Origin of the sequence: Mycobacterium montefiorense, from assembly GCF_025823255.1 — a bacterium.
GTDB lineage: Bacteria > Actinomycetota > Actinomycetes > Mycobacteriales > Mycobacteriaceae > Mycobacterium > Mycobacterium montefiorense.
The window spans coordinates 173,015-288,357 of record NZ_JACKVL010000006.1 but is presented as its reverse complement, the minus strand read 5'-3'; the positions used below and the strand labels follow the sequence as shown (position 1 = coordinate 288,357).

General features: G+C 64.7%; 99 protein-coding genes and 4 pseudogenes. 50 read left to right on the top strand and 53 right to left on the bottom strand.

Going from position 1 to position 115,343, the window contains the following annotated elements:
- Both H7K34_RS03170 and H7K34_RS03165 read left to right on the top strand, forming a co-directional pair.
- Positions 1-1,032, top strand: coding sequence for a phosphotransferase family protein (locus H7K34_RS03170; RefSeq protein ID WP_264059827.1), 1,032 nt, complete (start codon positions 1-3; stop codon positions 1,030-1,032).
- Positions 1,029-1,793, top strand: coding sequence for an SDR family NAD(P)-dependent oxidoreductase (locus H7K34_RS03165; RefSeq protein WP_264059825.1), 765 nt, complete (start codon positions 1,029-1,031; stop codon positions 1,791-1,793). Before H7K34_RS03170 ends, H7K34_RS03165 begins: the two co-directional genes overlap by 4 nt.
- Here the strand turns inward: H7K34_RS03165 and H7K34_RS03160 are convergent, their stop codons facing one another.
- From H7K34_RS03160 to H7K34_RS03140, 5 genes are all read right to left on the bottom strand, one after another.
- Positions 1,794-2,390 carry a TetR/AcrR family transcriptional regulator gene (locus tag H7K34_RS03160; RefSeq protein WP_264059823.1) on the bottom strand — a complete coding sequence of 199 codons (597 nt, stop codon included), beginning with the start codon at positions 2,388-2,390 and terminating at the stop codon, positions 1,794-1,796.
- 40 nt (positions 2,391-2,430) lie between these two features.
- Positions 2,431-3,015 carry a TetR family transcriptional regulator gene (locus tag H7K34_RS03155; RefSeq protein WP_264059821.1) on the bottom strand — a complete coding sequence of 195 codons (585 nt, stop codon included), beginning with the start codon at positions 3,013-3,015 and terminating at the stop codon, positions 2,431-2,433.
- A gap of 22 nt (positions 3,016-3,037) precedes the next feature.
- The gene (locus H7K34_RS03150; protein ID WP_264059820.1) at positions 3,038-4,057 is read right to left on the bottom strand and encodes a zinc-dependent alcohol dehydrogenase family protein; all 1,020 of its coding nucleotides are present in this window, start codon (positions 4,055-4,057) and stop codon (positions 3,038-3,040) included.
- Positions 4,054-5,379, bottom strand: coding sequence for an acyl-CoA dehydrogenase family protein (locus H7K34_RS03145; RefSeq protein WP_308205430.1), 1,326 nt, complete (start codon positions 5,377-5,379; stop codon positions 4,054-4,056). Before H7K34_RS03145 ends, H7K34_RS03150 begins: the two co-directional genes overlap by 4 nt.
- Before the next feature lie 125 nt (positions 5,380-5,504).
- The gene (locus H7K34_RS03140; RefSeq protein WP_108923943.1) at positions 5,505-5,903 is read right to left on the bottom strand and encodes a nuclear transport factor 2 family protein; all 399 of its coding nucleotides are present in this window, start codon (positions 5,901-5,903) and stop codon (positions 5,505-5,507) included.
- 129 nt (positions 5,904-6,032) lie between these two features.
- Between H7K34_RS03140 and H7K34_RS03135 the strand changes: the two genes are divergently transcribed.
- The 3 genes from H7K34_RS03135 to H7K34_RS03125 all read left to right on the top strand — a co-directional run bounded on the left by H7K34_RS03135 (position 6,033) and on the right by H7K34_RS03125 (position 8,583).
- Complete coding sequence (locus H7K34_RS03135) at positions 6,033-6,842, top strand: acyl-CoA thioesterase (RefSeq protein ID WP_108923945.1); 810 nt, start codon at positions 6,033-6,035, stop codon at positions 6,840-6,842.
- 86 nt (positions 6,843-6,928) lie between these two features.
- The gene (locus tag H7K34_RS03130; RefSeq protein ID WP_264059816.1) at positions 6,929-7,459 is read left to right on the top strand and encodes a nuclear transport factor 2 family protein; all 531 of its coding nucleotides are present in this window, start codon (positions 6,929-6,931) and stop codon (positions 7,457-7,459) included.
- Between the two features lie 8 nt (positions 7,460-7,467).
- Positions 7,468-8,583 carry an NAD-dependent epimerase/dehydratase family protein gene (locus tag H7K34_RS03125; protein WP_264059814.1) on the top strand — a complete coding sequence of 372 codons (1,116 nt, stop codon included), beginning with the start codon at positions 7,468-7,470 and terminating at the stop codon, positions 8,581-8,583.
- Here H7K34_RS03125 and H7K34_RS03120 read toward each other — a convergent pair.
- Genes H7K34_RS03120 through H7K34_RS03110 form a run of 3 tightly spaced genes read right to left on the bottom strand, consistent with a single transcriptional unit; the run spans position 8,580 to position 11,820 of the window.
- A complete protein-coding gene (locus H7K34_RS03120) occupies positions 8,580-9,563 on the bottom strand; it encodes an NAD-dependent epimerase/dehydratase family protein (RefSeq protein WP_264060503.1) in 984 nt (327 codons plus the stop codon). The two genes, H7K34_RS03125 and H7K34_RS03120, sit on opposite strands and share 4 nt — an antisense overlap.
- Positions 9,564-9,619: 56 nt before the next feature.
- Positions 9,620-10,693 carry a phosphotransferase family protein gene (locus H7K34_RS03115; protein ID WP_264059813.1) on the bottom strand — a complete coding sequence of 358 codons (1,074 nt, stop codon included), beginning with the start codon at positions 10,691-10,693 and terminating at the stop codon, positions 9,620-9,622.
- Complete coding sequence (locus H7K34_RS03110; protein WP_264059812.1) at positions 10,690-11,820, bottom strand: DUF7064 domain-containing protein; 1,131 nt, start codon at positions 11,818-11,820, stop codon at positions 10,690-10,692. Before H7K34_RS03110 ends, H7K34_RS03115 begins: the two co-directional genes overlap by 4 nt.
- Before the next feature lie 135 nt (positions 11,821-11,955).
- Between H7K34_RS03110 and H7K34_RS03105 the strand changes: the two genes are divergently transcribed.
- Together H7K34_RS03105 and H7K34_RS03100 are read left to right on the top strand one after the other, a co-directional pair.
- Positions 11,956-12,576: a TetR/AcrR family transcriptional regulator gene (locus H7K34_RS03105; RefSeq protein WP_108923955.1), complete on the top strand. Its 621-nt coding sequence runs from the start codon at positions 11,956-11,958 to the stop codon at positions 12,574-12,576.
- Positions 12,577-12,682: 106 nt separating this feature from the next.
- Positions 12,683-13,816 carry an ecdysteroid 22-kinase family protein gene (locus H7K34_RS03100; RefSeq protein ID WP_264059810.1) on the top strand — a complete coding sequence of 378 codons (1,134 nt, stop codon included), beginning with the start codon at positions 12,683-12,685 and terminating at the stop codon, positions 13,814-13,816.
- Positions 13,817-13,822: 6 nt separating this feature from the next.
- Here H7K34_RS03100 and H7K34_RS03095 read toward each other — a convergent pair whose 3' ends face one another.
- A complete protein-coding gene (locus tag H7K34_RS03095; protein ID WP_264059809.1) occupies positions 13,823-14,794 on the bottom strand; it encodes an aldo/keto reductase in 972 nt (323 codons plus the stop codon).
- 99 nt (positions 14,795-14,893) lie between these two features.
- On the opposite strand from H7K34_RS03095, the gene H7K34_RS03090 reads away from it, so the two are divergent.
- Complete coding sequence (locus tag H7K34_RS03090; RefSeq protein ID WP_264059808.1) at positions 14,894-16,222, top strand: acyltransferase family protein; 1,329 nt, start codon at positions 14,894-14,896, stop codon at positions 16,220-16,222.
- A 327-nt stretch (positions 16,223-16,549) separates the two neighbouring features.
- The gene (locus H7K34_RS03085; protein WP_108923962.1) at positions 16,550-16,918 is read left to right on the top strand and encodes a nuclear transport factor 2 family protein; all 369 of its coding nucleotides are present in this window, start codon (positions 16,550-16,552) and stop codon (positions 16,916-16,918) included.
- A 10-nt stretch (positions 16,919-16,928) separates the two neighbouring features.
- Here H7K34_RS03085 and H7K34_RS03080 read toward each other — a convergent pair whose 3' ends face one another.
- A complete protein-coding gene (locus tag H7K34_RS03080) occupies positions 16,929-17,573 on the bottom strand; it encodes a TetR/AcrR family transcriptional regulator (protein ID WP_264060498.1) in 645 nt (214 codons plus the stop codon).
- A gap of 90 nt (positions 17,574-17,663) precedes the next feature.
- Here H7K34_RS03080 and H7K34_RS03075 point away from each other — a divergent pair, with 90 nt between their 5' ends.
- Genes H7K34_RS03075 through mhpA form a run of 3 tightly spaced genes read left to right on the top strand, consistent with a single transcriptional unit; the run spans position 17,664 to position 21,282 of the window.
- A complete protein-coding gene (locus tag H7K34_RS03075) occupies positions 17,664-18,794 on the top strand; it encodes a VOC family protein (RefSeq protein ID WP_264059807.1) in 1,131 nt (376 codons plus the stop codon).
- Positions 18,791-19,726 (top strand): fumarylacetoacetate hydrolase family protein, encoded by a 936-nt coding sequence (locus H7K34_RS03070; RefSeq protein WP_264059806.1) that lies wholly within the window; start codon positions 18,791-18,793, stop codon positions 19,724-19,726. The genes H7K34_RS03075 and H7K34_RS03070 overlap by 4 nt, the downstream gene beginning before the upstream one ends.
- Positions 19,723-21,282: a bifunctional 3-(3-hydroxy-phenyl)propionate/3-hydroxycinnamic acid hydroxylase MhpA gene (mhpA, locus tag H7K34_RS03065; protein WP_264059804.1), complete on the top strand. Its 1,560-nt coding sequence runs from the start codon at positions 19,723-19,725 to the stop codon at positions 21,280-21,282. The genes H7K34_RS03070 and mhpA overlap by 4 nt, the downstream gene beginning before the upstream one ends.
- Here mhpA and H7K34_RS03060 read toward each other — a convergent pair.
- From H7K34_RS03060 to efeU, 4 genes are all read right to left on the bottom strand, one after another.
- Positions 21,260-22,147 carry a universal stress protein gene (locus H7K34_RS03060; RefSeq protein WP_264059802.1) on the bottom strand — a complete coding sequence of 296 codons (888 nt, stop codon included), beginning with the start codon at positions 22,145-22,147 and terminating at the stop codon, positions 21,260-21,262. The genes mhpA and H7K34_RS03060 overlap by 23 nt on opposite strands.
- 154 nt (positions 22,148-22,301) lie before the next feature.
- The gene (gene efeB / locus H7K34_RS03055) at positions 22,302-23,603 is read right to left on the bottom strand and encodes an iron uptake transporter deferrochelatase/peroxidase subunit (RefSeq protein WP_264059799.1); all 1,302 of its coding nucleotides are present in this window, start codon (positions 23,601-23,603) and stop codon (positions 22,302-22,304) included.
- Positions 23,604-23,605: 2 nt separating this feature from the next.
- Positions 23,606-24,790 carry an iron uptake system protein EfeO gene (gene efeO, locus H7K34_RS03050; protein ID WP_372510684.1) on the bottom strand — a complete coding sequence of 395 codons (1,185 nt, stop codon included), beginning with the start codon at positions 24,788-24,790 and terminating at the stop codon, positions 23,606-23,608.
- A gap of 37 nt (positions 24,791-24,827) precedes the next feature.
- Positions 24,828-26,438, bottom strand: a complete 1,611-nt coding sequence (gene efeU, locus H7K34_RS03045) for an iron uptake transporter permease EfeU (RefSeq protein ID WP_308203172.1) — start codon at positions 26,436-26,438, stop codon at positions 24,828-24,830.
- A 141-nt stretch (positions 26,439-26,579) separates the two neighbouring features.
- Here efeU and H7K34_RS03040 point away from each other — a divergent pair, with 141 nt between their 5' ends.
- Positions 26,580-27,323 carry an SDR family oxidoreductase gene (locus H7K34_RS03040; RefSeq protein WP_264059796.1) on the top strand — a complete coding sequence of 248 codons (744 nt, stop codon included), beginning with the start codon at positions 26,580-26,582 and terminating at the stop codon, positions 27,321-27,323.
- Between the two features lie 89 nt (positions 27,324-27,412).
- Positions 27,413-27,829, top strand: coding sequence for a hypothetical protein (locus tag H7K34_RS03035; protein WP_264059793.1), 417 nt, complete (start codon positions 27,413-27,415; stop codon positions 27,827-27,829).
- 54 nt (positions 27,830-27,883) lie between these two features.
- Here H7K34_RS03035 and H7K34_RS03030 read toward each other — a convergent pair whose 3' ends face one another.
- Positions 27,884-28,717 (bottom strand): DUF3097 domain-containing protein, encoded by an 834-nt coding sequence (locus H7K34_RS03030; RefSeq protein ID WP_264059790.1) that lies wholly within the window; start codon positions 28,715-28,717, stop codon positions 27,884-27,886.
- Between the two features lie 181 nt (positions 28,718-28,898).
- Here H7K34_RS03030 and H7K34_RS03025 point away from each other — a divergent pair, with 181 nt between their 5' ends.
- Positions 28,899-29,186 carry a DUF3349 domain-containing protein gene (locus H7K34_RS03025; protein WP_264059788.1) on the top strand — a complete coding sequence of 96 codons (288 nt, stop codon included), beginning with the start codon at positions 28,899-28,901 and terminating at the stop codon, positions 29,184-29,186.
- Here the strand turns inward: H7K34_RS03025 and H7K34_RS03020 are convergent.
- Genes H7K34_RS03020 through H7K34_RS02995 form a run of 6 tightly spaced genes read right to left on the bottom strand, consistent with a single transcriptional unit; the run spans position 29,183 to position 35,302 of the window.
- Complete coding sequence (locus H7K34_RS03020; protein WP_264059786.1) at positions 29,183-30,139, bottom strand: patatin-like phospholipase family protein; 957 nt, start codon at positions 30,137-30,139, stop codon at positions 29,183-29,185. The genes H7K34_RS03025 and H7K34_RS03020 overlap by 4 nt on opposite strands.
- Positions 30,136-31,206 carry an ABC transporter ATP-binding protein gene (locus H7K34_RS03015; RefSeq protein WP_264059784.1) on the bottom strand — a complete coding sequence of 357 codons (1,071 nt, stop codon included), beginning with the start codon at positions 31,204-31,206 and terminating at the stop codon, positions 30,136-30,138. Before H7K34_RS03015 ends, H7K34_RS03020 begins: the two co-directional genes overlap by 4 nt.
- 2 nt (positions 31,207-31,208) lie before the next feature.
- Positions 31,209-32,051 (bottom strand): carbohydrate ABC transporter permease, encoded by an 843-nt coding sequence (locus H7K34_RS03010; RefSeq protein WP_264059782.1) that lies wholly within the window; start codon positions 32,049-32,051, stop codon positions 31,209-31,211.
- Positions 32,038-32,988: a carbohydrate ABC transporter permease gene (locus H7K34_RS03005; RefSeq protein WP_264059779.1), complete on the bottom strand. Its 951-nt coding sequence runs from the start codon at positions 32,986-32,988 to the stop codon at positions 32,038-32,040. Before H7K34_RS03005 ends, H7K34_RS03010 begins: the two co-directional genes overlap by 14 nt.
- Entirely contained in the window at positions 32,985-34,310 is a 1,326-nt protein-coding gene (locus H7K34_RS03000) for an ABC transporter substrate-binding protein (protein WP_264059777.1), read from the bottom strand. The genes H7K34_RS03005 and H7K34_RS03000 overlap by 4 nt, the downstream gene beginning before the upstream one ends.
- Positions 34,277-35,302: a sigma-70 family RNA polymerase sigma factor gene (locus H7K34_RS02995; protein WP_264059774.1), complete on the bottom strand. Its 1,026-nt coding sequence runs from the start codon at positions 35,300-35,302 to the stop codon at positions 34,277-34,279. The genes H7K34_RS03000 and H7K34_RS02995 overlap by 34 nt, the downstream gene beginning before the upstream one ends.
- A gap of 187 nt (positions 35,303-35,489) precedes the next feature.
- Here H7K34_RS02995 and H7K34_RS02990 point away from each other — a divergent pair, with 187 nt between their 5' ends.
- Entirely contained in the window at positions 35,490-35,846 is a 357-nt protein-coding gene (locus H7K34_RS02990) for a DoxX family protein (protein WP_264059772.1), read from the top strand.
- Here the strand turns inward: H7K34_RS02990 and H7K34_RS02985 are convergent.
- On the bottom strand, positions 35,843-36,265 hold the full coding sequence (locus H7K34_RS02985) for a hypothetical protein (RefSeq protein ID WP_264059769.1): 423 nt from the start codon (positions 36,263-36,265) through the stop codon (positions 35,843-35,845). The genes H7K34_RS02990 and H7K34_RS02985 overlap by 4 nt on opposite strands.
- A gap of 65 nt (positions 36,266-36,330) precedes the next feature.
- On the opposite strand from H7K34_RS02985, the gene H7K34_RS02980 reads away from it, so the two are divergent.
- A complete protein-coding gene (locus tag H7K34_RS02980) occupies positions 36,331-36,468 on the top strand; it encodes a hypothetical protein (protein WP_264059763.1) in 138 nt (45 codons plus the stop codon).
- A gap of 204 nt (positions 36,469-36,672) precedes the next feature.
- On the opposite strand, the gene H7K34_RS02975 is transcribed toward H7K34_RS02980, so the two are convergent.
- Together H7K34_RS02975 and pncA are read right to left on the bottom strand one after the other, a co-directional pair.
- Positions 36,673-37,473 (bottom strand): ketosteroid isomerase family protein, encoded by an 801-nt coding sequence (locus tag H7K34_RS02975; protein ID WP_264059760.1) that lies wholly within the window; start codon positions 37,471-37,473, stop codon positions 36,673-36,675.
- On the bottom strand, positions 37,473-38,045 hold the full coding sequence (gene pncA, locus H7K34_RS02970; protein ID WP_276059237.1) for a pyrazinamidase PncA: 573 nt from the start codon (positions 38,043-38,045) through the stop codon (positions 37,473-37,475). Before pncA ends, H7K34_RS02975 begins: the two co-directional genes overlap by 1 nt.
- A gap of 55 nt (positions 38,046-38,100) precedes the next feature.
- On the opposite strand from pncA, the gene H7K34_RS02965 reads away from it, so the two are divergent.
- A complete protein-coding gene (locus H7K34_RS02965; protein WP_264059755.1) occupies positions 38,101-39,057 on the top strand; it encodes a DoxX family protein in 957 nt (318 codons plus the stop codon).
- Positions 39,058-39,061: 4 nt separating this feature from the next.
- Here the strand turns inward: H7K34_RS02965 and H7K34_RS02960 are convergent, their stop codons facing one another.
- The 3 genes from H7K34_RS02960 to H7K34_RS02950 form a co-directional block, all read right to left on the bottom strand.
- The gene (locus H7K34_RS02960; protein ID WP_264060497.1) at positions 39,062-39,523 is read right to left on the bottom strand and encodes a gluconokinase; all 462 of its coding nucleotides are present in this window, start codon (positions 39,521-39,523) and stop codon (positions 39,062-39,064) included.
- Between the two features lie 38 nt (positions 39,524-39,561).
- Positions 39,562-41,556: an ecdysteroid 22-kinase family protein gene (locus H7K34_RS02955; RefSeq protein WP_264059752.1), complete on the bottom strand. Its 1,995-nt coding sequence runs from the start codon at positions 41,554-41,556 to the stop codon at positions 39,562-39,564.
- A 61-nt stretch (positions 41,557-41,617) separates the two neighbouring features.
- On the bottom strand, positions 41,618-43,123 hold the full coding sequence (locus tag H7K34_RS02950) for a carboxylesterase/lipase family protein (protein WP_264059750.1): 1,506 nt from the start codon (positions 43,121-43,123) through the stop codon (positions 41,618-41,620).
- A gap of 78 nt (positions 43,124-43,201) precedes the next feature.
- Here H7K34_RS02950 and H7K34_RS02945 point away from each other — a divergent pair, with 78 nt between their 5' ends.
- On the top strand, positions 43,202-43,894 hold the full coding sequence (locus tag H7K34_RS02945) for a hypothetical protein (RefSeq protein WP_264059748.1): 693 nt from the start codon (positions 43,202-43,204) through the stop codon (positions 43,892-43,894).
- A gap of 81 nt (positions 43,895-43,975) precedes the next feature.
- Complete coding sequence (locus tag H7K34_RS02940; RefSeq protein ID WP_264059746.1) at positions 43,976-44,983, top strand: aldo/keto reductase; 1,008 nt, start codon at positions 43,976-43,978, stop codon at positions 44,981-44,983.
- Positions 44,984-44,988: 5 nt separating this feature from the next.
- Here H7K34_RS02940 and H7K34_RS02935 read toward each other — a convergent pair whose 3' ends face one another.
- Positions 44,989-45,966, bottom strand: a complete 978-nt coding sequence (locus tag H7K34_RS02935; protein ID WP_264059744.1) for an SDR family NAD(P)-dependent oxidoreductase — start codon at positions 45,964-45,966, stop codon at positions 44,989-44,991.
- Complete coding sequence (locus H7K34_RS02930; protein ID WP_264059742.1) at positions 45,963-47,186, bottom strand: cytochrome P450; 1,224 nt, start codon at positions 47,184-47,186, stop codon at positions 45,963-45,965. Before H7K34_RS02930 ends, H7K34_RS02935 begins: the two co-directional genes overlap by 4 nt.
- Positions 47,187-47,278: 92 nt before the next feature.
- On the opposite strand from H7K34_RS02930, the gene H7K34_RS02925 reads away from it, so the two are divergent.
- A complete protein-coding gene (locus H7K34_RS02925; protein ID WP_264059741.1) occupies positions 47,279-47,908 on the top strand; it encodes a TetR/AcrR family transcriptional regulator in 630 nt (209 codons plus the stop codon).
- 38 nt (positions 47,909-47,946) lie between these two features.
- Here the strand turns inward: H7K34_RS02925 and H7K34_RS02920 are convergent, their stop codons facing one another.
- Both H7K34_RS02920 and H7K34_RS02915 read right to left on the bottom strand, forming a co-directional pair.
- Positions 47,947-48,246: an acyl-CoA dehydrogenase family protein gene (locus H7K34_RS02920; protein ID WP_264059738.1), complete on the bottom strand. Its 300-nt coding sequence runs from the start codon at positions 48,244-48,246 to the stop codon at positions 47,947-47,949.
- The gene (locus H7K34_RS02915; RefSeq protein WP_264059735.1) at positions 48,221-49,162 is read right to left on the bottom strand and encodes an acyl-CoA dehydrogenase family protein; all 942 of its coding nucleotides are present in this window, start codon (positions 49,160-49,162) and stop codon (positions 48,221-48,223) included. The genes H7K34_RS02920 and H7K34_RS02915 overlap by 26 nt, the downstream gene beginning before the upstream one ends.
- Before the next feature lie 196 nt (positions 49,163-49,358).
- Between H7K34_RS02915 and H7K34_RS26715 the strand changes: the two genes are divergently transcribed.
- Complete coding sequence (locus H7K34_RS26715) at positions 49,359-49,565, top strand: hypothetical protein (protein ID WP_264059734.1); 207 nt, start codon at positions 49,359-49,361, stop codon at positions 49,563-49,565.
- Positions 49,538-50,497 carry an AraC family transcriptional regulator gene (locus H7K34_RS02905; RefSeq protein WP_264059732.1) on the top strand — a complete coding sequence of 320 codons (960 nt, stop codon included), beginning with the start codon at positions 49,538-49,540 and terminating at the stop codon, positions 50,495-50,497. Before H7K34_RS26715 ends, H7K34_RS02905 begins: the two co-directional genes overlap by 28 nt.
- Here the strand turns inward: H7K34_RS02905 and H7K34_RS02900 are convergent.
- Both H7K34_RS02900 and H7K34_RS02895 read right to left on the bottom strand, forming a co-directional pair.
- Positions 50,394-51,476, bottom strand: coding sequence for an NAD(P)H-dependent amine dehydrogenase family protein (locus H7K34_RS02900; protein ID WP_264059730.1), 1,083 nt, complete (start codon positions 51,474-51,476; stop codon positions 50,394-50,396). The genes H7K34_RS02905 and H7K34_RS02900 overlap by 104 nt on opposite strands.
- A gap of 82 nt (positions 51,477-51,558) precedes the next feature.
- Entirely contained in the window at positions 51,559-52,347 is a 789-nt protein-coding gene (locus H7K34_RS02895; RefSeq protein ID WP_264059729.1) for an SDR family NAD(P)-dependent oxidoreductase, read from the bottom strand.
- A 209-nt stretch (positions 52,348-52,556) separates the two neighbouring features.
- Here H7K34_RS02895 and H7K34_RS02890 point away from each other — a divergent pair, with 209 nt between their 5' ends.
- Positions 52,557-53,156, top strand: a complete 600-nt coding sequence (locus H7K34_RS02890; protein ID WP_264059726.1) for a TetR/AcrR family transcriptional regulator — start codon at positions 52,557-52,559, stop codon at positions 53,154-53,156.
- Between the two features lie 9 nt (positions 53,157-53,165).
- On the opposite strand, the gene H7K34_RS02885 is transcribed toward H7K34_RS02890, so the two are convergent.
- Positions 53,166-54,269 (bottom strand): NAD(P)H-dependent amine dehydrogenase family protein, encoded by a 1,104-nt coding sequence (locus tag H7K34_RS02885; protein ID WP_264059724.1) that lies wholly within the window; start codon positions 54,267-54,269, stop codon positions 53,166-53,168.
- Positions 54,270-54,628: 359 nt separating this feature from the next.
- Between H7K34_RS02885 and H7K34_RS02880 the strand changes: the two genes are divergently transcribed.
- The 10 genes from H7K34_RS02880 (at position 54,629) to H7K34_RS02835 (ending at position 63,078) form a co-directional block, all read left to right on the top strand.
- The gene (locus H7K34_RS02880; protein WP_264060495.1) at positions 54,629-55,276 is read left to right on the top strand and encodes a hypothetical protein; all 648 of its coding nucleotides are present in this window, start codon (positions 54,629-54,631) and stop codon (positions 55,274-55,276) included.
- Positions 55,277-55,476: 200 nt separating this feature from the next.
- A complete protein-coding gene (locus H7K34_RS02875; protein WP_264059722.1) occupies positions 55,477-57,006 on the top strand; it encodes a nitric oxide reductase activation protein NorD in 1,530 nt (509 codons plus the stop codon).
- A gap of 22 nt (positions 57,007-57,028) precedes the next feature.
- Positions 57,029-57,832: a CbbQ/NirQ/NorQ/GpvN family protein gene (locus H7K34_RS02870; protein ID WP_264059720.1), complete on the top strand. Its 804-nt coding sequence runs from the start codon at positions 57,029-57,031 to the stop codon at positions 57,830-57,832.
- Between the two features lie 16 nt (positions 57,833-57,848).
- Positions 57,849-57,977 carry a hypothetical protein gene (locus H7K34_RS02865; RefSeq protein WP_264059717.1) on the top strand — a complete coding sequence of 43 codons (129 nt, stop codon included), beginning with the start codon at positions 57,849-57,851 and terminating at the stop codon, positions 57,975-57,977.
- Positions 57,974-58,687 (top strand): hypothetical protein, encoded by a 714-nt coding sequence (locus H7K34_RS02860; RefSeq protein WP_264059716.1) that lies wholly within the window; start codon positions 57,974-57,976, stop codon positions 58,685-58,687. The genes H7K34_RS02865 and H7K34_RS02860 overlap by 4 nt, the downstream gene beginning before the upstream one ends.
- A gap of 21 nt (positions 58,688-58,708) precedes the next feature.
- Complete coding sequence (locus H7K34_RS02855; RefSeq protein ID WP_264059714.1) at positions 58,709-59,131, top strand: hypothetical protein; 423 nt, start codon at positions 58,709-58,711, stop codon at positions 59,129-59,131.
- Complete coding sequence (locus H7K34_RS02850) at positions 59,128-60,180, top strand: NAD(P)H-dependent amine dehydrogenase family protein (RefSeq protein ID WP_264059712.1); 1,053 nt, start codon at positions 59,128-59,130, stop codon at positions 60,178-60,180. The genes H7K34_RS02855 and H7K34_RS02850 overlap by 4 nt, the downstream gene beginning before the upstream one ends.
- A gap of 19 nt (positions 60,181-60,199) precedes the next feature.
- On the top strand, positions 60,200-60,622 hold the full coding sequence (locus tag H7K34_RS02845; RefSeq protein ID WP_264059711.1) for a VOC family protein: 423 nt from the start codon (positions 60,200-60,202) through the stop codon (positions 60,620-60,622).
- 33 nt (positions 60,623-60,655) lie between these two features.
- On the top strand, positions 60,656-61,843 hold the full coding sequence (locus H7K34_RS02840; RefSeq protein WP_264059709.1) for a cytochrome P450: 1,188 nt from the start codon (positions 60,656-60,658) through the stop codon (positions 61,841-61,843).
- On the top strand, positions 61,840-63,078 hold the full coding sequence (locus tag H7K34_RS02835) for a cytochrome P450 (RefSeq protein ID WP_264059702.1): 1,239 nt from the start codon (positions 61,840-61,842) through the stop codon (positions 63,076-63,078). Before H7K34_RS02840 ends, H7K34_RS02835 begins: the two co-directional genes overlap by 4 nt.
- On the opposite strand, the gene H7K34_RS02830 is transcribed toward H7K34_RS02835, so the two are convergent.
- The 3 genes from H7K34_RS02830 to H7K34_RS02820 all read right to left on the bottom strand — a co-directional run bounded on the left by H7K34_RS02830 (position 63,075) and on the right by H7K34_RS02820 (position 78,974).
- Entirely contained in the window at positions 63,075-65,720 is a 2,646-nt protein-coding gene (locus H7K34_RS02830) for a sugar epimerase family protein (protein WP_264059701.1), read from the bottom strand. The two genes, H7K34_RS02835 and H7K34_RS02830, sit on opposite strands and share 4 nt — an antisense overlap.
- Before the next feature lie 19 nt (positions 65,721-65,739).
- On the bottom strand, positions 65,740-78,225 hold the full coding sequence (locus H7K34_RS02825) for a type I polyketide synthase (protein WP_264059699.1): 12,486 nt from the start codon (positions 78,223-78,225) through the stop codon (positions 65,740-65,742).
- Positions 78,226-78,623: 398 nt separating this feature from the next.
- Positions 78,624-78,974 (bottom strand): hypothetical protein, encoded by a 351-nt coding sequence (locus tag H7K34_RS02820; RefSeq protein ID WP_264059698.1) that lies wholly within the window; start codon positions 78,972-78,974, stop codon positions 78,624-78,626.
- Positions 78,975-79,144: 170 nt separating this feature from the next.
- Between H7K34_RS02820 and H7K34_RS02815 the strand changes: the two genes are divergently transcribed.
- Positions 79,145-79,480, top strand: a complete 336-nt coding sequence (locus H7K34_RS02815) for an RNA polymerase-binding protein RbpA (protein ID WP_264059697.1) — start codon at positions 79,145-79,147, stop codon at positions 79,478-79,480.
- 14 nt (positions 79,481-79,494) lie between these two features.
- Here H7K34_RS02815 and H7K34_RS26850 read toward each other — a convergent pair whose 3' ends face one another.
- From H7K34_RS26850 to H7K34_RS02800, 4 genes and pseudogenes are all read right to left on the bottom strand, one after another.
- Positions 79,495-80,289, bottom strand: a complete 795-nt coding sequence (locus tag H7K34_RS26850; protein ID WP_372510673.1) for a polyprenol monophosphomannose synthase — start codon at positions 80,287-80,289, stop codon at positions 79,495-79,497.
- A complete protein-coding gene (lnt, locus tag H7K34_RS02810) occupies positions 80,286-82,373 on the bottom strand; it encodes an apolipoprotein N-acyltransferase (protein WP_372510672.1) in 2,088 nt (695 codons plus the stop codon). The genes H7K34_RS26850 and lnt overlap by 4 nt, the downstream gene beginning before the upstream one ends.
- Positions 82,369-83,970, bottom strand: a pseudogene (locus tag H7K34_RS02805) (amidohydrolase); the annotation flags it as partial. The pseudogene H7K34_RS02805 and the gene lnt, both read right to left, overlap by 5 nt.
- A 34-nt stretch (positions 83,971-84,004) precedes the next feature.
- A complete protein-coding gene (locus tag H7K34_RS02800; RefSeq protein ID WP_264059696.1) occupies positions 84,005-84,538 on the bottom strand; it encodes an FxsA family protein in 534 nt (177 codons plus the stop codon).
- Between the two features lie 73 nt (positions 84,539-84,611).
- On the opposite strand from H7K34_RS02800, the gene H7K34_RS02795 reads away from it, so the two are divergent.
- Positions 84,612-85,304, top strand: a complete 693-nt coding sequence (locus H7K34_RS02795) for a dienelactone hydrolase family protein (RefSeq protein WP_264059694.1) — start codon at positions 84,612-84,614, stop codon at positions 85,302-85,304.
- 325 nt (positions 85,305-85,629) lie between these two features.
- Positions 85,630-87,019: pseudogene (locus tag H7K34_RS02790) on the top strand (PPE family protein).
- 122 nt (positions 87,020-87,141) lie between these two features.
- On the opposite strand, the gene H7K34_RS02785 reads toward H7K34_RS02790, so the two are convergent.
- A complete protein-coding gene (locus H7K34_RS02785; RefSeq protein WP_264059692.1) occupies positions 87,142-88,011 on the bottom strand; it encodes a type 1 glutamine amidotransferase domain-containing protein in 870 nt (289 codons plus the stop codon).
- Positions 88,012-88,033: 22 nt separating this feature from the next.
- Positions 88,034-88,429, bottom strand: a complete 396-nt coding sequence (locus H7K34_RS02780; RefSeq protein WP_264059691.1) for a PPOX class F420-dependent oxidoreductase — start codon at positions 88,427-88,429, stop codon at positions 88,034-88,036.
- Between the two features lie 125 nt (positions 88,430-88,554).
- Here H7K34_RS02780 and H7K34_RS02775 point away from each other — a divergent pair, with 125 nt between their 5' ends.
- From H7K34_RS02775 to H7K34_RS02760, 4 genes and pseudogenes are all read left to right on the top strand, one after another.
- Positions 88,555-89,775, top strand: coding sequence for a hypothetical protein (locus H7K34_RS02775; RefSeq protein ID WP_264059690.1), 1,221 nt, complete (start codon positions 88,555-88,557; stop codon positions 89,773-89,775).
- The gene (locus tag H7K34_RS02770; protein ID WP_264059689.1) at positions 89,775-90,920 is read left to right on the top strand and encodes a sulfotransferase family protein; all 1,146 of its coding nucleotides are present in this window, start codon (positions 89,775-89,777) and stop codon (positions 90,918-90,920) included. The genes H7K34_RS02775 and H7K34_RS02770 overlap by 1 nt, the downstream gene beginning before the upstream one ends.
- 5 nt (positions 90,921-90,925) lie before the next feature.
- On the top strand, positions 90,926-91,576 hold the full coding sequence (locus tag H7K34_RS02765; RefSeq protein ID WP_264059686.1) for a TetR/AcrR family transcriptional regulator: 651 nt from the start codon (positions 90,926-90,928) through the stop codon (positions 91,574-91,576).
- Between the two features lie 14 nt (positions 91,577-91,590).
- Positions 91,591-92,086, top strand: a pseudogene (locus tag H7K34_RS02760) (SDR family NAD(P)-dependent oxidoreductase).
- Positions 92,087-92,094: 8 nt separating this feature from the next.
- On the opposite strand, the gene cobN reads toward H7K34_RS02760, so the two are convergent.
- Positions 92,095-95,694 carry a cobaltochelatase subunit CobN gene (cobN, locus tag H7K34_RS02750; RefSeq protein WP_264059681.1) on the bottom strand — a complete coding sequence of 1,200 codons (3,600 nt, stop codon included), beginning with the start codon at positions 95,692-95,694 and terminating at the stop codon, positions 92,095-92,097.
- Positions 95,695-95,858: 164 nt separating this feature from the next.
- On the opposite strand from cobN, the gene H7K34_RS02745 reads away from it, so the two are divergent.
- Positions 95,859-97,187 carry an EspA/EspE family type VII secretion system effector gene (locus H7K34_RS02745; protein WP_264059680.1) on the top strand — a complete coding sequence of 443 codons (1,329 nt, stop codon included), beginning with the start codon at positions 95,859-95,861 and terminating at the stop codon, positions 97,185-97,187.
- A gap of 61 nt (positions 97,188-97,248) precedes the next feature.
- Here H7K34_RS02745 and H7K34_RS02740 read toward each other — a convergent pair whose 3' ends face one another.
- Positions 97,249-97,614, bottom strand: a complete 366-nt coding sequence (locus H7K34_RS02740; protein ID WP_264059678.1) for a hypothetical protein — start codon at positions 97,612-97,614, stop codon at positions 97,249-97,251.
- A 102-nt stretch (positions 97,615-97,716) separates the two neighbouring features.
- Positions 97,717-99,174 (bottom strand): flavin-containing monooxygenase, encoded by a 1,458-nt coding sequence (locus tag H7K34_RS02735; RefSeq protein WP_264059676.1) that lies wholly within the window; start codon positions 99,172-99,174, stop codon positions 97,717-97,719.
- A gap of 121 nt (positions 99,175-99,295) precedes the next feature.
- Here H7K34_RS02735 and cobG point away from each other — a divergent pair, with 121 nt between their 5' ends.
- From cobG to H7K34_RS02720, 3 genes are read left to right on the top strand one after another with little or no spacing between them, the layout of a single operon-like run.
- A complete protein-coding gene (gene cobG, locus H7K34_RS02730; protein ID WP_264059675.1) occupies positions 99,296-100,423 on the top strand; it encodes a precorrin-3B synthase in 1,128 nt (375 codons plus the stop codon).
- A gap of 4 nt (positions 100,424-100,427) precedes the next feature.
- Positions 100,428-101,054: a precorrin-8X methylmutase gene (locus tag H7K34_RS02725; protein WP_264059674.1), complete on the top strand. Its 627-nt coding sequence runs from the start codon at positions 100,428-100,430 to the stop codon at positions 101,052-101,054.
- Positions 101,051-102,538, top strand: coding sequence for a precorrin-2 C(20)-methyltransferase (locus tag H7K34_RS02720; RefSeq protein ID WP_264059670.1), 1,488 nt, complete (start codon positions 101,051-101,053; stop codon positions 102,536-102,538). The genes H7K34_RS02725 and H7K34_RS02720 overlap by 4 nt, the downstream gene beginning before the upstream one ends.
- Positions 102,539-102,542: 4 nt before the next feature.
- Here the strand turns inward: H7K34_RS02720 and H7K34_RS02715 are convergent, their stop codons facing one another.
- Positions 102,543-104,114: a PPE family protein gene (locus H7K34_RS02715; RefSeq protein WP_264059664.1), complete on the bottom strand. Its 1,572-nt coding sequence runs from the start codon at positions 104,112-104,114 to the stop codon at positions 102,543-102,545.
- A 154-nt stretch (positions 104,115-104,268) separates the two neighbouring features.
- On the opposite strand from H7K34_RS02715, the pseudogene H7K34_RS02710 reads away from it, so the two are divergent.
- Together H7K34_RS02710 and sigC are read left to right on the top strand one after the other, a co-directional pair.
- Positions 104,269-104,907 (top strand): annotated as a pseudogene (locus tag H7K34_RS02710) (DUF2275 domain-containing protein); the annotation flags it as partial.
- Between the two features lie 183 nt (positions 104,908-105,090).
- Positions 105,091-105,645 (top strand): RNA polymerase sigma factor SigC, encoded by a 555-nt coding sequence (gene sigC / locus H7K34_RS02705; protein WP_264060492.1) that lies wholly within the window; start codon positions 105,091-105,093, stop codon positions 105,643-105,645.
- On the opposite strand, the gene H7K34_RS02700 is transcribed toward sigC, so the two are convergent.
- The 4 genes from H7K34_RS02700 to H7K34_RS02685 are packed head-to-tail and all read right to left on the bottom strand — an operon-like array spanning position 105,642 to position 109,046.
- On the bottom strand, positions 105,642-106,367 hold the full coding sequence (locus H7K34_RS02700; RefSeq protein WP_264059662.1) for a cobalt-precorrin-6A reductase: 726 nt from the start codon (positions 106,365-106,367) through the stop codon (positions 105,642-105,644). The two genes, sigC and H7K34_RS02700, sit on opposite strands and share 4 nt — an antisense overlap.
- Positions 106,367-107,122 carry a precorrin-4 C(11)-methyltransferase gene (gene cobM, locus H7K34_RS02695; protein WP_264060490.1) on the bottom strand — a complete coding sequence of 252 codons (756 nt, stop codon included), beginning with the start codon at positions 107,120-107,122 and terminating at the stop codon, positions 106,367-106,369. Before cobM ends, H7K34_RS02700 begins: the two co-directional genes overlap by 1 nt.
- Positions 107,119-108,300 carry a precorrin-6y C5,15-methyltransferase (decarboxylating) subunit CbiE gene (gene cbiE / locus H7K34_RS02690; RefSeq protein WP_264059660.1) on the bottom strand — a complete coding sequence of 394 codons (1,182 nt, stop codon included), beginning with the start codon at positions 108,298-108,300 and terminating at the stop codon, positions 107,119-107,121. The genes cobM and cbiE overlap by 4 nt, the downstream gene beginning before the upstream one ends.
- Positions 108,297-109,046: an SDR family NAD(P)-dependent oxidoreductase gene (locus tag H7K34_RS02685; protein ID WP_264059659.1), complete on the bottom strand. Its 750-nt coding sequence runs from the start codon at positions 109,044-109,046 to the stop codon at positions 108,297-108,299. Before H7K34_RS02685 ends, cbiE begins: the two co-directional genes overlap by 4 nt.
- Positions 109,047-109,081: 35 nt before the next feature.
- On the opposite strand from H7K34_RS02685, the gene H7K34_RS02680 reads away from it, so the two are divergent.
- Entirely contained in the window at positions 109,082-109,492 is a 411-nt protein-coding gene (locus H7K34_RS02680; protein ID WP_264059657.1) for a F420-dependent biliverdin reductase, read from the top strand.
- A gap of 1 nt (position 109,493) precedes the next feature.
- Here H7K34_RS02680 and H7K34_RS02675 read toward each other — a convergent pair whose 3' ends face one another.
- Both H7K34_RS02675 and H7K34_RS02670 read right to left on the bottom strand, forming a co-directional pair.
- A complete protein-coding gene (locus tag H7K34_RS02675; RefSeq protein WP_264059655.1) occupies positions 109,494-110,018 on the bottom strand; it encodes a TNT antitoxin family protein in 525 nt (174 codons plus the stop codon).
- Positions 110,008-112,536: a WXG100-like domain-containing protein gene (locus tag H7K34_RS02670; RefSeq protein WP_457852187.1), complete on the bottom strand. Its 2,529-nt coding sequence runs from the start codon at positions 112,534-112,536 to the stop codon at positions 110,008-110,010. The genes H7K34_RS02675 and H7K34_RS02670 overlap by 11 nt, the downstream gene beginning before the upstream one ends.
- Before the next feature lie 428 nt (positions 112,537-112,964).
- Here H7K34_RS02670 and H7K34_RS02665 point away from each other — a divergent pair, with 428 nt between their 5' ends.
- Both H7K34_RS02665 and H7K34_RS02660 read left to right on the top strand, forming a co-directional pair.
- Complete coding sequence (locus H7K34_RS02665) at positions 112,965-114,539, top strand: putative alpha/beta hydrolase (protein WP_264059651.1); 1,575 nt, start codon at positions 112,965-112,967, stop codon at positions 114,537-114,539.
- A gap of 19 nt (positions 114,540-114,558) precedes the next feature.
- Positions 114,559-114,867: a hypothetical protein gene (locus H7K34_RS02660; protein WP_264059644.1), complete on the top strand. Its 309-nt coding sequence runs from the start codon at positions 114,559-114,561 to the stop codon at positions 114,865-114,867.
- Positions 114,868-115,343 lie beyond the last annotated feature (476 nt).

Below are 115,343 nucleotides of genomic sequence, written 5' to 3'. Positions count from 1 at the left end.
ATGAGTGCTGCCGCAACGGGTTTCGACGTCACGCGGTTTCGCGACTGGTTGGCCGAGCAGACGGGACAGGCAGCCGACGTGTCGGTCACCCCCATTCGAGGGGGCGGCAGCTGCGAGATGTTCCGCGTCGACCGGCTGGAGCAAGCCTGGGTGGTGCGCCGGGCCCCGCTGACGACTGTCTCCGACACCGCTCATCAGGTCATCCGCGAGGCGCGGATCATGGAGACGCTGGGCACAGCCGGAGTACCGGTGCCCACAGTGCTGGCCCGCAGCGAGGACCCCGCGATCCTGGGTGCGCCGTTCTTCGTGATGTCCTACGTCGACGGCGGCGTGATCCGTCGCGACGGACTCCCCGAAGCACTGCTTGGCGATCCGTCCTCACACGGCCTGATCGGCGAGCAGCTGATCGACACCCTGGTTGCGCTGCACTCAGTCGACTGGACGGGCACCGCGCTGGCCGAACTGTCCCACCCGCAGGGGTTTCTGCCTCGGCAGGTCGATCGTTGGCTGACTCAACTGGCGGGCTACCGGGCCCGCGACCTGGACGGCGTGGACGAGCTCGCCGGTTGGCTACGCGACAATCTGCCCACCGATGGCGACCTCACCGTCATGCACGGGGACTACAAGCTGGACAACGTCATCTGGGCGCCGGCGCCGCCACCCCGGATCGCCTGCGTCGTCGATTTCGAGATGACGACCGTCGGCGATCCCCTCATCGACCTGGCCTGGGCGATGATCTTCTGGCCCGAGGCTGAAAACCCCATCGCGCTGGGATCGCCGGACGCCCCGCATGGCATCGCCCGCGATCACTGCCAGACACCGGGTGAACTGATCGCGCGCTACGCCGAGGCCACCTGCCGTGATCTGTCACAATTCGACTGGTATCAGGTGTTCAGCGCGTGGAAGCTGGCGATCGTCTTGGAGGCGTCCTACGCCAAGTTTCTGCGCGGCGAGTCACGCAACCCGATCCACGAGTTCTTCGGACCGGTCATCGATGAACTACTCAGGCGCGCAAGGAGGTTCGCGCAATGACCGATGAATTGTTCGACGTATCGGGCAGGGTCGTTCTCGTCACCGGCGGCGGTCGCGGACTGGGCGCCGCGATGAGCGTCGGCCTTGCCGAGCGCGGCGCCCGAGTGGTGATCGCGAGCCGAAAGCTTGACTCCTGCCAGGCCCTGGCCACCATGATCACCGAATCCGGCGGGCAGGCCCATCCGCTGGCCTGCCATGTCGGCGATTGGGAGTCGTTACCCGGCGTCGTCGAGGCCGCTGTCTCCCGATGGGGCCGGCTGGACGGGTTGGTCAACAATGCCGGGATGAGCCCGCTGGCCCCCTCGCTGCTGGACACCTCAGAGGTGTTGTTCGACAAGGTGATCGGCGTCAACCTGAAAGGCCCGACCCGATTGACGGCGCTGGCAGCCAGGGCGATGGCCTCGACCGGGGGTGGGTCGATCGTCAACATCAGTTCGCTGGCTTCGGTGAAACCCACACCCGTCACCACGGTCTACGCGGCGGCCAAAGCCGGCCTGAACGCGTTGACCACCGCCTCGGCCATCGAATACGCCGGTGCCGGCGTGCGTGTCAACGCGATCATCTGCGGCACCTTCGATACCGACGCGGCGTCGGGGTTCGTTCGCAACCCCGATCTCCTGCCGGAGCTGGTGCGTCGCATCGCGCTTGGACGGGTTGGCCGCCCCGACGAGATCGTCGGAGCTGTCGTCTATCTGCTGTCCGACGCGTCGAGTTACACCACCGGTTCGCTCATGACCATCGACGGTGGCGTCTCCGGCTGATCAGCGAGCCCACCGCCGCCGGTTCGGTTTGGCATCGGCGCCGCCTGCCTCCGCCCGCACCCCGGAGATCACCCATTCGACCAATCGGGGAAAATTCTGCTCGATCTTGGCCGTCTCCGGTTCGGAGCGGCCCGGTTCACGCAGCAGCCCGCGCACCTCGACAATAGAATGATTGATCGTCATGTGCGCCAGTCCGCGGCAGCACTCGGTAGCCAACGAGCGTGGAATGCCTTCCTGCAGAGTAGCTTTGAGCAGAGCATTGACATAATCGGTGACAGCGTTGCGGTCGTCGATGGTCATCAACTCGGTCAGAAACGGATGTGCACGAAGAGCGTTGTTCAATGCCTGGCACCAGTGCAGCGCCGTCGACTCCCAGGTGTCGTATTCCTTGAAGTCGAGTTTGAGCTGCGCAAAGTGGCGAGCGACCAGCGCCCTGATCAGTGCTTCCCGATTGCCGACCTGTTGATACAGCGTCCGTGGTGAGATCTTGAGAGCGGCCGATAGTCGACGGACGCTCAGCGCCTCGATACCTTCGGAATCCAGCAGGTCCAGGGCGTGCGTGAGGATATCGTCGGCCGGGATCAGCGGCTTGGCCATCGCTGCATCGTACAAGCCCCGAGGTCGCCAATCCCGCAGGCTAACCGCTGTCGCGGCGGATACCTTCGATGAGGTAGTCGATCTGTATGGCGAACAGCTCATCGATTTCTTCGGCAGTCACCCCGGCGGGGTCGCTGCCGGCCAGTCGGCCTCGCCGGCGCGTCGAGTTCGCGCTCGGCGGATGATCCATGGCGACGAAACCCACCGTCGCATAGATCAACAGCCGACAGGCCCGTACCGACATGTCGGTCGACATGCCGTCACGGCGCATGCTTTTCAGCAGTGGTCGTGAGGCTTTCAGATAAGCCGGACGCTTCACCTGCAAGAAAAGCCGGCTGTCGGCGGCCTCGGTCAGCCGCGCGCGAAGCTGCCGGGTCCAGCGGCGCGCATAGTCCGGCCAGGTTTCGTCGCGCGCCAAGGTGGGCGCGAGATCGTCGAGCACATGCTCGGCAACCGCATCAATCAGCGCGTCCTTGTTACCGATACGGGAGTAGACGGGTGGCGGCGTGACACCCAGGCGGCTCGCCACGCTGCGCATGCTGATCGCGTCCAAGCCGCCTTCGCGCATGATTTCCACTGCGGCAGCAATGATCTGGTCCGCATCGAGTTCCAGTTCGCTGGGCACTGCTACTACCCTTCTCGCGACGTCATGGGATGGTCAGGGCGATTTTGCCGACATGCTCGCCGGCCCGCATCACCGCGAGCGCCTCGTCCAGCTGCTCCCAATCGAGGACGTGACTGATTTGCGGCTTGATACCGGCCTTGAACACCACCCTGCACATCTCGCGGTGCGCGCGCACACTGCCCACCGTGATTCCGATGACGCGCAGGTTGTTCAGCATCACCTCGGCTACCGCGATGGAGGCCATGTCGAATCCACTCAGTACTCCGATCACCGCGATAGTGCCGCCCATGGCCGCCGCATGCAGCGAATGCGGCAGCGTCGCGGGGCCGCCGAGATCGACGACCAGCTTGGCGCCCCGCCCGTCGGTCAGTCGCTTGACCTCGGTCTCCCAATCCGCTGTGGTCTGGTAGTTAATGAGATGTGTTGCACCCAAACCCGATCCGACTTTGAGTTTGTCGTCGGACGAAGAGGTCAGGATCACGGTGGCCCCCCGGGTCCGGGCAAGTTGCACGGCGAGCAGCGACACCCCGCCGGTGCCCTGGGTAACCACCACGTCACCCTCACCGATGTTGGCTTCCTCCAAGGCACTCCACGCTGTCACGCCCGCGCACGGGATCGTCGCGGCTTCGACATCGCTGAGGTGCTCGGGACTTCGGACCAGGCCGGAAACGTCGGCAACGCGGTATTGCTGCAGCCAACCGTCGCAGTTATCGCCGGGTACCGCACGCTTGGCTTCCGGGTTGGGCGGACCGTCGTGCCAATCCGGGTGAAACGCCCCCATCACGCGATCACCCAGCCGCAGCTCGTCGACGCCCGGCCCGACAGCCACGACTTCCCCTGCACCATCAGTCATCGGGACCCGCGGCCACGGCCCAGACAGCAGGCCCATCAGATTGACGTTGTCGTGAAAGTTGAGGCTCGAGGCGTTGACCTTGACCAATACCTGCCCGGGGCCGGGCTGGTCCACCGACCTCTCCACGGTCTGTACGGGCTCGCCGGGCCCGGTCATCACGATGGCTCGCTGACGGTCCGGAATGCTCATGCGATACCTGCCTGTTGACGTAGGGCTTGCCATTTCTGTTCCGCCGCCGGCCGCCGCGACGGAAGGTGATCGGTCGGCCAGCCCTGCACCGGCCGGTACTTTTTGAGCACCTGGCGCGCCAGTACCGACTTGTGCAGCTCATCGGGCCCGTCGCCGATCGATCCGAATCGCGTCATCCGATACCAGGATTCGACGGGCAGGTCCCCGGAATAGCCCAACGCGCCACACACCTGAATAGTGCGGTCAAGCACGGCCAGCACCACCTTCGATACATGCGCCTTGATCATCCCCAGCTCGGCCCGGATCTCTCCCGCACCCAAGCGGTCCATTTTCCACGCGGTCTGAAACGTCAGTAGCCGAGCTGCCTGAATCTCGGTGTGCGACAGCGCGATGTAGTCCTGCACCATTTGATGCTCACCCAGCATCCGACCGTGCGAACGGCGCGAGACCGCGCGCTCACCCATGATGTCCAGGGCCCGCTGCGCCTGTCCCAGCCAGCGCATCGAGTGATGGATGCGACCGCCGCCAAGACGCTGTTGCGCCAGCACAAAACCGCCGCCGCGCGGGCCGACCAGATGATCCGCCGGTACGCGACAGTCGGTGAACACGACCTCCGCGTGGTTGCCCCGCCGACCGAACTCCGGATCTGGATGGGCCATGGTCGGGATGTCGCGGACGATGGTGCACCCAGGTGTCCCCGCCGGAACGACGAATATCGAAGCGTGCCGGTGCGGCCGACCGGCCGGGTCGGTCTCCGCGACCACCAAAATGATGTCGGCGCACGATGCGTTGGTGGTAAACCACTTGTGGCCGTTGATGATCCAGTCGTCGCCGTCGAGCACTGCGGTGGTGGCGATGACCGTCGGGTCGGCGCCGGCCAGGAATGGTTCGGTCAGCGCGAACGCGCTGGATATCTCCCCATTGAGGTTGGGATATAGCCAGCGCTGCTTCTGCGCGTCGGTCGCGCCGTGCGCGAGCAGCTCCATGTTGCCGCTGTCGGGCGCCTGCACCCCGAAGAGCTCCATCGACACCATGCAGCGGCCGATAATCTCCGATATCAGCGCAAGCTTGAGCTGACCCAGCCCTTCGCCGCCCAGGCTCGGATCGAGGAACAAACCCCATAACCCCTGCGCCTTGACTCTGGCCTGCAGGTAACGCTTGACCTGCTGCCACTCGTCGGCCGGGATCTCCGAAAGGATGGGTTCCAGCGGGATGACCTCGGAGTCGATGAAATCACGCATCCACGAGAGCTTTTCGGCGAAATCCGGATCGGTTTCGAAATCCCAGGCCATCACATTCCTCATCGTCGGTCGCGGCAGCATCACACCGACACTGCCTTACACTGCGATCACAGTGTAATCATTATGTTATGTAGGCACGCAACACTCCAGCTCCGGGGGCAGAATCGCCAACCTAACCGCGCAGGCTCGTCTTCACCGTAGAGCGATCAGGAGCTGAATTGCCCTGTCGCATGGGCAACATCGAGGTACTCCCAGATCCGCACGATCAATCCGTCCTGTGTCTGAACCCAGACGCTGTACTCGTTCTCGTACGGTTGCCCACCGGCGAACAATGCGGTTGCCCGCATCGTGAAGCGCGCGGCACCCATGTCGGCCTCACAGACCATGTGGTGCACCGTCGTCCGCACGTCGGCGTACAGCTGACCGAAGATGATGCGCATGCCGGCACGGATCGCGTCGCGCCCCACCGTCGGGCTGCCGAGCACGCCGACAGTCGGGGTAATCCACCATTGCGCCTTGGGCGCCAGCAATTCGGTGACGCGCTCGGCATCACCGAACGCGGCCACCAGCGCCGTGAGCAACTCGCGCGTCGACGACTCTGTCATACCGGCCCTCCCAGGCACCCGCAGCGAGCTCTTAAAATATCACCGATTTCGCCCTGGCCAGCAGCGTTGGGCGAACGTGATCACCCCGTGTCCGGCGGCCGACTCGACGGGCAGTAATCTGCGGTGAGCATGACGCCCACCCATCCTTTCGACAGGGGCCTCGAACTCGATGCCCTCGACGCTGGTACCAGGCGCGGCCGAACTCATCCGGAGTGGGCCAATATGGTCGGTCCATTCGGCGGCATCACCACCGCTGTTCTGCTGCATGCCATCCAGACGCACCCCGACCGGATCGGCGAGCCGCTGGCGGTGACCGTCAACTTCGCCGGCCCCGTCGCCGACGGTGACTTCGACATCTCACTTCGAGCGCCGCGGACCAACCGCTCCAGTCAGCACTGGATTGCCGAACTCAGTCAGGACGATGACGTCAAGACCACCGCGACGGCGGTCTTCGGCATCCGCCGCGACACCTGGGACGACACCGAAGCCCGTCCCCCGAGCGCGCCTGCCCCGGAAGAACTCGCCTCCGGCGGCCCGGAAGCCGTCGTCACGTGGGCACACCTCTACGACATGCGCTTCGTCCATGGTGCATTTCCCGGCCCCGGCGCCCAACCCAGTTCGGCATCTGAGACAGCACTCTGGGTGCGCGACCGCGAGCAGCGCCCGGTCGACTACCCGGCGCTGGCCGCGCTGTGTGACGTGTTCTATCCCAGGCTGTTTCAGCGCCGCGGCGCCGTCGTGCCGGCCGGGACCATCTCTATGACGACCTACTTCCATGCCGATCAACAGGAGCTGGACGCCCTCGGCGGCGACTACGTCCTGGCGTGCGCTCACGCCAACCGCTTCTCCCGCGGACATTTCGATCAGAGCGCGCAAGTGTGGAGTCGCGACGGCACGCTGCTGGCCACCACGCATCAGATCGTCTACTTCAAGGCCTGACCCGCCCCGCCGATGTTCGGCTCGTGTGTGAATGTCAGGCTGGGCGTGACTTCAGGAAACGCCGGTACACCAGAATCGAGCCCGCAATGACAGAGCGTGCAAGCGATGTGACCGCTGACGACAGCGCCGCCACGCTGCTGGCGATCGAGTTCATCAAGGGGCTCAAAGCCCGTTATTGCCGGTACCTGGACACCAAGGACTGGGCCGCGTGGCGCTCGATCTTCACCGACGACTTCGTCAGCGACACCTCCGAGGCGGGGGGCAAGCTGATCGCCGGCGCCGACGACTTCGTCGCGTTCACCCGCAAGAGCATCGGACGCCCATCGCAGGCCACGGCACACCAGGTGCACGCCCCCGAGATCGAGCTCACCTCCGCGACGACGGCGCGCGGGGTGTGGGCGCTGCAAGATGTGGTGCGATTCGGGCCAGGCGTGAGTTTGGTGGGCTACGGGCACTACCACGAGACCTACGAAAATGTAGGCGGGAACTGGCTTATCAAGAGCTCCAAGCTAACTCGGCTACGCGAGGACATCGTTACGCCGATCTTCTCGTTCTACATCTCCAACCGGATTCGCAACACGGCCGCCAGGTTCGCCAATCGGCTGCTGGAGAAATAGGAGACCCCATGACAGTCGGCACCATCCTGGTCACCGGTGCATTCGGACAGGTCGGTAAGCGCTGCACGCGGATTCTGCTCGACCGAGGCCGAACGGTCATCGCCACCGACCTACGCAGCGACAAAACCATTGCGGTGCAGGAAGAATTGTCGGCCGGTGCGCCGCCCGAGGCATTGATTCCCGCCTACGTCGATCTGCTGGATGCCGACGCCGTACGCGAGCTGATCGACGCCCATCAGCCGCAAGCCATCGTTCACCTTGCGGCGGTCGTCTCACCTGTGTCGTACCGGAATCCAGCCCTGGCCAGACGGGTGAACGTCGGCGGCACCGAGAATCTCTTGGCGGCCGCTGCCGCACTGTCGCGCCCGCCGCTGTTCCTGATGGCGTCCAGCGCCGCGGTCTACGGGTCGCGTAATCCGCACCGGTATCCGGAGCGGATCACCCCCGATACCCCGGTGAACCCGATTGACCAGTACGGCCAGGACAAGGTGCTGGCGGAGGCGGCGATCCGGGCCAGCGGTGTCCCGCATGCGCTGTACCGACTGGCCGGGGTGATCTCACCGGACACCCAATCGGGTGGCGTCGACGGTGACAACCTGGTGATCATGCGGTCGATGCCCGTTGATAACCGACTACACACGGTGGACGCCCGGGATGCGGCGCTGGCATTTGCCAATGGTGTCGATCGCGAAGCCACGATTTCCGGCAAGGCGCTGTTGATCGGCGGGAATGAGACGTGCGTGATGCTCGAGCACGAACTCGAGGGCGATCTGATGACCGCCGTGGGCCTGGGTCGGCTCGGTCCGTCGGTGGGTCTGCCGGGCGATCCGGACGATGATCGGGGCTGGAGCTTCACCGGCTGGTATGACACCTCCGAAGCGCAGGCATTGCTCGATTACCAAGAACACGACTGGCAGCAGACCCTGGCGTGGATTGGTGAGTCGCAGGCAAAGATGCGCGGCGTTTTGCGCGTCCTGGGACCGATACTGCGGCCAGTGCTGCGCATCGCGATCAAGCTGCAGAACCGCATCGAGGGTCGCGGCCCCTATGCCGACCCGTGGAAAATGATCGAAAATAAGTACGGTTCAGGGGCGCTGGCGCACGCCGGTCAGGGAGCGGACTAGTTGCGCGAAGCGAAAAAGACCGCGGCCTTGCGGATCGAGTCTTCGACGGGCTCGGGCGTCCATCCGAGTTCACGTTCGGCCTTGCTGTGGTCAAGCGGCGACATCAGTTCGGCCATCCGCATTCCGGCGTAGGCGAAGGGAAGGTCGCGGCCCAACAGCCGTGCCAACACGTCGTTGACCCGCGCACCGACGTGCAGCGCCGGCATGGGAATGCCGATGCGCGGTGGCCGCCTGCCGACGGCGGTGGCGGCGATCTCGTGCAGCTCCCGGACGCTCATATATCTATCGGAGACGATGTAGCGTTCCCCGCCTCGTCCGTGTTCCGCGGCCAGAAGCATTGCCTTGGCGGCGTCTTCGATGCCTACCACCTCGGACGAATAGCCGAGATAGAACGGAAACCGGCCGTTGGCGACCAGGGAAAGCATCGAGCCGTGTGGGGTGGGCGCCCAATCGCCGGGGCCGTAGGTGGTGGATATGCACATCGCGACGGCGGGCAGCCCTTTGTCCTGCGCGTACGACAGCAGCATGTTCTCGGCGGCGACCCGGGCTTCGATGTATGCCCCGCCCTGGTCCCAATTGTGCGGATCGTCCTCGGTGACCGCTCGGCTGCTATTGATCGCCAAAGCACCTGCGGTGCTGGTGAATACAAACTTCTTCAGGTTGGCGTGCAGGGCCGCATCCAATACGTGACGCAGACCCTCCACGTTCGTCCGGAACAATGGCGCCGGGTCGCGCAGCCACATCCGGGCATCGACGACGCAATAGTAGACAACGTCGCAGCCGGCCATCGCCGCGCGTAAGGCATCGTCGTCGAAAACGTCCCCGTAGCAGCGCTCGACATCGAGGTCATCGATTCCCTGGGTGGAACTGGTGCGGCGCAACATAACTCGCACATCGGCAGCCGAGCCAACAAGCTGACGCGTGACATGTGACCCCAGGAAGCCGCTGGCTCCGATCACCAGTTTCTTCTCGCGACTAATGACTCTCTCCCATCACTGCCCCGCTTGGACAATAGCCGGGCCGGCGACCGCCCCTCCTAGAGGGCGTTTGGGTGAACTTGCTGGACGCGTTCCTCGCGCGGGAGGACCGGGCCATCGTCGAGGAGCTCGTCGATGCCAAGCTCGGACAGCCCGACCTGGGTCAGCATCGAGGTGCCGTACGCGGCGAGCATCAGCTTTTGGTCGTCGCTGTGCCCACCGTCAACGAGCATCGCGCCGATCAGACAGATGACCGCCATCTTGTACGCGTTGAACGCGCGATACCAGGAACGGTTCTGCAGGGTAATGCCACTGGCTGCTTGGTAGTGCCGTAACAAGGCTTCGATATTCAATGCGGCAGCGTGGCTAGTGATGCCCACGGGTTGCATCCACAGCAGCTCTAGCCAGCCGATGTCGGTGAGCGGGTCCCCGACCGTGGTCATCTCCCAGTCGAAGACCGCGCTAACCTCGCCGCCGGTGAACGCGAAGTTGCCCGGCTTCGCGTCCCCGTGCACCAAAGTGATTTTCGGGCACGGCGCAGGTATGCCGGCACGCAGCGCCGCGAGGAGTCGTTCCAGCGCGGGCAGTGAATCCCGCTTGACCCGATCCATTTCGGTTGCCCAATGGTCGAGTTCGCGGTGCAGGTGGTTGCTGCCGTCGTCGAGCGCGTCGAGCCCGGTCTGTAACAGGTCGACGGAATGGATTGCCGCGAGTTGTTCGGCCAGGCTCTGACACATCCGCACCACCGTGGCGTCGGTCGCATCGGCAGGGGCTTCCATTTCGTAGACGTCACCGCCGACCCGGTCCATCACGAAGAACGGCTGTCCCAGGACATCGCCGGTGTCCTCAAGCCACAGCGCGCGCGGAACACGAACCGCGCTGTCCTGCAATGCCCGCAGGATGTTGAATTGGCGCGCGAGGTCATAGGGTTCGAGTAGCGCCGGCGGTTTGGGACGCAGCCGCAACACCACATCGCGACGGATATCCCCGGTGACCACCGTGAGCACCATCATCTCGGCGGAATGCCCGAAGTGCACCCGGTCGAGGCCCTCGACGCGGACATCCTCGGCATCGGGCAGTTGGGTGCGCAGCCAGCCGGTCAAGCGCTCGCCGATGCTGGTATCCAGCGTCATTGGCTTCCTCCATCGTCAGGCAGCCGTTCGACCGGGGTCTTGTCCTGGGTGAATGCCGACATGTCCATGGCCGTCCAGTTCGGGTAGCGGGAGTACCCCTGGCCGCCCATCAGCAACTCGAAGATGCCCCAACCGGTAGCGCCGTCGAGTTCAAAACGCATCAACTGATCCAGCGCCATCGATTTGCCCTCCGTCTCGGCCAGTTGCGCGGAATCATTGCTGTCCCACTGAAAGTGGATGAAGTACGCCCCTTCGCCTAGATCCTGATACTGACAGTGCGCCATCGGCAGTCCGTAATACGCGTTCACGTCCTGGTGCGGGGTGTCGGCGGTGACGCGGTAGGACTCGCCGTCCTCATCAGTGAAGAGGAGCTCCGCGCGGGCGGGTCGTTTGCGCTCACCGTCGAATTCGACGGCGTGCTCGATTTTCACGAAACGCTTCGACAGTGTGCCGTCGTTGTGAGTGATCCCGCCGTCCACGTAATTGACCGTGCCATCCGATGATTCGATGATCCACGCTTCGATTGCGCGGTCATCGAAACCGGCGTCTAGCCACAACCAGAAATCGATCTTGTCGGAGATGCGCACACCGAAGGTGCGATCCCGGCCGCCGTGGAATCCATCGACACTGATCCGCTCGCCATCGATCTGCACCCAACCGGTCCATTTGCCCGGCTCTTTCATGTGGTACATGTCGGCCAGCATCCGGCCATCGCGGTCGCGCACTTTCATGGGTAACAGCTCCCACATCGGGGCGGTCGGCTCGTAATGGAGCTCCCAGGCGATGCCGGAATCGTTGGGCTCCACGTCAAGGCGCCACCTCTTCAGGGGTTCGACGCAGGTCCAGCGCAGCGGCCCGGCGCTCAGCGCGCCGCGATCGGAACCTCCAATCGGGCGGCCGGAAAGCAGATCCCAATGCCGGCCATCGGCCAGGCTGACCTTGACATATCCCAAACCGGTGCCGGTGTTCGGGTTGTTGCCGTAGCCGCTGGCCAGTAGCAGGGTGCCGTCCGGCGAAGCCGCGAAAAAGTAGCAGCGATCCGACCATGTCGGATCGGGATCGTGCACTTGATCGAATGTCATTGGCAGCTGATGGGTGAATACCTCGTCGGCGGCGCTATAACCCATGAATGCCTTTCTGTCGGATAGCGAAATCTATTGCTATCGAATGGTTTCGGATAGCGCACACTATCGATGGAAATTTTTTGGCGAAGCTTGCACATCAGATACTCAATGGCACAACGCATCCCCTAATATCGCTGCATGGAACCGAGTCGGTGGTGGGGCGACGACCGCGCGATCCTCGACGACGAGGAGGCGCGCAGGCGCCTGCTGGATGCCGCGGGCCGCTGCATCGTGCGTCGCGGGAATGCCCAGATCCGGATGGCCGAAGTGGCCGACGAGGCCGGGGTATCCCGCTCGACGGTGTACCGGTACTTCCCGAATCGCGACGAGGTGTTGCTGGGCCTGATGTTGGCGCGGGTCGATTCGGCGCTGGGCGAGCTGGTCGGTGCGCTGGGCCACCCCGACGATCCGGCGCGCTCATTGCCCGAGATGGTGCTGGCGCGAGTGGAGTCGGTGGCGGGCAACGCATTGAACGAGGCGCTGTTCGCCGCCGAGAGCACCGCGGTGCCCGCGGCTCTACAGCTCGGGTCGGAGCCGATGGTGGAACTGCTGTTGGCGCACTACGGGCCACTGCTGCAACGCTGGAAAGAGGCCGGCAAGCTCTACGCCGACCTCGATCCTCGCTCGATCGTCCAGTGGCTAAGTAGCACGACGTTGTTCCTGCTGGCGCCGGCATGGCGGCACCGCCCCGTGGCTGACAAACGCGAATTTGTCGAGCAGTTCTTGGTGCGGGCCCTGGTGCCACAAATCAGACATTAGTCTCACTTTGTCTGATGTCCAGACATTAAGCTATTTTTGTCCTGGCAACGCTTTCGCGCCCGCCGCTTTGTGGATCCGGTACCGGCGCACACAGGATGGATAGTGCATGACAAACACTGTTGAACAGGCCCTTTCCGTCGTCGGCCTGGCCGCACATCTCGGCCGGGGAGTCGGCCGGGTGACCGCCGACGCCATCATCGGCAGCCGGGCGGGACTACCCCGCACGGTCGGCGATCTCAACACCGGCGCGCTCTCGAACGTGATGGGTCGCAACGTCAGGTCGATCCGCGTGCTCACTAGCGATGCAGGCACATCATCGCGGGCACGGCTCGTGCTGACCGGAGATGACGTCCCGGACTCGGTATTCGTCAAGATTGCGGCACAGACTGCCGCCACCCGGTTGATGGGTGAGTTGGGCAGGCTGGGCAGCACCGAGGTGCGCTTCTACAGCCAGCTCGCCCCCGAACTGTCGGGAGTCCCGGTCGCCTACGGCGCGGCGTTCGACACATGGACAGGTCGTTACCTGCTGGTCCTAGAAGACCTCCCCGAGTCGTGCATATTTCCCGATACGTTGCACCCGCTCTCCACCGACCAGGCCGGCCTGGTCGTCGAGCTGCTGGCGACCGTGCACGGAACCTTCTGGGATCGGATGCGCCAGAACGGGCGCGGACACCTGGACTGGCTCTACACGCCGTCTGGCGACGTCACTTCGCTGCTGACCGGCTCACTGATGACCACCTCGATGAAGCGACTCAGCGAGCGGACCTCGATACCGATGGAGAACGGCCGATTCATCGCCGAGAATTATCGCGCGGTCGCCGCGGTGATCGACACTCCCCCGCATACGGTCATGCACGGCGATGCTCATCCGGGCAACATGTACTTCCGCGACGGCGAGGCGGGGCTATTGGATTGGCAGGCGGTGCGACGTGGACATCCTTCCCGCGAACTGGCCTACACCCTGATCACCAGCCTGACGCCACAAGACCGCCGGACCGCTCAGCGCGAACTGCTCGACGTCTATCGACAGGCGCTGGCGGCGGCCGGTGGGCCCGACCTGGACCGCGAAAACCTGTGGCTGCGCTACCGGCAAGGCGCGCTGTATGCGTATGTCGCCCCGCTGATCACCGCAGGAATGGGCGGGATGCAGGTCGAAGACATCGCTATGGAAGGCTTGCGACGCGGTGTGGCCGCTCTTGATGACCTGGAAACCATTGCCGCGCTGAAAGGTTCGCTGTAAGAACGGTTAACGGTCGATCCATCCCATTTGCGCTTCGGCGTGATGGCCCCCGACGGCCGGAGTGAGTTCATCGAGCCGTGCCAGCTGCTCGGCTGTGAGTTCGACGCTATCGGCGCCGACGTTCTCCTCAAGGCGCGCAACCTTTTTAGTTCCCGGGATCGGCACGATATCAGGCCCCTTGGCCAGCAACCAGGCCAGTGCGACCTGAGCCGGGCTGGCGCCGGCGTCGGCGCCGATCTCGCGCACCTCGTCCGCACTGTTGAGGTTGTGCTGGAAGTTCTCGTCGAAGAAGCGCGGATTGGTCTTGCGGTAGTCGCTGTCGGGAAGCTCCGCGGTGGATCGTATTGCGCCGGTGAGGAACCCACGGCCCAGCGGCGAGTAAGGGACGAACCCGATTTCCAGTTCGCGCAAGACCGCCAGTATTCCGTCTTCGGGGTCACGGGTCCACAACGAGTACTCCGATTGCACGGCCGCAATCGGGTGCACGGCCTGCGCACGGCGAATGGTGTTCACGCCGACTTCGGAAAGGCCGATGTGCGCAATCTTGCCCGCAGCGACCAGCTCTGCCAACGCCCCGATCGTCTCCTCGATCGGCGTACCACGATCGAGGCGGTGTTGGTAGTAGAGGTCAATGTGGTCAGTCGCCAGCCTTTTCAGCGAACCGTCGACCGCGATGCGGATGCTGGCGGGGCTGCTGTCGAGGCCGTCGCGTCCGGTATGCGAGATCAGGCCGAACTTGGTGGCCAACACCACCTGATCTCGCCGGCCCTGCAGAGCCCGGGCGAGCAGTTCCTCATTGACGTAGGGGCCGTAGACCTCGGCGGTGTCGATCAACGTGACGCCCAGATCGATCGCGCGATGAATCGTGCGGATGGACTCGGCGTCGTCGAAGCCGCCCATGGCGTAGGCGGCAGACATGCCCATCGCGCCCAAGCCGATACGGCCGACCTGAAGGTCGCCGAGGTGAGCCTGTTTCATTTCCGATGTTCTCCTGTCAGAGGCGCGGTTTCGCTCCGGTCGCAGCGGGGGCACCGGGTACCGTGGCGCTGTGCACCGCGTCGAGCTTCCCGCGATCTGATGAACCACGCAAACACCGCACGCCCGGCCCGCAATCTGGCGGTGGACTACTACCGCGCATCCGGTGTGATCCTGATCGTGCTGGGGCATTGGCTGGCCGGATCGGTGACCTACGACGACGGGCATTTCGGCCGGCAGAACCCGCTCGTCGACATGCCCTGGACTCAGTGGTTGACCTGGCCACTTCAGGCTGTTCCGACGTTCTTCCTCGCGGCAGGCTATGCAAGCGCAGTGTCGTGGGCGCACAGACGAGACACCAACGCAGAGTCACGCCAGAGCTGGTTACGGCATCGACTGGCCCGAGTCCTCGGCCCGACCGCGGCCTACGCAGTGGTGGTGTCGGCCGGCGTGCTGGTGCTGGGTGCGTTGCACGTGGGCAGTTCCACGATGGAATACGCGGGCTGGGCGGTAGCGATGCACCTGTGGTTCCTCGTTGTATACGTATTGGTGGTGTCGTTGACCCCGATTGCGATTGCCACACAACGCCGTTGGGGACTCTGGGTGCCCGCGGCACTCGCCTTCGGGGTCGTGGTGGTAGACGTTGCCACGCAAGGGGCCCAGGTGCCTTACCTGGGCTGGGTGAACTACCTGCTGTGTTGGGGTGTGCTGTATCAGCTCGGAATAGCTTGGCAAGAAGGGCTATTGGCTGGCCGCAGACCTGCACTGCTCGCTGCTGCATCCGCGCTCACGCTGGCAGTGCTGATCTGGTTGAAGATCTATCCGATCAGCATGATCGGTGTCCCCGGCCAAACGGTGGACAACACCACACCGCCTGACGTGGCGTTGTTGGCGTTCGGAGGCGCGCAGACCGGATTGGCAATGACGCTCGCGCCCGCACTCAACCGCGCACTGCGCTCCGGCCCGCTGCAGCGAATGCTGTCGGTGGCCAACAACAACGTGATGGCCCTATACCTTTGGCACATGATCCCGGTCGTGTTGGTTGCGATAATCGGGTACCCCGCTGGTTGGTTGCCGCAGCCGGCCGAGGGCACAATCGACTGGTGGCTGGCCCGGCTGGAGTGGGTGGCCATCCTCAGCCTCGTCACCGTGATCGAGCTCGCGCTGCTGTGGTGGGGCCGGCGCATTTTCGCCTCCCCATTGCCCATGCTTGGTACTCCGCTCGCAGAGCGCTGGACCGAACCGAGCATGCTGCTGGGCGTCGTGATGGCGGCCTACGGCTTGGCATTCGTCGCCGCCGGTGGTTTCGCCCCGGACGGGCGCTTTCCGTGGGTGACGGCTGTCGTTTTCGTCGCCGGAGTGGTGCTGGTGGCACTTCGCCCCACACAGGTCAGCGCCCGGTCGGCAGATCCCGCGCCTACGACCGGGTGAGGTCCGGCTCTATTGCGTCAAAGCCCGTTTAAGGCAATACTTTCGTGCCACCCGGGCGGCCCCCGGTGGTGACGGAACGTCGGCATGCCCGCCCGTTATGCATTATTCGGACGGGTACCCCCCGGATGGGATAAGAAGGTTTGTCCGTGACACCTGCATTGCCGAACCTGTTGAGCAACCACGCGACGCGAGTCAACCTCCAATGTCCGGGCTGGGCGATACTGCGGTCCATCGACACCCGTAATCGCTGAAGGCTCGCCGCACATCGCCCGATGTCAACCAGATTGATCGCGCCGGCGGTCACTCGATAACAACTAGCGTTGTTGCATGACCGAGCCGAACCACCCGCAACCACACCATGTTTTCGAGATCGTCGACACGATGGATCTCGATAAGCTCGCCGCCCTCTTCGCCGACGATGCGCGGGTGTCGTTTGGCAATGAACCCGCCTACGTCGGCCCGAGCGCGATCAGAAACGGCGTCAAAGGTTTCTTCGACACCATCGCGGGAATTCACCACACCCTGGTTCGGGTCTGGCGAATCGGCGATGACACGATCGCCCACGTCGACGCGACGTATCAAAGAAAAGACGGCACCGAGGTAACCCTGCCCGCCGCCACCGTCTACCACGCGGACGCTGACGGAAAAATCGATGACTACCGCGTATTCCTGGACGTGACACCGATTTACGCCTGACGCACCGGACTTAGGTCTCGGCGAATGTGTCGTCGGGCAGCGGACGCCGGCAGACCGCACGCGCCTCGTCGGCGCTGAGCCCGAACAGGCGCAGCACGCTTTCGGTGACGGTGTCGGCGGCGTGTGCGTCGTCGCGGCCCGGGTCGTCGCGCAGCAGCTTGCCGAGCCCTAGCAGCGCACCGCCCGCCATCGCCAACGCGAGTTCCGGGTCATCGACGTCGAACCTGCCTGCGTCGACGCCGGCCTTGATATCGCGCAGCGCACGGGGTGCCAGACCGCGTTCGGACGACAGCAACGCCGGCCCATGCGCCAACAGAATCTCACTCTCCTGCGGGCGCCGACGAAATAGCCGACCGGTCAGCCGGAAGCTCGCGGCGAAGGTTTCGGCCGGATCCGCGATCGATTCGGTGAGACGGTCCAGCATCGCCCCGTGGGTGTCGAGCACGTCGGCGACCGCGGCCTCGAACAGCTGCTCCTTGCTGTCGAAGTGGTTGTAGAACGACCCCATCCCGACATCGGCGGCCTGGGTGATCTCCAGAACCGGCACGTTGACCTTGCCCTCAGCGATCAACCGCTGCGCGGCCTTGATCAGCGCCGCCCGGGTGCGCTGCTTGCGCCGCTCCAGGCGACTGGGCGGCTCGGCTTCGTCGGGCATCACGCTCACCCAAAGAGTATGCATCACTGTTGAGGATTTCGTCAGAAACCTTGACGAAGCCTTAGTCTCTATGTGACGATTTCGTCAGTTATGTTGAACTCCGAAGATCCACACCGCGACCTGCACAGCGAGCAGGGCGCACTCCCCGGCGAACACGCCGGACGGTCACCGAATCCGGTGATCAAGGTCGTCGACATCGCGTGGCTGGAGTTCGAGAAGCCCGACCTGACGCGCGCCGAGGCGTTCGCGCTGGCCTTCGGGTTTGCGTCGTCACAACACGGTCCTGAGGAGATTGCGCTGCGTGGCACGCAGCCGGGTGCACCGTGCGTGATCGTGCGGCGGGGGCAGCGAACCCGATTCACCCGAGCGGCCTTTCGGGCCGGTGACGAGGCCGACCTGCTGCGAATCGCCGACAAGTTCGGTATCCGAGCGCTGCCGCTGCCAGAGACTATCGGCGGCCTGTCCGTCGACCTGACCGACCCCGGCGGGATGCCGGTGCGGGTGGTCGCGGGTATGCACGAACTGCCGAAACTGTCGGACCAGCAGCCCCACACGTTCAACTTCGGCGACAACGCGCGGCGCATCAACATCGGCCAGCGTCCCGCGCGCGTCCCCGCTCGAGTGCAGCGCCTGGGCCACCTGGTGGTGCAGACGACGAAGTACCTCGAAACCCTGAACTGGTATCTGGACAACCTGGGGATGGTCGTCAGCGACTTCTTGTTTTTCCCGGGGCAGCGCGACCGCGGACCGACCATGAGTTTCATCCGCTGCGATCGAGGATCAATGCCCGCGGATCACCACACGCTCGCGGTGGCCCTGGGGCCGGCCAACCGTTACATCCACTCGGCTTATCAGGTCAGCGATCTCGATGCCCTGGCCGCCGGTGGCGAATACCTGCGAGAGCTTGGCTACTTCCGATCCTGGGGAATCGGCAGGCATATCCAAGGCAGCCAGATCTTTGACTACTGGCGCGATCCCGACGGCTTTTTGGTCGAACACTTCGCCGACGGAGACCGATTCGACAACACCGTCGAACCCGGCTGGGCGCCGTTTAGCGCATCCGGCCTGGCTCAATGGGGCCCACCGGCAACCAAAGACTTCCTGGGAACCGCCCTGAAATCGGCCGGCCACGAACTAGTTTCGATGATCGCTGCGCTTCGCGCCCGCAACGAGTTTGATATCAGCCGCCTGGTCGGCCTACTGAAAGTACCCACATCATGACCGTTTCCGTACTGCGCACTGCTGACGCCTGGTGGCTCAAAACCGAAACCGGCGTCGCGAAGATCGACACCACCGCGACCACCACCGGGGCGCTGTTGTCCGATCGGGCAGCAATCGAAGCCGCTGCAACCGCAGACTCCGTCGCCGTGGAAGGCCTCGCGTTGCTCTCCCCCGTGACCCGACCTTGCCGAGTGGTCGCTCAGATGACCAACTTTGAGTCGCACGTCAGAGATGCCGGCATGGACACGGCGTCGATTCCCCTGACGTTCTTCCGCAAAGCGTCGGCATCGATCAACGGCCCGTTCGACGACATCGTCAAGCCCCCGCACGTCCAGCTGCTCGACTACGAGGTGGAGATCGGATTGGTGATTGGACGGGCCATTCCGGTCGGCACAACGATTTCCGAGACGAACTTGGCGGAGTTCATCGCCGGACTGGTCGTCACCAACGATGTGTCCGCCCGCGATGTCCAGCTTCCGCAAACCCAGTTCTACGAGGCCAAGTCGTATCCGACATTCACCCCGGTGGGGCCGGAGCTGGTGTTGTTGACGGCCGAAGAACTCGCCCGCTTCGGCGATCTGCGGCTGCGTCTGAGCGTCGGCGGCGTCGAGCGGCAGAACGCGCTCGTCGACGGCGACATGTTGTATCGGCCGCTGCAGGCGCTGCAGGCGCTCACCGGATTCCAGGAACTCGCCCCAGGTGACCTGGTGCTGACCGGCACACCGGCCGGCACCGCGTTGCGCGCGCCGTCGAAGCCGGTGGCGATGATTGGAAACCTGTTGCCGACGACTCTCAAGTGGAGGATGTTCTTCAGTCGTCAGGCCGGCAACCCGAAGTATCTGCAGCACGGTGACATCGTGGCGGCCTCCGTTGCCACCGACGACGGCGCCATCGACCTCGGAGCACAGCGCAACGCCATCCGATTCGCATGAGCGCTAACGCTATTCGGCACATTACCGTCGTTGTCGTCGGCGCCGGGCCAACCGGCATCACCGCCGCCACACTGTTGGCACAGTACGGCGTGGACAGTGTGGTTCTCGATCGCTGGCCCGGCGTGTACGCACAACCCCGCGCCGTGCATCTGGACGACGAAATCTACCGTGTGCTTGCCCGGCTCGGTATCGCCGACACCTTCGCCGCGATTTCGCGGCCGACGCTGGGTTTGCGATTGCTCGACAATCGATTCCGCGTCCTTGCCGAGTTCACCCGCGACACCTCCCTCGGCCGAAATGGCTTCCCGCAAGCCAACATGTTCGACCAGCCGGAGTTGGAGGCGGTGCTGCGGACAAACCTCCTGCGCCACCCGCATGCCGAGCTTCGTGGCGACGTCGAAGTTACCGATGTCGCCGAGGTCGGGACGCGTGTGCGCGTCACCTTCACCGACCGCACCAACGGCACGGTGCACCAGGTCGACGCCGACTACCTACTGGGCTGCGACGGCGCTAACAGCTTGGTGCGCACCCAAATAGGCTCAACCGTAAAAGATTTAAACTTCCAGCAGCGGTGGCTGGTGGTCGACGTCGCGACTGATGCCGACCTGCGCCAGTGGGAAGGCGTGCACCAGGTATGCGACCCGGCTCGAGCGGGAACCTACATGCGCATCGGAGCGTCCCGCTATCGCTGGGAATTTCAGTTGCGCACAGGCGAATCTGCCGACGACTTCGCCACGCTGGCCGCCTTGCGGCCACTAATCAGGCCCTGGACTACCGGCGTCGCGGACGGCGATCTCACGCTACTGCGCGTCACGGAGTACACGTTTCGCGCTCAGATCGCACAGCGGTGGCGCCGGGGCAACATTTTCATCCTCGGCGACGCGGCGCACCTCACTCCCCCGTTTATCGGCCAGGGTATGGGGGCGGGCGTGCGCGACGCGATGAATCTGGCTTGGAAGATTGCCGGGGTTTACCACGGAGCGCTCGCCCCGGACGTTCTGGAAAGCTATGAGCAGGAACGCAAACCGCACACACGGCACATGATTCGCTTGGCACTCAACGTCGGTCGCGCGATGACCGGCGGCGCCCGGGTGGGCAACGTGCTACGCCGCCTGGTGCTGCCGCGACTGCTGCTGATTCCCGGCTTGCGCGACAAGGTCGTCGACTCCACCACGCCGGCACTGCCATCGTCGGCGTTGGTGTACGCATCGTGCCGGCCCGGCCGCCTGGCCGGCACACTGTGTCCGAACCCGCTGCTGCACGATGGTCAGCGGCTCGACGACGTGCTGGGAGCCGGTTTCGCACTAATCACTACCCGCAGCCCTGGTGTCGCCGCAGCAGCCGCGATGCGGCAATGCGGCGTTGTCGTGCTCGTTACCCGGCCGGGCGACGCGCTCGCGCAGTGGCTGCACGGTGGTCGCGCCACGGCTGCGCTGGTTCGCCCCGATCGGACGGTCATGCGCGCCGGACGCGACGTCGCCGCGCTGTGCATATGGGCGTCCCGCGTCGTCGACGGCCGATTCGGCCAGACCCTTACGTCGGCCGGGCGACGATGACCGGCACTCGCACCGAGTGCAGCACCGTGTTACTGACCGAGCCCAGGATCAGGCCGGTGAGACCGCCCCGGCCGTGACTGCCCACCACCACCAGCTGCGCCTCCGTGGATCTCGCCTGCTGGATCAGCTGTTGGGCCGGCAGATCGCGGACGAGCAGCCGGCGCACCGTGACATCGGGATAACGTTCACGCCAGCCCGCCAGGGTCTCGGCAAGACTACGTTCCGCTTCGCCCTGCACCGCCTCCCAGTCCAATCCCGGAAGCTCGAGCACGGCAACGTCGCTCCAGGCGTGCAAAGCCACCAGATCGACGCCGCGGCGCGACGCTTGGTCGAACGCGATCGCGATTGCGAGTTCGGAGGCCGGTGAACCATCGATCCCCACCAAGACGGGGCCGTGCAGCGGGTCCGGCAGATCTTCATCACGGATGACCGCCACCGGGCAGCTGGCATGCCGCACCACAGTCGAACTCACCGACCCGAGCAACCCGCGCGCCAACAATCCACGACCGGAGCTGCCCACGACAACCATCTCGGCCTCCGCGGACAACTTGATCAGGGCAAGCGCCGGAGTCGAATACACCGACTCCGTCCTGATGGTGACCTTCCGATGCTCCGGCATGGCATCCTGGGCCAGCTTGAGCGCATGAGCGATATTCCTGCGTGCCTCGTCTTCCAGCTTGACCAACAGCGAATCCGGGTAGGGAACCGGTGGATAGGTCGCGGTGGGAGTCACCACCGCGTGGAACAGGGTCAGCGGAATGCTGCGCATCGCCGCATTGCGCGCCGCCCACACAACGGCGGCATTTGACGCCGGCGAGCCGTCGACCGCGACGACGATACCGAGTTGCTGGACAGGTGCCGACATTTCGTACTCCTTTCGTCAGGAGTAACGCTATTGACCCGCCCCCTGGCCGGTCGTGAGACTTTAGTCCCCAACCCGCGGGACTTCAGGGCCTTCGTGCGGGTGCCGGCGTTGGCGAGCAGTTCTCGCTGATGTTGGTCTCCACGCCGAGACTTGCTCAGCTGAACAGACTTTGCCCGATGCAGTGGCCCTCAGCGGGCGCGGGTGGCACCGCGAAGATAGCTGACCCGATGTGACGGATGTACTCGTTGAGCAGATCGTTGGCGCCGAGCCGATTCTGCAGACGAACAAAATCTTGCGGATCTTTTTGATACGAGATGAACAGCAATCCGGCGTTCAGTTGGCCATTCGGGTCAAGGCCGTCGGTGTAGTTGTACGGGCGTCGACGGATCATTATGCCGTCGTTGTTTTCCCGGGCGGCCAAGCCGACATGTGACAACGGATCGATGAGCGGGTCGCCGTCGGCACCTTTGGCGGTGAAATTCGGTGTATCGAATTCGGACTCGCCGCTTAGCGGCGCCCCTTCTTCCTTGGTACGGCCGAAGATCTTCTGCTGGTTGCCGATTCGATCGACATCCCACGTCTCCAGCAGCATCCGAATCTTGCGGACGACCTGATAGGTCCCGCCGTTCATCCAGGGTTGATCGCTGTTGTCGACCCAGACGAAACGTTCATACTCGGCGTCCGTGCTGACGTTGCGAGTACCGTCTTTGAACCCCAACAGGTTTCGCGGCGTCTGCTGGCCGGGTCCGGCCGACGCTCGCCCAAAGCCCAGCACAGCCCAGAATGGCGAGACGATATTGCGGCCAAGGCGGGCCAGGTTACGGACGGCGTGGTAGCAGACCTGCGGGTCGTCCGCGCAGGCTTGTACCGACAAATCCCCGCCGTGCAAACGCGGATCCAGATTGTCTCCGTTGAGCGGCGGCAGATCGGTGAACACCGCTGGACGACGCGCGGCTAGCCCGAACCGATCGCCGAACAACGACGGCCCCAACCCGATCGTGGCGGTGAGACTGGCGGGACTCAGCCCATAGGCCTCCCCGGTATCGGTGGGCGGCTGCACTTCGACCTGCGGCTGGACGTTTCCGATGGGCTTGCCCCGCTGCAGTACCGCGACGGCGGCAGACCAGCGTGCCAACAGCGCTTGTAGATCGGCGCGACCGGCGCCCGCGGCCAGCGAGAACGACATGAATACGGCGTAACGCTGTGGGAGCGTGGCGATTCCGCCCTGGTGGGCCTGGCCGTAAAAGGGGTAGCTGCGACGTAGGTCGACGGTGTCGTCATCGCCATCCCGATGCCCGGTCGCCCAGGCATGGCCCGCGAACCCACCGCCGACGGCACCGACGGCCGTCCCGGTGAGCCCGGCCACCATCGCGCCGCCGAGCATCCGCCGGCGCGATACCGATGCAGCGTCGGCCGGCGTGGTGTCGGCGGAGTCGACCAGCTCGTCGTCGGCCATCGTCAGTTGGCTGAGACCACTTTTTGAGCGACCATCGAAAGGCTCTGGTGCAGCGGCTGAATCACCGCGGTCAGCTTCGATGCATCGCTGCCCTGCAGCACGGGCGTGTAGGTTCGATAACCGCCCAGTGCCGACGGGTCGCGGTAGCCGTCCAGGACATTGAGCACCGCGCGGAACTGTTGGTCAATCTGATTGACCAGATTGGCATCGATCTTCTCCAGCCCCGGCCGCAGCGAAGCGTACGCTTGTTGAGCCCCTTCGACATTGCCAGAGAAGTCGACCAGGTCGATGTGGCTGAAGGCTTCCTCCTCGCCGGTGATCTTGGTGTTCTGCACCTCTTCGATCAAATCGCTTGCGCCGTTGGCCAAGTCCTCTGGCTTGTACTGTAGGCCAGCGACCACATCCTTCAATTTCCCTACGTTAGCCACCAATTCGGTACTCAGGGCCTTGGTGCCGGGAGTGATCGCCCCGCCCTGCCAGAGGTCACGCTCGATGGCGTGGAAACCCTTCCACCCGACCTTCGCATCGACGGGAGTGGAGGTACGCATGTCGATCAGATAGTCCAGGCTGCCCGCGTTGTCGCCAACTGCGAAGCCCGGCAGCACAAAACCCTCGACGGTGGATTCCGCACGCTCGTAAAACAGTCGGGCTTTGGCGTAGGCGGCCTTTGAGGCGTCCAGGTTGCCGGATTGGATCGCCGCATCTAGCGCCTTCACGCCGTCACCGAGCTGACCGATCTGATTGACGATATATGTCGCATAGTCCTTGGTGCCCTGGCTCAGAATGCTCGCCACCGTGCCCGTCGGTCCTGGCGGCGCCTGACCCGTCACCGTCAGCGTTTGATATTCGGAGCTCGCACCCGGGCAGTACAGCTGATACGAGCCGCCATCCAGGGTGATTGTGAACGACACCGGGTTCAGGCCGGGCGCGAGGTTCTCCTTCTCCCCGACGATGCGCTGGTCCCTGAGCAACTCCATTTCGGTGATGCCCGGCGCACTGGTGTTGACCACGGTGAAGGTCACCGGCCCGGCCGGCACGCTGGTGGTGTCCAGTGCGCAGCCGTCTTGTCCTCCGGAGTTCGCCATCGTCACCTTGACGGCGTTCGTCCCGCCGGGTTGACCGGCCTGCCTGGATTTCGAAGGGCTGGACTGCCCGTTCGAGTGGCTGCATGCGGCCACCGGCAGCACCGTCGCCGCAACAAGAACTGTTGCCGTCAGCCAGAATTCACGAGACCGGCACGTTACCAGGACGGTGCGATTCGCTATCACTGGATTTCCTCTCCTGTTCGGCTCGCGCGATGCCGCGCATCGAGATTATGGCGCCAACGGCACAAGCCAGCGCAAAGCACGCTAGTACCAACGGAAGCCAGACATTCCATAGCTGGCGCTCGGCGTGTTTCTGGGCGCTGGCGACGATCTCGGCCGCAGTCGAGTGGTCTTCGGCACCGGACGTCGACCAGTCCGTCGGTAGCCCGCCGAGGCTGACGGTCTTGGCCCCGGTCAGCCCGCCGCCGGTCAGAATCGCTGTGCGGTTGCTCGTCGCTTGCGCATTTATCACGGAATCGCCCTGCGCGAGCACGGTATACACCGTGGTCGTTGACCATTGGCCCCGAAACGGTCCCGGAGTGCGGCCAACCGCGAGTCCGACCGGTAGCCGGCCCCCCGTCATGCTCAGTAACTGATCCAGCGTGACCGCCTCCGCGCCATCGGAGCCGGCGGCCTCCGAGCCTTGCCACAGCTGTACCGGCAAGCCGTCCACGGTCTGGTCGCCTACCGGGGCAAGCGGAATGCTGCGGACGGTCGAGGTGCCCTGCGGGGTGACGGACAGCGCGGGTCCGGGCGATCCGGTCAGCAGCGACACCCGGGCGGTGTGGCCGGTCCGGTCAGCGACGGTGCGAGCGCGCACGGTCGGCGACGAGCTACCGGCCGGCACCGCGATCGCCAGCACCGCCGCAACGACGACCAGCGCCGCCGAGGCGGCCGCCAGCAACCGGCACCGAGTTCGCGGCGTCACCGCAAGGCGCGCGGGCCACAGGAAGGCGACAAGCACTGGCGCCGCATACAGCAGCCAGCCCAGCACCTCGATCAGGCGCGGGTCGGTGGGTATGCCGAACACGCCTGCGAGCAGCGCGCCCAAAACCGACTGGCTCGGTATCCAGGCCGAGAAGTCGAGTATCTGTCGCTGGCCAATAGTCACCCAACCGGCCTCGTGTGCGGTGCGCAACGCGCCCAGCACCAGTCCGGCGGCGATCAACACCAAGAACACTCCAGTGATCCGGAAAAAGCGGCCGAGATTGAGCTTCAGGCCACCGAAGTAGAGACCGATGCCCAGCACGACCGCCACCCCGATCCCCACCGCGCCGCCCAGCACGGCGAACCACCGGTTGCCGTGCGACGTTTCCGCGGCCGCCAACAGGAACACCGACGTCTCAAACCCCTCCTTGAGGACGGCGAGGAACGCCATCACAACGAGCGCGAGCGCACCGCCACGATTCAGCGCCTGTTGAGCTTCGCGTTCGAGTTCTCCCTTGAGCCGCATGGCATTGCGGTTCATCCAGATGATCATCGACGTCACGAACACCGCGGCTATGGCGTTGATGACGGTCTCCATCATTTCTTGCTGGGCTTGCGGCAGCGTGGCCGAGAACAGATCTAGGCCGACGCCCACCGCAATGCTGATCAGCACGGCCAAGCCGACGCCGACAAACATCGGACGGGTCGATTGCCCGTTCCGCTTGAGGAAGGCGGCAACGATGCTCACAATGAGCGTCGCCTCCAGGCCTTCTCGTAGGCCGATGAGGAATGTGCCGAGGAAAACGCCGAATACGCCCTGCATGCGTCCGATTCCGGTCCCGCGCATCGGAACCTTCGACTTAGCCTAACCTAACTTTCGGTCGTAATTAAGGCATGGCTTCTGCCCGATCGTTCTGCCAATGTCGTAGGCAATGAACGTTTCACCGGCAGAGGAGTGCACCCGATGAAGATCGCCGTAGCCGGCGGGACCGGGAAAACGGGACGCCTCGTGGTCGAGCGCCTCACCCGCGACGGTCACCAGCCCGTCGTGCTTGCCCGTGGGCAGGGAGTCGATCTGGTGCAGGGGCACGGGCTCGACGACGCGCTGCGCGGAGTCGACGTCATCATCGATGTTTCCGACCTCAAAACGACCAGCGCGAAGAAGTCGATTCACTTTTTCCGGACCGCAACGGCCAACTTGCTCAAATCCGCCGCACGCAACGATGTGAGGCATCACATCGTGTTGTCTATCATCGGAATCGACCGAGTGCGCAGCGCCTACTACCTGGGCAAGCTCGCGCAGGAGCAGGAAGTCATGGCGAGCCCAGTGCCATGGACCATTTTGCGCGCCACCCAATTTCACGAATTTGCGCAGCAGATTCTCGATCAAGTGCCCGGGCCTATCGCATTGATTCCGCAGATGCAGAGCCAGCCAATAGCGATGCGCGAAGTATCGGACCGACTCTGTGAACTGGCGGCGGGCAGCCCACAACAGCAGATAGTCGAGCTCGCGGGACCACAGGTGGAGTCCATGATCGACATGACCCGACGGCTGATCGCGCGCCGAGGACAGCATCGCCCGGTGGTTCCACTACGGCTACCCGGGCGTGCGTTCAGAGCAATGGCGAATGGGGCGCTGTTACCGCAGGCATCGGGACCGCGCGGCACTGAAACCTACGAGCAATGGCTCGCCGGCATCGGCAGCTAGTCCGCTTCACCGGGAGGACAACAGATGTCAAAGACGAACCTGGACAGGCGCAATGTCACATCTACCGACGTTGCGCCGTCATAGATGTCATGAACTCCTTCCTCTACCGCGCGTGTCTGTTTGTGCTAACGCTGTCGGGCGTGTTTGTGGGCTGCTGGGCCTACTTCGCTCCGCTGAATTGGTACAACACTTTTCCCGGTATGGGCCTGCGATGGTTGCCTGTCCTCGGCCCGTACAACGAGCATCTCGTCAAAGACGTCGGCTCGATGTATTTGGCCTTGACCGTCCTGAGTGCCCTGACGCTCGTCTATCTCTCGAATCGGACGCTACGGATTGTCACAGCGGTGAGCTGGACGACGTTCAATCTGTTGCATCTGATCTACCACCTGACCATGCTGCACATGTATGGAACCCGCGACGCCATCCTCAACGTGATCGCTCTGGGCGGGGTTCTGCTTTGCTCGATGGCGCTGGGTCTCCCAGCGCGGCCGAATCGGCCGAAATGAGTTCCTCCGAGCCGTATTTAACGCAAGACGTGTCCGGCAAGTGGGCCGAGCCGATCAGCGGCCAGGCTCCGTCACGAAGTCGATGAGTTCTTCGACTTTGCTGATCAGCGCGGGTTCCAGATCGTTCCAGTCGCGCACCCGCGACCGGATACGCCGCCATGCCCTGGCGATGTCGGCCTGGTCGGCGTGCGGCAAACGGAGCGCCTGGCACGCGCCGTGCTTCCATTCGATGTGTCGCGGCACGTCGGGCCAGGCCGTCAGGCCGAGTCGCTGCGGCTTCACCGCCTGCCAGATGTCGACATAGGGATGGCCGACGACCAGGGTGTCGGGGCCGCCCGGCCCCCGGCGCACAGCCTCGGCAATCCTGGCCTCTTTCGAACCCGTGACAAGGTGGTCGACCAGAACGCCGAGCCGGCGGCCCGCGCCGGGGGCGAACTCCGCGACGATGCCGACGAGATCGTCCACGCCGCCGAGGTGCTCGACGACGACACCTTCGATGCGCAGGTCCTCGCCCCAGACCTGGGCGATGAGTTCCGCGTCGTGGCGGCCTTCGACATAGATACGACTGGCTCTCGCGACACGGGCGCGAGAGCCAGGTACCGCGACTGAGCCCGATGCCGTCCGGCTCGTGGCTGCGGGCGCCGCGCGGCGCGGTTCGGTGAGGATCACCGGACGGCCCTCCAGCAGGTAGCCGGGCCCCAGCGGGAAGCCACGGACGTGGCCATGGCGGTCTTCCAAGTCGATGCGTCCGTACTCGACCCTGACCACCGCACCGACATAACCGGTCTCGACATCCTCGACGACAAGACCCAGATCAGCAGGGTGTTCGGTAGAGCGCGGCTTGCGCCGACCGGCGGCCAGCACGTCGGTTCCGTAGCGATCCATCACGCGGCAATACTAGGAACGCCCACGACCGAAACTCGTGACCGGCGCGCCCATGGATGGGCGCAAAGGAATCGGAAAGATTGACGCACTGGCTGTAAGGACCGCGTTGCTTTACCGAAAAAACGACGTGGCCGCTGCTAACTTACTTGGAGCGCTTGACGGCGCGAGGTAATGAGGTGGAAGCATGGGGATGCCCGATCTGGTGTCGAGGGCTGTCGCGTTTCTGCGCGCCGGCTACCCGGCTGAAATGCCGCTGAGCGGCTACCTGCCGATGGCGGCGCTGTTGCCCCGGCGCGTGACCGATGACGAGATCGTCATCATCGCAGGCGAATTCATCGCGCGGGGAACGTCTCCCATCACCGCCGTCGACGTCGGAGTCGCGATCTTTCGGATCACCAACGCGCTGCCCTCACTGGATGACATTCAGCGCGTCGAGCGTCGCCTCGACGCGATTGGGTGCGCGCGGCGCTAGTCTCCTGCGACTGGGCCCCCACACGCCTGAAGATAGTCGGCATAGTTCCAGGTCTTCAAGAACTCCTGGCCCGCGAGCAATCCTCGGCGGTAGAGAGCATCGCGTTGTTCGGCGGTGATGTCGAAGTCGATCGGGCTCACCTCATCGGCCGGAACGAAGATGGTGCGCCTCACCGTGCACGGATCGTCGATGTAGGCGTTGTCCTGATTGCTCACCAATGTCTCGATTGCGGCAATGCCCAACGACACCGGCCCATGCACGGGATGCGTGGGCGGGATGCCGGGCCGCGCCGATAGCCGGATCCCGAATGTCGGCCACCGCGGCTGAGCCCGGTCGAACAGCTCCACGGGAAAGCTCGACAACAAGCCGCCGTCGACCCAGGTGGCACTGCCCACCCGCACCGGCTCGAACACGTAGGGAATCGCCGCCGAGGCGTGCACCGCGCGTGCCACTGGGAATTCGTTCGGGTCGATCCCGTACGAATCGAGGTCCCATGGAATGCGGACCAACCGGCGCCGGGACAGATCACTCGCGGTGACGACCAGCGACCACGCGAATTGTTCGGGTCCCTCACCGGTGCGCAGGTCGCCGAAGGTCCGCACACCCAGGTCAGCGAGCAGACCGGCCAGCAGGTGCTCGAGATAGGCGCCGCGGTAGACGCCATCTGATACCAGCAATGAGAGTCCCCCGCCGATGAGTGGAACAAGCCCGATTAGGTTGCGGTCCAAGAACTTTCGGTAGTCAAGCGAGCGCATAATCTCGGCGAGCCGGGTCAGCGGTTCGCCGGCCGCTTGCAGGGCTGCCACCAGCGAGGCAACGATCGCGCCCGCGCTTGTTCCGGCGACGCGAGGAAAGCGGTAGCCGGCCGCAGCGAGCGCGTCCACCGCCCCGACCAGGCCAATGCCCCGAACGCCGCCGCCTTGGCACACCAGGTCGACCGAGTCCGTGCTCACGAGAGCCGCTCGCCGTCGACCCCGAAGAAATGCAGTTGTCCGGGTTCCGGATGCAACCGAACCCTGCTGCCTTTCTGCGGCGGATTGTGACCGTCGACGCGTGCAACGACGTTTTGTGCGATTACCTTGCCGGCGTCCGCGATTCGGCCATACAGGTAGGCGTCCGCACCGAGCTCCTCGACCACGTCGACCTCCATTTCCACCCCAAGGCTGCCCAGTTCAAAGTGTTCCGGTCGAACCCCAACCACGACCTCACGTGCCGCGCTTCCGATTTCACGCGGCAGCCGGATCGGCCAATCCCCGAGCGAGACAGCGGAATCAACAATGGGAAGAGTGAACAGATTCATCGCCGGAGATCCGATGAATCCGGCGACAAAGACGTTGGCTGGGTTCCGGTAGAGCTCGCGTGGCGCCGCGAACTGTTGCAATATGCCGTCGCGCAGTACTGCGACACGGTCGCCCATCGTCATGGCCTCGACCTGGTCATGGGTGACATAGACCGTGGTGGTTTTGAGCCGACGCTGCAAGGCGGCGATCTGATTGCGGGTCTGCACGCGTAATTTCGCATCGAGATTGGACAACGGCTCGTCCATCAAAAACACCTGTGGGCGGCGCACGATTGCGCGTCCCATCGCCACCCGCTGGCGTTGGCCACCGGAGAGATCTTTGGGTTTTCGGTCCAGGTATGGCTGCAAGTCAAGCAATTTCGCCGCGTCCAGCACCCGCTCGCGGATCTCGGCTTTCGGGGTTTTGGCGATCTTGAGCGCGAAGCCCATGTTCTGGGCCACCGTCATATGCGGATAGAGGGCGTAGTTCTGGAACACCATGGCTACGTCGCGATCTTTGGGATCGACGTTGGTGACGTCGCGATCGCCAATCCGAACGCGCCCGGCGTCCAGGGTTTCCAATCCGGCCACCATCCGTAGCGAAGTCGTCTTGCCACAACCCGATGGCCCGACCAGAACCACGAACTCTCCGTCATCGACCGACAAATCGAGACCGTCCAGGGCCGGCCGATCCGCACCCGGATAGCGCCGCGTTGCCTGCTCGAAGCTCACCGAAGCCACCGTTACCCACTCATTCCGGTCACCGCGATACCACGGACGAACGAACGTTGGGCGACCGCGTAGATGATGACCAACGGCACCATGATCAGCATCGAAGCCGCCATGATGATCGGCCAGCGCGCGACGTATTCGCCCCGCAACCGGACCAGGCCAAGCGTCAACGTGGCCAGGCTGTTGCGCTGAAGCATCAGCAACGGCCACAGGAAGTCGTTCCAGACGTTGACCCAGGTGAGCACGGCGAGCACCATCACCGCGGGCCTGGCGTGGGGCAACAGAATCCGCCAGTAGATCTGCCACGGCGAGCAACCGTCGAGAATTGCCGCCTCCTCGAGATCGGTTGGCAGCGTTTGGAAGAACTGCCGCATGAGATAGGTGCCGAACGCACTGCCGAACAAGCCCGGCACGATCATCGACCAGGGAGTGTCCACCCAGCCGGCGATCCGCATCATGATGAACTGTGGGATCACGGTGACGGTCAGCGGAACCATCAGGGTGCCGAGGTACAACACAAAAAGCGTGTCACGGCCGCGAAACTGCAGGCGCGCGAAGGCATATCCGGCCAGTGAGCAAAAGAAGACCTGTCCGGCTGTGACGCATCCGGCATACAGCACGGTATTGAAGAACATTCGCCAAAAGGGCATCACCGCGAACACCTCGGTGTAATTCGACCACTGGGGGCGGGCAGGTAGCAGCTTCGCCTCGCTGATCTCACCTTCCCTTTTCAGCGAGCCCGAAACTGCCCAGGCAATCGGGAACAGCCAACACCACGCGATGCCGACCAGCGCGGCGTAGACCGGAACAGCGCGAAGCACGCTGCGCTTGACCACACGCTCAGCTAAGGCCACGGGATGCCTCCAAGGAACGCTGCCGGGTGATCCGCAATTGCAGCACGGTCAGCACTAGCAGGATGGCGAACATAACCCATGCCAGTGCCGAAGCATAGCCGAATTCCAGAAAGGAGAAGGCGTGCTGAAACAGCATGATGCCCAAGACATAAGTCGACGTTTCCGGACCACCGTTGGCCCCGTTGAGCACATAGACCACGTCAAACGCCTGAAACGCGTGGATGATTGAAATGACGACGACAAAAGAGATCGCCCCACGGATCAGCGGCAGCGTGATGAATGCGAATTGGCGGACTTCGCCAGCACCGTCGATCTTTGCTGCCTCGTACAGGGTTTCCGGAACTCCTTGCATTGCGGCCAACAAGATGACGGTAGCGAACGGAACGCTCCGCCACACACTGATGGCGCACAGCGACGTCATCGCCCAGTTGGGGTCTACCAGCCACGGGACCGGGCCGAGCCCAACCCAACCGAGCATGATGTTGAGCAACCCATTGTCGGTGTTGAAGACGAACTGCCACACGACGGCCATCACCACCGACGAGATGGCGAGCGGCATGAAGACGATTGTCCGGAAAATCGTGATGCCCTTGACTTTTCGGTTGAGCACGCCGGCCACGACGAGACTGATGAGAACGGTCGGCACGACCGTTCCGAGCGTAAAGACCACGGTGTTGCGAATCGCGATGAGGAACAGCGGATCAGAGGTGAACAGATTTTCGAAGTTCGCCCACCCCACGAACTTTGGCGGATTGAACACGTCCCACTGCTGAAAGCTCATGTACAACGAGAAGCCGAGCGGGAAGAGCATGAACACCGTGACCGCGAGCAGGTTCGGTGCGACGAACAGCCGCCCTGCCCATGCACGTCGGCGCCAAGGACGCAGTCCCTTGGGCAATGTCTCGCCGGCCGGCGTGGATTCAGCGGTTGAGATCATGGGTTTCGCAGAACCTCGTCGACTGCGTTCGACAACCCGGTCAGCGATGTCGCCGGGCGGGAACCGCGCAAGACGGGTCCCATGTTGCGATCGACCAGCGCTGCGATTTTTTCCCATGCCGGCGTAACGGGCAATCCTTCGGAATGGGACGGCCCTTCGGTGAGCACGGCAAGGTTGCGAATCCTGTGGTGGGCGTTGGCGAATCCGTCCGACGCGAGCACAGACCGCAAGACCGGTACGAACAAGGATGTTTCAGCGATCACGGCCTGCCCGACGGGCCCGGTGGCGAACTTGACGAATTCCCACGCCTGCTCTTTGCGTTTGCTGGCCCCCGAGATGGACAGTCCGGTGGTGCCGATATTGGAGCAGGCGTTGCGCCCCTCGGGTAGGGATGGGCCTACCGGCAGCGGGGCGACATCGAAATCCAATCCCTCGGCCCGGATAAAGGTCTGGTATCGCCAGTGACCACCCAGCGCGATCGCTGCCTTGCCCGCGGCGAACAGATCGGGCGTCGACATCGACTGCACCTCGGAAGCGTCGGGTGCCACGTTGTGCTTGTTAGCGAGGTCGGCGTAGAACTGCACCGCCTCCATGAACGCCGGGTTGTCGAAGTTGAAATGCGTCGGGTTCCGCAGCGGCGTCGACCACGGCACGCCATTGTTCAACGCGAACAACCCGGCGGAGTAGTACGAGATAAAGGTGTTGACGAAACCCCACTGCGTGACCCGCCCCGATGCGTCCCTCTTGGTCAACGCTTTGGCCGTGTCCAGGAATTCGGCGAATGTCCACTTCTTGTCCCAGGCCGTGGGCGGGGGCGCGACGCCGGCGTCGGCGAATAGCCGCCTGTTGTAGTACAAGTAGTTTCCCGACCACTGCTCCGGAAACGCGGATTGCCCGCCGTCGAAGGAGAACGTGTCAAACAGCCGCCCAACGCTGTCTGCCTTCAACTGGGCAGCAAAGGCCTGATCACGCGCCAAGAAGTCGTTGAGGTTCTGCAACACTCCCCGGGCAGCCAACTCGGCATAGCTCAGCTCCCACGTCTGCAACACATCTGGACACTTACCGCCCGCGCAAAACGTGGACAGCTGCTGCATCACGCCCGGCCCAGACCGCACCACCCGAACCTTGATGTCGGGATGGCGGCGCTGGAATTCATCGACGACACGCAGGCGCGCAGCCGCCTCGTCCGGGTTGGCGGCGAAAAAGAACGTCAAGGCGTCGTCGTCGGAAGCACAGCCGCCGACCCACGGCACCAAAGTCGCGGCGGTGAGCGCGCCAGCGCCTCGCATCAGGGTTCGCCGTCCGAACGGCTTACCGAGCATCGTGCTCCCGTTCTCGCCTCATCGCCGACGACGCCCGCCGGCCATGTCTCATGTCCTTGGTACCCGATGGGGCTGAGATCTGCCTGACACGCCCCCGGCGGCAGCGCAAGAACGGCCCGATGCAGCTGGTCGGTGTCGGCGCTGATGTCGATGGCGTGGATGCGATTGTCGGCCCCGATGCCGAGCCGCAACAGGATCTGGGCGCGCCCGCGGGGCGCGATCACGACGCCGGGCACACCGTCGATCAGCATGACGACACCGCGCTGTGCGCGGGTGGCGAATCGACGGGTCTCCTCGGCGACCTCGCGGGCTCCACGCAGCTCGGCGGGCACGTCGTCGGGAATCAGCAAGCGGTCGACCCGACGCACCACGTCGGGAGCCAACAACTCGAGCAAGGTCGCGATGTCACCGCCGCGGGACGCCGCCAGAAACGCCTCGACGACCTCGAGATGCTGGGCCAAGCGGCCGGGTTGCGCGGGCGTGCCCTGATGCAGTCGCGAACGGGCCCGACTCGCCAGCTTCTTCGCGGCCGTTGGCGACCGGTCCAGCACCTCGCCGATCGTCTCGAAGGGCACGGCGAAAACGTCATGCAGGACAAACGCCACACGCTGCGCAGGTGACAGTCTGTCCAGCACGACTAGCAACGCGCTGCCAACCGAGTCGGCCAGCAGCACATCCTCGTCTGCCGGTGCGGTGGCCGCCAGCCGATCGAATTCTCCCGCGTCGGCCAGCGGCTGCTCGGCGCGCTGCTTGCGAGCCCGAAGGTGATCGAACGCGTCGTGCGCGGTGATAGTCGTGAACCAACCGGTCAGGTTGTCGATGCCGTCGATGCCGGCCGCTCGGCTGGCCTTGAGCCATGCCGACTGCACCGCGTCGTCGGCATCGGCTATCGAGCCGAGTAGCCGAAACGCCACCGCCCGCAAGTGCTGACGATCCGCGTCGAACCGTTGTGCCAGATCGGCGAGGTCTGCCCCATTTTTGGTTGCGCTCATGGGGTCACCTTTTCCGCGCGCAAGTCGTCAAGAAGACGACCACATCGATCGAAGTCCCTGCCCCAAGCAGACCAGCACCATGACCCTACCGATTGTGCGCCGTGGCGCGCGCAGCAGCCAACCGGCTCGCCGGTGCGGAAATAGCTGCACCACAACGGATTGAACGACATAAAAGGAGCTGATTCGAATGCACACCGCGTCCCTGGTGATCACGTTGATCACCGCGATCATGAGCGGCGGGATCGCCGTCGCCGACTTCATCCCCGCGAAATTCGTCCTGGCAAACTCCGCCGAGGTCGGTGTGCCGCGTTCGTGGATACGGCCGCTGGGAGCGGCCAAGCTCGCCGGGGCCGTCGGATTGGTTGCCGGGCTGCTGGGTTTACCGGCTTTGGGTATCGCGGCCGCGGCCGGCCTGGTCCTGTTTTTCGTCGGCGCCGTAGCGACTCACCTTCGGGCACACGTCGTGTACAACATCGCTTTCCCCGGCGTGTTCCTGTGCCTGTCGGCGGCGTGCTTGGCGTTGCTGGTAGCGCAGCGCTACTAACTCACGCGGCTTTTGACGGCTTCGTCCTGCTTCTTGGCGACGTCAAGCACGAAGTCCTGCGGCGCGGCGTCGTTGGGTCCGCTGTCGAACTCGAGGTCGACGACGACCTTGCCCTCGGCGAACACCACGTAGGTCACCGATTTGGTGTTATCGGGCGACGGGCCGACCACGATGATCCCGTTCGTGCCCACCGAGAACGGCTGCGGGGCACCCGTGACGTATTTGCTGAGCGAGGCGGGGCGATCTTTGGCCCCTTGAGCCGCCGCGGCCGGATCGGTGAAGACCACGAGGAGGTCGTCGATGGTGTGGGTTTTGGCGTTGTTACTGAAGGTCACCGCCACGCCGGCCACGCCGCCTGGGTTCTGTTGCGGTGGGCCCAATGTCGTGTCGGCCCCGATGTCGCTGGCCGAGATCAGCAAGTTGGAGTAGTCAGCCAGTGGCGCCGTTCCCGACGGAGCCGCGCTCGACGCGGACGACGAGGCTGATGAGCTCGACGACGCCGCTGAAGTCGACGAGGACGTCGACGACGACGATGACGATGACGATGACGATGACGATGACGATGACGATGACGATGACGACGAGGAAGAATACTTTTCGTCTTTGCCACAGCCTGTCGTGACAGTCAGCAAGGCAGTGATCGCCACCCCAACACCGACGGTTCGTACCACACTCATCGTTTGCCTCCGTTCCATGACAGCTATTTCTACGGCACCCATCACGTCCTCGGCAATACATGCGACCATGCGATTCGCGTTGTCACGCGAGCTGCGGTGACCTGCAAGCTCCACGGCGGTGCGGGTGAAGACCTAATCAGCACCCGCGGTCAGGCAGGAAAATAACGGATCTGGGTGATCGCTTTGCCCCGCCAAGCCACGTCGGCGAACATGACGCCGCGCCCGTGACTTGAATTGAGCGAGACGGCGACCGTGGATCCCGCACCGACCGTCTTGGTCCAGGTCGCCCCGTTGAGCGCCTCCGCGAACTCGGCGATATCGAGCGGATCTTTGTCACCCAAAGTAATTGTGGCAGAAGGCGATAGTGCGCGCGCAGCGATGGATGTGTCGCCACGTGAAACAACGCCGAGGAAAGTCTGTACCAACCGCTTGTGCCGCGCGCCTGGCCGGCGAAAGCCGCTCAAGAAACCCGCGGTTCCCGACAGCCCCTGATTGCCCAGCAGAGCTCGCGACAGTGCCACGCCGGGCGACATCGCCCCCGATCCGGTTCGCAGGAACTGCAGCATCATCGCGGGCAACTCCCAATACGCCCGTAGACGATCAATCTGCCACTGCCCGTTCGCTTCTCGAAGGTCGTAGCGCAGAAACGCCGGAATGTACATCGTGACGGCCGAACCCATAGCCACCTCGAGCTCGAGATCACGAAGCACCACAGTGCCGACGACGATGTCGAGATCACGATGGAATGTGATGTCGCGCGGACCGATAAAGGTGTCGTAGAAGTTCCCGATTTCTACGCGGCCCACATGCGGTCGCGAACCGACCGGGTCTTCGATTCGGCCGTCGCCGGCGAATAAACCCACCCATCCATCGCGGTCATGCGCGGCGGCCGCCCGTGGCGACCGTTCAACCGCGGCCAGCAGCGACTCTCTGTCCAGCGGGACCACCATCAGATGGCCCCAATCAATTCGACTCCGGCACTTCGCATCCCTGCCAAGGCTTCCGCGGCCGAAGTTGGCGTCACCGCCGCCGTCAGGTTGACCAACACCCGGGTGCTCAAGTGATTGCGTGCCGCGTCCTCGGCCGTCCTGCGGACGCACTGGTCAGTGGCGATGCCGACGATGTCGACTTCGTCGACGCCGCGCTGCCGTAACCACTCGAGTAGTGATGTCCCGTGCTCGTCGGAGCCTTCGAAACCGCTGTACGCCGCGGCGTGCGCGCCCTTGCGGAAAATCGCCTCGATCCGCCGGGTGTCGAGGTCGGGGCAAAAATCCGCTCCGGGGCTTCCGGCAATACAGTGCGGCGGCCAGGACGACGAATAATCCGGGTGCTCGGAGAAATGGTCACCCGGGTCGACATGGAAGTCCATGGTCGCCACGACGTGTTGGTCACCGGGCTGGTCGGCCAGATGCTCGTTGATGGCGCCGGCCAGTGCGTCGCCACCGGTCACCGGCAGCGAACCGCCCGCGCAGAAGTCGTTTTGTACGTCGACGATGATCAACGCTCGCACGCGCTCCACCATATCGCCGTTAGCTGGGGCGATGTTTGTTTGCGAACTCGTCGGGTAACCCCCTGCCATGCTGATCCGCAGAATTGCACGGCCGCTGTTGTCGGTTGCCTTCATCGGCCAGGGAGTTGAATCGCTGCTCAATCCCAAGTCAGCGGCGGAAGCCGCGGCGCCCGCAGTGGACGGTCTGCAAGCGCTGCCGGACCAGGTGGCCCGCAGCATGCCGGACGACCCCCAGACGTTCGCGCAGGTGACCGCGGCCGTTCAGATCGGTGGCGGGTTGCTGCTCGCCACCGGCAAGCTGCCGCGGCTTGCGTCTGCCGTATTGGCGGTCACGGTGCTGCCGGCCAACTTCGGCAACTACTCCTTCTGGACCGAGGCCGACCCAGAGCGCAAAGCCGCGCTGCGGCGCGACTTCCTCAAAGACCTGAGCCTGGTAGGCGGATTGGTAATCGCATCCGCCGATACCGCCGGCAAGCCATCGCTGGGATGGCGTGGGCGGCGCGCGGCCGAGCGCCTTTCTGAGCGGGTGTCTTCGGCGCTCCCGGGATCTGACGACGCATTGCTCGACACCGACTTCGGCGACCTCGGCGAAAGAATCGCGCACGGTCTGCATATCGGCGCCGAACGTGGCCGCGAACTGGCCAACACCGCGGCCGAACGCGGCGCCCCCTACGCCGAAGTGGCCCTTGACCGGGGCCGCGAACTGGCCAGCGTCGCCGCCGAACGCAGCGCGCCGCTAGCCAAAAAGGCACGCAAGCGGGGCGAAAAGTTTGCCGACGAGCTTGCCGAGAAGGCCGAAAAGGCGCGCAAGCGAAGCGAAAAGCTAGCGGAGGAGGCCGCCGACAGAGCCAAACCGCTGGCCAAGAAAGCCCGCAAGCGCAGTGAAAAGCTGGCCAGTAAGGCCCGCTACCGTGGTGAGGAGCTCGCCGAAACCGCACGTACCCACGGCAGCCAGTTTGCCGACGCCGCGCGGGAACGAGTCGGTTCAGAGGTCAAAAGCCGGCGGCGCAAGCTCCCCTGGTGATCGTCTAGACCGCGAGAAACTCGTCGATGATGGTCTCGACGTCTTGATCAATGTCGACGGCGACACCGGACTCGTCGGCCCCCAAGGGTTCCAACACGTCGAATTGCGACCGCAGCAGTTCCGCTGGCATGAAATGGTCTGGCCTGGCTGCCAATCGAGCGCTGATCACGTCCGGTGAGCCGCGCAGGTAAAGGAACTCGACGCGCGGACAGTGTGCGCGCAGCTGGTCCCGGTATGTGCGTTTGAGCGCCGAACAACTCACTACCCCGCCATCACGTTGGCCGGCTAACCACTCTCCGACTCTTTCCAGCCAGGGATAGCGATCGGCGTCGTCGAGCGGTTGCCCGGCACCCATCTTGGCGACGTTGGCCGGTGGATGCAGACTGTCGGCGTCCACGAAGGACACGTGCAACCGTTGTGCGAGTGCAGAACCGACCGTCGACTTGCCCGATCCGGAGACACCCATCACCACAATGTGTGACGCCACGGCGGTCGGCACCGCGGCTAGGTCTGTTGCGCGACGTTACGATTCCATTCCATCCAGCCGACGCCGGTGCGGCCATCCGTGGTATCAATGCTGACCCAGGCGCGCGCGAACTCGCTTAGCTGTCCGTCGGGGCCGGTCAGCAGCACCGGTGCGTGGCCACGGATATCCACTTCGCCGCTGATCCCACCCGGGTTGAGACTCAAGCTCATCTTGAGCGGTAACCCGTTGTCTTGAAAAGCTCGTGGATTGGTCACGGTGTGAAGCTCGGTGACGTTTCGGTCGGGGTCCTGGATGTAGCCGATGCCCACCGGGGCAACGTTGGGAATGTTGATGTCCAACCCGTGCAAGTGGGTTCCATCATCCAAGTGCAGCGCGCTCCACATCCAATCCATGCTCCACCAGTCGCGCACACCCCACGAGTGGTCACGCTGTCCCGGCACGGAATCCATCCGGTAGATGGTGTCGTTGACGGTGACGGTTCCCGTCACGGTGCAAGGGATTTCGTAACGCGTCGTCACCCGGTACTTGTACGGGGTGCCGTCGGTGGACCACACCAAATTCATCGTCATGTCGACGGGAGTTCCCGGTTCTCCGCGCAATATGGCCGAGGGGTCCGAATAGGACTGACCCTGGGCACGCACATCGACGCGGTAAGTCTGCAGTGGCGCGCTCGCGGCATGGCCGATTTCAAAGGCGTCGGTGCGCAACACCCACGGGTCTGACGGCAACGGCATTTCGTAGTCGAGAACGGCGACCGTAGGAAGATCGGGTCCGCACAGCAGCACCTGAACCCAGGCCGCCTGCTGGTTCGCGACCAGACCGATGCGGAACCAGCCGCCGAATCCCTCTGCAGCATCCACGAAATCGGCATACCAACTCTCGCTCCACAGCGATTCACCGGTGGGGACATGTGCGAGTTCGTCGTCTTCCGAGGGTCGCAGCGGCTCCGGTGCCTCCGCATTCGGCAGCGTTGCCAACGCATCGGTATCGAGCACATGATCGCAGTGCCGTTGCAACATCGTCATGAACATGCGGTCGCCGCGCTCGGTGCGTTCCACCAATATCGACGAAACGATCGCCATCATCACGCCGAAAAAGCCTTGTCGGCGAACACCTTCGGCGACGTCGGCAAGCGTGATGGACGCCTGCGGCCCGAGTGCCTCGTGGTAGGCGCGTAGTAATCGGTCGTAGTGCTCCCGGCGATCTTCGGTCGGCAATGCGCAACCGAGGAAGTAAGCCAGGTCAGTCAATGCCGGTCCCCAGGAAACGGTCTGCCAATCGACCACGGTCAGCGCTCGGTCGGCTCCATCGACACCGAACAACAGGTTGTCCAGCCGATAGTCGCCATGGACCAGGCCCTGCACCGCGTCCCGCTCCGCTTCGGCGGCCAAGTAGGCGTCGAAAGCACCGACCAGGCGCTCGCACACCATGCGGTGCGCCGGCGCGATCTGGTCGCCGTAACGGTCGAGGAAACCGGCATAGAGCGGCCCGATCATCGACTGGTTCAGCGGAGCATCCCGGTTGAGCCACGGCGCTTCCGCCAGTGACGTGTCGCCGAGCAGCGGACCGTGCAGCCGCCCCAACTCGACAACCCCGATGGTCGCCTGTTCGATTGTGGCACCAGCGATTTCGTCACCGACTGTCGCCGGGCCGGCGTGGCCGAGCAGCAGGTCGAACACTCCCGTCGAGGTATTGATCTCGGCGTGATAGCACGGCGCGATCGGGCCGCCCAGGCGTGGCGCGATATCGCGGTAGAACCGGACTTCGCGCTCGTAGAGACCCAGTGCCAACCCCGTCTGCCGACTCACCGGATCGCTCGCCGCGACCTTCAACACCACCGACTCCGGTCCCGCGGCCCCATCGGTGTAGCGCAGGCGCACGCGGTAGCACTCACTCATTTGGCCGGTACCGATGCGCTCGGTTTCGAAGTCGGCGACCTCTCCGGCGCCGATCGCGGTGGTCAGCCACGAAGCCGTGAGATCACTAGGTCTTTCGACTGGCTGGGTCTCCATTGACGTCCTCTGCCCGAATCTTGTCGCTAACGACTTTCCCGTGCCAGGTCAGCGTGCCAGGTCACTGCGCCAATGAGAAGCCGGCCCACGCCATCCGGCGATTCGGGTGCGGATCGAACTCGATACGCCATTTGCGGTCGAAGACCATTACGGCGCGGTCGTCGGCGGTGTAGGCCGGCCAGTCGTCACCGGGGACGCCGTTGCGACTGAACGCTCGCCAACGACGCTGCACCTGGTTGCTGACCCGCAACGCGGCGCGCTGGTCGGCCGCGGCGGTCAATAACGCGCCGACCCGCGTCCGATAGAAATCGAAAACGGCGAGCAACTCGGTGGCATGCGTTGCTCCCAAACCCGACCAGCGCAGCATCCGCGGTGCGTAGTCGTAGCGGTACAGAAAGGTGGGCGAGTGAGTGCTGTGCGCCTCGGCGATCTGCCAGGCGGCCGAGCTGAAGGCGAAGTCACCGCCGAGCTGGATGCACGCCGAGGACGACGGATAATCCGGGTAGGCGGCGGTAATGCGTTCGCGCGCAGCCGGTTCCACGTCAGCCAGCAACTCTTCGATCATCGATTCGTTGGTGGGCAACATTCGCAGGAAGCGGGTGAACAACCTGCCTTCCTCGGCGTTGGTGCCCACGATCAGCGGCACCCGATGCGCCCGACCACTCTGCATCGCCTCGACGGGGTCTTCGGGCAGGTAATCGTCGCCGATCACCGGCCCAATGGGAAAAGCACCCAGCCTGCTCTCCATGCCCTGATCGATCAGCCGGTGTTGGGTCTCGACGAGTTGGGCCGATGATGCCTGCATCAGTGCATTGGCGGCATCCCCGGGTCGCGCGCCGAGCAGGTTGGCAAACCGTGTCGCGAACTGGGCCGAAATCTCCTTCGACCGCACCAGACCCGACGCCGGGCTTTCGGAGATCGCCCGGGCGAACAGGCCCTCGGCGGCCGGCACGGCCAACAGTGTGGCGGTAATGCACGCACCCGCGCTCTCGCCGAAGATGGTGACGTTGCCGGGATCGCCGCCGAATCCCGCGATGTTGTCGCGAATCCATTGCAGCGCCTGCACCAGGTCGCGCAGGTACAGGTTGCTGTCGATGGTGATGTCCGGGGTGGACAGCGACGACAGGTCAAGACATCCCAGCGCGCCCAGGCGGTAGTTGACCGATACGTACACGCAACCTCGACGAGCCAGTGCGGCGCCGTCGTACAGCGGGGTCGCCGAGCTGCCCAGGATGTACCCGCCGCCGTGGATGAAAACCATCACCGGCAACGGTTCGGTCTGGGCGTCTTCCGGCGTGACGACGTTGAGGGTGAGGCAGTCCTCGCTGATGGACTGGTATTTGCCGATACCGAGCAATGTGTAGCGGCGCTGCTGGGGGGCGCAGTCGGTGAACCCGTGGCAATGACGCACACCCGACCAAGGCGCAGCAGGTTGCGGCGCCTTGAATCGCAGGCGCCCGACCGGCGGCCGTGCATAGGGAATGGAGCGCCAGCGATTGACGCCGCCGCGGGTAAAACCTTCGACGGTGCCATTGGCGGTGCGTGCGCGGATAGTGCGCTCGTGCATACGCCGACGGTAGCCGACACTACGTATGTAGGGCGCGCGGAGCAGCTAAATCCAAGGTGTGGCGGTTAGCCTGGCGGGATGCGAATGACCGTGCTGGTCACACTTTCGGTTCTGGTTACCGGATGCTCGCACTCGGGCGGCGGCCAGCCCGGGCAATCGCAGACCCCGAACACAACGGCGGTTTCCGGTTTTTCCCCGACCAGCACGGTCTCGCCGGGGAGTAAACCCCCGGGTCCAGGAGCTCCACCAGCGGCCGGTGCGGCGATCTCCGACGTCATCGCATGGATCGAGACAGGCCATCCCGCCGATCCGGCCCGCTATCGCGCCGTCACGCGCGACGGTGTCACCACGCAGCTGGGAAATGACGTCGCCTTCACCGTGACGGCCGCCAAAGTCGCATGTACGACGGATTCCGCCCACACCGGCGGCACGCTCACCTGCCTGGTCGACCTGACCAATCCCCCACCCCGGCCGAAAACCGCCTACGGCGAATGGAAAGGCGGTTGGGTCGACTTCGACGGCGCGAACCTGCGAGTCGGTGCGGCCCGCGCCGACCCGGGTCCATTCGTCAACGGCAACGGGGCCGAGTTGGCGGGCGGCGACACGCTGTCCTATGACGACTACCGTTGTCGCGCCGATCAGACGGGCTTGTTGTGCGTGAATTATGCCCATCAGTCGGCCGTACGGTTCAGCAGCGCCGGAATCCAGCAGTTCGGCTGCCTGCGGTCGGTGCCGCCGCCCGATGGCATCGGTACCGCGTTCGGCTGCTGAGGACCTGTTGCTGCTCCGATCGGGGCATAACGGGCGCGCCGGTGGTGTTCAGTACGTCGGATCAGGACGAGGAGCGCAGCCATGACCACCACAATTCCCACTGTCGACCTTGGTGACGGACTCACCGTCAGCGCGATCGGGTTCGGCGCGATGCCCTTGACCCCAATCTACGGCGCGGTCGACGACGCTGAATCGCTTGCCACGCTCAACCATTGCCTCGACGCAGGTGTCACCTTCATCGACACCGCGAACATTTACGGCGGTGGGAGCAACGAACGGCTGATCGCCGAACTCTTGGCGAATCGGCGGGACGAGGTCACTCTCGCAACGAAATTCGGCATCGACGGCAACCCGGCAGCGGGCTCACGCGAGGTGAGGGGCGATGCCGCGTATGTCCGTCAATGCATCGACGAAAGCTTGCAACGGCTGAACACCGACGTCGTCGACCTCTACTACATGCACCGACGTGATCTCAAGGTGCCGATCGAGGAGACGGTCGGTGCGATGGCAGAGCTGGTAGCGGCCGGCAAGGTGCGCCACCTCGGATTGTCCGAAGTGACCGCCGACGAATTACGTTCGGCCGTCGCGGTACACCCGATCGCCGCCGTGCAAAGCGAATGGTCGGTGTGGAGCCGCGACGTCGAACGCAACGTCGTGCCGGCCGCCGCGCAGCTGGGTGTCGGCTTCGTTCCCTATTCGCCGCTGGGACGCGGCTTTCTCACCGGGACGGTCCGCTCGCCCGCGGATCTGGCGTCGCCGTCCGACTTCCGCCGCCGGATACCACGGTTCGCGCAGGGCGCCTTGGATGCCAACCTCGCAGTAGTGGACGTTGTGACCTCAGTCGCGGACGAGCAAGGCGCAAGCGGCGCGCAGGTCGCCCTGGCCTGGCTGCGTCATCGCGCTGAACAGCTGGGCGTCACCAGTGTGCCGATCCCCGGTACCCGACGGGCGACGCGAGTGGACGAGAACGCCGCATCGCTGGCGGTGAACCTGACACCAGAGCAGTTGGCGGTACTGGATTCGGCCGGTTCCGCGGTTGCCGGTGAGCGCTTCGAAGACCTCAGCTGGGTGTCGGCGGGGCGCGAGTAGCGCCGTTAGTCCGGTTGCTCGGCCATGATCGCCGCGAAGAGTTCGCTCATCTCGTCGGCGGGCCCGCCGGGCACCGTGTACCCGGCTTCGTCACGGATCTGCGCCAGGCGGTCCCGCACCTCCTCGATCGACAGCTCGGAACTGTAGAAGCCCTTCGTCCGTCCGATGAAAAATCGGGAAACATGGCCCGCTCCAACGGTATACATCTCGCCCGACACCGGACAGTCGCGATGGGTCAAAAAGGCCGCCACCGGGGCCACCAGCGCCGGATCCAGTTTCTGAAGGTATTGACCCACCAGGTCGTCCAGCACCGCCTGAGCGGATGCGTCGTCCGGTTGGGTGGCGCCGTCGACGGAGTGCGCCAGCATCCGGGTGTAGGCAATCGGAGCGACGGCGTTGACCTTGATGTTGTGGTCAGCGCCCTCGGCGGCCAGCACACGCGTGAACCCGATCAACCCGGTCTTGGCCGCACCGTAGTTGCTCATGCCGGTAGCACCTAGGATTCCCGCCGCCGAACAGGTGTTGAGTATGCGGCCATACCCCTGCTGGCGCATGACCTTCCAGGCCGGCCTGGTGACATAGAACGCGCCCCTCAAATGCACATCCAGCAGCGGCTCGAGCCGTTCGGTGGTCATCTCCTCGAACGGCGCGTCGCGGACGATGCCCGCATTGTTGATCACGATGTCGACTCGTCCCCAGGCACTAAGGGCGGTGTCGATAATCGCCTCTGCGCCTTGAGGACTAGTCACACTATGGCCGTCCGCGACCGCCTGACCGCCCTGGTCGTGGATCTCGGCCACCGCGGCCTGTGCGGCGTCACCGCTGCTGCCGTCCCCCGTCACCGACCCACCCAGATCGTTGACCACGACGCGCGCGCCTCGGGATGCCAGCAGCAACGCATATTGCTTGCCCAGGCCGCCTCCGGCGCCGGTGATGACGGCAACCTGATCGTCGAAGCGCAGCTCGCCGACCGACGTCGTCACCAGCTCACCGGAAGTTCTTTCATTCCATAGATATTGGCTTCTTTGAATTTCAGTTCCTCGGGCCGGACCGCCAGTTTGAGCCGGGGCAGGCGGCGCGCCAGCGTGGCGAAAGCGACCTGCATCTCGACGCGGGCCAGGTTCGCTCCGATGCATTGATGCACGCCGTACCCGAAGCCCAAGTGTCCGCGGGTGTTTCGGCTGGGATCGAAGGATTCGGGATTGTCGACGAATTCGGCGTCCCAATTCCCGGCGAGCAGGCTCATCATGACGAACTCCCCGGCGCGAATCAGCTGACCGCCGATCATCAGGTCTTCGGTCGCCACCCGATCGACCTGGCTGTGCACGATGGTCAGGTAGCGCATCAGCTCTTCGACGATATTCGCGACAACGGCAGGATCGTCGGTCTGCCCGAGTCTCTCGAACACGCCGGGATGTTCCAGCAGCGCAACCGTTCCCAACGAGATCATGTTTGCGGTGGTTTCGTGGCCGGCCTGCATCATGATCACGCCGTTCATGGCCGTGGTGGCATTGTCCAGGTGGCCCGTCGCCACGTATTCGGTGACGAGACGGCTGATCAAGTCGTCGCCGGGTTCGCGCGCTTTGCGCTCCACCAACTCCTCGATTTGTGCGTACATCGCCCCGAAAGCCTGGCCCTTTTGCTCGTCGGTGGATCTCTGGTCAAGCCCGGTCGTGGTGTTGTGCTGGAAAATTTCGAGGTCTTCGGGCGGCACGCCCAGTAGCAGCGCGATCACCAATGAAGGTACCGGCAAAGCGAATTCACGCACCAAATCAGCCGGTGCGCCGCCGTCGATCATCTGGCCGAGATAGTGGTCGACCGTTTCCTGGATGTGCGGGCGCATCGATTCGCAACGCCTGAAGGTGAAGTTGGTGGTCATCATCCGCCGCAAACGCTGATGCTCTGGATCGTCGGCCCGAGCGAACATCACCGGGACCTTGTTGTCGGCGTCGGTCGGCATGATCGAATCCGGAATGGTCTTCGCGGACAATCGCGGATCGACCAGCGCCGCTCTGATGTCCCGATAGCGACTGACCACCCAGACCGGGTTGCCCTGGAACATCGCCTTTCGTAGCCCGGGCTGCTCGCGCCAGTCCACGAATTCGGCCGGGGGCGCAAGCGGGCAGCGAGCGGCCCGCGGAACGGGCAATACCGGGAGATCAGCGTCAGAGCAGGACCCGGAGGTCTCGAAAGATATTGACATAAACCGCGTTTCCCATTAAGTGTCAGATGCCTGCCAGTTCTAAAGCCTAAGACTACGCTTGTTGGCAGTCAACTGTCAGTTAGGCTGTGGCCATGACCGCGATTGAAGACCGGCCGTTGCGGGCCGACGCGGCACGTAACGTCGAGCGCATCTTGCGCGCGGCGCGCGAAGTCTATGGCGAGCTGGGGCCCGACGCCCCGGTGGAAGCGGTCGCACGCCACGCCGGCGTCGGTGAGAGGACGCTCTACCGCAGATTTCCGGCAAAGGCCGATCTGGTCCGCGCCGCGCTGGATCAAAGCATCGCTGAGGACCTGACGCCGGTGATCGACAGCGCCCGCCGCGCCGACGATCCGCTGCGGGGTCTCACCCAACTGATCGAAGCGGCGATATCGCTGGGCGCCCGGGAACTCAACCTGCTGACCGCCGCACGCCGGGCCGGGTCACTCACGTCCGACATCTCGGTTTCGCTGAACGAGGCGCTCGGCGAGCTCGCCCGCAAAGGACAGCAAGCCGGCAGCATCCGCGCCGACCTGGTCGCCGACGACCTGCCCCGCCTGGTCGCGATGCTCTTCGGTGTGCTGTCCACGATGGATGCGGACAGCGACGGCTGGCGACGCTACGTCGCCCTCGTGGTCGATGCGATATCGGTCAACGAACGACAGCCCTTGCCTCCGGCTGCTGCACTGCGTTACGAGGTCGGGCCGAATACGTGGCCGCTGTAAGCGCGTTGGTTGACGGTCGCCCCGGCGCCGAACAGCCGCTACACATCCATCGTCAGCGCGTCGTCGGCGCCGATCAGCAGGCGTCCGTAGACCTCTTTGCCGATCTCGGGTGTGACGAAGGCGTGCCGCCCCGCGATCTCGGCATCCCGCCAGATCTGGTTGAGCGCGTTGGCGTCGGCGAACAATCCGGCGCCGTTGGTGGTCATCAAGATGTCCATCCCGTCCTTGACGAGTTCGGCGATGATGCCCGCGTCGCTGCGGATACGACCGCGAGTTACCAGGTCGGGCAGCACACCGCGGGCGGCAGCATTATCAATGTCGGCGGTAGCCTGCCGCATCAGCAGCTCGGCCAGGTTGGGTGGCGGCGACAGCCACGCCGATTTGATGTGTTGGTGAGTTCTTGGCTGCCGTGTACTTGGTGTAGGCGACCACCTTATTCGGAAGCTTCTCCAGGGTTAGCTCCATCGCACGGCGGGCCAGCCCTAGCTGCACACCGACGAGCATCAACGCGGTGACTGCAATGAAGGCCATGTTGGAGTTGCGTTCGTTGGCCTTATGCGGAGTGGCGAAGTTCGCTTCCCGCATGGCGCCGAAGCGCTGGACGCGATGATCGGGCACAAAGTGATCCTCGACCACGATCGTGTCGCTGCCCGAGCCCTGCATACCGGCGACGAGCCAGGTCGGATTGATAGCCCACGCCTCCCTGGGAATGAGCGCCAGCGCGACGCGATCCTCGTCCTCTACATCAAGGGCCAGCCCGACGGTCGCCCAGTCCGCGGCGAACCATCCTGACGAGTAAGCCCATTTGCCGCTGACCAGGTAGCCGCCGTCAACCCGAGCCGCCTCGCAGAAAGTAAAGATCCCGCAACACCTCGCGTCCGGATTCGCCCCGAACACCTCATCCTGCGCCTCTTGGGCGAACGTGGTCGCGAACCAGGTACACAGGTTAAGCAGCGCGACCACCCATGCGGTGGATCCGTCGCCGCGGGCGACCTCCGCGATCGTCTCCATTGCGGTACGAAGGTTCTCTTCGTAGCCGCCATACCGACGCGGTGAGAACATTTTGAAGAGGCCCTGTGCTTCCAGCGCCGACATCACCTCAGGTGCCACGCGCCGGTCAGCGGAACTTTGCTCGGCATATTCGGCGATGAGCGGTATCAGTGCGCTGGCCTTGGCAATAAGTTCGCGATTCGGCCGTGACGCGCCGGTACCCGTCGCATCGAAGGGCATCGTGGGTTCGAGTGTGTGATTCATGAAGTTCTCCTCGACGGTGGAATGCGGGTAGTCGCCACACGTGACCGGCGTCACTGGAATGAAGCGATCTGACGGCAGTGCAATTGACGTTAAAGACATTGAACCGGGCTCCGAAATCCACTTTGCGAGATCGGATATCCGATTACGGAAACGGCTCAGGCTGCTTTAACAGATCCTCCGTTGAATGAGGTAGGCGATGAAAGATCAAGCACTGCAACGTGTTAGCGATCGGATCAGCGCCCACCTGTCGTCGACCGCCAAGGCTCATTCCGGCATCCACTGCGTCACCGACGACTTCGACGAGTTCCGGGTCAGCCTCAACAACATGTTCTACTCGGCGAACATCGATTTGATAGGCGAGCAGAACCTGGGCTCGTGTGCAGAACTGTGGCGGTGCGGTTGAAGTACCTCACCATCGGGCTGGTTAAGTTCGCGAACACGGTATCCATGGATCCCGGTGCTATTGGCGCCTGTCACGTGAACGTGCCCGTCTCGGGCCAGGTGGTCTCGTGGTGCGCCGAGCGGCAGATGATCGCAATCCCGGAGCGTGCAGCCGTCTTCACGCCATATGAGCAGGCGGCGGTTCCACGCTGGAGTGCAGACGCGACACAGATCTGCATCAAGATCGATCGTGCCGGACTCGAAAGCGAGTTGGCGCACATCTTGGGTCGCCCCGTCGACAAACACATCCGCTTCGAACACGAGATGGATCTGATGAGCGCGGCCGGGGCTCGATGGCTCTCGATGATCACGCTCCTCATCGAGTCGCTCGATGATTCGCGGGCCATCCACACCAACGGTCTTGCGACTCACCTCGAATACCTAGAGAGATCGCTGATCTCGGGTCTGCTCGTCCAGCAGCCGCACTCGATGACACCTCAGATGTACGCGCGTGTCGAGGCTCGCAACCCAAGGGCGGTTCGCAAGGTGCTCGATCACATCGAGTCCATGCCCGGATCGCAATTCACGATGGGCGATCTCGCTGTTGTCGCCGGGGTCAGCTCGCGCCACCTGCAGACCTTGTTCCAGGAACAGTTCGGGATGTCTCCCACGACATACGTGCGGCACATGCGTCTTGACGGTGTCCGTCGAGACCTACAGCGCGCCGCCGACGACACCAAGATCAGTGCCGTTGCGTTCGGCTGGGGTTTCAACCACTTAGGACGGTTCGCGCAGCACTATGAACGCAAGTTCGGCGAGTCGCCATCGCACACGCTGCGTGCCGCCTCGGCTACTGCTCGTTCCACATCACACCGCGCATCGTTGCGGACAGCGGAATGTCCTGGACCGCGACAAGCCCCTGCGGCGCGCGACACACCCACTCGATCGCATTGACCGCCCGGCCCGCCGTCGAGATACATCCTGCGTCAGTGGAATCCAGCACCGGGTGCGAGACGTGCGTGTTGATCTCGACCCGTGGCTCCCCCTGCACGACGACGCGGTGCACGCCGGTGTGACCGTCCGGCGGAAATTCCCAGTCGGGTGCCGCGGCGGCGGTGAGCCTGGTGACGTGCTCGAGGGTAATCACCGGCTTGCCGTCGCGCACCCCCTCGGTCGCAAAGCGCACCGCGGCCATCTGGCCCGGATCCACCGTCATCATCGTGCAGTCGATTCGTTCTGGCGTGTACCAAGGTTCGATGCGCTGGCGAACGTCATCGAGCTTGATGTCCAGATTGTCCGCCAGGCTGCGGACCTGACCACCCCACATCGACACGATCACCCCCGGCAGAAACATCATCGGCGAATCGTCGTCTTCAGTTGATCCGAAACCCATTGCAGCGCCCGTGAACTCAGCGTCATCATAATTTCCGTAGTCGAAGATCTCCTGCACGATGATCGAATCAACCCGAGTAGTAAGGCTGACCGCCGAGTGCACAAGCGTGTCGCCGGAGAAGCCGGGGTCGATGCCGTTGACGTAGAGCGAGCTGTCGCCGGCCGCGCAGGCGCGCTGCAGTGGCTCGCGCAACCAGTCTTCGGCGTGGTGCGGCGTGACCAGCCATACCATCGACGTGCCGACGACGTTGGTGCCCGCGGCGAGGAACTTGGACATCTGCTCGATCGCTTCCATCGGCCGAGTCTCACCCTGAGACGTGTAAACCACGCAATCGGCGCCAAGGTTCACCAGCGCGTCGATGTCGTCGGTCGCGACGATGCCGGTCGGCGTGTCGAGTCCGCACAGCTGCGCTGCATCCTTGCCGATCTTGTCGGCACTGGCGGCGTGCACGCCGACCAGTTCTAGGTCTGGGCGGCCGATGATCGCCCGCAACGAATGCCGGCCCACGTTGCCGGTGGAGAACTGAATGACTCTGCGCATCGTTACCTCATCCTTCCCGTGGACGATACTGTATTGCTTTCAGTCCGGCGGCACAGTGGGCAATTTCGGCTCGGCCGCCGGCTTAGTAGTCGGGTATCGGTAGCGGCGAGTTATTCGAGTCGATGCCGCCGTCGACGTGGAAGGTCGCGTTCGTCGCGTAGCAATCGCGCGTGCAGAGATACACCGCGAGCCGCCCGAGATCCTCGACATCGCCCAGCCGATGCAACGGCGTGGACTCTTGCATTTTCTCCAGCGACCCCGGCATCAGATCCAGGCTGCCCCGCAGGCCGTCGGTGGCGAATGAACCCAGGGCGATGGCGTTGACGCGAATCTTCGGCGCGAGTTCCTGCGCCATCGCGCGAGTGAGTGCTTCGAGGCCGCCCTTCGCGACGCAATAGGCGGTTAACGCCCGGATGCCGAACCGCGCCGAACCCGACGAGATGTTGATGATGGAACCGTGTCCGGCGTCGAGCATGTGTGGCGCCGCGAGCTGACTCATGATGAAAGCCGATGTCACACACCAGTCGAAGGTGTGCCGGAAGTCGTCGTCGGTGATGTCCAGAAACCGCGCATAGGTGGATCCGCCGACATTGTTGACGAGAAAGTCGATACGGCCGAAGGTCTCCATGGCTGTATTCACGACCCGTTCTCCGTCGGAACGACTTATCGCGTCCGCCACGAGCGCCAGCCCCTTGCCTCCCGCGGCCTCGATACCCTCAATCGTGCCAACGACATCGGCCTCGGTACGTGCGGTCCCGACAACCGTTGCCCCCGCCTCCGCCAGGACCCGGGCGATGCCCGCCCCGACCCCCTTGCCGGCGCCCGTGACGATCGCGACCTGTCCATCCAGCCGGAATTGTTCCAATGCCATGCCAGGCTCCTTCGCTCGTGCGCGGTGTGCGCCGTTCAATCTATGAACCTTGCTGACTAAAGTCAACGAATGTGCCGGAAGGACATCCATCGCGGTGCGGACGGCCCGACAATAGCCAAGTTATGCAAGTCTTTTTGACGGGAGCACGGCATACTGGGGTGGTTAGCCTCGATACTCTTACATGAGTCAGGTCAACCGTGAGGAAAGAAATGACTGTGTCGGACCGGGTGTCTGCGCGAGAAGCCAAGCGTTTGCAGACGCGGGAGCGCTTGATGGGCGCCGCGATCGCCGAGTTCGCCCGCGCCGGGATGGCTGAGGCCGACGTCAGCGCCATCGTGGCCGCCGCGGGAGTCGCCCACGGGACGTTCTTCTTCCACTTCCCCACCAAGGAGCATGTGCTGCTGGAGCTGGAGCGCCGCGAAGAGGACCGCATAGCCAAGCAGTTCGCGCAATTCTTGAAGTCCAAGCACGATCTTGCTTCCGCATTGAACGAGGCCGTCCGCCTGGTAGTGGGATTGGAGCGCCGCCTAGGCGATCTGCTCTTCAATGACTTTCTTGCGCTGCACTTCTCGCAAACCCGGCCGCAGACCGAGGACGGCAGGGATCATCCCTTGATCGTTTTGGTCGCCCAGGAAATCGCACTCGCCCAAGAACGCGGCGAGACGGATTCGCACGCCAATCCCATGAACAGTGCAGTGTTCTTCTTGCTGGGTCTCTACGCGCTGTTGATCACCACCAACCACTGGCCGACAGGCCACGCCCTGCTGGAAGACTACGTCGCGAGGACGTTGCGGAGTTTGAAACCCTGACGCGCCGCGCTACGGCCGTATGACGCCACGCAGCGGCATAAGCCCCAGTTCGTTGTGGGACATGAACCCCGGTGCCGCGTCACAGACCGCGGGAATAGCGTTCGCGGGGCCCATCGCGGTCCAGGTATAGCCGGGCAATGCGTAGCCGCCATTCGGGTCCTGCGCCCCCTGCAGGATCAGCTCGGTCGATGAATCACCCTCAATCACTATTCGGTAGTGGTAGTGCTGGGGCCAATCCTCTTGCGGTTCAATGGCATCGAAGGTGTCCATCGTATATATCTCGTGGAAAACTATGAGCGGCTTGCCGTCCACCCACGCCGTCCACTTGTGATGCTGGCGAGCGACGGTGCCCTTCTTGATCACGCCTTTGAAGCCCGGCATGTCGCTAGTCTTCCCGCCCTCGAACGGGATATCGCGGGTGGCAGACCCGAGCTCCACCTCGGTCGTGTATTTCTCGACCGTTTTACCCATGCCCTCCACGATCATCGCCATCGACTGTGCGAACAATGGCCATGCTTGCCCCAGCAGATTCGAGCCATCCTCGAACCCGGCCGGATCGCTGCCCATCCCCATCTCGTACAGATATTTAAGGGTGTCCCGCCCGAAATTCACCACCTCGTAGATGTGAATGGTGTCGATCTGACTGACGATTCGGGCCAGCGTCAGGACGAGCAGATCTCCGGCAAAACCCGGGTTGACACCACCTGCATGAAACGACGTCCCGCCCTCGCGGCACGCGGCATCGATCTTGTCGATGTCGGCCTGACTGTGCTCAGTTCGATACCACCATGCGCCACCCGACGCGACGACGTTCTTGCCGCCGCGCAGTAGGCGGCAAACCTCGTCGGGGTCAGACCATAGCGGCGCATAGAACACGCAATCGGCATCGAGTGCCTCGATGACAGCCTTGTCGGTGGTCGCCCGCACACCGGTGGGCGCTTTGCCGCAGAGTTCGCCGGCGTCCTTACCCACCTTTTCGGGACGATTACACAGCACGCCGACCAGTTCGTAGGCAGGGTTGTGCACGAAATGACGGAGCGCTATCGTCCCGACATTGCCTACGCCCCATTGGATTACGCGATACTTCTTCTCAGGCGGGGACTTGAGCGTCATTGCCACTCCTTTGCATGCACCGACAGCGCTGCGATTCTCTGCCGGCGGCACACGGGGCCGGAGCGGCGGGGCGCTCGCTGAGCGTAGGCGTCCCCGAAACCCGGTGTCAACGACTATCAGTTGACTTTTGTCAGCATAATAGCAATGACACTGCCCGCCAAGTAGCGGTAACAGGGCCAAATTGACCGACGCCCCGCCGCTATCTTCTGCTGACTGCAGTCAGCCTGTTATAGTGCACGAGCCGATCCAATCAGTGTCGATGACGGGGAGCGCTCGTGAATCTGCCCAGGCTGCAGCAGCGCACCGATGGTCTCGGCGCAACCGGGTCTACTGCTGCGGGACTGACGTTCGACGAGCACATGGAGCAGTCGCAGCTCGCGCAGCGCCGGGCCGACAAATGGCTCATCTCCGGCAGTCTCCTGATCGGTACCGCGGCGCTCGGCGTCTTCGGGCTGCCGCTGTTCGGATGGGGTGTGCACTTGCTGCGCCGGGCGCAACGCGATGGGCTCTCGGTTCGGCCGATGCTGGTCACGTTGCTGGGCTACCTGGTCATCATCGATGCCGCCATCAACACGGTGGGATGGGCACTTGACCTGGTGGCAAACCACACACTTTTGGCCCGCGTCCTGCTCAACGGCTGGGGCAACATGTTCGACGCGGGCTACTTCTGGCACTACAACGAGCTATGGGTCGGTGGTGCCGCCGGACCGGGCGAAAAGGCTTGGGAAGTCGGTCTCATCCTGACCGTTTTCACCATGCGCATCGCCGCGGCGATCGGGTTTCTGCAGATGAAGCGCTGGGGCCAGCAATGGATGGTCATCACCTGCTGGATGGGCGTGGTGATCTGGATCGGCTACGTGTTCAACATGACGATGTTCGCCGACGTGCGTTTCGCGGGCGTCGTACTGCCAGTCGTCGGCTGGTGGCTCTACGACATCTTCTACATCACCCCCTTCCTCGCCATCCCCTACCTACACACCGTCAACCGCGAAATCTTCACCGACTGACGGCCGCTGATGATCACGCATCAGTTGGCCGATACTGCGCCACCGAGGAGGTCAGATAATGGGTTATCTCTGGGAGATACTTCGATATGTCGCGGCATGGGGCGGCACCGGCCTGATCATCTGGTTCTGGTACTGGCTCTTCTCCAACATCGGCACGTTCTGAGCGGCGCCGCCAAGCCAAGATGCGTGGGACCCGGGCAATGACCGACAGTTCCGATGCCCATGCACTCGCGCTGGAACGCAGTTGCGCCGTGACGGCAGTCGCGCTCAGTGAGCAACGTCGCGAAGGCGTCCACCTCGTCACGGGTGCCCGACGCGGTTTCGGGCTGAACGCGGGGCTCACGTTTGTTCATGTGCCCTATCCCGGCTTCTCGGACTGGACGCGCAGAACTCTAACATGCGGTGTGGCCCTGCAATGTTCGCCGTCGAAAGAACGGATCACCGAATACCGGCTGGGCGAGCTGTCCGCTCGTGAGCTGCGAGCGCTGACCCTTGTCGAAGCCGGCGTCGCCCTGGGCTGGATCGCGTCACGCTGGCCGGGCCTGCTCCCCGAGGTGCAACGACTCCTGCCCGAAGTCTGCACCGGAGCCGGTGATATGGACGCCACCGAGATGCTCAACCGCGCAATGACGTTGGCGGCCAGTGGACAGTCATTGACGGTTCACCCACTGCTGGGTGACTTGCCGCTGGCTTACACCACGCCGCGCGGATTGGCCGACAAGTTGCGACGCAGCTTCGGCAGGATGCCGTGGACGACAACCGAGAAGCATCTGCCACGCCCTTACTCGACCCCCGTGGGCGGTGACGGTGGCGTCCGCAACCCCAACCTGCCGCCGCCGAGCCGGCCTCACGATAACGATTTCGACGTCACCCCCGAACACCGACCCGGCATTCCTTACCCCGAATGGAACATGTGGACAAAGCAATTCATGCGTGACCACGTCGCCGTGATGGAGCGCCGCGACTCCCGGCGCATTCGCCGTCCGGTTCCGGTGACTGTCGACGTGCGCAAGTGGTTCGAAGAACACACCCATCGCGCGATGACAAATCGGCTGGAAGACGGCTCCGACCTAGACGTCGACCAGTACGTCCGCCACTATATCGACCTGACGACCGGTGAGGCCAATCAGCCGCGGATCTTCCGCGACTTGCTGCCCAGCAGTCGCGACGTCGCCACAGCCTTGCTGCTCGACGGCAGTTCGTCCCTGGGCGTACACGGAGGGCGTATCTTCCGACTGGAGTTATCCTGCGCCGATGCCCTTTCTCAGGCGATGACGGTCGCGCGCGAGCGACATGGCGTCTTTGTCTTCACGGGCAACACCCGTCACCGAGTCGAAGTGGACTGTCTGAAGGACTTCGAGGACCGCAGGTTTGTGCCGCCGAGCGAGCTGGGCCTGTCCACCCGCGGGTACACCAGACTCGGTGCGCCGCTCCGCCATTTGACTAGTCGGCTCCTCGCGCAGCCCTGCGAGCGGCGCCTGCTGATCGTCATCGGCGACGGTCTGATCTCCGACGAGGGTTATGAGGGCCGTTATGCGTGGGCCGACACCGCTCACGCGGTCCAGGAGGCCAACGATGCCGGCGTATCGATGTACTACGTGGGGGTTGGGCCGACCCGGGTCGATCCCCTTCCGGAAGTGTTCGGGCCTCGTCGGTCGCAACGGATCCGCCGCGTCGAGGAGCTGCCACGGGTGCTGGCGCATGTCCATCGCGAACTGGTCGCCGCATGAATGCCGACCGGATAAGGAAGAGATGACCACAGATACCTATTTCGCCAACGGCAACGAAGTCCGGCTCTTCGAGCAGGCTTTCGGGCGGCGCCTGCCCGTGATGCTCACCGGCCCCACGGGTTGCGGCAAGACGCGCTTCGTCGAGCACATGGGTGTGCTGTTACAACGGCCGGTGGTCACCATCAGCTGCCACGATGACCTCACCAGCTCCGATCTCGTCGGCCGCTTCATGGTGACCGGCGGCGATGTGGTGTGGACCGATGGTCCGCTGACCCGGGCCGTCAAATCCGGTGCGATCTGCTATCTCGACGAAGTCGTTGAAGCGCGCCATGATTCGTTGGCCATCCTGCATTCGCTCACCGACCACCGGCGCTCGGTGTATCTCGATCGGGCCGGTGAGGTCGTGCAGGCGCCGGACACCTTCATGCTGGTGTGTTCGTATAACCCGGCCTATCGCAGCTCGCTCAAGGAGCTCAAACCGTCATTCCGCCAACGATTTGTCACACTCGCGATGAACTATCTGCCGCCCGACCGGGAAGCCGACGTGGTCGTCGCCGAAGCCGGAGTCTCGCTGGACGCCGCACGGCGGTTGGTCGAATGCGCGATGGCGATCCGCACTGCCGACGCAGCCTTTCACTTCGAGCCGCCGTCGACCCGGGTATTGGTCACGGCCGCGCAGCTGATCGCGGCCGGTGCAACCGAATTGGATGCCGCCGACGCATGCATACTCGCGCCACTGAGCACCGATGGCGCGATCACCGACGGTCTCCGTGAAGTCGCAGCAGCCAGCCTGGCCGCCGTCAACACATCGAATACGCAGCGCTAGAAAGGAGCCGGTCCCCATGGATCTCAAAGAACGCAAGCGCAAGAGGGCGCTGATCATCATCCAAGTCCTCATCTACGGCTACTTGCTGACAATGTTCGGAATCCAGCTCTACATGTCATTCGCCAGAGGCTGGTGGGATCTATGAATCTCCCTTTACTGAAACGACATTCGGAGGGCGCCGACTCAAAGGCCGACCTCGAGGGCCACTACGACGAGTCCCGCCAGGCCCAGCGCCGAGCCGACAAGTGGATGATCGTCGGTGCCGCCTTGATGGGGATGTGGGCGCCAGGTCTGATCGGGTTTCCGATCTTCATGCGCGGCGTGTGGCTGCAGCGCCAGGCCCTGCGCGCCGGGCTGTCGGTTCGACCCATGATCGTCACTCTGATCGGCTACCTCGTGCTGATCGACGGAATGCTGAACAGTCTGGGCTGGGCCCTGGACCTGGTCGCAAATCACACGCTGATCAATCGTGTGCTGATGGTCGGCTGGGGCAACATGTTCGACGCGGGCTATTTCTGGCACTACAACGAGCTGTGGGTCGGCGGCGCTGCGGGACCGGGCGAAAAAGCTTATGTAGCCGGGTTAATCCTCACGGTTTTCTCCATGCGGGTCGCCGCGGCGATCGGCTTCCTGCAGATGAAGCGCTGGGGCCACCAGTGGATGGTCGTGACCTGCTGGATGGGTGTGGTGATCTGGTCCGCGTATGTGTTCAACATGACCATGTTCGCCGACGTGCGCTACGCCGGTGTGGTCTTCCCGGTAGTCGGCTGGTGGCTCTACGACATCTTCTACATCACCCCGTTCCTCGCTATCCCCTATCTACACACCGCTAACCGCGAAATCTTCAGCGACTAACCAGGTTTAAGGAGCGCCATTGTGACCGCACCCGTATCCACCGACGAAGACAAGCCGGCCGAGGATCTTCCACCCGGGACCACGCCCTATTACGCGCGCATGCACAAATGGATTAAGCGGGCGGTGCTGGTGTGTCTGGTCGCCTTGGTCATCGAAGGTGCGTTCACGTTGCCGTTCATGGCGGTCTACTACGGCTACCCGACGCTGAGCCTCACCGAAATCTGCAGCGAGCTGCTCAAGATCCGCTACTCCAACGACACCTTGGAGTGCCAGTACCCCTACCCGCCGTTGGGGCCGCCCGAGGGCGCTCAAGGTAAAGCCACCGCCCAGGACGTGTGGGGAATCCAGCCGATACCTAAGTACCATCGGCTTGGATTCCGCGAACTCGTCAGGATTCACAACGACAGGCTCGCCCGCCAAGCACATGCGGCGCCGCACCCGTGACATATCGGGTCGTTCAGTGGACGACCGGCAACGTCGGCAAGAAGTCGGTCCACGCAATCGCCGAGAATTCGTTATTGGAACTCGTGGGCTGCTTCGCGTGGTCTCCTGACAAGGTCGGCCGTGATGTCGGTGAACTGTGCGGCATCGAACCCGCGGGCGTCCATGCCACCGACGATGTCGAGGCGCTACTGAGGTTGAGGCCCGATTGTGTTGTCTACAATCCGATGTTCGCCAATGTCGATGAAGTGATCCGGATTCTCGAAGCGGGCATCAACGTCGTAACCACCTCGGAATTCATTACCGGACACCAACTGGGCTGTGACCGTGAACGGATCAGCGAAGCATGTGAGCGCGGTGGGTCGACCATCTTCGGGAGTGGTATCAACCCGGGCTTCATCGAGCTCTTCGCGATCGTCACAGCCGGCATCTCCGACCGCGTGGATCGAATTTCCATTGTCGAATCCTTCGACACCACTATCTACAACTCCCCGGCAACGGAGATACCGATGGGTTTCGGCTATCCGATCGACCGTCCCGATCTGCATGCGATTACCGAAAAAGGATCCGGGATCTTCCGCGAGGCGGTGCTCCTGATGGCCGACGCTCTGGGAGTCCAACTCGACGACGTGCGGTGCGAAGCCGAATATGCGCAAACTACCGAGGATCTGCTGCTGCCCGGCGACTGGGTCATCAAGCAAGGTTGCGTCGCGGGCATCGACGTCCGGTGGAAGGGAATTATCGATGCACGCGAGGTGGTCGAGGTTCGCGGCATATGGACCAAAGGCCAATCCCTGCAACCGGATTGGTCGACGAGCTTCGGTTACACCGTCACGGTGGAGGGCCGGCCGACTATCAAGAGCACCCTGAGTTTCGAGCCCCCGCCGGACTTTCAAGGCGAGACGTTGGACGACTACATCATGCTGGGCCTCACGATCACCGCGATGCCGGCAATCACCGCGATTCCGGCCGTCGTCGCCGCTTCCCCCGGCATCGCCACCTACAACGAGCTGCCGCTGCTACTTCCGCGCGGAGTCCTGACAACCAGTTGAGTAAGAAAGCCGATCGTCGATGACTGAAAAGCAAGAACCCTCGTTGCATCACGTCGTGTTCGCCGTGCAACCGGAGCGCCATGCGGCTGCGGCACAGCTGTTCAGCGATTTGGGGTTCGTCTTCGAGACTCTGCAGCTAACCGAGCTCGGTTTGGACATCCACCTCGACTGGAATCGAGGGATCGAGCTGATCAGCCCGATCCCTGGGTCCACCGGGGAAGTAGCCGTTTCGGTAGACGAGTTCCTCGAGCGGCACGGTGCCGGCGTGTACACCGTGGTAATCGGCGTTCCGGAAGCAGATTCTGCCGAAGCCGCCGCCGAGCGCTACGGCGCCACAACGCGATTCCGACAACACTTCGAGGGCGACGGTTCCTATCTCGACGAAAACGACCTGTCGGTCTTAGGGCTGCCGCTGACACTTCTGGCGACCAATATTCCGTAATCGCTGCTGCGCCAATCGAAGGGAACAAGCCGCATGGCCGAAGCTGGTGATTCAGGGCGAATTCCGGAGCTCGATCTGGATGCCTTGCCGATGGTGCTCGACCGCGGCGCCGGCTGGGCAGCACTGCGAGAAGCCGGCCCGGTGGTGTTGAGTGACGGCTGGTACGCGTTGACCCGTCGTGAAGATGTGCTCGCAGCACTGCGCAATCCGAACGTGTTCTCGTCCCGGAAGGCTTTCGAGGTGGTCGGCAGCCCGCTGCCGCTGGTACCTGCGGCATTCGACCCTCCAGAGCACACCCGGTTTCGGAAGATCTTGCAGCCGTTCTTCAGTCCGCATGCACTCGCCGCGATCCTGCCCTCGATTCAAGGGCAAGCGATCGACATCATCGGCTCGATCGCGGAGCGCGACGAGTGTGAAGTGATGGCCGACCTCGCGACTCCGTATCCGTCGCAGGTCTTCCTGACGCTGTTCGGCCTGCCGCTGCGGGATCGCGAGCGGCTTGTCGGATGGAAGGACGCCATCATCGAGCTGAGCATTCCCAACGCCGCCAGCGATAGCCCGGATCTGACGCCGGCGCTCGAGCTCTTCGCCTACCTCACCGAGGCCGTGGTCGAGCATCGCCGGCATCCGGGTGACGATGTTCTTTCCCAGGTGCTTGCGGGCGAGGACGGGCTCACCGACGACGAAGGCCTCGGCATGGCGTTCTTCTTCGTTCTCGCCGGCCTGGACACCGTGACGTCGGCAATCGGGGCGGCACTGCTCGAATTGGCACGGCGTCCCGACCTGCGCATCAGGCTTCGGGAAAAGCCGGACGAAACAAGCATTTTCGTCGAGGAGATCATCCGCCTGGAGTCGTCGGCGCCCGTCGTCCCACGAGTGACGACCGAGGAGATAACCGTCGCCGGCATCACCCTGCCCGCGGGATCTCAGGTGCGGCTCTGCCTCGGCGCGATCAACCGGGACGGTTCCGATGCGATATCCGGTGACGACCTGGTGATGGACGGCAAGGTGCACAAGCACTGGGGTTTCGGTGGCGGACCACACCGTTGCGTAGGTTCACACCTGGCGCGGATGGAGATGAATGTCGTGGTGACCGAATGGCTCAGCCGTATACCACATTTCGAGCTTGCACCCGGATACCGGCCCGAGATCACCTGGCCCTCCCCGACGTGCACCTTGCCCTCGCTCCCGTTACGAATTTTGGCAAGTGAGACAACATGACCGTAAATACCACGATGCCAAGCGTGTTCGACGCCGGACTCCCGACGCTGCACTACGACATCACCGATACCGTGCACGAGGTTGCCCCGCGGATCCACGAGGTGCGGAAGCAGTCGCCGATGGCCATCGGCCCCTTAGGGCCGGAGGTGCTGGGCTACGAGCTCGCCCGCGGCATACTTCGCGACCCGCGATTCGTGTTCCCGCCCGGCATGCACATGACGGCTCGCGGAATAACGTCCGGTCCGCTCTATGACAGGGTGCTCGGCACCATTCTGGGTATGGAAGGCGACGAACATCGGCGGCTGCGCAGTCTCGTGTCCAAAGCCTTCACGCCGCGGGCGTCCGCGCGCATGGAACAAACCATCGACACGGTGATCAACGAATTGATCGATCAGATCGCCGACGCCGGCCGGTGCGATTTCGTCACCGATATCGCCCGGCCCTACCCGATCCCGATCATCTGCGCGCTGTTGGGCGCACCTCCCCGCGACTGGGAACAGTTTTCACTGTGGGCGGAAGACGTCTTCAAAATCGTGCGGTTGGATTCAAACCTCCTCGACGAGCAGGACATCGTCATGCGGGCCTGGGACGAGTTCGACGCCTACATCGACGACATGATCGCCGAACGGCGTGGCCGGTTGACCGACGATCTGATCTCCGAATTGATCCGCGCCCAGGACGACGGCGACCGACTCAGCAACGCCGAGATGCGCATGCTGGCATTCAGCATCCTGAGCGCCGGCACTGACACCACCCGCAATCAACTAGCCGCGTCCATGCATGTGCTGTGCGATCATCCGGATCAGCTGGCGTTGCTCCGCGACGATCCTGCCCTCGCGATGCGCGCCGTCGAAGAATGCATGCGGCATTCACCGGCGGTATGTGCCACGCTCCGCACGGTGCTCGAAGATGTCACGTTCGCTGACTACACCTTTCCGGCCGGCACCTTCATTTCCGTGAATACCTATGCGGCCAACTGCGATCCAGAGATTTATCCCCACCCGGACCAATTCGACATCACCCGGGATGACCCGCCACCCATTTTGACCTTCGGCGGCGGCGCCCACTACTGCCTTGGGGCAAACCTCGCCCGAGTGGAGCTTGCCGGCGCCCTCAAAATTCTCGCCCGGCGGATATCCAACCCGCACCGCGTTGCGACGTCACGCTGGAAACCGATGCTGGGACTGAGCGGGCCGCTGGCTTTGGAGATCGAATTCGACGCTGCCGACGCCTAAAGGGTGCGGCCGCTAGCCGGAGACGATGAGTTGCCTTCCGGCGCAAGCTCGAGCACCTGAATCTCGCCCGTCGTGCCATCGACCTCGACCAGTGCGCCCGACGGCAACGACCTTGTTGCGCCTTGCACATCCACCACACAAGGGAAGCCGAATTCGCGGGCCACCACGGCGGCGTGTGACATCGGGCCGCCGAGTTCTGTCACCACTGCAGCCGCATAGCAGAAGGCGGCGGTATAGCCGACGTCGGTGACCTCCGCGACAAGTATCTCGCCGGGTTGCAGATCATCGATGGTCTCGGGACGCACGATGCGCACCCGGCCGCGTACCCGTCCCCCGCATACGCCGACTCCGCGCAAGGAGTCGCCGCTGGAAAGTGGTACCGACGACGTGGTGGACGGCTCCCAGCTCCCGCTGAACACCGTCGGCGGAGCAACAGCCGCCAGCCGGCGCTGTTCGGCCCGGCGCCGGGCCACCAGCCCCGCGACGTCGGCCGGCAGCGCATCGAGTTCGTCGATCAGCAGATAGAACACGCCATCGGCGGTATCCAAGATACCGGTGTCGACCAGCCTGCGCCCGTACTCGCGCAGCAGACCACGCAGCACCCAGTTGGCCCTGACTACTTTGTCGCGACGAGCTTCACGGTCGCGGAGTTGGTGTGCCGCCAACAGCGCTACCGGTGTGGCCCGCAAGGGAATCCGTGGATGCCGCGGCTGGGGCGCCGCGGGCGCACTCATTGCCCTGGCCACCATCCGGACCAGTAACTCGGGATCGTCGGCGTAGCTGGTCGAGAGCATCTCGAGCTCTGCCGGGCCACGATGGCCGATCAACGCCAGCTCGGCCAGCACCGCGGCGTGAAATTCCGGTGCGTCGACGGCGAGCTTGTCCAGCCGCTCCCCCGGTTCGGTCAGCAGCCGAACCACATTCGGGTCGCGCTGTGCAGCCACCACCAAGCGATGCATGGCCTCCACCGATCGCGCGCTGACCAGTTCCGGGCCCGCGGGCGCGGAGGTGTCTCGCCCGCATAGCCCGCGCAGCAACACATTGAAGGCAGCGCACAGCATGAAGGACGCCGAGGCCAGCACCCAACCATGCACGACGTGGTCACGTGCCAGCACGATCAGGCTCAGCAGTCGGCGATCGTCGAGTTCGGTGACATTGTCGGCCAGCCGTTCCAGGCGATCGACATCGGCAATGAAGTCGCGGGTATCGCGGGACGCACCGGAGCTCAGGCCGATCAGATTGGCGCCGAACACCCCGACATTGCGCGCGTTGCGCAGTTGCCTTCGGACCCGGCCGATTTCGGCCGGACGCAGCTCTCCGAAGACCGGCAGCGAGGCCATGCTGGGGCCGAAGAACCCGCTGTTGCTGACGATCATCGACGGCTTGGCGAACGGCACGGTCTCGGCCATGAAGTGCGCCGATGTGATCGCCCCATACAGCCGGTGGGCGAACACCGCGACGGTGCGCATCGCGATTTCGCGCTGGACCATTCCGCCCGGCCGCAGCCGCTCGGCAATGATGGCTCCACCGGCGCGCAACCCACGCACGGTCGCCGACGCCGACGCCGGCGAGAACGGCCCTGGCAGCGCCTCGGACAAATTGGTGGCCAAAAATGTGGGAAAGCGCGGATCGACAGGGGTGTCGAACTCGCCGTTATCTCCTTGTGGACCAGCCAGTTTAGGTGCCACACCGTCGCCTGCTGGCGCATCGACGGCAGGCAGGTCCGCAATATTGGCCAACCGCCACGGCAGCGATACGACTCGCTTACCCAGCGCGACGCGGCCGCGCATCGCCAAGGCGAAGTCCTCGATGCATTCGTCGCAGTTCCACACCGGCCGGAATCCCCACTGCTCGCGCAGCAGTGAGGTATCCATCAGCGGGGCGGTTCGGATCAGCTCTAGCTCGCCACGTCGTCCCAAAACCCACAATGGGGCACCCACCCGGACGACCGGGCGCCCAAGCCGGGCAGCGACCTGACGGAAGGTCTGCTCACCCGCCGCGGCAAGATTGATTGGGCCGTTGGCGATCGCGGTGTCCACGACAGCACGAGTGAACAGTCGAAGCGCATCGTCGAGGTGGACGACCTGCATGCGCCGATCGGCGGACCCGTCGGGGAACGCCGGCAATGCGAGCAGCCCGCGCACCCAATTGTCAACGTTGCGGCCCACAATGAGCGCGGAACGAATCGCGATCCATTCGGCCTCCGATGCGCCGAGCAGATCTTCGACCCGGGCTTGGTGCAGTCCGTCGGACAGCACCGGAACTATCGGCGCCTGCTCGGCCCTGGGCGTGTCCGCGCCGCCATAGACGTGTGCCGACGACGCGAAAACAATTCGCCTGCAACCAGTCTGGGCCATGGCGTGCAGAACGTTGAGTGTACCCCCGACGTTGACCTCGTGACCGATGCGTTCATCGGGGCCGGCGCCGCGCGCCCACGCGAGATGCGCGACGACGTCCGCGCCGGCAATGCCGTGTTTGACCGCGACCGCGTCGCGGATGTCCGCCTCAATGAAATCGGCTTCACTAGACCAGCTTTCCGGCCGGTGCCGGGCGATCCCGACGACCTCGTGACCCTGGCTGAGCAATCGGGCGGCGAGACCGCGGCCGAGCACACCGCTGGCCCCGGTGACCGCGATTCTCACTGACTGCCGACTTTCATGATTATTCTTCGTCGTCGTCGCTCAACGCCGCATTGAGCAGGTCCTCGAGGTCCATGTCCGCGATGTCCTTTTCGGTGCTCGCTCCAGCGACTGGGGCCGCCGCGGTGCTGTCTTCGGTTGCCAACGCGAGCAACAACTCCAGCACTCCGGCTTGCCGGAGTCGCTTGACCGGAATCGACCCCACCACACGCTGAATGTCGGCTTCCCCGGGCGCGGCGGCCGGGGCGCCTTCCTCCGAACTCCCCACCAGCTCGGAATGCATGTAACCAGCCAGCGCGGCGCAGTTCGGATAATCGAAGATCAGCGTGGGCGAGAGCGCCAGACCGGTAGCGGACTTCAGCCTGTTGCGCATCTCGACGGCGGTCAGCGAATCGAAGCCGAGCTCCTGGAACGCTCTTTCCGGATCGATCGACTCGGGGCTGGAGTTGCCCAGCACCGTGGCGATATTGGAGCGCACCAGATCCAGCAGAACCGCGTATTGCTCATCCTCGGGCAAGCCTTCGAGACGTTGCAGCAGAGCTGATTTGGACTTCGCCGCGGCCAGCGAGTCGTCAACCTGGCGCCGGGTCGGCGCGTTGATCAGGTCAACGAACATCGGCGGCAACGTTCCGCCGTCGAACTTGACCCGCAGCGCCGCAAGGTCGATTTGGGCGGGCAACAAGAACGGCTCGTCGACGATCAGCGCGGTGTCCATCAATTCCAGTGCCTGATCCGACGACATCGCGACGATGCCGTCGCGGCCGAATCGGGCACGATCGGCGGCACCCAGCGCACCGGTCATGGCACTGGCCTGGTCCCACAGACCCCAGCCAAGGGACATCGCCGGCAAGCCGTCCCCGCGCCGGTGCACGGCCAATCCGTCCAGGAAGGAGTTGGCAGCCGCGTAGTTGGCCTGACCCGACGCGCCTGCCAATCCGGCCATCGACGAAAACAGCACGAAGGCAGACACATCGAGTTCGCGCGTCAACTCGTGCAGGTTCCAGGCACCGTCGACCTTGGCCCGCAGCACCGCATCCACCCGTTCCGGGGTCAACGACGAAATCACCGCGTCATCGAGCATCCCGGCCGCATGAATCACGCCGGATAGCGGCCGCTGCACCGGGATATCAGCGATCACCTTGGCCAACGCCTCGCGATCGGCGACGTCACAGGCCACCACCTGGACCTGGGCACCCGTCGCGCTGAGCTCGGTCATCAACTCCGCGGCCCCCGGCGCATCCAGGCCGCGCCGGCTCACCAAGACCACGTTGCGTGCGCCACGGCGAGAGACCACGTGGCGGGCCAACGCCGACCCGGCCATGCCGGTCCCACCAGTGATCAGCACGGTGCCGGCCGACCAGCCATCCGGCATCGTCATCACGACCTTGCCCACGTGGCGGGCCTGACTCAGGTACCGCAACGCCGCCGGCGCGCGTCGGACGTCAAACCTGGTCACCGGCAACGGCCGTAGCACGTCGTCCCCGAAGAGCGCGGTCAGCTCGTCGAGCATCTGCTGGATGCGCTCGGGACCCGCCTCGAACAGATCAAAGGCGCGGTATCGCACCTCGTGATGTTCCTCGGCGACCTTGGCGGGCTCGCGGATGTCGGTCTTGCCCATCTCCAAGAAGATCCCGCCGGGAGCCACCAGCCGCAGGGACGCGTCGACGAAGTCGCCGGCCAGGGAATCCAGCACCACATCCATGCCACGCCCGGCGGTGACCGCACGGAACTTGTCCTCAAACTCCAGGCTTCGGGAATCCCCGATATGATCGTCGTCAAAGCCCATGGCCCGCAAGGCGTCCCACTTGCCACGGCTCGCCGTCGCGAAGACCTCGAGACCCAGGTGCCGGGCCAGCTGCACGGCAGCCATCCCGACACCGCCGGCGGCGGCGTGCACCAGCACCCGCTGGCCCGGTTTCGCCGCAGCCAGATCCGTCAGTGCGTAATACGCGGTGGCGAAAACCACTGTGGTGGTTGCGGCGGCGGTGTGCGACCAGCCGGCCGGCATCTTGGCCAGCAGCCGCTGGTCGGTGGTCGCGCTCGTTCCGGTCCCGTCGGGGAACAAGCCCATCACGCGGTCACCGATCGCGAAACGGCCATCCTGCGAAGCTGTTTCGATCACGATGCCGGACGCCTCGATACCCATCACCGCATCGGGATCGGGGTAGAGACCGAGCGCGATCATCACGTCCCGGAAGTTGGCCGCGATGGCCGACAGCGCGACCCGAACCTGCCCCGGCTCCAGCCGCGCGTCGGCATCCGGGATTCGCTCGAGTCGCAGGTTCTCGAATGTGCCGCGACTGCTCATGCCCAACCGCCACGGGCCATCGCCCGGCGGCACCAGGAGACCGCCCAGCGCGCGGCTGCCATGCACTCGCGCGATGTAGACCTTTGCACCACGCACCACGACTTGCGGCTCACCGGTCGCCAGGACCGCGGCCACCGCCTCGTCGTCGAGCGATCCGTCGCTGTCGGCCAACACGATCCGGCCTGGATGCTCGGTCTGCGCCGAACGCACCAAGCCCCACACCGCGGCGCCCGCCAGATCGGTGATCTTCTCCCCCGGCAACGTCGTCGCACCCCGGGTCGCCACCACCAGCGTTCCCGCACCCTCGCGGGCCAACCACGTCTGCAGCACCGGCAGCACCGCGCGGGTGGCTCCGTACACGCCGGCCAGGACGTCATCGGCAATCGCCGCCGACTCGAACAGCACCGCCGATCGCTGCCCCTCGGCAGGCTGGGATGCCGGTGCACCCCAGGTGCACACCGATACCGGCTGCGCCGAGGAGGCCGGCGCAGCGATCCAGTCGACTTCGAAGAGCCGGTCCGGCCCGGAGTTCGACACCGCCGCCAGCAATTGCTGATCGGTGACGGGTCGGGCCACCATCGATGCCACCGAAAGCACCGGCAGCCCAAGGCCGTCGGCGAGTTCGATCGACACCGCCGACTCGCTCACCGGAACGATCCGCGCCCGGACCGCCGACGCGCCCGCAGCGTGCAGGGACACCTGCTGCCAGGAGAACGGCACCAACATCGACCCTTCGGCAAGCTCGTCGCTGTCCGAGGCCAGGATCACCGCGTGCATTGCGGCATCCAGCATCACCGGGTGAACCCCGAACCCGGCCACCGAGACCCCGGCATCCGCAGGCAACGTCACTTCGGCGAACACCTCGTCGCCACGACGCCACATCGAGGTCAAGCCGCGGAACGCGGGTCCGTAGCCGTACCCGCGCTCGGCCAGCCGCTCATAGCCGTCGCCGACATCGACCGGGACCGCACCGATCGGCGGCCACGCCGACAGATCCGCGCACGACTCGGCCGACCCGGCGCGCAGCACGCCCTCGGCGTGCAGCGACCAGCCGGAACCGGCCTCGGCACGCGAGAAGACCGACAAGGCACGGGCGCCCGAGTCATCGGTACCGCCGACCACCACCTGGATTGCGACCGACCCACCGGCCGGCAGTACCAGGGGCGCTGCAAGATTCAGTTCGTCGACAACTCCGCAGCCGACCTCATCCCCGGCGCGGATCGCCAACTCGACGAATCCAGCTCCCGGGAACAGCACGACCCCGCCCACGGCGTGATCGTTTAACCAGGTCTGCACGCTGGGCGATAGCCGACCGGTGAGCACCACTCCGCCCGAAGCCGGCAGCTCGACCACCGCACCCAGCAGCGCGTGTTCGCTGGCGGCCAGGCCCAGCCCGGCCGCATCGGCCGGCATACCGTCGCCGGCAAGCCAAAACCGCCGCCGCTCAAAGGCATAGGTGGGCAGCTCGACGAAACGCGCCTGGCCAAGGACACCGCGCCAGTCGACATCCATCCCGGCGACGAATCCTTGCGCGATCGCATTGGTCAGGGTCTCCGGCTCCGGACGGTCCTTGCGCAACGCGGACATAGTGAAGACCGGCGCATCGGGAAGCGATTCCTCGATCGACGCCGTCAGGCCACTGCTGGGCCCGACTTCGAGGAAACGGGTGCCTCCTGCCGAGTGCACGAAGCGCACACTGTCGGCGAATCGCACCGCCACGCGCACATGCCGCTTCCAATAAGCCGCCGTCGCGAAGTCATCTGAGGCCAGCTGCCCGGTCACGTTCGACACGATCGGGATGGTGGGTTTGCCGACGGCGAGTCCGGCCGCGACCGTTCCGAATTCGTCGATCATCGGATCCATCAACGGAGAATGGAAAGCGTGCGAGACGGCCAGTTGGTGCACGCGTCGACCGTCGGCACGCAGGCGCTCGGCAATCGCGGTCACCTTGTCTTCCTCGCCCGAAATCACCACCGAGCCCGGTCCGTTGACCGCTGCGATGCCGACCCCCGTTTGTTCGAAGGGAGCCAGCAGCGGGAGCACTTCTTCTTCGGTGGCCTGCACGGCGATCATCGCCCCGCCGACCGGCAGTGCCTGCATGAAGCGGCCACGGGCGGCCACCAGCACCGCGGCATTCTGCAGCGACAAGACATCGGCGACGTGCGCGGCCGCCAACTCGCCGATCGAGTGGCCGAGCACGAAGTCGGGCCGCACACCCCAGGATTCGAGCAATCGGTACAGCGCTACTTCCACCGCGAACAGCGCCGGTTGCGCGAATTCGGTGGTATTCAACAGGTCCTCGTCGTGGCCCCACATCACTTCGCGCAACGGCCGCAGCAGGTGCCGATCCAATTCGGCCACCACGGTGTTGAAAGCCTCGGCGAACACCGGATACCCGGCGTGCAATCCCCGGCCCATGCCCAGTATTTGGGAGCCCTGGCCGGGGAAGACGAAGACGGTCTTGCCCCCCGGTGCTGCGCTGCCGCGCACGACCGATGCGGCCTCACCGGTGGCCAATTCGTCGAGGCCGGCAATCAACTGGTCGCGATCGGCACCAGTGACGACCGCTCGATGCTCGAAGTTCGACCGGCCCGCCAAGGACCATGCCACGTCGGCGACATCGAGATTGCCGTGGACGCGGAGATGAGCGGCCAGCCTGGACGCGTGGGAGCCTAACGCCGACAAGGACTTTGCCGATACGACCCACGGCAATACCGGCACCTTGAGGCGATCGACTAGGTGGTCGGGATCGACCGGCGCGGCCTCGATGATGACGTGGGCGTTGGTGCCGCTGATGCCGAACGACGACACGCCCGCGCGATGCAAGCGCCCCGCGGCGGGCCACTGCCGCGCCTCGGTCAGCAACGACACCGAGCCCATCGTCCAATCCACGTGCGGGCTGGGCTGATCCACATGCAACGTCGCCGGCAACAGCTCGTGGCGCATCGCCAACACCATCTTGATCACGCCGGCGACTCCGGCGGCGGCTTGGGTGTGACCCATGTTCGACTTGATCGAACCCAACAGCAGCGGCTCGGTCCGGTGCTGCCCGTAAGTCGCCAACAATGCCTGGGCCTCAATGGGATCGCCCAATGTGGTGCCCGTGCCGTGGCCCTCGACCACGTCGACCTCGGCGGCGGATAAACCGGCACTGGCCAACGCGGCACGGACCACCCGCTGCTGTGACGGCCCGTTGGGGGCGGTCAATCCATTGGAGGCACCGTCCTGGTTGATCGCCGAGCCACGCACCACCGCCAGCACCGGATGACCCAGGCGCCGTGCATCCGATAATCGCTCAACGACGAGCATGCCGCCGCCCTCGGAGAATCCGGTGCCGTCGGCGGCTCCCGCGTACGCCTTGCATCGGCCGTCAACCGACAGGCCGCGCATCCGGCTGAACTCCACGAAGATGTCGGGTGTGGCGTTGACCGTGACGCCGCCGGCCAGGGCCAAGTCGCACTCACCCGAACGCAGCGATTGCGCCGCCATGTGCAACGCGACCAACGACGACGAGCACGCGGTGTCCACCGATACGGCGGGGCCTTCCAGCCCCAGCACGTACGACACCCGACCTGATGCCACACTCGAGGATTGGCCGGTCAGCCGGAAACCCTCCGCGGTCGGTGCGGCGCCGATGCCGTAGCCCTGTGTGTATATGCCGGCGAACATGCCGGTAGCGCTGCCACGCAGCGTGCCAGGTTCAATTCCAGCCCGCTCCAAGGCTTCCCAGGACAGTTCGAGGAACATCCGCTGCTGCGGATCCATCGCCAGCGCCTCGCTCGGCGCAATACCGAAGAAGGCGGGATCGAAGTCCGCGACGCCGTCAACGAAGCCACCGGTGCGCGTGTAGCAGGTGCCCGGAACATCGGGGTCCGGGTTGTACACGCCGGACAGGTCCCAGCCGCGATTGCTCGGGAATTCAGTGAGGACGTCACGGCCCTCCGTCAGCATCTCCCATAGGTCGTCGGGAGACGTCACCCCACCCGGGTAGCGGCACGACATGCCGACGATCACGATCGGGTCGTCGCCGGTAACACTCACCACCGCGGTGTGGGCGATATCTTGCGGGACACCGGCGAGCTCGTTGCAGATGTAGCTGGCCAGCCCGCTCGGCGTTGGGTAGTCGAAAATGAGAGTGGGCGAAAGCGCCAGTCCGGTCGCGGTTTTCAGCCGGTTACGCATTTCGACCGCGGTCAGCGAGTCGAAGCCGAGGTCCTGGAACGCCTTGTCGGGATCGATCGCCTCGGCGGTGCTGCTGCCCAACACGGTCGCAATGTGCGAGCGGACCAGGTCCAGCACCAGGGCGCGCTGTTCGGGTTCGGAGAGTCCGTGCAGTCGGTGCGCCAGAGCCGATTTCAATTTCGCAGCGGCCAGTGAGTCATCGACTTGGCGCCGTGCCGGTGCGTTGAGCAGATCGGCGAACATCGGCGGCACCGCGGCCGCATGCGCACGCAGCGCGGCGAGGTCGATGCGGGCGGGCGCGATGAAAGGCTGGTCGACAATCAGTGCGGTGTCGAACAGTTCCATCGCTTCGGCCGACGACAACGCCAGGATTCCGTCGCGGCTCAACCGGGCGAGGTCTGCAGCATCCAATCCGCCGGTCATAGCGCTGGCCTGATCCCACAACCCCCACCCCAGCGAGATCGCCGGCAACCCGTGTGCCCGCCGGTGCGCGGCCAGCCCGTCGAGGAACGTGTTGCCCGCGGCGTAATTGGCCTGGCCCGATGAACCCACCAGCCCGGCCATCGACGAAAACATCACAAACGCCGACACATCCAAGTCGCGGGTGAGCTCGTGCAGGTTCCACGCCGCGTCCACCTTCGCCCGCAACACCGCGTCCACCCGTTCGGGTGTCAGCGAGGTGACCACCGCATCGTCGAGCACACCGGCGGCGTGGATGACTCCCGACAGCGGGTGCTGCGCCGGAATATCGGCAACCGCCGCGGCCAAGGCCCCGCGGTCGGCCGCGTCGCATGCGATCACCGTCGTCCGGGCTCCGGCCGCTTCCAATTCCGCGACCAACTCGGCAGATCCGGCGGCATCCGGACCGCGACGGCTCAGCAGCAGCAGGTTCTGCACACCGTGGTGCGTCACCAGATGGCGGGCCAGCGTCGAACCCGCCATGCCGGTACCACCGGTGATCAACACCGTGCCGGCCGCCCACGCGTCCGGCAAAGTCAGCACGACCTTGCCGATGTGGCGGGCCTGACTCAGGTACCGCAGGGCCGTACGGGCCCGTCGCACATCGAAAGTCGTCACCGGCAAGGGCCGCAGCACACCAGTGTCGAACAGTTCGGTGAGCTCGAGCATCCACTCGTGCATCCGGGGACGGCCCGGCTCGAAGAGGTCGAAGGCGCGGTAGCGGACGCCCGGATACTCCCGCGCGACCACGCCGGGGTCGCGGATGTCGGTCTTACCCATCTCCAGGAATACGCCGCCGGGCACGACCAGGCGAAGGGACGCGTCGACGAATTCACCGGCCAGCGAGTCCAGCACGACATCCATGCCGCGCCCACCAGTGACCGCGCGGAACTTCTCCTCGAACTCGAGGCTGCGCGAGTCCCCGATGTGGTCTTCGTCAAAGCCCATGGCCCGCAAGGTGTCCCACTTGCCGCGGCTGGCGGTACCGAACACTTCGAGTCCTAGGTGCCGGGCCAGCTGCACGGCGGCCATGCCCACCCCGCCGGCGGCGGCGTGCACCAACACCCGCTGACCCGGCTTGACATCAGCCAGATGGATGAACGCCATGTATGCGGTGGTGAAAACCGCTGAGATGGCGGCTGCTTCGGCGTAGGACCAGTCGGCGGGCTTCAGCTGCAGCAGGCGGATATCACCGGGTACCAATGTGCCGCTGCCGTCGGGGAAGAATCCGTAGACCGAATCGCCGACCGCGAATTCGGTGACGCCAGGCCCGACTTCAACGACTACGCCCGCGCCTTCGCCGCCGAGCAGTGCGTCGTGGGTGAACATGCCCAGCGTGATCATCACGTCGCGGAAGTTGGTGGCGATGGCGCGTAGGGCCACCCGAACCTGACCCGGCTCCAGCGGCGCACCGGCGTTGGGAACCGGTTCCAGGCGCAGGTTTTCGAACGTCCCCGCGCTGCTGATACCCAGCCGCCAGGGCCCCTCTGCGGGAGGTAGCAAGATTCCGTCGACCGCACGGCTGCCATTCACCCGCGCGGTGTAGATCGTTGGGCCACGCAGCAATACCTGCGGCTCGGCGACCGCGACGACCGCGGCAGCGGCCTCGTCATCGAGGGGTGCATCGGAATCCACCAGCACGATCCGGCCGGGATGCTCGGTCTGAGCCGATCGCACCAGACCCCACACGGCGGCGCCCGCTAAATCGGTGACATCCTCGCCCGGCAGCCCGATGGCTCCGCGGGTGGCCACGACCAGAACGCCCGTCTCCTGCCCGGTCAACCACGACTGCACGGCCGCCAGCACCTGGTGCGTGCGAAGATAGCTGGCCGCCACCGGATCATCCTCGGTAGCAACGGATTCCAGCAGCTGGTGGGGTGAAGCCTGCTTTGCACCGGCGGCTGACGACGCCGGCGACCACACCACCTCGAACAACCGGTCCGGGCCCGAGCTCGAGATGGCCGCGCGCAGTTGCTGCTCGTTGACCGGACGGACGGCCATCGTGCCCACCGACAGCACCGGCAGCCCCAGCCCGTCGGCAAGCTCGATCGACACTGCGGAAGGGCCCGCCGGCGCGATGCGCGCGCGTACCGCCGACGCGCCCGCGGCATGCAACGAGACGCCCTGCCACGCGAACGGCAACACGACGTCGGTTTCGTCGGCATCCTGGTGCGCAATGACCATCGAATGCATTGCCGCATCGAGCAATGCCGGGTGCACCCCAAATCCGTTGACACCTCCGGCGGCATCCGGCAACCGCACCTCGGCGAACACCTCATCACCGCGGACCCAGGTGGCGGTCAATCCTCTGAACGCGGGACCGTAGCCATACCCGCGGGCCGCCAGTTTCTCGTAGCCGTCGGCCGCATCCACCGCGACCGCACCGGCCGGTGGCCACACCGACAGATCGGCCTTCGGCTCGAGCGGCGCGGAACTCAACTCCCCCTCGGCGTGGCACATCCACGCGGAGTCGGCGTCGACGCGCGAAAAGATCGCGACACTGCGGCGGCCCGATTCGTCGCTGGCGCCCACCACGACTTGCACTGCCACCGAGCCGAATCCAGCATCGGTCACCGGCAACATCAGCGGCGCCTGCAGCGTCAGCTCGTCGACTGTCGAGCAACCGACTTCGTCCCCGGCACGGATGGCCAGCTCGATAAATCCCGCGCCGGGGAACACCGGCGTGCCAGACATGGCGTGATCGGCCAGCCAGCCCTGCAAGTTCGGCGACAAACGGCCCGTCAGCACCACCCCGCCCGAGGCGGGCAGGTCGACCACCGCGCTGAGCAACGCGTGCTCACTGGTTCCCAGGCCCAACCCCGCGGCGTCGGCTCCGACGCCCTCGCCGGCCAACCAGAACCTGCGCCGATCAAAGGCATACGTCGGTAGCTCGACGAAGCCGGCGCCGCCCAGTACCCCGCGCCAATTCACATGCACGCCCGCCGTGAAAGCGGCGGCGGCCGACATCAGGAACCGCTCGAGTCCGCCGTCGTCACGGCCCAGGGTGGGAACGACGATCGCCTCGGTGTCGGCGGCACCGGTGTCGTTGTAGGTGTCCTCGATCCCGGCGATCAACGCGGGATGCGGACTGGATTCGATGAATGTCCGGTATCCGTGCTCGCATGCGGTACGTACCGCCTGGTCGAATTGCACGGTCTGCCGGATATTGCGATACCAGTACGTCGCATCCAAACCGGCTGTATCCAAACGATTTCCGGTCACCGTGGAAAAGAAGGCGATCCGCGTGGAACGTGGCTCGATGCCGGCAAGCACCTGAGTCAGCTCTTCACGAATCGCCTCGACCTCAACCGAATGCGACGCATAGTCCACGTCGATCCGGCGGGTCCGCAGATCCAGGTCGGCGCAGAAGCCGACGACTTCTTCCAGCGCCGCAACCTCACCCGAAACCACGACCGCAAAGGGGCCATTGACGGCGGCGATGCTGAGCCGATTGCCGTAGGGCGCCAGCAATTCTCGCGCACGCTCGGTGCTGCACGCGATGGAAAGCATGCCGCCGGTGTGAGCCAGCGACCGCAGCAGCTTGCTGCGCAACGTCACCACGCGCGCGGCATCGCGCAGCGAAAGCGCACCGGCGACATATGCCGCGGCGATCTCCCCCTGCGAGTGCCCGATCACCGCGTCCGGATTGACTCCGACCGACTTCCACAGTTCGGCTAGCGACACCATCACCGCGAAGAGCACCGGTTGCACCACGTCGACGCGATCCATGCCCGGCGATGCGGGTGCGCCACGCAACACGTCAATCAGCGACCAGTCGACGAATTCGGCGAACGCCTCTGCGCACGCCTCGATCTGCTGGGCGAATACCGGTGCAGCATCGAGTAACTCGATGCCCATGCCCAGCCACTGCGAGCCTTGGCCGGGGAAAACGAAGACCTGCTTGCCGACTGGGCGCGCCGCTCCCCGAATGATCGAACTACCCGGGTCATCGCCGGCCAATTCGGCGAGACCGGCCAGCAATTGGTCGCGGTCACTACCGACGACAACGGCCCGGTGCTCGAAGGTCGCCCGGCCGGCCAACGACCACGCCACGTCGGCAAGGTCAAGCCCCTCATCGCCAGCTACCTGCGCGGCCAGGCGAGCCGCCTGAGATGTTAACGCCGCCACTGACTTTGCCGATAGCGCCCACGGCACCACCGTGGGCGCCGGGCCGGGATCCCGCGGGTCTTCGGCAGGGGCGGATTCGACGATCACATGCGCGTTGGTGCCGCTGATACCGAACGACGAGATCCCCGCGCGGCGTGCATGGTCCGCCGCCGGCCAGGGCCGCGCCTCGCTCAGCAACGACACCGCACCAGCCGACCAATCCACGTGCGGGCTGGGCTGATCCACATGCAACGTCGCGGGCAGCGTCTCGTGGTGCATCGCCTGCACCATCTTGATCACGCCGGCCACCCCGGCGGCGGCCTGGGTGTGACCCATATTCGATTTGATCGAGCCCAACCACAGCGGCTCACTGCGATCCTGGCCGTACGTCGCCAACAACGCCTGCGCCTCAATCGGATCGCCCAATGTGGTGCCGGTGCCGTGGCCCTCCACCGCATCAACCTCGGCCGTCGACAACCCGGCGTTGGCCAGTGCCGCGCGCACCACCCGCTGCTGCGAGGGGCCATTGGGTGCGGTCAATCCGTTGGAGGCGCCGTCTTGATTGACCGCCGAGCCGCGCACCAGCGCCAGCACCGGGTGACCCAGCCGGCGCGCATCCGACAGCCGCTCCACGACCAGCATGGCGCCGCCCTCGGACCAGCCGACGCCGTCGGCTGCCCCCGCGTAGGCCTTGCAGCGCCCGTCGGGCGCCAGGCCACGGTGCCGGCTGAACTCGATAAAAACCGTTGGGGTGGCGTTGACCGTGGCGCCGCCAGCCAGGGCCAGGTCGCACTCGCCGGACCGCAGCGACTGCACGGCCATATGCAAGGCCACCAGCGACGACGAGCAGGCCGTATCCACCGAGACGGCCGGGCCCTCCAGCCCCAGCACGTAGGACACCCGCCCCGAGGCGACACTGGAGGTCATGCCGGTCAGGCGATAACCCTCGATTTCCTCGGCGAGCATGCCGTAGCCCTGGACGATGAGCCCGGCGAACACCCCGGTGGCACTGCCGCGCAGCCCGCTGGGGTCGATCCCGCCTCGCTCCAACGCCTCCCACGCCAGCTCCAGCAGCATCCGGTGCTGGGGGTCCATCGCGAGCGCCTCGGTGGGCGCGATGCCGAAGAACGCGGGGTCGAAGTCGGCGACGTTGTCGACGAAGCCGCCGGTGCGGGCGTATGTTTTGTGGCGCGCGTCGGGATCGGGGTCGAATAGGCCCGCCAGATCCCAGCCACGATCGGCCGGAAACTCCGAGATCACGTCGCGGCCGTCGGCCACCATTTGCCACAGACTCTCGGGCGTATCTACACCGCCCGGGAAGCGGCAGGACATACCCACGATTGCGATCGGCTCGCTCGAGCGCTCCAGCAGCGCACGGTTGGTGCGCTTCAGGCGTTCAACCTGGACCAGCGCTTTTCGCAGCGCCTCGGTCGCATGCTGGAGTTGATCCACCTCAGTACCCCTTGCCTAACATTTGGTCTCTCCCGAACACGGGATGCCAACCACCGGATGCCGAGTCACGGCAGTCGCTGCACGAAGCGCGTTTCTGAGCCGCGTCGTGCTGCTCTCCGACCCAAGAATGTCGCTGGTGAGTATGGCTAACTCCGACAGGATTTCAAAACGTCCGATGCTCCCGGCTGCTAAAGGAGGATCGGGTCCGACGTGTGGAACGCCGTGTCCAATGGGATTGCGGCGCGCCCGGTGCCGCTGCGGTCCCGCTGACCGCGCCATACGCGTAGCACCCCGTCCATGGCGCGACTGTACCCGGCTAACCATCGGTAGTGGTCGGGTACCTGGCGGTGGGATTTCCATCGGAGCCGGGCAGTGTGGCGCGGCACCGACTGGCGCGGTCAGACGACCGCTCGACGCCAGCCGTCGGCTGCCTGGGCGGCACGGAGCAGCGTCTCGCACAGTTCGCGCAATTCGGTTGCTTCGGCACCTTCGTCGAGCGCCGTGGCGACGTCCTCCGCTGCGCATCGGACCTGGTAAACGCGATCTGACAGGTCGGACGCGTCGTCAGCCGACAGCACCACAGCATCGGCCGGCAGCGCGGTCGTTTCACCCCGGTTGATCGAAGCCCGCTGCTCGTAGGCCCGCTGCCGGCAAGACTGCCGACAGTATTGACGGCGTCGACCCATCCCGACTTCGGTAACGTCTCGACCGCACCAACGGCATGGCTGTGGGTGGGAACGGCGGCTCACGCCTGCCGACTTTAGTCCGCCCCTCTCTGCGATCCCGGTATCATTGACGGTCGAGTCGCGTACGCCGCGTGTCGACTCGGGAACTACGCAGAACGTCCTAACGTTTGCTATGCGAATAGAATCGCGTCACCGGAGCTAACAGCTCAAATGATTTAAGAGGAGTAGCAGCCATGGCTGATCGTGTGTTGAGGGGCAGTCGCCTCGGAGCCGTGAGCTATGAGACCGACCGTAACCATGACCTGGCGCCGCGTCAGCTCGCGAAGTACCGCAGCGAGAACGGCGAGGAGTTCGAAGTTCCGTTCGCCGACGACGCTGACATTCCCGGCACCTGGCTGTGCCGCAACGGCATGGAAGGCACCCTGATCGAGGGTGACCTGCCCGAGCCGAAGAAGGTCAAGCCGCCGCGCACGCACTGGGACATGCTGCTGGAGCGTCGCACCGTCGAAGAGCTCGAAGAGCTACTCAAGGAGCGCCTCGAACTGATCAGGACGAAACGGCGCGGCTGACCGGCTTCCGGGCGCTACGTCCGGTTGGTAGCGCGGGAAGCCCGGGAGCCGCTCCTACGGCTCTCGACACCCCATTTCGCGACCTTGACCAGCGCCTCGCGAATGTTGGATCCGCTCATTTTGGAGACGCCTAGTTCGCGCTCGGTGAAGGTGATCGGCACTTCGGCGACTATGAACCCGTTGTCCAGCGTGCGACGGGTCAGATCGATCTGGAAGCAATAGCCCTTGGAGTCCACACCGTCGAGATCAATCGCCTCGAGAACCTCGCGGCGATAGGCGCGGTAGCCGGCGGTGATGTCATGGATGTCGATATCGAGCGCCAGTCGCGCGTAGGTGTTGGCCGTCCAGGACAGCGCCCAGCGCCGCTTCGGCCAGTTGCGCACCGCTCCCCCGTCGACGTAGCGCGAACCGATGACCAGATCGGCTCCCGAGTCGACGGCATCCAGCAGACGGCGCAGCTGCTCGGGCGCATGACTGCCGTCGGCGTCCATCTCGACGAGGACCGAGTACTCCCGACTCAAACCCCAGGCGAAACCCGCGAGGTAGGCGGCGCCCAGGCCGTCCTTGGCCGTGCGGTGCATGACATGCGTACGCCCGCCGTCGGCCGCGGCCAACTCGTCGGCAAGCTGACCGGTCCCGTCCGGGCTGCCATCGTCCACGATCAGCACGTGCACATCGGGGCAGGCGTCCGTCAGCCGCCGATGGATCAGCGGCAAGTTCTCCAGCTCGTTGAAGGTCGGAATGATAACCAGGACACGCTGGCTAGGACGATTGCCCGGGGTTCGGGTCGCCTGCTCGCCGGTGGTCATTTATCTCCTCTGTGTCGCCCGAGATAACGCGGTTGTGGCCCGCCCTTTTGGTGAAGCGGAGTGTAGTCACCGGCGGTGTCCGGCGGAGCGTCGTGCGCGGTCGTCGGGGCTTCCTCGTCGGACCGGGGTTCCTCCGCGGCCACCCCGCCGTCCGCCGATTCAGCCGACGGCCTGGACCTGTGCCGAAACGAACGCGGGAAGCTCCTATTGTGCCGTATTCCGGCCAGGATGACCGCTCCGGCCGCCGCAAGCAGAACCCACTGCACGATCGGCGACCATTGGGTTGCCGGCGTCAGCTTCGTCTTAAGGCGCACCTGGATGTCCAGGTAGGCGGGTTGGAAGAAGTCGGTGCGCACCAGCTCACCGCCGTCGGGCGCGATCACCGCACTGATCCCGGTCGTGCCGGCGACCACGACGTATCGGTCGTGCTCGACCGCCCGCACCTTGGCGAACGCCAGCTGTTGCTCGCTCATGCGCTTGTTGAAGGTGGCGTTGTTGGCGGGCACCGCGAGCAGCTGGGCGCCGTTGAGGACGGCCTTTCGCGGCACCCGGTCGAAGATGACCTCCCAGCAGGTGGCGACGCCGACCGGTACTCCGCCGATGTGCACGACGTCGCTGCCTTTACCGGGGACGAAATTGCCGGCCAGGCCGGCATAGCCCGACAGCTGTTTGAAAAGCCACGGCATGGGCAGGTATTCGCCGAATGGCTGGACGATCTCCTTGTCGTGGCGGTCGGCCGGCCCGGAGACCGGATTCCACACGATTGCGGTATTGGTGTATTCGACGGGCTCTTTGTCGCGGCCAGGCACCGCGAGGACCGAGCCGATCAGGATCGGCGCGTTGATCGCGTGCGCTGCCTCCGCGATCCGTTGGGCGGCGTCGGCGTTGACGAAGGGATCGATGTCGGAGGAGTCCTCCGGCCAGATGACGAACTGAGGTTGCGGGGCCGCCCCGGCCCGCACGTCCTCGGCCAACCGCAGCGTCTCGGCGACGTGGTTGTCCAGTACCGCTCGACGTTGCTCGTTGAAGCCGAGACCGAGCCGGGGCACATTGCCTTGTACGGCCGCAACAGTCACCGTCGGGTCGCCACCGGAACCGGCACCGGAATGCCGCACCTGCGGCCAGGCAATGACCGCGGCGAACAGCACCAGACAGATGCAGACACCGGGAAGCACTACAGCGGGCGGCGGTGGTGCGGCATCCTCGGCTGCCTCGGCCGGAGCGGCGGCACCCACCCGGCTACCGGTGCGCCACCACTTGGCGATCTCCAGCGCAATGGCGGTCGCGCTGAAACCCAGCAGCATGACGCCCACTGACAGCAGCGCCACCCCGCCGAGCTGGACCAACGGCAGCAGAGGCCCTTCAGCCTGGCCGTAAGCCACCGCACCCCACGGAAAACCGCCGAACGGGAAGACCGACTTCAGCCACTCCTGGCCTGCCCACACCAATGCGAACCAGATGGGCCAGCCGGGCAGTCGGCGCACCACGATCGCGAAAAAACCGAATAGGCCGGGGAACAGCGCGCACATCGTGCCCAGCGCGAGCCACGGTACGGCGCCCACCAGCAGGCTGATCCACGGCAGCAGTGGCAGGTAGAACGCCAGCCCGAATAGGAATCCGTAGCCGAAGCCACCGGCCAGTGTCGTGGCGGGATGTTTGAGCACCCCCGCCAGCAGCGCGGCGGCGACGACGGCGGCCCACCACCAGTTCACCGAGGGGAAGCTGGCACACAGCAGCAGTCCGCCGGCGATCGTGGCCACCAACCGCGACAGCCGGGGCAGCATCGCCGCCCCGATCGCGGGGAGCCGCGCGATCGCCCCGGTGCCCAGACTCGCTATCGCGTGGCCTGACGCGGCGGCCAGCCGTGCGGCCAAGCCCGGCCCGTCGGGCTCGCTCGCGGTGTGGTCTTCGGCCGCATGCGATCCCGAGACGTCTTCTTCCACCGGCTCGGCCTCGACCTCGTCCTCGAGCGCGTCCGCGTCGACGGTGTCTGGCGCCTCGGCGTCTTCGGGAGTCTCCTGCACCGGGTCGCATTCGCTGGCCTCGGCGGGCCGCCTGTCTCGGCCGAACCACTGCCAAGCCATGGATCACTGCACCTCGGTGGACGGTGCGCCGGCACCGCGGCAAGTCGTCGGTCGGACCCACCCGGGGCAACGCGGGCACCCGGGAACGCGGGTCGGTGGACCACCGCTGGACGCTGTCGTCGGGAGCGTGGACATCGAGGTCGCCGGCGTCCCACACGGCGTAGGAGGCGGGAGCGCCGGGCACCAGGGCGCCCATGTTCTCGTCTCGGACACCGCAGGCGCGCCAGCCGCCGCGGGTCGCACCGGCGAACGCAGCCCGCGCCGACACCCCACTGCCCGGAGTGCGGTGATGGACCGCGGCGCGCACGCTCTCCCACGGATTAAACCCCGTCACCGGGGCGTCGGAACCTAGCGCGAGGGGCACGCCTTGGGATGCTAACAGCGCCAGCGGGTTGAGCCGGCTGCCTCGTTGGGCGCCGAGTCGGTCGGCGTACATGCCGTCGCGACCACCCCAGAGCGCATCAAAGTTGGGCTGCACGCTGGCGATGATGCCCCACGCGCCCAGCTTGGCGGCTTGATCGGCGGTCACCATCTCGAGGTGTTCCAGCCGGTGCCCGCAGCGGGCGACCGCGACCACCCCGAGATCAGCGACCACGCGTTCGAACGCGTCCACCGCAGCCGAGACCGCGGCGTCGCCGATGACATGAAACCCGGCCGTCACCTGCGCCTGGCTGCAGGCTCGTACGTGCGCTTCGACGATGTCGGCGTCGAGATAGCAGGTGCCGCAGCGGTCCGGCGCATCGGTGTAGGGCTCGTGCAGCCAGGCGGTGTGCGATCCGAGGGCACCGTCGATGAACAGGTCACCGGCCAGCCCGCGCGCCCCCGTCTCGATCATCAGGGCGCGAGCCTGTTCGGCGGTGGTCACTGCTTCACCCCAGTAGCCGATCACTTCGACGCCGTGATCGAGGGCACGCAGCTGCAGCCAATCGTCGAGGCCGCCGATCTCGGGACCGGCGCATTCGTGTACCGCGACGATGCCGGCCGCGGCGGCGGCCCCAAGCGCGGCGGATCTGGCTTCAGCCAGCTGTGCGGCGGTGAGCAGGCCGCGAGCGACGGCCCGGACCAGGTGGTGTGCGTCGCCGGTGACCGGCCGATCCGCAGCGAAACCGCGTGCCGACGCGAGGTCGGGAACCAGCCTGCGCAGCCCGGTCGAGGCCAGTGCGGAGTGAACGTCGACGCGCGCCAGGTAGGCCGGCCGGTCGCCGAGCATCGCGTCGAGGTCGGCGGTGGACGGCGGGCTGTTCTCGGGCCACGACGACTCATCCCACCCGTGCCCCCAGATGGCCTGGCCGGGGTGGGCGGCGGCGTAGTCGGCGACCATTTGCACGCACTGTGACCGCGAGGTGGCCCCGCGTAAGTCCAGGCCGCTCAGCGTGAGGCCGGTCGCCGTCACATGGATGTGGCTGTCCACGAATCCCGGGGCCACGAAACCACCGTCGAGGTCTATCACCTCGGCCTCCGGAAACTGCTTGCGTCCGACGTCATCGCTGCCGAGCCACGCGACGACCTCACCGCGCACCGCCATGGCGGTCGCGTCGGGATGGGTGGGGCTGTGCACCCGGCCATTCAGCAGCAGCGTTGTGGGAATCGGGCTCACACCGCAAAACTACGTGGAGCAGCGCCGAGGGCAATCAGTTCGGGCCCGCGGCGTAACGGGGCCCGCCCCAGTGGTCGTCCTGCGACAGCACGGGCGGCTCGACATCATGTACATCGACGACCTCGCCGTCGATGTAGTCACGGCCATCGCCCGCGGAGGTGGGACGGGAGTCGGCGAAGGTCGTCGTGTAGCTGACCAGCGATGCGCGGCGGTGCAGACTCCGCAGTGCGATCCCGGTCAATCCCGGACCCGCGGCGGCACGCACCGGCGGAAGCAGCAGCAACGCACCCAAAACCGTGGTGACCAATCCGGGAACCAGGACAAGCCCCGTCGCCACGGTGACCAGCGCGCCGTCACCCAGCGTGCTGCGCGGTTCTTTGAGACCGGAGCGCATCTGCCCGATGTCGCGAATCAGCTGCGACCCCGCCATCGGGGCCAGCAGGCCCCATCCGAGGATGAAGGTGCCCAGCAGAGCCAGCAGGGTCCAGCCCCAGCCCACCGCCCATAGCAGCGCGAAGATCGCCGCCAACTCGACGACCGCGTACACGAGTAACAACCGGCTCACCATGCGATGTCAACGTCGGCGAGTTGCTCCCCAGTTCCCCTAGTGATCGGGATCGCGGCTGCAGTTAGATGACGATATGACCACGATTGAGATCGACACCCCGGACGGACCGATCGATGCACTGCTGAGCCTTCCGCCCGGCGCAGGCCCCTGGCCGGGTGTGGTGGTGATCCACGACGCCTTCGGCTATGGCCGGGACAAGCAGCAGGTCAACGACCGCATCGCGCAGGCAGGCTATGCGGCGCTGACTCCGAACATGTATGCGCGGGGCGGGCGCATGCGTTGCATCACCCGAGTCATGCGTGAGCTGATGACACAGCGTGGCCGTGCTCTCGACGACATTCTTGCTGCGCGCGATCACTTGCTGGGCAGGCCGGACTGTTCCGGAAACGTGGGGATCGCCGGCTTCTGCATGGGCGGACAATTTGCACTCATTATGTCGCCCAAAGGTTTTGGAGCCTCCGCTCCGTTCTACGGCGCTCCCCTGCCGCGCCACTTGAACGAGACGCTGGAGGGGGCGTGCCCGATCGTGGCGAGCTTCGGCGCGCGCGACCCGCTGGGCAAGGGCGCACCCGAGAAGTTGCGCGAAGTGATTGCGGCCAAGCAGATCACCAATGACGTCAAGGTCTATCCGGGCGTCGGGCACAGCTTCGCGAATGCCCTTCCCGCCCAACCACTGCTTCGCATCGCGGGTTTTGGTTACGACGACGCCGCGACCGAGGACGCCTGGAGCCGCGTCTTCTCGTTCTTCGGTGAGCACATGCGCTAGGAAGCGACAACGCGGGGGCCTTACCCAGAGTTCTTATACGTCGCAGCGACGCCCGATGTCTTGAGCGCAAAGATGTCAACGTTCGAGCCGACCGCTGCTTGCCCTCAAAATGAGTGGTCGCAGCGCCTATTGCAGCGATGAGTGTGACGGCGGACTGTGCCGGCGCAAATGGTGACATAGTCGATAGTTGCCTATAGAAATATTCGCTGCTTACAATAGCGCCATGTTGCTATGTTTTTTGGGCCGCCCCGCGGCGCCCGCGATTGAGACGTCACTCGATGCGATCACCGACGCGTGGCGCGCGGTTTAGTTACACCGTCTAGCAATGGATTTCGGAATGTTGCCACCGGAGGTTAACTCCGGTCGGATGTATGCCGGCCCCGGTGCGGGCCCGATGCTGGCCGCCGCAGCGGGCTGGGATGGATTAGCTGCCCAGCTGCACTCCGCGGCGGCGTCTTACGAGTCGACAGTCTCTAACTTGACGAGCGCATGGCTTGGTCCATCGTCGGCCATGATGGCAGCCGCCATCACGCCTTACATGGCGTGGATGACCGCGGCAGCCGCGCAATCCGAGCAAACCGCTAACCAGGCAAGGGCGGCGGCAGCCGCCTACGAGGCCGCGTTCGTCGCAACGGTGCCGCCGCCAGTTGTTGCCGCCAACCGTGCACAGTTGACGGCCCTGATCGCGACCAACATTTTCGGGCAAAACACCCCGGCGATCATGGCCACCAATGCCCAGTACACCGAGATGTGGGCCCAAGACGCCGCCGCAATGTACGGCTATGCCGGTTCCTCGGCGACCGCCGCGCAGGTAACGCCATTCAGCCAGCCGCCGCGAACCACCAACCCCGCCGGGACAGCCGACCAGTCCGCTGCGCTCGCCCAAGCCACCGGCACAGCGCCGGCGAACGCGCAATCGACGTTGTCACAGGCGATGTCCGGCGACTCCGCAAGCGCTGCAGAGCCTCGCAGCGCCCGCGGCGGCTACCCCGACGTCGTCGCTATCGTCATTGTCGACTTCGTTGAGCGCCCTGAATTCGTCCCCTTTGGCGATGCTCGCCGCAAACATCGAGTTCGTCACCAAAAGTATCCGCCCGTTCAACGACACAGCGCTCAGTCTGGCCATGGGCTTGGTGATAACGGCACGGCACACCAACGATGTTGCAACAACACTCAGCAACGAGGCCGGATTGCTGGCCACGGGGCTTGGTTCGGGCACGCAGGCATTGGGAACCGCGGGCGGGGCTGCGGTATCGGCGAGTGTCGGCAGCGCGGGTTTGGCAGGAGCCCTATCGGTCCCGCCGAGCTGGGCCGCGGCCACTCCAGTCATCAGACTGGCCGCCAGCGTCTTGCAGGGCACCAGCACGGTTGCCACACCAGTGGTCATGGATACCGCGGGAGGACTCTATGGCCAGATGGCCCTGGCAAGCCTGGCCGGAGGCGCCCTGGGCGGTGCAGGTCCCCGCGCGATAGCCGGAGCGACCCGTCGAGTGGGCGGTTCCCCGCCGGGCAAGGAGAGCAAGACCGCGGACAAACTCAAGCGTGTCCTCGCCGAACTATCGCAGCAGCCTGAGTCAGTGCAGCACTGGCACACTGACGACGCGCACCTTGAGGGTGTTTTGGAGCAGCTGTCCAAGAAGCCGGGCGTCCACGCAGTGCACTTGTCTTCGAACGACAAGTCCAATCACAGGCGAGCTAAGCCCACGTGGGGATAGCCCAAGGAATTGGGTAATCATCTTTATTCGCAACACATCCGGAGCTTGTCGCCGCGGCGCGCGAAGTAGCCTCGCCCACCTGTCTTCGCATTCTTCGGCGAGCCGCTACGAGGGGTCGAATCCTACTGCGGTCCTGCATATTTCAGCTTCTCCGACACGAAGCCGGCGAAGGTGTGCGTGTCACCGGGCCAGCGCGCCGAGACGTAGTTGCCGTCGTCGACGACGAATGCGGGCCGTGAGTCGGTCGCTGTGTCTCGCGCCATCCCGGAGGACTTGAGGCGCCAGTGCGGCGTGCCGCGCGCGACATCGCAGAAATCCGTCGGTTGTTCAAGCGCCCGAGTGACTTCCGACTGCACCGACATATAGCCGCCGGGCTCGCCGGGCTGCTCGGTGTAGGTCCGGTAGTAGTCGCGATCCCAGAATCGGGTGATTCGGGTGAGCCGCCAGGCCAGGCGCTCCATGGCCCAGGTGAGCGACGTCGTCTTGCGTCCGTAGAGCACCGAGCGTCCGGTTCCTGGATCGACGCTGCGCGCGGCCAGCAGCACACCGTGACAAATCGCGCCGACGATGATTTCGCGGGCAAACGCGTCGATCACCAGGCGCTGCAGGATCTTGCTGTCGATGTAGCTGCGCATTCCGCGGGCGCGATGACCGCCTGGCAGCAGTAGCGCATCTGCGCCGTCCAGCGTGGCTTGACTCCAGCTGACGGGATACTGATACTCCTGCGAACTGACCATGGCGGCGTAAGCGTCGCGGCCATTCTTGTTGGCGCGCAACACCATTCCGATAAGCGACACAGAGCCCAATATCGGCAGTGCAGACCAGAAGTCCAGGCCACGACCGGTCACCATGATGTCGTCGGCCGTGCCGGGGGTGCCGCTTTCGGTCGTAAAGATCACGCGGTGACCGTGGTCGGTCAATACCCGCCAGCTGACCGCGACCTCGGTCGGGTCGAAGTCACGGTCGGGAATCGGAATCAGCACCGTACTCATCAAGCGCCCTCCCGGCCAAGCTCTAGCCTTGCGCCACTCGGAGTTCGAGGCCGATGTTGTTTTCCATGCCGCCGCGCAGCTTGCTGAAGAAGTTGAAGACCGTGCCCACGATGCCGTAGCGCTTACCGATCGCGTCGTAGACGGCGCCCGTGTCGGACTTGGCAAGCAGGGCCGCGGTGCCCTCGACCGCCTCGCTCGTCGGGCGACCGCGCATGGTGCAAGTCGCCATCGTGACGCGGGGCGTATTGCGAATCCGCTTGACCTTCCAGGAGGTTTCCTGGGTGATCACCAGCAGCCGGTCGCCGCGCTCGGTATCCACGGCCGTCCAGATTGGGGTCGGCTTGGCTCGGCCGTCCTTGGTGAAGGTGGTCAGCAGGATGTATTGCGCCTTGGCGAGGTCGGCGAAGGTGGGCGTCACGGTCTCAACCTACTACTCGCGGACGTTGACATTCACTGCAATCGGCTGCATAGTCGGGTTGTGTTAAATGAAAACATCGTTTTCGTTTAACGCAACCTGCAGCTGCGACCGGAACGGGGAGACGCATGGGCGATCCGAAGAACCCGATGGCCTGGCTACCGTTCTCGATCGCCGAAGCAGCGCTGACGGGATCTGGCGACGACGCGGACCTTTCCCAGGCATGGTCGTACTTGCAGGAACGGCTGCGTGACGCAGCGCAGCTCGTCGGATCGGACCCGGCTAACCGAAATCACATCGATCTCGCCGCGGGCATGCGGCATCTGTTGGTGCTACTCACCGCGGGGATCGATGAGGTGCTGCGGTTCGACATCGATCCAATCCTGTGTGTTCAGGCCACCAGCACCGACGACCTCGTGACGTGGGGAATGGAGTGTCCAGACTGCATTTACACCCGTGCCGTACTGCGCGGCGGGGAAAGTTACCGGCTGTTCGGCAATCGAGGCACCGCACGCTACGTCGGGTTGCAGACGATGAACGGCATCGCCTCAACGGCAAACGAACTGGTCGACGAGCTCGAGGTGGATGCCGACGGGAATTTCGAGGTAATGCTGTCGTCCTCCGAGCAGGCTGGCAATTGGATGCGGCTGGAAGGCGATCACCCGACGTTGACGGTGCGCCACTTCTTCTACGATTGGGACACCGAAGTGGCATCGTCGCTGCGCGTTGAGCGGCTCGGCGATGCGGCTGGCACGCAAGGCCGTTCGATCGATCCAGCCGTGGCAATGTCGCGGCAGTTGGTCGCTCTTGGCGACTTTGTCCAGGACAATCTGGCGTTTTTTCTGCAATTCGGCGCCGCGGCGCCGACGAACGGGTTCCTGCCGCCGATCGACCGCACCGATATAGGTGCGGCCGCGGAGAACCGGCCGCTGATCGGTCGGTGGGAGCTACGTCCCGGCGAGGCGCTGATCGTGGAATCCGAACCGCCCGAAGGGATTTACTGGAGCTTCTCGATCGGCAACCCGTGGTGGGAAACCATTCATTACGGGCGCCATCAGTCCAGCCTCAATGCCCATCAGGCGGTGGTGGATTCCGACGGCCTGGTGCGAGTGGTGGTGTGCGCGCAGGACCCCGGCGTCGCGAATTGGCTTGACACCGCGGGCTTCAGCAATGGGCCCATCATCCTGCGCTGTGTGCGAACGAAAACGGCGCCGACCCCGTCGACGCGCGTCGTGCCATTCGACAAGGTTCATGCCCAGCTGCCCTCGGACACCGCGACGGTCACCGCCGAGCAGCGGGCGGCTGTCATTGCGGCGCGCCGCAACGCCGTACGCGAAAGGTTCGCCTGATGTCGTTCAATGCCGACGAATTGGAGAGCGGCGCCAGTGCGGCAACCGGTCTCGACGACTTCGGGTCCTCGTACTACCGCGAGGGACTCGATCGCATCGTCGAAGCGCTGAACACCGAGGCGGATCTCAACGAGATCGGCCAGGTCATCCAGCACGCGACCATCAGCAATGCGCTGATTCAGCGCCTCAAGATCGAGGACGCCTACCGACAGCATCCCGAGATCGACCACGAGGAGGTCGGCGGCCCCGTCTTCGTGATCGGGCTACCCCGCACAGGCACCACGGCATTGAGCCAACTCGTGGCCGCCGATCCGCAATTCCGCTCGCTGCGGATGTGGGAATCCCAAGCCCCAACACCGCCGCCGGAGGCCGCCACCCAACACACCGACCCGCGGATCGACCAGGCTGAAGCGGGCCTGAAGATGCTCGACGACATGTTCCCGTTGATGAAGACAATGCACAACTCCGAAGCGACGGCCGCGACTGAATGCCAGGATCTGATGGGAATGAGCTTCCGCACCTTTCACTTTGACGGCGCCGTTCGTGCCCCCGGATATCTGGCGTGGCTGATGGACTGCGACATGCGCGAGACGTACACCTTTCACCGACGGGTCCTGCGGCTGTTGCAATGGCACTGCCCGCCGACGCTCTGGCATCTGAAGACCCCGGTGCACATGTTCGCCCTCGATGCGCTCGTCGAGGCCTACCCGAACGCTAGATTCCTGTGGAGCCATCGTGATCCGGCCAAGGTAATGGGCTCGGTGTGCAGCCTCATCCAGTATGTCCGCAGCTGGAGCAGCGACCGCAACGATCCCAACGAGCTGGGCACCGAGCAGGTCGACAGTTGGGTCGAAGCCGTCCGGCGGGCCATGGATTTCCGTGCCCGGATGGGCGACGACCGCTTCGCTGACGTCTCCTTCGCCGACTTGCAATCCGATCCGGTGCGGACGGTGCAAGCCGGCTACAAGCACCTGGGCCTGAGCTTCACCGAGGCCACCTCGGACGCGGTGAAGCAGTGGGCCGAAGGACACAAACCCGGCTCGCGTGGTGCACACGACTACGACCTGGCCGAGTACGGTCTGACATCGGAAGGGGTCCGTGAGCGGTTCGCGGACTACCTCGCCGCCTATCAGGCAACCGCCTGACTCCCATGAGTGCTCCTCGGACGCGGCGACGCGAAAAACTCGAACCCGATCCGGCAGTCCGCAGCGAGATCCTGGCGGCCGCATCAACCACCCTGCGCGAGCAGGGAGTTCGTGGACTCAGCATTGCCGCGGTGCTGGACCGCGCCAAGTTGAGCACCCGCGCCTTCTACCGGCATTTCGACTCCAAGGATGAATTGGTTGCCGCGGTCTTCATGGAGACCGCGCGCACCGAAAGGCGCCGTCTGCAGCGCCGAATGGCCATTGCCGCAACGGAGATCGAGGCCGTGGCAGCGTGGATCGACGGGCGACTCGACTTGGCGTTCGACGACAGTGTCAAGTCTGATTTGCGGCGGCTCTCGCTGGAAGCTCAATCGCAGACATTCGCCTCCCCCGGTCTGATTCAGCCCGCGTACGCCGAAATGCTCAAACCGCTCAGCGAAGCGCTACAGCGCGGCCTGAAGCGCGGAGTGTTCCACCGCATCGACCCAGTGACCGACGCGGAGTTCATCCAGGGTGTGGTGTGGGCGAGCACCAACCGGCAGTGGCGGGCCGGCGATTGCGATCGCGTTGAAGTGCGCGAAGACGCGCTCCGATTCTGTCTGCGCGCGTTGGGCGTGACACCCGAAGCGATCGATCAGATCTGCTCAAACGACTGACCAAGGGAGTATCCATGGACCTGGGTTTCGCCGGCTCGACAGCGGTGGTCACCGGTGGGAGCAAAGGGATGGGACTGGCCATCGCCGAAACCCTTGCGGCCGAAGGGGCCAGCGTGGCGGTGATGGCTCGGAACCGAGAAGCGCTCGACGCCGCGGTGAGCTCGCTGCTGAAGGCGGGTGCTCCTGACGCGATGGGGATCAGCGTCGATATGGGCGACCCGAAGTCGATCGCCGACGGCTTCGCGGCACTCGCCGAGCGCTGGGGTCGAATCAACAGCTTGGTCCACACGATTGGACCTCAAAGACATCCTGGCCGCCGACGGCCTCGACGCCACCGACCCGCACGATGTCATGACCTGGATCGACAACAACTTTCATCAGCCCTGTGACCTCGGTCGCGCCGGGCTTCCCGAAGAGATCGCGTCGATGACCGCATACCTGGCGTCCCGCCGAAACGGCTACGTCACCGGTGCCACCGTCAATGTGGACGGCGGGTCCGACTTCATCTGAGGGGTTGGTCAGCCCTCCAGGTCGCCTTCGGTTTCCAGCAGCGCCTGCCGTAACCCGTCCAGGGTTTCGGGTTGCGGCTCGGCCCACATGCCGCGACCGGCCGCCTCCAGCAGTCGTTCGGCCATGCCGTGCAACGCCCACGGATTGGATTCCGTCATGAACTTCCGGTTCTCCGGATCCAGCACGTAGCGGTCGGTGAGCTGCTCGTACATCCAGTCGGCCATCACCCCCGCGGTGGCGTCGTAGCCGAAGAGGTAGTCGACGGTGGCGGCCATCTCGAATGCGCCCTTGTAACCGTGCCGGCGCATCGCGGCCATCCAGCGCGGATTGACCACCCGGGCGCGGAACACCCGCGTGGTCTCCTCGGACAGCGTGCGGGTGCGGATCGCGTCGGGTCGGGTGTTGTCACCGATATAGGCGGCCGGCGCCTTGCCGGTCAGCGCTCGTACCGTGGCCACCATGCCGCCGTGGTATTGGAAGTAGTCGTCGGAGTCGGCGATATCATGTTCGCGGGTGTCGGTGTTCTTGGCCGCCACGGCAATTCGGCGGTACTGCCGGTTCATGTCGTCGACGGCCTCGCGGCCGTCCAGGTCGCGCCCGTAGGCGAATCCGCCCCAGGCGGTGTACACCTGGGCAAGGTCGGCGTCGTCGCGCCAGTTCCGGCTGTCGATCAGCTGCAGCAGCCCGGCGCCATAGGTGCCCGGCTTGGATCCGAAAATCCGTGTGGTTGCCCGCCGTTGATCGCCGTGCTGGGCCAGGTCGGCCTGCGCGTGGGCGCGGACGAAGTTGGCATCGGCGGGCTCGTCGAGTTCGACGACCAATCGCACCGCGTCGTCGAGCATCGTGACGACGTGCGGGAACGCGTCGCGGAAGAATCCGGAGATCCGGACGGTGACGTCGATCCGTGGGCGTTGGAGCTCGGCCAGCGGAATCGGCGTCAGGCCGACGACGCGGCGTGATGCGTCGTCCCACACGGGCCGAACGCCGAGCAGCGCAAGAACTTCGGCGATATCGTCGCCGGCGGTGCGCATCGCCGAGGTGCCCCACACCGACAGCCCCACCGATTGCGGCCATTCACCGTGGTCGCTGCGGTACCGGTCCAACAGTGAATCGGCAAGCGCGACACCAGCTTCCCAGGCCAGTCGGGAAGGTATCGCCTTGGGATCGACGGAGTAGAAATTGCGGCCGGTGGGCAGCACGTTAACCAGGCCGCGCAGCGGCGACCCCGATGGGCCCGCCGGGATGAACCGGCCGTCCAGCGCCCGGAGCACCTGGTCGATTTCGGCGGCGGTACCGGCCAGCCGCGGTACCACTTCGGTGGCCGCGAACCGCAGCACCGCGGCAACATCGGCATTGTCGGTGATCGTGTCGGCGGCGTCGGGGTCCCAGCCGGTGTCCTGCAGCGACGCGACCAGCCCGCGGGCAATGGCCTCGGTTTGATCGACCTTGGTCCGCTCGTCGGTGCCGTCTTCGGCCAGGCCGAGCGCTTGTCGCAATCCCGGCAGGGCATGCTCACCGGCGAATAGCTGCCGGGCCCGCAGGATGGCCAGCACTAGGTCGAGTTCCGTCTCCCCCGTTGGCTTCTGGCCGAGGATGTGCAGGCCGTCGCGGATCTGGACGTCTTTGATTTCGCAGAGCCAGCCGTCGACGTGCAGGATCATGTCGTCGAACGAGTCTTCTTCGGGCCGTTCGGTCAAGCCGAGGTCGTGGTCCATCTTGGCGGCCCGGATCAGCGTCCAGATCTGCTGACGGATGGCGGGCAGCTTGCCAGGGTCCAGGGCGGCGACGTTGGCGTACTCATCGAGCAGCTGCTCCAAACGCGCGATGTCGCCGTAGCTTTCGGCGCGGGCCATCGGCGGGATGAGATGGTCGACGAGCACCGCGTGCGCCCGTCTCTTGGCCTGGGTGCCCTCGCCGGGATCGTTGACCAAAAACGGGTAGATCAGCGGCAGGTTGCCCAGCGCGGCGTCGGATCCGCAGGCCGCCGACATGCCCAGCGTCTTTCCCGGAAGCCACTCCAGATTTCCGTGCTTGCCCAGGTGCACCACCGCGTGCGACCCGAATCCGGTGTCCAGCCAGTGGTAGGCGGCCAGGTAGTGATGGCTGGGCGGCAGGTCCGGATCGTGGTAGATGGCGACCGGATTCTCGCCGAAGCCGCGGGGCGGCTGCACCAGAAGCACCAGATTTTCGGATTGCATTGCGGCCACGACTATCTCGCCGTCGGGGTCTTTTGTGCGATCGACGAAAAGCTCTCCGGGTGCGGGGCCCCAGTGGGTTTCGACGGCGTCACGGAATTCTTCGGGCAGTGTGGCGAACCAGGCGCGGTAATTTCGGGCAGACACCCTGATCGGGTTGCCCGCCAGTTGCTCTTCGGTGAGCCAGTCGGGGTCCTGCCCGCCGCGTTCGATCAGTGCATGAATAAGGGCGTCACCGTCGTTGGCCTCGACCCCGGGAAGATCGCCCACCCGATAGCCGTGGTCGCGCATCGCCCGCAGCAGCGCCACCGCGCTCGCTGGAGTGTCCAATCCGACGGCGTTGCCGATGCGGGCGTGCTTGGTGGGATACGCCGAAAACACCAGGGCCACCCGCTTGTCGGCAGGGGCGACGTGCCGCAGTTGCGCGTGCCGGATAGCCAGGCCCGCGACCCGTGCGCAGCGCTCCGGGTCGGCGACATACGAGATCAGCCCGTCGTCGTCGATCTCTTTGAACGAGAACGGGACGGTGATGATGCGCCCGTCGAACTCGGGGACCGCGACCTGACTGGCGACGTCCAGTGGGGACAGGCCGTCGTCATTTTCACGCCACTGATCGCGCGGGCTCGTCAGGCACAGACCTTGCAGAATCGGAATATCCAGGGCCGCAAGATGTTCGACGTTCCAGCTATCGTCGTCGCCGCCAGCCGACACGGTCGCGGGCTTCAGTCCCCCGGCGGCCAGCACAGTAACCACCATGGCGTCGGCGTCGCCGAGCCGTTGCAGCAGTTCGGGTTCGGCGGTGCGCAACGACGCGCAATAGACCGGCAGCGCTCGGCCACCCGCGTCTTCAATGGCCGCGCACAGCGATTCGATGTACCCGGTGTTGCCGGCCAGGTGTTGCGCGCGGTAGTACAGCACCGCGATTGTCGGGCCGTCGGTGTGCTGCGACTGCACCCGCTCCAGTTCACCCCAGGTCGGGGTCACCACTGGCTCGGTGAAGCCGACGCCGGTCATCAGCACCGTGTCGGACAGGAAGGCGTGCAACTGGCGCAGGTTCTCCACGCCGCCGTGCGCCAGGTAAATGTGGGCCTGCACCGCGATACCGGCGGCCAGCGTGGACAGACCCGTCAACTCGGCGTCGGCGGCCTGCTCGCCGCTGACCAGCACCGTCGGAATGCCGCTTGCGATCACCGTGTCGATGCCGCTTTGCCAGGCGCGGTAACCGCCCAGGATCCGCACCACCACGATCGCCGCGTCGGCCAACAGCTCCGGCAACCCCCCGCAAGCGTCAGGTGCCCCCACCTCGTCGGACAACCGCGCGGGGTTGGCCCATCGATAGTTTTTGCCGCTGGAACGGGCACCGATCAGGTCGGTGTCGGATGTCGACAGCAACAGGATGGTCGGCTCAGCCACCCCTCATTCGTACCGTAGCGTCGCCGCGATGCGAGCGGCGACCTCGCATTCCGCCGCCCCCGTGGGAGCGCTGATGACAGAAAAATTGGTGACGGTTGCGTACCTTAACCGATGTTAGCGTTGATCAATAACAAAGAGCGACAAGCTAACCCCAGGATGCCGTTATGTCTATTTTTGCCGATGCCGCCCGCCTCCTCAGCAACTTGGCCAACGTGGGATCGCAGTTCATCGGCCTGGACGCCAATCTCATGCCATCCACGTCGGACTCCGGAGCTGGTGGCGAATATCTTGCGGGCAGCGTGACCGGCATGACCGGAGGCCTGGGAAGCTCGCTGAGCTCGGGTCAAATTCTCGGGGGCATTTTCAAGCCGGCAGACGCGCTCGCAACATGGGATCGCAATGCCAACCTAGGCAGCCAAGATCTTCGACAAAAATACAGTGCCGACATGTACTACAAACCTGCCCATCGGCTGCAGGTTGCCCGCAACGGCGAGCGAACTTCCAACGTGAAACCGGCGGGTGCGGCCGTCAACATTCTCCCGTGGACTGCCAGCGTTATCGGATATTTAGAGCTGTTGCTGGGATTCGGGCCACCGAACGAGGGTGACGATCTGAAAGTCGGCGCACAGCTTTGGGGCAGGTTGCGAGATGAGCTCGCATCGGCCATTCCGAACGAGGACTGGCAGGGAGAGGCCTCGGATACCTACGCGGGTCAGGTGGCAGCAGTGCAGGACATTGCGCAGACGCTGGCCGAACTGGACGGTCAGCTGGCAGAGATCGTTGTAGAGCAAGCGGAATGGGTCACCCATATTCGTCTGGGTTTCGGGATTTTGCTCAACCTGCTTACCGCGGCAATCGTCATTGAAGTCGCTCTCCGAATAGCCCTGGCTATGGTCCCGGGCGGACCGGCGTGGGCAATGGGTTGGGCGATCTTGGCTTCTTCGCTTGCAATGGCTGCCGCCCTCGGCATGCTCGGCGCCTTGACCGGCTTATCGGTAGAAAACGGCAAGAAAGCACACCATGTCACCTCCGAAATCAATCGGCTAGGCGAGGCCGCGACGCAACTAGTAAATGAGTCGATGGCTCATAGCGTCGGTTCCGTGGCGCCTCAGTCGCGGGTCTCTGAATTCACCGGCGGCCGGCCAACACAGCCGAAGATGACCAAGGCGAGGTCTGAATACGAGCAGTTTGGCGCAAGTGCGACACCGCGTAGCCCGCAGGGTGAGGATGCCGAACGCGATGAAAAGCAGAACGTGACGATTCCGGCCCTCGATGAATCGATGCGAATGCTGAAACAGCAGGGACCCAACTACTCCGGACAAGCCCCTCGACGAGCGGGCTCGCGCAACCGGGTGATCGGAGAAAAACGCCGGCTCGACTCCGTCGAAACCGATGGAGCGGCTGCGGGCACCGACGCTGCCGACCGTGCGCCCATCGATCGTGAACTACGTCAGGGTGTTAATGAGAAGCTGGCACAGCCACTTCCGGATTGAACCGCGACACAAAGGCTTACGCGGATGCGACGGCGGACAGGCGCCATTCACCGGGCACGGTCTATTCCGCCACCATCCAGTAGGTCAGAACCATCGACCGGTCGCTAGTCGGGAAGCCGACTCCCTGGAAAGCTATTTCGCCGGGCGTGGGATTGTCGTCAGCGCGGTTCCGCCAGGTCAGGCAATACGTGCCGCCGACCGATTCGATATGCAAGTCGAAATCGCCGACCAACTCGTCTTCGATGCCGAAGTACTGAACATGGTAGTTACCGGGAAAGCCATTGGACGTGTCGCCAGTTGCCCGGCCCCGGCAGATCGTGCGGTCCTCCTCGACCGCGTTAGAAGAGATCCAGCGCGCATCGATGACGTCTGTTTCCTCAGTATTGAACCGATATTCGGCAACCCCGATCACCGCGGTGTGAATCATGCCGGGCATCTTATCCGTCGCGGCTGCTCACTTCTGAGCCGCAACCATTGACTACCGGCCGGGCGCCCGCGCGCGGTGCGACGATGCCCAACCCCGCCGTTTCTAGGCAGTGCTCACGTCGAAGTCCGCGAGCTCGGGTCTGCGTAAGAGTGCGCTATGGGTCTCCGGCGACCAGGGGAACAGCTCGGGCAAGCCATCCTTGCCCAGGTACCAATTGTTGCAGCCCGACGCCCAGATTGTCTGCGGCAAAGCGGCTTTCAAGGTCTCGTTGTAATCCTTGGTCGCCGCTTCCGTCGGTGCTGCGGTATGCACCACACCGTTACGGATCTGACGGATCCACCACAACGCGTAGTCAGCTTGATCCTCGGCGATGGCCATGAAGGACTGCTGACCAAGCGGCGAATGCGGCCCCATCAGCATAAAGAGATTGGGAAACCGCGGTACCGCGACCGACCGATACGCGATCGGACCGTCAGCCCAAACCTCGTCCAGGGTGATGCCACCCTCCCCGATCAGGTTCAGCGGCCGCACGTAGGCCCTGGCGTCGAACCCCGTGGCGTAGACCAACAGATCGAGTTCGTGCAGGGTGCCGTCGACGGTCACGATGCCTCGCGGCTCGATGCGCTCGATCCGATCGGTGACAACGTCGACGGTCGGATGCTGCACCGAACGGTAGAAACGTCGCGAAATCGCCAGCCGCTTGCAGCCCGGCTGGTAATTCGGGGTGAGTTTGGCCCGCAATTCCGGGTCGCGCACCGACAGCCGCAGGTTCCAACGACAGGTGGCCTGCACCAGACGGCGGCGCAATCCCGAATGGATCAGGGCGCCGCCGAAGACCCGCCGGAAGAACGTTCCCCAAAACCAGTGGCCCAGAGCGTTGAATCCCGGCAACCGCGAAACTACGTGTCTGGTCAGCGCCGAGTAACGCGGGTTGGGCAACGGGAAAACCCACTGCGCGGTGCGCTGAAACAGCGTCAATTGGCGCACCTTGCCGCCGAGCTCCGCGATGATCTGCACACCGCTCGACCCGTTTCCGATCAGACCGATTCGCTTGTCCGGCAAAGAAATCGAGTGATCCCACCGCGACGAGTGAAATACCGCACCGGCGAAGGTCTCCCGCCCGGGGATGTCGGGATAGTTCGGTATCCGCAGCACGCCGGTTGCAACGACCATGACATCGAATGTCTCTTCACCGAATGTCGTGGTGAGATGCCATCTCCCGTTGTTGTATTCGGCACTGGTGACGTCGCAACCGAAACGGATGTGTCGCCGGACGCCACGTTCGTCGGCTACCCGCCGGAAGTAGGCCTGCAGTTCCGGGCCTGGAGGCAGCAAACTTGTCCACTTCGGGTTGGGCGCAAACGTGTAGGAGTAGTACCGCGACGGAACATCGCAGGTAAGACCCGGATACGTGTTGTCGCGCCAGGTGCCTCCGACCTCATCGGCTTTTTCGAAAACGGTGTAGGAATCGATTCCGGCATCGGCCAACTTGGCCGCCATGCAAAGACCCGACACCCCGGCACCGATTATCGCGACTTTCACTTGACGCTGCTGCGACATGACCAACACCTACTTCCCCCGATATGAGGCCGAGGGTAGTGACGCGGCGCCCGCCCGTGGTCTCGAGAAGCGGCCAGACAATACGTGTTTTCACCGCCGTGTTCTGCCTTACCGTGGACTCATGGCCCGAATCCGCGACATCGACGCCTGCCCGGGTGCGCTGCGGGTGCATCAGGCCGCTGACGGCGCACTGGTGCGCGTGCGATTGCCGGGCGGGATGATCACCGCCGCGCAGCTGGCGGCACTGGCCGCCCTGTCCAGAGACTTCGGCTCGGGAACCTTAGAGCTGACCGTGCGCGGCAATCTGCAACTGCGCGCGATCACCGACGTGACCGCGGTCGCCCAGGGAGTCGCCAATGCCGGGCTGCTGCCGTCGGCGACGCACGAACGCGTACGCAACATCGTCGCGTCGCCGCTGTCCGGTCGCTGCGGCGGACGCGCAGACGTGCGGGCGTGGGTGGGCGCACTGGATGCGGCGATCTGCGCCGAGCCCAAGCTGGTGGAGCTGGGCGGCCGGTTCTGGTTCAGCATCGACGACGGCCGCGCCGACGTGTCCGGGCTGGGCGCCGACGTCGGGATTCACGTCTGCGAGGACGGCTATGCCGTGCTGCTGATGGGGCGCGACACCGGTCTGCGGATCGCGGCCGACGATGTGGTCTCGACGCTGGTCAAAGTCGCCGTCCGGTTCACCGAAATTCACGGAAAAGCCTGGCGCATAAGCGAATTAGACGACTTAGACGGCCTGCTCCCCGGTGCTGATATCACCGCCACCCCCTTTGTGCCCGTCACCAAACCGCCGTTGGGCTGGATAGCCCAGGACTGGCCCGGGCCCGAAGACCGGGTTGCGTTGGGCGCCGCGGTGCCGCTGGGTGTGCTGCCCGCGCAAGTCGCGGAGTACCTCGCCGCGATCGAAGCACCGTTGGTGATCACGCCGTGGCGCTCGGTGCTGGTGTGCGACCTCGACGACGGTGTCGCCGACGTCGCGCTGCGAGTGCTGGCGCCGCTGGGCTTGGTGTTCGACGAGAACTCCCCCTGGCTGGACGTCAGTGCGTGCACCGGAAGCCCCGGCTGCGCGCACTCGGCCGCAGACGTGCGGGCGGATGCGGCGGACGCCGTCGGGACGCAATCCGCGGGGCGTCGCCACTTCGTTGGCTGTGAACGCGCGTGCGGCAGCCCGCCGACTGGTGAGGTGCTGGTCGCCACCGGGGACGGATACCGGCCGCTTCGCGATCGTGGGGCTTTAGGGTAGGCAGGTGCTCGACTACATCCGCGATGCGGCGGAGATCTATCGCCAGTCGTTCGCGACTATCCGCGCCGAAGCCGATTTGGCACGATTCCCCGCCGACATAGCGCAGGTCGTGGTCCGGTTGATCCACACCTGCGGGCAGGTCGACGTCGCCGAGCACATCGACTTCAGCACCGACGTGGTTGCGCGGACCAGCGTCGCGCTGCGAAATGGCGCTCCCGTACTGTGCGATTCGTCGATGGTGGCCGCCGGGATCACCAAGGCACGGCTGCCTGCCGGCAACGAGGTGGTGTCGTTGGTGGCCGACCCCCGCTCACCCGAGCTGGCCGCGCGAAGGCAGATCACCCGCTCGGCCGCGGGCGTGGAACTGTGGGCTGACCGGCTCGAGGGCGCGGTGCTGGCGATCGGCAATGCGCCCACTGCCCTGTTCCGGTTGCTCGAACTGATCGACGAGGGCACCGCGCCGCCGGTGGCTGTGCTGGGCGGCCCGGTGGGATTCGTCGGCTCGGCGCAGTCCAAGCAGGAGCTCGTCGACAACCGACGCGGCATGTCGTATCTGGTGGTGCGGGGTCGCCGCGGGGGCAGTGCGATGGCCGCCGCCGCCGTCAACGCGATCGCGAGCGATGCCGAATGACGGACTCCCTAAACCAGAGAGGCACGCTGTGGGGGGTCGGCCTGGGGCCCGGCGACCCCGAATTGGTCACCGTCAAAGCCGCGCGGGTGATCGGCGAGGCCGACGTCGTGGCTTACCACAGCGCCCGGCACGGCCGCAGTATCGCCCGCGGCATCGCCGAACCGTATCTGCGGAACGGCCAGATCGAGGAGCACCTCGTCTATCCGGTGACCACCGAGGTGGCCGATCATCCCGGCGGCTACACCGGTGCGATCGAGGACTTCTATGTCGAAGCCACCCAGCGCATCGCCGCGCATCTCGACGCGGGCCGCAATGTGGCGCTGCTTGCCGAAGGCGATCCGCTGTTCTACAGCTCATATATGCATCTGCACACCCGACTGACGGAACGGTTCGACGCCATCATCGTGCCGGGAGTGACATCGGTGAGCGCCGCCTCGGCCGCCGTCGCGACGCCGCTGGTGGCCGGCGACGAAGTGCTGTCGGTGTTGCCGGGGACCCTGCCCGTTGCCGAGCTGACCCGGCGGCTCGCCGACTCGGACGCCGCCGTGGTGCTGAAACTCGGGCGTTCTTATCACACTGTGCGGGAAGCTCTTTCGGCATCCGGGCGGCTCGATGAAGCGTTCTATGTGGAGCGGGCCAGCACTCCCGCGCAACGGATATCGCCGGCCGCGGACGTCGACGAAGCCAGCGTGCCGTACTTCTCGCTGGCCATGTTGCCGGGCGGACGACGGTTCGAACAGCCGTCCGTCGGGGCCGTCGCGGTCGTGGGCCTGGGTCCCGGCGACAACGACTGGATGACACCGCAGAGCCGACGTGAACTGGCCGCCGCGACCGACCTGATCGGCTACGGCAACTACCTGGATCGCGTCCCCGTTCGCGACGGTCAGCAGCGTCATCCCAGTGACAACACCGACGAACCGGCACGGGCGCGACTAGCGTGCGCGCTGGCCGAGCAGGGCCGCGCCGTGGCGGTGGTGTCGTCGGGCGATCCGGGAGTCTTCGCGATGGCCACCGCCGTCCTCGAAGAGGCCAAACAATGGCCGGGAGTGCAGATCCGGGTGATCCCGGCGATGACTGCCGCTCAGGCCGTCGCCAGCCGAGTCGGCGCTCCGCTGGGCCACGACTACGCCGTGATTTCGTTGTCAGACCGGCTCAAGCCGTGGGACGTCATCGAGACACGCCTGGCCGCCGCGGCCGCCGCCGATTTGGTGCTCGCCATCTACAACCCCGCGTCCAAGACCCGGACCTGGCAGGTCGGCGCCATGCGCGACATCCTGCTGACCCATCGCGAACCGGGAACGCCGGTGGTGATCGGCCGCAACGTGTCCGGGCCCGACGAGGGTGTCCGCGTGGTGCGATTGGCCGATCTGGACCCCGCCGATATCGACATGCGATGCCTGCTGATCGTCGGGTCTTCTCAAACCCAGTGGCACTCAGATGATTCCGGCGACAGGGTGTTCACCCCCCGGCGTTATCCAACCTGAAGGCCTACGAGTCGTGTTCCCAGCTACTCGGCAGCATCGGCGCTGCGGGGCCATCGCTCAACCTGCTGCCGGTGAGCGTCGTCAGCCCGGCCGCGTTGTCCACACCGGATTTCGCTGCGGCCCCGGCAAATCCGATCGGCCCGGCGGCTTCGCCGGAATCTGCGACCGTCGTGATGGGCTCGTCGTCCGGTCCGGGGGCCGCGTCCTCGAGGTCCATGTATTCGTAGCGGTAGGCCTTGTCCTTGACGGTTGCCCCCCGACGCCGCCGAGCCTTGAGCCGCTGCTTGGCCGATGCCGCCGCGACGGGGGCCGGGGCGTCAGCGTCGTCGGGCGCCTGCGCCTCGGATTTGCGGCGCGCGCGACTGCTGGAGCTGGCGCGCCCTGACAAGCCCGACAGACCGACGGCATAGAGCGCGTCGGACAAGCCCGCGCCGAGCCCGGTCGTACTGGTGGGGCCGAAACCAACCCCGGGGCCGCCACCGACCGGCGGGGCGCTGCCTGCGGGCGCGGCCGTCGCCGTGGCGGGCGCCGGCGCAGGTGCGCTCACGCTCGAGGTGGTCGGCACATTGCCGAATCCCGCCGGGGCCGGCGCGGCGGGCATCGGCGTGGGCGCCGGTGCGGGCAATGGCGGCTGGATCGACAGGCGAACCGCGGTGCCCACGGCAATTGCCGCCACGCCGGCGGCTGCACCGGCGGCACCTGCAGCGGCAATAACTATCATGGCGGGGAGCGCGACGACGGCCAACTGAATCGCGGTCGTGATGAACGGCCAGAAGATCATCAAGGTGTGGAAGATGGCCCAACCCATGGCGGTGGCAAGGGCCGGTGACAGTCCGAGCTGCCCGAAGAATGAGGCGAGACTGTTGACCCACGGCACCGGCGGGAAGGGCCAGCCGCCGGGATTGAGCCACTTCGACACCGGCCACGCAAAGCCACTGGTGTACTGCTGCAGCCACTGGGCGAGCTGGTCCATCCAGGACGGATACTGCTGCGTCGCCGTGGTGGCTTGCTGGGTCGTGGTCGTTGTGGTGGCGGCCGCCGACATGATCTGCGGCGCTGGTGTGCTCGGCGGAACCGCGGCAAGCGCGGACTCGCTGACCGCCTCATAGGTACTCATCGTCGTGGCGGCCTGCACCCACATGCGGGCGTAGTCGGCCTCGTCGACAGCGATCGGGATGGTGTTGATGCCGAAGAAGTTAGTCGCAACCAAGGCGCCGTGAATGGCGTGATTCGCCGCGAGTTCCCCCAGCGTGGGCATCGCGGCCAGCGCGGCCACGTAGGCGCCGGCCGCCGCCTCGTGCAGTGCGGCCGCGGCCGTGCTGTCTGCGGAGCTGGCTAGCAGCCAGGTCAGATAGGGGGCGTGGGCAGCGATGTACTGCTCTGCGCTGGGACCTTGCCAAGCGCCGGCCTGGACCGCGCTCAGCAGCCCGGTGAGTTCATCTGCGGCGTCGGCGTATTCGGTGCTCAACGCCGACCATGCCCCCGCGGCCGCCAGCAGCGGCCCGGGGCCGGGGCCGCTGGTCAGCAGAGTCGAGTGCACCTCCGGCGGAAATGCGAGCCAGATCGGGGCGGTCATTGCAGCGGGCCTCGCGGGACTGACGGCGACACGAATACCTCTTCGGTGGCCTAGTGACGGTGTGGGCTGGCGGTTCTTGTCCCTAGTGGTCGTTGCATCGCGCGGTTTAGTTCCCACCGGGTTTGTCGCCCAGGTCTTTGCGCGCGGCGCATGCATGCGCAACGATGCAGGGATGCGGTGCGACGTTGCGCGTGAGGCACTTTCCGCCAGATTGGATGGCGAGCGTCCAGAAGTGCTCGCGCAGCAGGTCGATGCCCACCTGGAGACGTGCCGCGGTTGTCGCACCTGGCTAATCGGCGCGGCCACGCAGACTCGGCGGCTGGCCTCGATCGAGCCCGGCGATGGACCAGACCTAGTCGCCCAAATCATGGCGAGCATCGACGACGAATCCACCCGGTCTCAGCGCTGGATGCGGGCGCTGAGGTCGCGCTATCGACGGTGGGGACTTATCGCAGTGGGTGCGTTCCAGGTGGCGATCGCGGCCGCTCAAATCAGCGGCGTGAATTTCGGCATGGTGTCGCACCACCAAATGCACGGGGCGATGTCCGGCGAACACCTGCTGCACGAGTCCACAGCCTGGGTGCTCGCATTAGGGGCAGCCATGATCGCGGCCGGAATCTGGCCGATCACCGCGATCGGCGTCGCGGCGATTGCCGGTGGCTATTCGCTGGCGCTGATGGGTTACGTGGCCGTTGACACAGTGAACGGACAGGTGACCGCGACGCGCGTCGCGAGTCACGTGCCGGTGTTGCTGGGCCTGGTGTTCGCGGTGTTGGTGGTGCGCGAACGCTCGGGAGGGCGCAGGCCCCGGGAGTCCGATTTCGACGCGTTCGATGCGGAGATGCCCGCTAGATCTTTCACTGGTCGGCGGCCAGGCCATCTGAGGCCGATCAACCGATCCTCGGCGAACCCTGCCGCGAACTCTACGACGGCCCGTCGTAGACTCATCGAACCTGCGGAACTAAGGTGGTTGGCCATGACCGCGTCAAGCGACGACAAGGCCGTTACCGAATTGGCGTTGGCGGCGGCACGCGGGAATGAGCGAGCCCTCGAGGCATTCATCAAAGCCACTCAGCAGGACGTGTGGCGATTCGTCACTTACCTGTCCGATGCGGGCAGCGCCGACGATCTGACTCAGGAAACCTTCCTCCGGGCAATCGGAGCAATCGAGCGGTTCTCCGGACGCTCCAGCGCTCGCACGTGGCTGCTGTCCATCGCGCGGCGCGTCGTCGCCGATCACATTCGCCACGTCAAGTCACGGCCGCGCACCGCCCCGGGGGCCGACCCCGAGCAGGTGCGCAACGGCGACCGGCACGCGCGTGGGTTCGAGGACCTGGTCGAGGTGACCGCAATGATCGCTAACCTCACCGCCGAACAACGCGAAGCCTTGTTGCTGACCCAGCTGCTCGGGCTGCCGTACGCCGACGCCGCCGCGGTGTGCGGCTGCCCCGTGGGCACCATCCGATCCCGCGTCGCCCGCGCTCGCGACGCACTGCTGGCCGACACCGAACTCGACGACCTGACCGGTTAGCCCAGTCCGGCAACCCAATACGCAGCCTCACCGACGGTACCCACCGCGTCGACTCCGGGCGGGAGCTGCGGGCGAGCCACCATCACCACCGGAATATCCAGCGCCGCAGCAGCGTCCAGCTTCGCCCTGGTCATGTCACCACCGCTGTTCTTGGTCACCAGGGCATCGATCCGGTGCTCACGCATGATGGCGATTTCGCTGTCGTGGTGATACGGCCCCCGGGACAACAACACCTGGTGATGGCGCGGCAATGATGCAGCATCCGGGTCGGTGACCGCTCGAATCAAAAACCACACGTCGCTACCCGCGAAGGCTTTGGTTCCCGAGCGGCCGGTGGTGAGAAATACCCGCTCAAAGCGGTGCTTTGTAACAGCTTGCGCGGCTTCGACATCCGAGGCGACGACGATGGCGGCGCCGGGATCCCAGGCCGGTCGGGCCAGCACCAGGTGCGGTATAGCGAGTTCTTGACACGCCGTCGCGGCGTGCGCGGTCATGGTCGCCGCGAACGGGTGAGTCGCGTCGACGACAGCGCCGATGCTTTGCTCCTGCAGCCAGCTGCGTAGCCCTTGGATGCCGCCGAACCCCCCGATGCGCACCGGGCCGACCGGTAGCGCCGGGTCGGGCACCCGGCCGGCCAGCGAGCTGATGATGTCGACTTCTGCGTGCAGGGCTTTGGCGAGCGCTCGCCCCTCGGCGGTGCCACCGAGCAGCAGCACCCGCATCAGTGTTGGCTCCCCCGGGCCCGCCCGGTCGAATACAGGTAGCTATCGGTGAAACCCTCGGCGGCCAGCACGTCGCCGACCACGATGACAGCGGTCTTGGTGATATTCACCTCGTGCATTTGGTCGGCGATGTCGGCCAGCGTGCCCCGCAGGGTTATTTCTTGCGGCCAACTCGCGAAAGCCACTACTGCTGCAGGTGTTTCGGGCCCGTAGCCGCCTTCCAGCAGTTGCGGGACGATGGTGTCGATCTGGGCGGCGGCCAGATGCAGCACCAGGGTAGCGCCAGATTGGGCGAGGGTTTTCAGGTCTTCGCCGGGCGGCATGGAGGTCGACAGCGTCGACACCCGGGTCAGCGTCACGGTCTGCGCCACTCCCGGGAGGGTAAGTTCGCGATTCAGGGCGGCGGCTGCTGCGGCGAAAGCCGGTACGCCGGGCACGATTTCGTAGCCCACGCCCAGCGCGTCGAGTCGCCGACACTGTTCGGCCAGCGCGCTGTACAACGACGGGTCACCGGAGTGCAGCCGCGCGACGTCGTGGCCTGCGGCATCGGCGCCGGCGAGTTCGGCGACGATCTGCTCGAGCGTCAACGGGCCGGTGTCGATGATTTTCGCACCGGGCGGGCAGAGGGCCAGCAAGTCGTCGGGCATGATCGAACCCGCGTAGAGACATGTTTTGCATCGTTGCAGCAGTCGCTGACCACGAACGGTGATCAGGTCGGCGGCACCCGGTCCGGCGCCGATGAAGTACACCGTCACTTCGTCACCGCCCACTGGGTGACTGGGTATTGCGGGCGCCAGCCGGTGAAGGCGCCCAATGGCTCGCCCTGGCACAGCTGAAAGCGCCGCAGCTCGCCACCGAGACACGAATATGCTTGTATCAGCAGCGATTCCGATTCGACAGTGACGGCGTTGACGACCAGACGCCCGCCAGCTGGCAGGTTGTCCAGACTGGCGTTGAGCAGTCCGGCGCGGGTCAGGCCGCCGCCGATGAAAATGGCCGACGGCTCCGGGACATCTTCGAACGCGTCGGGCGCTTCGCCGCGCACGTCGATGTTGACGCCGAAGGCTGCGGCGTTGAATTCGATGTTGTGGCGGCGTTGGTCGTCTTGTTCGAAGGCCACCGCGCTGCAGCCGCGCCAGCTGCGGCACCATTCGACGGCGATGCTGCCCGAGCCGGCGCCGACATCCCACAACCGCTCGCCGGGCCGTGGGGCCAGTGCGGCCAGAGTCACCGCCCGGATGCCGTGCTTGGTGATCTGGCCGTCGTGGGTGAACACGTCGTCGGGCAAGGGCGCGATGCGCTCGTCGGGCAGGTAACGAACGGCGATCACGTTGAGGTCGTCGATGTCGGCGGCGGTGTCGTCGGCCCACTGGCGCGCGGTGCCGTCGCGGCGGCGTTCGGCGGGGCCGCCGAGTTGTTCGAGCACGCTGAACTCGGAATCGCCGCGCCCGTGCGTGGTGAGCAGTGCGGCCAAGGCTTTTGGCGTGGACCGGCTTTGCGACAACACGACCGCATGGCCGCCACGGCGCACCGCGGTGCTCGGCGCCGCGGTGACCAGGCTGATCACCTCGGTGTCGTGAACGTTCCAGCCCATCCGGGCGCAAGCCAGTGTCACCGCCGACACATGCGGCAGCACTTTGACTTTTGCGGCGCCGTGGAGCCGGATCAGGGTGCCGCCGATGCCGTGCATGAGTGGGTCGCCGCTGGCGACGATGTGGATTTCGCCTGGGGCGTCGACGGGCAGTGTTTGCAGCGCTTGCAGGGCGGGCAGCATCGGCGACGGCCACTCCCGACGTTCGGCGGTCACCGTGTCGTCGAGCAAACCGAGTTGTCTTTTTGCGCCGTAAATTATTGAGGCCGTTTGCAATTCATTTCGCGATGCCGCCGAGAGGCCGGCCATACCGTCGGCGCCCATACCGACCACGATGATCATCGCGGCATCCTGCGCCAGATGAACTGCGGTAGTAGCCGCATGACGAATGCTGCGGGCCCCAACGCCCAGGGGATCCACACCGTGCGCCGGCCCTTTGCCAAAGCACGCGCGGTCGCCGCGGCCACCTGCTGCGGGGTGCTGGGCAGTGGCGCCGGCGTCATGCCCTCTGTCATACGCCCAATGACGAATCCGGGACGCGAAATAAGCAACCGCACCCCGGTGCCGTGCAGCGCATCGGCCAAACCGCTGGCGAAGCCGTCCAGGCCGGCCTTCGCCGACCCGTAGACGTAGTTGGCGCGGCGCACGCGCGCGCCGGCGATCGAGGAGAACACCACCAGCGATCCCCTGCCGGCCGTGCGCATGGCGGTGGCCAGATGGGTCAGCATGTTGACCTGGGCGACGTAGTCGGTATGCACGACGGCCACCGCGTGCGCGGCGTCGGACTCGGCGCGGCCCTGGTCGCCGAGGATGCCGAAGGCGAGCACCGCGGTGCCGATGGGCCCGTGCTCGGCAACGATCGAGGCGACCAGCGGACCGTGCGAAGCCAGGTCGTCGGCGTCGAATTCCCTGGTGTGCACAGCCGTCGCGCCGGCTGCCTTGACCGCGGCGACCTGCTCATCGAGCTGATCGGCCCGGCGCGCGGCCAGCACCACCGTCGCGCCGGGCGCCAGCAGCCGCGCGAGTTCGATGCCGATCTCGCTGCGGCCACCCAGAATTACAACTGGACCTGCGCCCGTGTCGTCCACGGCTGCGATTATCACCTGCGCTAGCGTGAGCGGTAATGGGGAACACCACGACACGGCTAACCAATGACGCTTTGGCGTTTCTGTCCGAACGTCACCTGGCAATGCTGACCACGCTCCGGGCGGACAACTCGCCGCACGTGGTGGCCGTCGGTTTCACCTTCGATCCGGTGACTCATATCGCGCGGGTGATCACCACCGGGGGCTCGCAGAAGGCCGTCAACGCCGACCGGGCCGGGATGGCGGTGCTCAGTCAGGTCGACGGCGCACGCTGGCTGTCGCTTGAGGGCAGCGCCAAGGTGAACAACGACGCGGACGCCGTGCGCGACGCCGAGCTGCGGTACGCGCAGCGCTACCGCACGCCCCGGCCCAATCCCCGACGCGTGGTCATCGAAGTTCAGATCGAGCGTGTGCTGGGCTCGTCAGATCTGCTCGACCGCGGCGGCTAGCTCACGCATCACGCCAAACCGTAAAGATTGGCTTACCGTCTGGCGCAAGGTAAGAGCGCTTGATCACGTCGACAGATACATCCAGATAGTGGGATAGTTCGACGAGATCTTCAATGCCTGCAATAGCTACGACCTTACCCGTGCGATCGACTAGAGTATGCCGTTCGCGTTGAGCAAATATCTGTTTGCCAATGCTGTATTCCGGCCGCAATTCGTGCCGCTGGAACGGCATCCTTACGCGGGGCAGGCCCTCGTCCCCGCGGATGATGCCTCCATAGGTCCCAAAAAGGTATTTCTCGATTACCGCCATCGAATCTGCCGAAAACTCATACGCCTCGGGTCCCATGCGATCGGAACAAGTCATCACGTACCAATTATCGATCACATCGATGAAGTAGCGACTTTCGCCAAGCTTGGTCCAAACGATCGTCCGGCCATCATCAGTCTGCGATCCCTGGGTTGTGCTAACTCCGGCTAGTCGAAGCCAGTCCTGTAATTCATTCGACAGTTCGACGCTAGTTGTCATGGTTCCAACGCCCCTCGGAGGATGAGTTTGTCGACTGTCTGCGCCTTGCCATCGGCGTCAAAGATCCGTACTTGGATCGATCCGCCAGGTTGGCCCACCCGGGTGCGACCTCAGATACTTCGATCTGCCAGCCGTCGGGGAGACGCCCAAGGGTGAAAGAGTGATACGGGTCAACGGGATTATTGACATGTAGCGAGCGTTCCTCCCAAGATGCGGGCATCCCGTCTTCCATTACTGCTAGGTACTTGCCAGAGTCGCTACCAATTCGGTCCAACAACCTGCCGTAGAACTTGGCGAACTGATCCGCGTTCGTAAAAGCAACTTTTGTACCCGGTACAGCGCCATCGTTCCCAGGAAAATTCATCCATTCGTCGCCGTAGGGACTCAAGTTATTGAAACGCTCGGCATACTGCTGCTCACTATATGCGTGTCCTAGCGAATCGCGCCCGAAAGGCGCACCTGGATCCCTGATCAGCTTTGCAATCGACGGCAGGATGGTGTTTGGATCGGCGGGTTTACCCGCAAAGTCCCAGTGCTCCGACAAAGGCTCGCCGAAATGCGGGTCAACTGGATCATCCGGCAACCGATGCCATCCGTCGCCCGAAGGCTGGTGAGAATGCACTGGATCCTGGCGGCCGCCGCCGTCGCCGGGCGTGTCAGGTGTGCCATCGTTTGGAGACCCAGTCGGCCCACTGCTGTCCTTCGGCCCTCCGTGCCCGCCTCCGCCCGGTGAGCCGCCGTCACTAGGACCGTGGCCAGGGCTGCCGTCCGGCGTGGCCCCACGTGGACCGCCACCCGTCGGACCACCCTCAGCGGGCCAGTGCCAACCATTAGTCGGCGCTGACAGTTCAGGCGGACGACCACCAGTCGGAGCCGTGAAATGTGGGGCTGGCCCGATGGGCGCCGGCGGCGTGGAGGCGACTTGCGATGCGCGCGCGTCGACAACCAGTGGGTCAGTCAGTGATGCGCTAGAGGGCGCATGCACCGGAACGGGTTCATGCGCAGCGCCGTTGGGCGCGGGCGACGGTTCGTGAGGTGCGAGTGTGGTGCCGGACCCACTGGGCGCCACCGACTCGTGCGACACGGTCGGCGATTCGGGTGCGCGCGTGCCCGGCGGCGCGGCTTCGACGGGGTGCGGCGCGGGCCCGGCGGTCGCCTCGATTGTCCTTCCGGGCAGCCCGCCGACCGGACGACCGCCGGGCAGCGGATCCGCTTTGGGCAGATCCAATTTGAGACTTTCGAGGTCTTTGGTCAGACCATCGCTCGCCTTGCCGATATCGCGTAGGGCGCCGCTTGCGCGGGCAATATCTCCAAGCTCGCCGGCCCGGCCCATGACGCCCGCCGAGTCACCGCCAGCTTCGGCAACCCGTGTGGCTCCCCTTGCGCCATCCGCCACCGCACCGGCTTCCCCACCTCCGAACAGCATCACCGCTTCAAATATGTCTCCTCCGAGCCCCAACCCCGGCCGATCACTACGCCAATCATTCAGGTGCAGAAGAGATTTGAATGACTGCAGATTGGCTTCGCCAGCCTCCCGGAGATTGATCAGCGCATTAGCCAAACCTGTCGTGGCCATGCTGCCCCAAGGGGCTGCCGCTCCCTCAGGATCGATAAGGAACCAGCGCGGGTCGAGGTCTACCGCGGATTGCAGCGCCCCGAACGCAGCCTTGACTACTCCCTCATTCCCGTTGACCCAGGTGTCGAAGACAGTCGCGACCGGGTTACCGATCTCATCACCCAAAAATTGGGTGAACTCGCCACGCATGTACTTCTCGAAGTCGACAATCGAGTCGTCGGCGCGCTGCATCAGCAGTTGTGCGCCCTGCTCGAGAGACCGGGCTTCGCGACCCAGGTTATGCAAGACAGCGTTGATGTCATTGCCGATTCTTTTAATTTCGTCAAGCGCCTCACCATCGAAAATCGAGACCACGTCATGCCATAGGTCGGTCAGCAACTCGAGGCGATGCAACAGATCCCGAATAGCGTTCTGGGCGTGCGACACCTCGTTGGCGAAGTCATCAACAACGCGGGCCATTTCGGCGCATTGGGCATCCAAACGTCCTATGTCGGAACTCATTTTCGACAGGACCCGAGTTACTAGATCCCCTTCGGGGATCTGCTGTGTCCCGACCAGCGCCTGCGACGCCGACAGCCCGCCCTGCATGCCGGTGGCCGCCGACCCGAATGCGCGCCAACAACCTGCGGCCGCATGTAACGCCGCCACATCGCCGTCAGGCCATACATCGTCGACGAACGATTGCACCAACGCCCATAGCAGGGGCGGTGGTTCTCCAGGACCCAATGTGCCTGGCGGCCCGGGTGCCTCGATTCGGGCCGGCTTGCCGGGCGCCGACAGTACACCGCCACCGCCACCCAGCCTGGACGCCGCTTCGGCTCTCGAATAGTTCGACGCGCCAACCTGAATCGCGACGCCGTTGTAACGACAGGCGTTAACCGCCGCAGTCGCCAGCTTCAGCAGCGACACGGCCGCCGACTGGTATCCAAGCCCGAACACCATACCGCCGGCATCCAGACCGGTGTTGGCTCCGAAGCCAGCCGTCAATACAGCCATCGCGGCGGCGAGCCCATCGCCAGTAGCAACCACGGCGCTGCCCGAAGCGGACAACGCCTCTGGATCCACCGCAAGGACTGGCATGCGCGAATTGTCGCCTGGGCCGCCCGTAGCCGCTATTCACCTGCGGGTCGCCGAGCGCCGCACTATCGCGGAAGACCGTGAATTGACCGGCTCAATTGCTGCGATTAGCCTCGCGATCAGGGCATGTGGGGGCACGAGATCCTCAATGGTTTAGAGGATTTGGGACAGACAGAGCGGAACGGGGCCGCCTGTCGCTACCCAATGAGAAATGGAGTAGCCATGTTCGTTGCCATCGGACATTTGCATTCCGAAGCGCACCCGTCCACTCCCACAAAGCAGCAGGTATCACGGTGCAGCTCAGTTACATAAACGTCCTGCAGTTAATCGCCGAAGCCGGCGGTGACCCGTGGGCGATCAACCAAGGCTTGCAAGTCGGCCGCCCGGCGCAGATCTCCGACTTGGCAGAGGCATTCCATGCTGCAGGCAGGTGTACGACCGAGTCCAGCAATGCGTTCGATGAAGCGCGTCGCCGCTTTGAGGCTTCGTGGAATCGCAACAAGGGCGACAATCCGATCAATGACTCCGCCGAAGTGCAGCGCGTGGTCAACACACTCGGGACGCAGTCGTTGCAGTTGCCCAAAATCGGGGCGGAGTTGGAACGGATTGCCGCCGAGTTGGCCGAAGCGCAGCGAACGGGCGCGGTGTTCATCTCGAACTTGGAGACTCAATTACAAGTCATAGATCGCGAACTCGGTACCGCCCTCGCGCAGGAGAGCAGTGGACATCTCACCGGCGCAGAAATAGCCGTCGTTACCCAACACGTCATTGACCTTGAAGATCTAGCGATTGCCGACACCGAGTCGGCACTGGGCCAGCTGAAATCAATCCGCGAGGGATACTCCGGCTACCTTCAAGGTGCACTGAACACGCTGCGCACGGAGGGCTACGACGCGAGCGGCATGCAGGCGTTGGATGCGCCAGGGTCAGGCCCAGACGCCGGCGCCCAAGCCGGCCAGCGGCAGAACCAAATTGATGCTTTCACAAAGGTTTTCGGCCGAACACCACGCTCAGCCGCTGACTGGGAAACAGCTGCAGCACTCGATCCGCACAGCTATGAACCCAAGAACGGCGGCTGGCCTCCCAACATCGTCGTGGGGCGCATCAAGCCGGTACCGGGGCAGGGCGTGGTGCGGACAAACATGTTCATTCCGGGCCGCGCAGTATGGGACCCACAGCCTGATTGGCCGCCATACCATGACAATCTGGGTGATAACCGAGGTTTCTCTCCGACGGCGAGCCCCGAGGAGTCGCGAGTGTCGATATATGTCGATTACGAGAACGGCATCATCGTTGCCCGGCAGAACCCGTCAGTCGACGAGACCACCGGTCAGGTCCGGGTCGGAACACCTAGCATCTCGGCTGTCCAACAGAGCAATGGCTCAGTCTTGGTCAAGTACAGCGCTGCCGACCCATTTTCGCCAGGAGGACAAGATCTCGCCAAGGCAGCCTCATTCGACGTGAATGGCGCCATCGCGATTGAACCTAGGCCCGGAGGACCACGCGTCGGCGGCACGGTAACAAACTTTCCTGCGATTGAGGTCTACAGCGATATGCCGGGCGGAACAACTACACCACTAGTCCAGTCGTGGCCTCTGTTCGTGGATGACGCCCGCGGTCCCGCGGCGGGTCTCTGGTGGCACAAGCCAATTGGTGACGCAGCTCTTGAGCTGTCCTTCAACGATCAGGGTCCGGCTCCCAGGATTCCGGCCCCTCCGCATAGTGGCCACCTGCCCCCTGTGGCTCCGATCGGTCCGGCCCTTGTCGCTAGCCCACCGGGTACCTATCCTCTTGGACCTGCCGATCACCCGCCCGAAATCGGTGTGCACGATCCCGTTCTAGTTTTGCCGCAGCTGCCGGCCAGATAGAAAGAGTTGACTGAGTCGAATGAAGGGGCAAATTGACTGGATACGAACCGTCTTTTTCGGTGCAATCTCTGGCGGCTTCCTCTGGGCGATCATGTTAGCGGTGCCGCTTTCAGTGATACACGGAGTTACGACGACACGCGATTTCTACACATTTGTCTCCGCTACGTCGATCGGTATCGTCATCGTTGGATTCACCCTGTACTCCAGGGCAACAACGTCGCTCTGGCGCAGCACAGCGGTCGGAATTATTTTGGCCCCGCTGACCGGATGGTCGATCCTATTGTTCGTTACTTTGACCGTAGTGCTGCCCAGGAATGGGATCTACTGAAGTGGGATCCGCGGAGCGCAGCGACTCGTTCAAGTACGCCCAGAATCATCCGATTCAGCTCCTCACCGGACTTTTTACCGGTGTCATGTCCACGCTGCTCACATTCGGTTTGTTCTGGTTCTTCGCACCCGTACTGCCCCTAGCGCTATGCGGAATTACTATGCTGTTCCGACGCACAAAAGCATTCTCTATAGGTGCCCTAGCCGCGTTTGCAGGCGTTGTTGCTTTCGTCGGGTCGTTCGCAATCTTGACCGTCATACTATCGCTAGCAGTTGGGTCAACACCTCCGCCGTCTGCAGGTTTGCGCTGAGGGTGTGGTCGTGGATGCCCAAGTTGAATTGACCAGCATTGATGCCAGGGTTAGCCTCGCCATCAGGTCAATAGGGGCACGGCGGACGGGCCGGAACGGCGAAGTTGGTGAAACCGATTCTGTCGAGTGGCCGTGGCGACGTTCGTTGGGGAGGCGAGATGTTTAC

Excerpts from the sequence above, each read along its gene's own strand:
- H7K34_RS03170 (WP_264059827.1), top strand. The coding sequence starts at position 1 with ATGAGTGCTGCCGCAACGGGTTTCGACGTCACGCGGTTTCGCGACTGG.
- H7K34_RS03165 (WP_264059825.1), top strand. The coding sequence starts at position 1,029 with ATGACCGATGAATTGTTCGACGTATCGGGCAGGGTCGTTCTCGTCACC.
- H7K34_RS03160 (WP_264059823.1), bottom strand. The coding sequence starts at position 2,390 with ATGGCCAAGCCGCTGATCCCGGCCGACGATATCCTCACGCACGCCCTG.
- H7K34_RS03150 (WP_264059820.1), bottom strand. The coding sequence starts at position 4,057 with ATGAGCATTCCGGACCGTCAGCGAGCCATCGTGATGACCGGGCCCGGC.
- H7K34_RS03145 (WP_308205430.1), bottom strand. The coding sequence starts at position 5,379 with ATGCTGCCGCGACCGACGATGAGGAATGTGATGGCCTGGGATTTCGAA.
- H7K34_RS03140 (WP_108923943.1), bottom strand. The coding sequence starts at position 5,903 with ATGACAGAGTCGTCGACGCGCGAGTTGCTCACGGCGCTGGTGGCCGCG.
- H7K34_RS03135 (WP_108923945.1), top strand. The coding sequence starts at position 6,033 with ATGACGCCCACCCATCCTTTCGACAGGGGCCTCGAACTCGATGCCCTC.
- H7K34_RS03130 (WP_264059816.1), top strand. The coding sequence starts at position 6,929 with ATGACAGAGCGTGCAAGCGATGTGACCGCTGACGACAGCGCCGCCACG.
- H7K34_RS03125 (WP_264059814.1), top strand. The coding sequence starts at position 7,468 with ATGACAGTCGGCACCATCCTGGTCACCGGTGCATTCGGACAGGTCGGT.
- H7K34_RS03115 (WP_264059813.1), bottom strand. The coding sequence starts at position 10,693 with ATGACGCTGGATACCAGCATCGGCGAGCGCTTGACCGGCTGGCTGCGC.
- H7K34_RS03110 (WP_264059812.1), bottom strand. The coding sequence starts at position 11,820 with ATGGGTTATAGCGCCGCCGACGAGGTATTCACCCATCAGCTGCCAATG.
- H7K34_RS03105 (WP_108923955.1), top strand. The coding sequence starts at position 11,956 with ATGGAACCGAGTCGGTGGTGGGGCGACGACCGCGCGATCCTCGACGAC.
- H7K34_RS03100 (WP_264059810.1), top strand. The coding sequence starts at position 12,683 with ATGACAAACACTGTTGAACAGGCCCTTTCCGTCGTCGGCCTGGCCGCA.
- H7K34_RS03095 (WP_264059809.1), bottom strand. The coding sequence starts at position 14,794 with ATGAAACAGGCTCACCTCGGCGACCTTCAGGTCGGCCGTATCGGCTTG.
- H7K34_RS03090 (WP_264059808.1), top strand. The coding sequence starts at position 14,894 with ATGAACCACGCAAACACCGCACGCCCGGCCCGCAATCTGGCGGTGGAC.
- H7K34_RS03085 (WP_108923962.1), top strand. The coding sequence starts at position 16,550 with ATGACCGAGCCGAACCACCCGCAACCACACCATGTTTTCGAGATCGTC.
- H7K34_RS03080 (WP_264060498.1), bottom strand. The coding sequence starts at position 17,573 with ATGCCCGACGAAGCCGAGCCGCCCAGTCGCCTGGAGCGGCGCAAGCAG.
- H7K34_RS03075 (WP_264059807.1), top strand. The coding sequence starts at position 17,664 with ATGTTGAACTCCGAAGATCCACACCGCGACCTGCACAGCGAGCAGGGC.
- H7K34_RS03070 (WP_264059806.1), top strand. The coding sequence starts at position 18,791 with ATGACCGTTTCCGTACTGCGCACTGCTGACGCCTGGTGGCTCAAAACC.
- mhpA (WP_264059804.1), top strand. The coding sequence starts at position 19,723 with ATGAGCGCTAACGCTATTCGGCACATTACCGTCGTTGTCGTCGGCGCC.
- H7K34_RS03060 (WP_264059802.1), bottom strand. The coding sequence starts at position 22,147 with ATGTCGGCACCTGTCCAGCAACTCGGTATCGTCGTCGCGGTCGACGGC.
- efeB (WP_264059799.1), bottom strand. The coding sequence starts at position 23,603 with ATGGCCGACGACGAGCTGGTCGACTCCGCCGACACCACGCCGGCCGAC.
- efeU (WP_308203172.1), bottom strand. The coding sequence starts at position 26,438 with ATGCAGGGCGTATTCGGCGTTTTCCTCGGCACATTCCTCATCGGCCTA.
- H7K34_RS03040 (WP_264059796.1), top strand. The coding sequence starts at position 26,580 with ATGAAGATCGCCGTAGCCGGCGGGACCGGGAAAACGGGACGCCTCGTG.
- H7K34_RS03035 (WP_264059793.1), top strand. The coding sequence starts at position 27,413 with ATGAACTCCTTCCTCTACCGCGCGTGTCTGTTTGTGCTAACGCTGTCG.
- H7K34_RS03025 (WP_264059788.1), top strand. The coding sequence starts at position 28,899 with ATGGGGATGCCCGATCTGGTGTCGAGGGCTGTCGCGTTTCTGCGCGCC.
- H7K34_RS03005 (WP_264059779.1), bottom strand. The coding sequence starts at position 32,988 with ATGATCTCAACCGCTGAATCCACGCCGGCCGGCGAGACATTGCCCAAG.
- H7K34_RS03000 (WP_264059777.1), bottom strand. The coding sequence starts at position 34,310 with ATGCTCGGTAAGCCGTTCGGACGGCGAACCCTGATGCGAGGCGCTGGC.
- H7K34_RS02995 (WP_264059774.1), bottom strand. The coding sequence starts at position 35,302 with ATGAGCGCAACCAAAAATGGGGCAGACCTCGCCGATCTGGCACAACGG.
- H7K34_RS02990 (WP_264059772.1), top strand. The coding sequence starts at position 35,490 with ATGCACACCGCGTCCCTGGTGATCACGTTGATCACCGCGATCATGAGC.
- H7K34_RS02980 (WP_264059763.1), top strand. The coding sequence starts at position 36,331 with ATGAGCTCGACGACGCCGCTGAAGTCGACGAGGACGTCGACGACGACG.
- H7K34_RS02975 (WP_264059760.1), bottom strand. The coding sequence starts at position 37,473 with ATGGTGGTCCCGCTGGACAGAGAGTCGCTGCTGGCCGCGGTTGAACGG.
- pncA (WP_276059237.1), bottom strand. The coding sequence starts at position 38,045 with ATGGTGGAGCGCGTGCGAGCGTTGATCATCGTCGACGTACAAAACGAC.
- H7K34_RS02965 (WP_264059755.1), top strand. The coding sequence starts at position 38,101 with ATGCTGATCCGCAGAATTGCACGGCCGCTGTTGTCGGTTGCCTTCATC.
- H7K34_RS02960 (WP_264060497.1), bottom strand. The coding sequence starts at position 39,523 with ATGGGTGTCTCCGGATCGGGCAAGTCGACGGTCGGTTCTGCACTCGCA.
- H7K34_RS02955 (WP_264059752.1), bottom strand. The coding sequence starts at position 41,556 with ATGGAGACCCAGCCAGTCGAAAGACCTAGTGATCTCACGGCTTCGTGG.
- H7K34_RS02950 (WP_264059750.1), bottom strand. The coding sequence starts at position 43,123 with ATGCACGAGCGCACTATCCGCGCACGCACCGCCAATGGCACCGTCGAA.
- H7K34_RS02945 (WP_264059748.1), top strand. The coding sequence starts at position 43,202 with ATGCGAATGACCGTGCTGGTCACACTTTCGGTTCTGGTTACCGGATGC.
- H7K34_RS02940 (WP_264059746.1), top strand. The coding sequence starts at position 43,976 with ATGACCACCACAATTCCCACTGTCGACCTTGGTGACGGACTCACCGTC.
- H7K34_RS02930 (WP_264059742.1), bottom strand. The coding sequence starts at position 47,186 with ATGTCAATATCTTTCGAGACCTCCGGGTCCTGCTCTGACGCTGATCTC.
- H7K34_RS02925 (WP_264059741.1), top strand. The coding sequence starts at position 47,279 with ATGACCGCGATTGAAGACCGGCCGTTGCGGGCCGACGCGGCACGTAAC.
- H7K34_RS02920 (WP_264059738.1), bottom strand. The coding sequence starts at position 48,246 with ATGCGGCAGGCTACCGCCGACATTGATAATGCTGCCGCCCGCGGTGTG.
- H7K34_RS02915 (WP_264059735.1), bottom strand. The coding sequence starts at position 49,162 with ATGAATCACACACTCGAACCCACGATGCCCTTCGATGCGACGGGTACC.
- H7K34_RS26715 (WP_264059734.1), top strand. The coding sequence starts at position 49,359 with ATGAAAGATCAAGCACTGCAACGTGTTAGCGATCGGATCAGCGCCCAC.
- H7K34_RS02900 (WP_264059730.1), bottom strand. The coding sequence starts at position 51,476 with ATGCGCAGAGTCATTCAGTTCTCCACCGGCAACGTGGGCCGGCATTCG.
- H7K34_RS02895 (WP_264059729.1), bottom strand. The coding sequence starts at position 52,347 with ATGGCATTGGAACAATTCCGGCTGGATGGACAGGTCGCGATCGTCACG.
- H7K34_RS02890 (WP_264059726.1), top strand. The coding sequence starts at position 52,557 with ATGACTGTGTCGGACCGGGTGTCTGCGCGAGAAGCCAAGCGTTTGCAG.
- H7K34_RS02885 (WP_264059724.1), bottom strand. The coding sequence starts at position 54,269 with ATGACGCTCAAGTCCCCGCCTGAGAAGAAGTATCGCGTAATCCAATGG.
- H7K34_RS02880 (WP_264060495.1), top strand. The coding sequence starts at position 54,629 with ATGGAGCAGTCGCAGCTCGCGCAGCGCCGGGCCGACAAATGGCTCATC.
- H7K34_RS02875 (WP_264059722.1), top strand. The coding sequence starts at position 55,477 with ATGACCGACAGTTCCGATGCCCATGCACTCGCGCTGGAACGCAGTTGC.
- H7K34_RS02870 (WP_264059720.1), top strand. The coding sequence starts at position 57,029 with ATGACCACAGATACCTATTTCGCCAACGGCAACGAAGTCCGGCTCTTC.
- H7K34_RS02865 (WP_264059717.1), top strand. The coding sequence starts at position 57,849 with ATGGATCTCAAAGAACGCAAGCGCAAGAGGGCGCTGATCATCATCCAA.
- H7K34_RS02860 (WP_264059716.1), top strand. The coding sequence starts at position 57,974 with ATGAATCTCCCTTTACTGAAACGACATTCGGAGGGCGCCGACTCAAAG.
- H7K34_RS02845 (WP_264059711.1), top strand. The coding sequence starts at position 60,200 with ATGACTGAAAAGCAAGAACCCTCGTTGCATCACGTCGTGTTCGCCGTG.
- H7K34_RS02840 (WP_264059709.1), top strand. The coding sequence starts at position 60,656 with ATGGCCGAAGCTGGTGATTCAGGGCGAATTCCGGAGCTCGATCTGGAT.
- H7K34_RS02835 (WP_264059702.1), top strand. The coding sequence starts at position 61,840 with ATGACCGTAAATACCACGATGCCAAGCGTGTTCGACGCCGGACTCCCG.
- H7K34_RS02815 (WP_264059697.1), top strand. The coding sequence starts at position 79,145 with ATGGCTGATCGTGTGTTGAGGGGCAGTCGCCTCGGAGCCGTGAGCTAT.
- H7K34_RS26850 (WP_372510673.1), bottom strand. The coding sequence starts at position 80,289 with ATGACCACCGGCGAGCAGGCGACCCGAACCCCGGGCAATCGTCCTAGC.
- lnt (WP_372510672.1), bottom strand. The coding sequence starts at position 82,373 with ATGGCTTGGCAGTGGTTCGGCCGAGACAGGCGGCCCGCCGAGGCCAGC.
- H7K34_RS02800 (WP_264059696.1), bottom strand. The coding sequence starts at position 84,538 with ATGGTGAGCCGGTTGTTACTCGTGTACGCGGTCGTCGAGTTGGCGGCG.
- H7K34_RS02795 (WP_264059694.1), top strand. The coding sequence starts at position 84,612 with ATGACCACGATTGAGATCGACACCCCGGACGGACCGATCGATGCACTG.
- H7K34_RS02785 (WP_264059692.1), bottom strand. The coding sequence starts at position 88,011 with ATGAGTACGGTGCTGATTCCGATTCCCGACCGTGACTTCGACCCGACC.
- H7K34_RS02775 (WP_264059690.1), top strand. The coding sequence starts at position 88,555 with ATGGGCGATCCGAAGAACCCGATGGCCTGGCTACCGTTCTCGATCGCC.
- H7K34_RS02770 (WP_264059689.1), top strand. The coding sequence starts at position 89,775 with ATGTCGTTCAATGCCGACGAATTGGAGAGCGGCGCCAGTGCGGCAACC.
- H7K34_RS02765 (WP_264059686.1), top strand. The coding sequence starts at position 90,926 with ATGAGTGCTCCTCGGACGCGGCGACGCGAAAAACTCGAACCCGATCCG.
- H7K34_RS02745 (WP_264059680.1), top strand. The coding sequence starts at position 95,859 with ATGTCTATTTTTGCCGATGCCGCCCGCCTCCTCAGCAACTTGGCCAAC.
- H7K34_RS02740 (WP_264059678.1), bottom strand. The coding sequence starts at position 97,614 with ATGATTCACACCGCGGTGATCGGGGTTGCCGAATATCGGTTCAATACT.
- H7K34_RS02735 (WP_264059676.1), bottom strand. The coding sequence starts at position 99,174 with ATGTCGCAGCAGCGTCAAGTGAAAGTCGCGATAATCGGTGCCGGGGTG.
- cobG (WP_264059675.1), top strand. The coding sequence starts at position 99,296 with ATGGCCCGAATCCGCGACATCGACGCCTGCCCGGGTGCGCTGCGGGTG.
- H7K34_RS02720 (WP_264059670.1), top strand. The coding sequence starts at position 101,051 with ATGACGGACTCCCTAAACCAGAGAGGCACGCTGTGGGGGGTCGGCCTG.
- H7K34_RS02715 (WP_264059664.1), bottom strand. The coding sequence starts at position 104,114 with ATGACCGCCCCGATCTGGCTCGCATTTCCGCCGGAGGTGCACTCGACT.
- sigC (WP_264060492.1), top strand. The coding sequence starts at position 105,091 with ATGACCGCGTCAAGCGACGACAAGGCCGTTACCGAATTGGCGTTGGCG.
- H7K34_RS02700 (WP_264059662.1), bottom strand. The coding sequence starts at position 106,367 with ATGCGGGTGCTGCTGCTCGGTGGCACCGCCGAGGGGCGAGCGCTCGCC.
- cbiE (WP_264059660.1), bottom strand. The coding sequence starts at position 108,300 with ATGATCATCGTGGTCGGTATGGGCGCCGACGGTATGGCCGGCCTCTCG.
- H7K34_RS02680 (WP_264059657.1), top strand. The coding sequence starts at position 109,082 with ATGGGGAACACCACGACACGGCTAACCAATGACGCTTTGGCGTTTCTG.
- H7K34_RS02675 (WP_264059655.1), bottom strand. The coding sequence starts at position 110,018 with ATGACAACTAGCGTCGAACTGTCGAATGAATTACAGGACTGGCTTCGA.
- H7K34_RS02670 (WP_457852187.1), bottom strand. The coding sequence starts at position 112,536 with ATGGTGTTCGGGCTTGGATACCAGTCGGCGGCCGTGTCGCTGCTGAAG.
- H7K34_RS02660 (WP_264059644.1), top strand. The coding sequence starts at position 114,559 with ATGAAGGGGCAAATTGACTGGATACGAACCGTCTTTTTCGGTGCAATC.